104 protein-coding genes and 4 pseudogenes (2 of these 108 only partly in view) are annotated in these 111,871 nt (G+C 69.0%); 49 read left to right on the top strand and 59 right to left on the bottom strand.

All coding sequences use genetic code 11. The features are described 5' to 3' along the window. The 4 genes in view from CSW60_RS16480 to CSW60_RS16465 are tightly spaced (at most 26 nt apart) and all read right to left on the bottom strand, a layout consistent with a single transcriptional unit that may run on beyond the window. Window positions 1-593, bottom strand: partial view of a glycoside hydrolase/phage tail family protein gene (locus CSW60_RS16480; RefSeq protein ID WP_201723076.1) — the start only. The gene continues 3,118 nt to the left of window position 1, outside the view; 593 of the gene's 3,711 nt are visible here — the first part of the coding sequence; its start codon is at window positions 591-593; its stop codon lies off the left edge, out of view. 11 nt (window positions 594-604) lie between these two features. Continuing rightward, a complete protein-coding gene (locus CSW60_RS16475; protein WP_099538386.1) occupies window positions 605-1,117 on the bottom strand; it encodes an NlpC/P60 family protein in 513 nt (170 codons plus the stop codon). A gap of 26 nt (window positions 1,118-1,143) precedes the next feature. Continuing rightward, window positions 1,144-1,776 (bottom strand): DUF2163 domain-containing protein, encoded by a 633-nt coding sequence (locus tag CSW60_RS16470; RefSeq protein ID WP_099538385.1) that lies wholly within the window; start codon window positions 1,774-1,776, stop codon window positions 1,144-1,146. Further along, a complete protein-coding gene (locus CSW60_RS16465) occupies window positions 1,776-2,408 on the bottom strand; it encodes a DUF2460 domain-containing protein (protein WP_099538384.1) in 633 nt (210 codons plus the stop codon). The genes CSW60_RS16470 and CSW60_RS16465 overlap by 1 nt, the downstream gene beginning before the upstream one ends. Before the next feature lie 148 nt (window positions 2,409-2,556). On the opposite strand from CSW60_RS16465, the gene CSW60_RS16460 reads away from it, so the two are divergent. Next, window positions 2,557-3,021 (top strand): DUF805 domain-containing protein, encoded by a 465-nt coding sequence (locus CSW60_RS16460; RefSeq protein WP_099538383.1) that lies wholly within the window; start codon window positions 2,557-2,559, stop codon window positions 3,019-3,021. A gap of 130 nt (window positions 3,022-3,151) precedes the next feature. Here the strand turns inward: CSW60_RS16460 and CSW60_RS16455 are convergent, their stop codons facing one another. The 8 genes and pseudogenes from CSW60_RS16455 to CSW60_RS24110 form a co-directional block, all read right to left on the bottom strand. Next, a complete protein-coding gene (locus CSW60_RS16455) occupies window positions 3,152-3,673 on the bottom strand; it encodes a phage tail tape measure protein (protein WP_099538382.1) in 522 nt (173 codons plus the stop codon). Next, entirely contained in the window at window positions 3,670-3,852 is a 183-nt protein-coding gene (locus CSW60_RS16450; RefSeq protein ID WP_099538381.1) for a phage tail assembly chaperone, read from the bottom strand. The genes CSW60_RS16455 and CSW60_RS16450 overlap by 4 nt, the downstream gene beginning before the upstream one ends. Continuing rightward, window positions 3,849-4,133 (bottom strand): GTA-gp10 family protein, encoded by a 285-nt coding sequence (locus CSW60_RS16445; RefSeq protein ID WP_099538380.1) that lies wholly within the window; start codon window positions 4,131-4,133, stop codon window positions 3,849-3,851. Before CSW60_RS16445 ends, CSW60_RS16450 begins: the two co-directional genes overlap by 4 nt. Before the next feature lie 148 nt (window positions 4,134-4,281). Continuing rightward, window positions 4,282-4,698 carry a phage major tail protein, TP901-1 family gene (locus tag CSW60_RS16440; protein WP_099538379.1) on the bottom strand — a complete coding sequence of 139 codons (417 nt, stop codon included), beginning with the start codon at window positions 4,696-4,698 and terminating at the stop codon, window positions 4,282-4,284. A gap of 76 nt (window positions 4,699-4,774) precedes the next feature. Next, window positions 4,775-5,167: a DUF3168 domain-containing protein gene (locus CSW60_RS16435; RefSeq protein ID WP_099538378.1), complete on the bottom strand. Its 393-nt coding sequence runs from the start codon at window positions 5,165-5,167 to the stop codon at window positions 4,775-4,777. Next, window positions 5,164-5,430, bottom strand: a complete 267-nt coding sequence (locus CSW60_RS16430) for a head-tail connector protein (RefSeq protein WP_099538377.1) — start codon at window positions 5,428-5,430, stop codon at window positions 5,164-5,166. The genes CSW60_RS16435 and CSW60_RS16430 overlap by 4 nt, the downstream gene beginning before the upstream one ends. Before the next feature lie 144 nt (window positions 5,431-5,574). Next, a complete protein-coding gene (locus tag CSW60_RS16425; RefSeq protein ID WP_099538376.1) occupies window positions 5,575-6,798 on the bottom strand; it encodes a phage major capsid protein in 1,224 nt (407 codons plus the stop codon). 18 nt (window positions 6,799-6,816) lie between these two features. Next, window positions 6,817-6,926 (bottom strand): annotated as a pseudogene (locus tag CSW60_RS24110) (peptidase); the annotation flags it as partial. A gap of 62 nt (window positions 6,927-6,988) precedes the next feature. On the opposite strand from CSW60_RS24110, the gene CSW60_RS16420 reads away from it, so the two are divergent. Continuing rightward, window positions 6,989-7,339 (top strand): bleomycin resistance protein, encoded by a 351-nt coding sequence (locus tag CSW60_RS16420; protein ID WP_099538375.1) that lies wholly within the window; start codon window positions 6,989-6,991, stop codon window positions 7,337-7,339. Here the strand turns inward: CSW60_RS16420 and CSW60_RS16415 are convergent. The 3 genes and pseudogenes from CSW60_RS16415 to CSW60_RS16405 form a co-directional block, all read right to left on the bottom strand. Further along, entirely contained in the window at window positions 7,320-7,736 is a 417-nt protein-coding gene (locus CSW60_RS16415; protein ID WP_099538374.1) for an HK97 family phage prohead protease, read from the bottom strand. The genes CSW60_RS16420 and CSW60_RS16415 overlap by 20 nt on opposite strands. Window positions 7,737-7,887: 151 nt before the next feature. Continuing rightward, window positions 7,888-8,133 (bottom strand): hypothetical protein, encoded by a 246-nt coding sequence (locus CSW60_RS16410; protein ID WP_099538373.1) that lies wholly within the window; start codon window positions 8,131-8,133, stop codon window positions 7,888-7,890. Window positions 8,134-8,260: 127 nt separating this feature from the next. Further along, window positions 8,261-9,545, bottom strand: a pseudogene (locus CSW60_RS16405) (phage portal protein). Between CSW60_RS16405 and CSW60_RS16400 the strand changes: the two are divergent. Continuing rightward, on the top strand, window positions 9,544-9,945 hold the full coding sequence (locus CSW60_RS16400) for an endonuclease domain-containing protein (RefSeq protein ID WP_099538371.1): 402 nt from the start codon (window positions 9,544-9,546) through the stop codon (window positions 9,943-9,945). The pseudogene CSW60_RS16405 and the gene CSW60_RS16400 sit on opposite strands and share 2 nt — an antisense overlap. 12 nt (window positions 9,946-9,957) lie before the next feature. On the opposite strand, the gene CSW60_RS16395 is transcribed toward CSW60_RS16400, so the two are convergent. Continuing rightward, window positions 9,958-11,652: a DNA-packaging protein gene (locus tag CSW60_RS16395; RefSeq protein ID WP_099539161.1), complete on the bottom strand. Its 1,695-nt coding sequence runs from the start codon at window positions 11,650-11,652 to the stop codon at window positions 9,958-9,960. 84 nt (window positions 11,653-11,736) lie between these two features. Between CSW60_RS16395 and CSW60_RS16390 the strand changes: the two genes are divergently transcribed. The 4 genes from CSW60_RS16390 (at window position 11,737) to CSW60_RS16375 (ending at window position 15,230) form a co-directional block, all read left to right on the top strand. After that, entirely contained in the window at window positions 11,737-12,489 is a 753-nt protein-coding gene (locus tag CSW60_RS16390; protein WP_099538370.1) for an SDR family NAD(P)-dependent oxidoreductase, read from the top strand. Between the two features lie 273 nt (window positions 12,490-12,762). Beyond that, window positions 12,763-14,343 carry an aldehyde dehydrogenase (NADP(+)) gene (locus CSW60_RS16385; RefSeq protein WP_099538369.1) on the top strand — a complete coding sequence of 527 codons (1,581 nt, stop codon included), beginning with the start codon at window positions 12,763-12,765 and terminating at the stop codon, window positions 14,341-14,343. Between the two features lie 90 nt (window positions 14,344-14,433). Beyond that, a complete protein-coding gene (locus CSW60_RS16380) occupies window positions 14,434-14,775 on the top strand; it encodes a helix-turn-helix transcriptional regulator (protein WP_099538368.1) in 342 nt (113 codons plus the stop codon). Further along, window positions 14,772-15,230, top strand: coding sequence for an SRPBCC family protein (locus CSW60_RS16375; RefSeq protein ID WP_099538367.1), 459 nt, complete (start codon window positions 14,772-14,774; stop codon window positions 15,228-15,230). The genes CSW60_RS16380 and CSW60_RS16375 overlap by 4 nt, the downstream gene beginning before the upstream one ends. A gap of 55 nt (window positions 15,231-15,285) precedes the next feature. Here CSW60_RS16375 and CSW60_RS16370 read toward each other — a convergent pair whose 3' ends face one another. From CSW60_RS16370 to CSW60_RS16335, 8 genes are all read right to left on the bottom strand, one after another. Continuing rightward, window positions 15,286-15,708, bottom strand: coding sequence for a cytochrome c (locus CSW60_RS16370; protein WP_099538366.1), 423 nt, complete (start codon window positions 15,706-15,708; stop codon window positions 15,286-15,288). Between the two features lie 2 nt (window positions 15,709-15,710). Continuing rightward, a complete protein-coding gene (locus CSW60_RS16365) occupies window positions 15,711-17,306 on the bottom strand; it encodes a flavin monoamine oxidase family protein (protein WP_099538365.1) in 1,596 nt (531 codons plus the stop codon). 186 nt (window positions 17,307-17,492) lie between these two features. Beyond that, entirely contained in the window at window positions 17,493-19,118 is a 1,626-nt protein-coding gene (locus tag CSW60_RS16360; protein ID WP_236634302.1) for an ATP-binding protein, read from the bottom strand. A gap of 237 nt (window positions 19,119-19,355) precedes the next feature. Further along, window positions 19,356-19,874 carry an FKBP-type peptidyl-prolyl cis-trans isomerase gene (locus tag CSW60_RS16355; protein ID WP_099538363.1) on the bottom strand — a complete coding sequence of 173 codons (519 nt, stop codon included), beginning with the start codon at window positions 19,872-19,874 and terminating at the stop codon, window positions 19,356-19,358. Between the two features lie 225 nt (window positions 19,875-20,099). Then, entirely contained in the window at window positions 20,100-21,770 is a 1,671-nt protein-coding gene (locus tag CSW60_RS16350; RefSeq protein WP_099538362.1) for a glycoside hydrolase family 43 protein, read from the bottom strand. 124 nt (window positions 21,771-21,894) lie between these two features. Beyond that, entirely contained in the window at window positions 21,895-23,046 is a 1,152-nt protein-coding gene (locus tag CSW60_RS16345) for an endo-1,4-beta-xylanase (protein ID WP_099538361.1), read from the bottom strand. 92 nt (window positions 23,047-23,138) lie between these two features. Beyond that, window positions 23,139-24,455 carry an amidohydrolase gene (locus tag CSW60_RS16340; protein WP_099538360.1) on the bottom strand — a complete coding sequence of 439 codons (1,317 nt, stop codon included), beginning with the start codon at window positions 24,453-24,455 and terminating at the stop codon, window positions 23,139-23,141. Between the two features lie 189 nt (window positions 24,456-24,644). After that, on the bottom strand, window positions 24,645-26,789 hold the full coding sequence (locus CSW60_RS16335; RefSeq protein WP_099539160.1) for an alpha-glucuronidase family glycosyl hydrolase: 2,145 nt from the start codon (window positions 26,787-26,789) through the stop codon (window positions 24,645-24,647). A gap of 355 nt (window positions 26,790-27,144) precedes the next feature. Between CSW60_RS16335 and manD the strand changes: the two genes are divergently transcribed. The 4 genes from manD to CSW60_RS16310 all read left to right on the top strand — a co-directional run bounded on the left by manD (window position 27,145) and on the right by CSW60_RS16310 (window position 30,979). Beyond that, a complete protein-coding gene (manD, locus tag CSW60_RS16330) occupies window positions 27,145-28,356 on the top strand; it encodes a D-mannonate dehydratase ManD (protein WP_099538359.1) in 1,212 nt (403 codons plus the stop codon). 107 nt (window positions 28,357-28,463) lie between these two features. Continuing rightward, window positions 28,464-29,213, top strand: a complete 750-nt coding sequence (locus CSW60_RS16325) for a FadR/GntR family transcriptional regulator (protein WP_099538358.1) — start codon at window positions 28,464-28,466, stop codon at window positions 29,211-29,213. Between the two features lie 154 nt (window positions 29,214-29,367). Then, a complete protein-coding gene (locus CSW60_RS16320) occupies window positions 29,368-29,805 on the top strand; it encodes an endonuclease domain-containing protein (protein WP_099538357.1) in 438 nt (145 codons plus the stop codon). Window positions 29,806-29,893: 88 nt separating this feature from the next. After that, window positions 29,894-30,979, top strand: a complete 1,086-nt coding sequence (locus CSW60_RS16310) for an acyltransferase (protein WP_099538356.1) — start codon at window positions 29,894-29,896, stop codon at window positions 30,977-30,979. 129 nt (window positions 30,980-31,108) lie between these two features. On the opposite strand, the gene CSW60_RS16305 is transcribed toward CSW60_RS16310, so the two are convergent. From CSW60_RS16305 to CSW60_RS16295, 4 genes are all read right to left on the bottom strand, one after another. Then, window positions 31,109-31,813, bottom strand: a complete 705-nt coding sequence (locus tag CSW60_RS16305) for an HAD family hydrolase (protein WP_099538355.1) — start codon at window positions 31,811-31,813, stop codon at window positions 31,109-31,111. A gap of 56 nt (window positions 31,814-31,869) precedes the next feature. Further along, window positions 31,870-32,004: a hypothetical protein gene (locus CSW60_RS24255; RefSeq protein WP_255409003.1), complete on the bottom strand. Its 135-nt coding sequence runs from the start codon at window positions 32,002-32,004 to the stop codon at window positions 31,870-31,872. A gap of 203 nt (window positions 32,005-32,207) precedes the next feature. Continuing rightward, window positions 32,208-35,303, bottom strand: a complete 3,096-nt coding sequence (locus CSW60_RS16300) for a TonB-dependent receptor (protein ID WP_099538354.1) — start codon at window positions 35,301-35,303, stop codon at window positions 32,208-32,210. 420 nt (window positions 35,304-35,723) lie between these two features. After that, on the bottom strand, window positions 35,724-36,011 hold the full coding sequence (locus tag CSW60_RS16295) for a DUF1272 domain-containing protein (protein WP_099538353.1): 288 nt from the start codon (window positions 36,009-36,011) through the stop codon (window positions 35,724-35,726). A gap of 270 nt (window positions 36,012-36,281) precedes the next feature. Here CSW60_RS16295 and carA point away from each other — a divergent pair, with 270 nt between their 5' ends. From carA to CSW60_RS16275, 3 genes are all read left to right on the top strand, one after another. Next, window positions 36,282-37,448, top strand: a complete 1,167-nt coding sequence (gene carA / locus CSW60_RS16290; protein WP_099538352.1) for a glutamine-hydrolyzing carbamoyl-phosphate synthase small subunit — start codon at window positions 36,282-36,284, stop codon at window positions 37,446-37,448. 204 nt (window positions 37,449-37,652) lie between these two features. Then, window positions 37,653-38,390 (top strand): SDR family NAD(P)-dependent oxidoreductase, encoded by a 738-nt coding sequence (locus CSW60_RS16280; RefSeq protein WP_099538351.1) that lies wholly within the window; start codon window positions 37,653-37,655, stop codon window positions 38,388-38,390. A gap of 14 nt (window positions 38,391-38,404) precedes the next feature. Then, window positions 38,405-39,445 (top strand): alcohol dehydrogenase family protein, encoded by a 1,041-nt coding sequence (locus CSW60_RS16275; RefSeq protein ID WP_099538350.1) that lies wholly within the window; start codon window positions 38,405-38,407, stop codon window positions 39,443-39,445. Between the two features lie 174 nt (window positions 39,446-39,619). Here the strand turns inward: CSW60_RS16275 and CSW60_RS16270 are convergent, their stop codons facing one another. Further along, window positions 39,620-39,859: a flagellar basal body rod C-terminal domain-containing protein gene (locus tag CSW60_RS16270; RefSeq protein ID WP_099538349.1), complete on the bottom strand. Its 240-nt coding sequence runs from the start codon at window positions 39,857-39,859 to the stop codon at window positions 39,620-39,622. A gap of 406 nt (window positions 39,860-40,265) precedes the next feature. On the opposite strand from CSW60_RS16270, the gene CSW60_RS16265 reads away from it, so the two are divergent. Next, entirely contained in the window at window positions 40,266-41,978 is a 1,713-nt protein-coding gene (locus CSW60_RS16265) for a M20/M25/M40 family metallo-hydrolase (protein WP_099538348.1), read from the top strand. A gap of 17 nt (window positions 41,979-41,995) precedes the next feature. Then, window positions 41,996-42,696: pseudogene (locus CSW60_RS16260) on the top strand (DUF998 domain-containing protein). Window positions 42,697-42,733: 37 nt separating this feature from the next. On the opposite strand, the gene CSW60_RS16255 reads toward CSW60_RS16260, so the two are convergent. Further along, a complete protein-coding gene (locus tag CSW60_RS16255; protein ID WP_099538347.1) occupies window positions 42,734-43,069 on the bottom strand; it encodes a hypothetical protein in 336 nt (111 codons plus the stop codon). Between the two features lie 60 nt (window positions 43,070-43,129). Then, window positions 43,130-44,692: an oleate hydratase gene (locus CSW60_RS16250; protein WP_099538346.1), complete on the bottom strand. Its 1,563-nt coding sequence runs from the start codon at window positions 44,690-44,692 to the stop codon at window positions 43,130-43,132. 136 nt (window positions 44,693-44,828) lie between these two features. Between CSW60_RS16250 and CSW60_RS16245 the strand changes: the two genes are divergently transcribed. Further along, window positions 44,829-45,200 (top strand): thiol-disulfide oxidoreductase DCC family protein, encoded by a 372-nt coding sequence (locus tag CSW60_RS16245; RefSeq protein WP_099538345.1) that lies wholly within the window; start codon window positions 44,829-44,831, stop codon window positions 45,198-45,200. Window positions 45,201-45,393: 193 nt separating this feature from the next. Here CSW60_RS16245 and CSW60_RS16240 read toward each other — a convergent pair whose 3' ends face one another. The 3 genes from CSW60_RS16240 to CSW60_RS16230 form a co-directional block, all read right to left on the bottom strand. Beyond that, entirely contained in the window at window positions 45,394-46,419 is a 1,026-nt protein-coding gene (locus tag CSW60_RS16240) for an AI-2E family transporter (RefSeq protein ID WP_099538344.1), read from the bottom strand. 97 nt (window positions 46,420-46,516) lie between these two features. Then, complete coding sequence (locus CSW60_RS16235) at window positions 46,517-46,699, bottom strand: hypothetical protein (RefSeq protein WP_099538343.1); 183 nt, start codon at window positions 46,697-46,699, stop codon at window positions 46,517-46,519. Window positions 46,700-46,820: 121 nt separating this feature from the next. Then, on the bottom strand, window positions 46,821-47,441 hold the full coding sequence (locus CSW60_RS16230) for a TIGR02466 family protein (protein WP_099538342.1): 621 nt from the start codon (window positions 47,439-47,441) through the stop codon (window positions 46,821-46,823). Between the two features lie 109 nt (window positions 47,442-47,550). On the opposite strand from CSW60_RS16230, the gene CSW60_RS16225 reads away from it, so the two are divergent. The 3 genes from CSW60_RS16225 (at window position 47,551) to uvrC (ending at window position 50,676) form a co-directional block, all read left to right on the top strand. Then, window positions 47,551-48,432 (top strand): hypothetical protein, encoded by an 882-nt coding sequence (locus tag CSW60_RS16225; RefSeq protein ID WP_099538341.1) that lies wholly within the window; start codon window positions 47,551-47,553, stop codon window positions 48,430-48,432. Window positions 48,433-48,442: 10 nt separating this feature from the next. Next, window positions 48,443-48,640, top strand: a complete 198-nt coding sequence (locus CSW60_RS16220; protein WP_099538340.1) for a hypothetical protein — start codon at window positions 48,443-48,445, stop codon at window positions 48,638-48,640. Window positions 48,641-48,762: 122 nt separating this feature from the next. Then, a complete protein-coding gene (uvrC, locus tag CSW60_RS16215; protein WP_099538339.1) occupies window positions 48,763-50,676 on the top strand; it encodes an excinuclease ABC subunit UvrC in 1,914 nt (637 codons plus the stop codon). 52 nt (window positions 50,677-50,728) lie between these two features. Here uvrC and CSW60_RS16210 read toward each other — a convergent pair whose 3' ends face one another. Beyond that, on the bottom strand, window positions 50,729-55,828 hold the full coding sequence (locus CSW60_RS16210) for an Ig-like domain-containing protein (RefSeq protein WP_099538338.1): 5,100 nt from the start codon (window positions 55,826-55,828) through the stop codon (window positions 50,729-50,731). A 217-nt stretch (window positions 55,829-56,045) separates the two neighbouring features. Between CSW60_RS16210 and CSW60_RS16205 the strand changes: the two genes are divergently transcribed. From CSW60_RS16205 to CSW60_RS16195, 3 genes are read left to right on the top strand one after another with little or no spacing between them, the layout of a single operon-like run. After that, window positions 56,046-57,179: an energy transducer TonB gene (locus CSW60_RS16205; protein ID WP_099538337.1), complete on the top strand. Its 1,134-nt coding sequence runs from the start codon at window positions 56,046-56,048 to the stop codon at window positions 57,177-57,179. Between the two features lie 40 nt (window positions 57,180-57,219). After that, window positions 57,220-58,242: a glycosyltransferase family 2 protein gene (locus CSW60_RS16200; protein ID WP_099538336.1), complete on the top strand. Its 1,023-nt coding sequence runs from the start codon at window positions 57,220-57,222 to the stop codon at window positions 58,240-58,242. Further along, window positions 58,239-58,688, top strand: coding sequence for a GtrA family protein (locus CSW60_RS16195; RefSeq protein ID WP_099538335.1), 450 nt, complete (start codon window positions 58,239-58,241; stop codon window positions 58,686-58,688). Before CSW60_RS16200 ends, CSW60_RS16195 begins: the two co-directional genes overlap by 4 nt. Here the strand turns inward: CSW60_RS16195 and CSW60_RS16190 are convergent. Further along, complete coding sequence (locus tag CSW60_RS16190; RefSeq protein WP_099538334.1) at window positions 58,672-60,831, bottom strand: DUF6311 domain-containing protein; 2,160 nt, start codon at window positions 60,829-60,831, stop codon at window positions 58,672-58,674. The two genes, CSW60_RS16195 and CSW60_RS16190, sit on opposite strands and share 17 nt — an antisense overlap. Before the next feature lie 109 nt (window positions 60,832-60,940). Between CSW60_RS16190 and CSW60_RS16185 the strand changes: the two genes are divergently transcribed. The 3 genes and pseudogenes from CSW60_RS16185 to CSW60_RS24410 form a co-directional block, all read left to right on the top strand. Next, a complete protein-coding gene (locus CSW60_RS16185) occupies window positions 60,941-61,183 on the top strand; it encodes a hypothetical protein (RefSeq protein WP_099539159.1) in 243 nt (80 codons plus the stop codon). Window positions 61,184-61,256: 73 nt separating this feature from the next. Beyond that, window positions 61,257-61,796, top strand: a complete 540-nt coding sequence (locus tag CSW60_RS16180; protein ID WP_099538333.1) for a hypothetical protein — start codon at window positions 61,257-61,259, stop codon at window positions 61,794-61,796. Next, a pseudogene (locus CSW60_RS24410) lies at window positions 61,793-61,961 on the top strand (hypothetical protein); the annotation flags it as partial. The gene CSW60_RS16180 and the pseudogene CSW60_RS24410, both read left to right, overlap by 4 nt. A 7-nt stretch (window positions 61,962-61,968) precedes the next feature. On the opposite strand, the gene carB reads toward CSW60_RS24410, so the two are convergent. Then, window positions 61,969-65,262: a carbamoyl-phosphate synthase large subunit gene (gene carB, locus CSW60_RS16175; RefSeq protein ID WP_099539158.1), complete on the bottom strand. Its 3,294-nt coding sequence runs from the start codon at window positions 65,260-65,262 to the stop codon at window positions 61,969-61,971. Between the two features lie 150 nt (window positions 65,263-65,412). After that, the gene (locus CSW60_RS16170; protein WP_099538332.1) at window positions 65,413-65,889 is read right to left on the bottom strand and encodes a hypothetical protein; all 477 of its coding nucleotides are present in this window, start codon (window positions 65,887-65,889) and stop codon (window positions 65,413-65,415) included. Window positions 65,890-66,060: 171 nt separating this feature from the next. Here CSW60_RS16170 and CSW60_RS16165 point away from each other — a divergent pair, with 171 nt between their 5' ends. From CSW60_RS16165 to CSW60_RS16155, 3 genes are read left to right on the top strand one after another with little or no spacing between them, the layout of a single operon-like run. Continuing rightward, a complete protein-coding gene (locus tag CSW60_RS16165) occupies window positions 66,061-66,423 on the top strand; it encodes a helix-turn-helix transcriptional regulator (protein ID WP_099538331.1) in 363 nt (120 codons plus the stop codon). Further along, entirely contained in the window at window positions 66,420-66,878 is a 459-nt protein-coding gene (locus CSW60_RS16160; protein WP_099538330.1) for an SRPBCC domain-containing protein, read from the top strand. Before CSW60_RS16165 ends, CSW60_RS16160 begins: the two co-directional genes overlap by 4 nt. Next, window positions 66,875-67,528, top strand: coding sequence for a glutathione S-transferase family protein (locus tag CSW60_RS16155; RefSeq protein WP_099538329.1), 654 nt, complete (start codon window positions 66,875-66,877; stop codon window positions 67,526-67,528). Before CSW60_RS16160 ends, CSW60_RS16155 begins: the two co-directional genes overlap by 4 nt. Here the strand turns inward: CSW60_RS16155 and CSW60_RS16150 are convergent. Then, the gene (locus tag CSW60_RS16150) at window positions 67,497-68,678 is read right to left on the bottom strand and encodes a patatin-like phospholipase family protein (protein WP_099538328.1); all 1,182 of its coding nucleotides are present in this window, start codon (window positions 68,676-68,678) and stop codon (window positions 67,497-67,499) included. The two genes, CSW60_RS16155 and CSW60_RS16150, sit on opposite strands and share 32 nt — an antisense overlap. Before the next feature lie 118 nt (window positions 68,679-68,796). On the opposite strand from CSW60_RS16150, the gene CSW60_RS23705 reads away from it, so the two are divergent. The 3 genes from CSW60_RS23705 (at window position 68,797) to CSW60_RS16140 (ending at window position 69,809) form a co-directional block, all read left to right on the top strand. Next, window positions 68,797-68,967, top strand: coding sequence for a hypothetical protein (locus tag CSW60_RS23705; protein WP_201723075.1), 171 nt, complete (start codon window positions 68,797-68,799; stop codon window positions 68,965-68,967). Window positions 68,968-69,243: 276 nt separating this feature from the next. Then, the gene (locus CSW60_RS16145; RefSeq protein ID WP_099538327.1) at window positions 69,244-69,534 is read left to right on the top strand and encodes a hypothetical protein; all 291 of its coding nucleotides are present in this window, start codon (window positions 69,244-69,246) and stop codon (window positions 69,532-69,534) included. Between the two features lie 68 nt (window positions 69,535-69,602). After that, entirely contained in the window at window positions 69,603-69,809 is a 207-nt protein-coding gene (locus CSW60_RS16140; RefSeq protein ID WP_099538326.1) for a hypothetical protein, read from the top strand. A gap of 135 nt (window positions 69,810-69,944) precedes the next feature. Here CSW60_RS16140 and CSW60_RS16135 read toward each other — a convergent pair whose 3' ends face one another. Further along, complete coding sequence (locus CSW60_RS16135; protein WP_066682838.1) at window positions 69,945-70,154, bottom strand: cold-shock protein; 210 nt, start codon at window positions 70,152-70,154, stop codon at window positions 69,945-69,947. A gap of 281 nt (window positions 70,155-70,435) precedes the next feature. Here CSW60_RS16135 and CSW60_RS16130 point away from each other — a divergent pair, with 281 nt between their 5' ends. Further along, window positions 70,436-70,615 (top strand): hypothetical protein, encoded by a 180-nt coding sequence (locus CSW60_RS16130; protein ID WP_099538325.1) that lies wholly within the window; start codon window positions 70,436-70,438, stop codon window positions 70,613-70,615. Between the two features lie 8 nt (window positions 70,616-70,623). On the opposite strand, the gene pgsA is transcribed toward CSW60_RS16130, so the two are convergent. Next, entirely contained in the window at window positions 70,624-71,241 is a 618-nt protein-coding gene (gene pgsA / locus CSW60_RS16125) for a CDP-diacylglycerol--glycerol-3-phosphate 3-phosphatidyltransferase (RefSeq protein ID WP_099538324.1), read from the bottom strand. Between the two features lie 169 nt (window positions 71,242-71,410). On the opposite strand from pgsA, the gene CSW60_RS16120 reads away from it, so the two are divergent. The 4 genes from CSW60_RS16120 (at window position 71,411) to CSW60_RS16105 (ending at window position 75,747) form a co-directional block, all read left to right on the top strand. Continuing rightward, the gene (locus CSW60_RS16120) at window positions 71,411-73,078 is read left to right on the top strand and encodes an HWE histidine kinase domain-containing protein (protein ID WP_099538323.1); all 1,668 of its coding nucleotides are present in this window, start codon (window positions 71,411-71,413) and stop codon (window positions 73,076-73,078) included. Next, window positions 73,078-73,965, top strand: coding sequence for a kinase (locus CSW60_RS16115; protein ID WP_099538322.1), 888 nt, complete (start codon window positions 73,078-73,080; stop codon window positions 73,963-73,965). The genes CSW60_RS16120 and CSW60_RS16115 overlap by 1 nt, the downstream gene beginning before the upstream one ends. Before the next feature lie 168 nt (window positions 73,966-74,133). Further along, entirely contained in the window at window positions 74,134-74,580 is a 447-nt protein-coding gene (locus CSW60_RS16110; RefSeq protein WP_099538321.1) for a hypothetical protein, read from the top strand. A gap of 72 nt (window positions 74,581-74,652) precedes the next feature. Further along, window positions 74,653-75,747, top strand: coding sequence for an HPP family protein (locus tag CSW60_RS16105; protein ID WP_099538320.1), 1,095 nt, complete (start codon window positions 74,653-74,655; stop codon window positions 75,745-75,747). Between the two features lie 122 nt (window positions 75,748-75,869). On the opposite strand, the gene CSW60_RS16100 is transcribed toward CSW60_RS16105, so the two are convergent. From CSW60_RS16100 to CSW60_RS16075, 6 genes are all read right to left on the bottom strand, one after another. Further along, on the bottom strand, window positions 75,870-76,961 hold the full coding sequence (locus CSW60_RS16100; RefSeq protein WP_236634300.1) for a mitochondrial fission ELM1 family protein: 1,092 nt from the start codon (window positions 76,959-76,961) through the stop codon (window positions 75,870-75,872). Between the two features lie 105 nt (window positions 76,962-77,066). Continuing rightward, window positions 77,067-77,540, bottom strand: coding sequence for a transcription elongation factor GreA (gene greA / locus CSW60_RS16095; protein ID WP_066680888.1), 474 nt, complete (start codon window positions 77,538-77,540; stop codon window positions 77,067-77,069). A gap of 279 nt (window positions 77,541-77,819) precedes the next feature. Beyond that, complete coding sequence (locus CSW60_RS16090) at window positions 77,820-79,430, bottom strand: methyl-accepting chemotaxis protein (protein WP_099538319.1); 1,611 nt, start codon at window positions 79,428-79,430, stop codon at window positions 77,820-77,822. After that, window positions 79,427-79,795, bottom strand: a complete 369-nt coding sequence (locus CSW60_RS16085; RefSeq protein WP_099538318.1) for a hypothetical protein — start codon at window positions 79,793-79,795, stop codon at window positions 79,427-79,429. The genes CSW60_RS16090 and CSW60_RS16085 overlap by 4 nt, the downstream gene beginning before the upstream one ends. Window positions 79,796-79,925: 130 nt before the next feature. After that, window positions 79,926-80,345, bottom strand: a complete 420-nt coding sequence (locus tag CSW60_RS16080) for a VOC family protein (RefSeq protein WP_099538317.1) — start codon at window positions 80,343-80,345, stop codon at window positions 79,926-79,928. Window positions 80,346-80,435: 90 nt separating this feature from the next. Next, window positions 80,436-81,098 carry a glutathione S-transferase family protein gene (locus CSW60_RS16075; RefSeq protein ID WP_099538316.1) on the bottom strand — a complete coding sequence of 221 codons (663 nt, stop codon included), beginning with the start codon at window positions 81,096-81,098 and terminating at the stop codon, window positions 80,436-80,438. 96 nt (window positions 81,099-81,194) lie between these two features. On the opposite strand from CSW60_RS16075, the gene CSW60_RS16070 reads away from it, so the two are divergent. The 5 genes from CSW60_RS16070 to CSW60_RS16050 all read left to right on the top strand — a co-directional run bounded on the left by CSW60_RS16070 (window position 81,195) and on the right by CSW60_RS16050 (window position 85,879). Further along, on the top strand, window positions 81,195-83,408 hold the full coding sequence (locus tag CSW60_RS16070) for a methyl-accepting chemotaxis protein (protein ID WP_201723106.1): 2,214 nt from the start codon (window positions 81,195-81,197) through the stop codon (window positions 83,406-83,408). 42 nt (window positions 83,409-83,450) lie between these two features. Next, entirely contained in the window at window positions 83,451-84,164 is a 714-nt protein-coding gene (locus CSW60_RS16065; RefSeq protein WP_099538314.1) for a cytidylyltransferase domain-containing protein, read from the top strand. Beyond that, window positions 84,161-85,159, top strand: a complete 999-nt coding sequence (gene pseG, locus CSW60_RS16060) for a UDP-2,4-diacetamido-2,4,6-trideoxy-beta-L-altropyranose hydrolase (protein WP_099538313.1) — start codon at window positions 84,161-84,163, stop codon at window positions 85,157-85,159. Before CSW60_RS16065 ends, pseG begins: the two co-directional genes overlap by 4 nt. 85 nt (window positions 85,160-85,244) lie before the next feature. Beyond that, complete coding sequence (locus CSW60_RS16055) at window positions 85,245-85,532, top strand: type II toxin-antitoxin system RelE/ParE family toxin (RefSeq protein WP_099538312.1); 288 nt, start codon at window positions 85,245-85,247, stop codon at window positions 85,530-85,532. 32 nt (window positions 85,533-85,564) lie between these two features. Beyond that, complete coding sequence (locus tag CSW60_RS16050; protein ID WP_099538311.1) at window positions 85,565-85,879, top strand: HigA family addiction module antitoxin; 315 nt, start codon at window positions 85,565-85,567, stop codon at window positions 85,877-85,879. Here the strand turns inward: CSW60_RS16050 and pseI are convergent. Then, on the bottom strand, window positions 85,876-86,928 hold the full coding sequence (gene pseI, locus CSW60_RS16045; protein WP_099538310.1) for a pseudaminic acid synthase: 1,053 nt from the start codon (window positions 86,926-86,928) through the stop codon (window positions 85,876-85,878). The genes CSW60_RS16050 and pseI overlap by 4 nt on opposite strands. A 75-nt stretch (window positions 86,929-87,003) precedes the next feature. Continuing rightward, on the bottom strand, window positions 87,004-87,213 hold the full coding sequence (locus CSW60_RS16040; RefSeq protein WP_099538309.1) for a hypothetical protein: 210 nt from the start codon (window positions 87,211-87,213) through the stop codon (window positions 87,004-87,006). 147 nt (window positions 87,214-87,360) lie between these two features. Between CSW60_RS16040 and trxB the strand changes: the two genes are divergently transcribed. Then, window positions 87,361-88,368 carry a thioredoxin-disulfide reductase gene (gene trxB, locus CSW60_RS16035; RefSeq protein ID WP_099538308.1) on the top strand — a complete coding sequence of 336 codons (1,008 nt, stop codon included), beginning with the start codon at window positions 87,361-87,363 and terminating at the stop codon, window positions 88,366-88,368. 136 nt (window positions 88,369-88,504) lie between these two features. Here trxB and CSW60_RS16025 read toward each other — a convergent pair whose 3' ends face one another. Both CSW60_RS16025 and CSW60_RS16020 read right to left on the bottom strand, forming a co-directional pair. Continuing rightward, complete coding sequence (locus tag CSW60_RS16025; protein WP_099538307.1) at window positions 88,505-89,740, bottom strand: cell wall hydrolase; 1,236 nt, start codon at window positions 89,738-89,740, stop codon at window positions 88,505-88,507. A gap of 15 nt (window positions 89,741-89,755) precedes the next feature. Continuing rightward, the gene (locus CSW60_RS16020) at window positions 89,756-90,235 is read right to left on the bottom strand and encodes a Dps family protein (RefSeq protein WP_201723074.1); all 480 of its coding nucleotides are present in this window, start codon (window positions 90,233-90,235) and stop codon (window positions 89,756-89,758) included. 73 nt (window positions 90,236-90,308) lie between these two features. Here CSW60_RS16020 and CSW60_RS16015 point away from each other — a divergent pair, with 73 nt between their 5' ends. Both CSW60_RS16015 and CSW60_RS16010 read left to right on the top strand, forming a co-directional pair. Continuing rightward, entirely contained in the window at window positions 90,309-92,693 is a 2,385-nt protein-coding gene (locus tag CSW60_RS16015) for a PAS domain-containing sensor histidine kinase (protein WP_099538305.1), read from the top strand. 271 nt (window positions 92,694-92,964) lie between these two features. Beyond that, window positions 92,965-95,241: a TonB-dependent receptor gene (locus CSW60_RS16010; protein ID WP_099538304.1), complete on the top strand. Its 2,277-nt coding sequence runs from the start codon at window positions 92,965-92,967 to the stop codon at window positions 95,239-95,241. 162 nt (window positions 95,242-95,403) lie between these two features. Here CSW60_RS16010 and CSW60_RS16005 read toward each other — a convergent pair whose 3' ends face one another. Then, window positions 95,404-97,614, bottom strand: a complete 2,211-nt coding sequence (locus CSW60_RS16005) for a bifunctional diguanylate cyclase/phosphodiesterase (RefSeq protein ID WP_099538303.1) — start codon at window positions 97,612-97,614, stop codon at window positions 95,404-95,406. 219 nt (window positions 97,615-97,833) lie between these two features. Between CSW60_RS16005 and prfA the strand changes: the two genes are divergently transcribed. Both prfA and CSW60_RS15995 read left to right on the top strand, forming a co-directional pair. Beyond that, window positions 97,834-98,904 carry a peptide chain release factor 1 gene (gene prfA / locus CSW60_RS16000; protein WP_099538302.1) on the top strand — a complete coding sequence of 357 codons (1,071 nt, stop codon included), beginning with the start codon at window positions 97,834-97,836 and terminating at the stop codon, window positions 98,902-98,904. A gap of 58 nt (window positions 98,905-98,962) precedes the next feature. Further along, window positions 98,963-99,730: a pseudouridine synthase gene (locus tag CSW60_RS15995; protein ID WP_099538301.1), complete on the top strand. Its 768-nt coding sequence runs from the start codon at window positions 98,963-98,965 to the stop codon at window positions 99,728-99,730. Window positions 99,731-99,736: 6 nt separating this feature from the next. Here CSW60_RS15995 and CSW60_RS15990 read toward each other — a convergent pair whose 3' ends face one another. Then, window positions 99,737-99,901: a hypothetical protein gene (locus tag CSW60_RS15990; protein WP_099538300.1), complete on the bottom strand. Its 165-nt coding sequence runs from the start codon at window positions 99,899-99,901 to the stop codon at window positions 99,737-99,739. Window positions 99,902-100,216: 315 nt separating this feature from the next. On the opposite strand from CSW60_RS15990, the gene CSW60_RS15985 reads away from it, so the two are divergent. Then, complete coding sequence (locus tag CSW60_RS15985; RefSeq protein WP_099538299.1) at window positions 100,217-101,974, top strand: aspartyl protease family protein; 1,758 nt, start codon at window positions 100,217-100,219, stop codon at window positions 101,972-101,974. Window positions 101,975-101,977: 3 nt separating this feature from the next. On the opposite strand, the gene CSW60_RS15980 is transcribed toward CSW60_RS15985, so the two are convergent. The 6 genes from CSW60_RS15980 to CSW60_RS15945 form a co-directional block, all read right to left on the bottom strand. After that, window positions 101,978-102,496, bottom strand: coding sequence for a glycine cleavage system protein R (locus tag CSW60_RS15980; protein ID WP_099538298.1), 519 nt, complete (start codon window positions 102,494-102,496; stop codon window positions 101,978-101,980). Window positions 102,497-102,575: 79 nt separating this feature from the next. After that, window positions 102,576-105,578, bottom strand: a complete 3,003-nt coding sequence (locus tag CSW60_RS24315) for a hypothetical protein (protein ID WP_161495654.1) — start codon at window positions 105,576-105,578, stop codon at window positions 102,576-102,578. Window positions 105,579-105,860: 282 nt separating this feature from the next. Beyond that, window positions 105,861-107,000 carry a flavodoxin-dependent (E)-4-hydroxy-3-methylbut-2-enyl-diphosphate synthase gene (ispG, locus tag CSW60_RS15960; protein WP_099538296.1) on the bottom strand — a complete coding sequence of 380 codons (1,140 nt, stop codon included), beginning with the start codon at window positions 106,998-107,000 and terminating at the stop codon, window positions 105,861-105,863. 181 nt (window positions 107,001-107,181) lie between these two features. Next, complete coding sequence (locus CSW60_RS15955; RefSeq protein WP_099538295.1) at window positions 107,182-108,258, bottom strand: RodZ family helix-turn-helix domain-containing protein; 1,077 nt, start codon at window positions 108,256-108,258, stop codon at window positions 107,182-107,184. A 185-nt stretch (window positions 108,259-108,443) separates the two neighbouring features. Further along, a complete protein-coding gene (ptsP, locus tag CSW60_RS15950) occupies window positions 108,444-110,708 on the bottom strand; it encodes a phosphoenolpyruvate--protein phosphotransferase (RefSeq protein WP_099538294.1) in 2,265 nt (754 codons plus the stop codon). A 226-nt stretch (window positions 110,709-110,934) separates the two neighbouring features. Then, window positions 110,935-111,321 (bottom strand): hypothetical protein, encoded by a 387-nt coding sequence (locus CSW60_RS15945; RefSeq protein ID WP_099538293.1) that lies wholly within the window; start codon window positions 111,319-111,321, stop codon window positions 110,935-110,937. A 155-nt stretch (window positions 111,322-111,476) separates the two neighbouring features. On the opposite strand from CSW60_RS15945, the gene CSW60_RS15940 reads away from it, so the two are divergent. Continuing rightward, window positions 111,477-111,871 carry the 5' portion of a hypothetical protein gene (locus CSW60_RS15940; RefSeq protein ID WP_143324200.1) on the top strand. 115 nt of this gene lie beyond the right edge of the window, so the window shows 395 of its 510 coding nt (coding positions 1-395); its start codon is at window positions 111,477-111,479; its stop codon lies beyond the right edge, outside the window.

The raw sequence follows: 111,871 nt of genomic DNA, 5'->3' as shown, positions 1-111,871 counted from the left end.
GGCGGATCGCCGGGCGTGCGAGGCCGACGGAAGACTTCGAAGGAGAGCTGCGGCGGACGATTGCCGAACGCCTCCAGCGGCAGGTCCTCGAAAACCACATAGGCGACGCCGCGATAGGCCGGCGCAGCGCCCTCGATGGCGGCGATCAGCGGATCGGGCGCCTGGTCCTCGGTCCCCAGATGGACGCGCATCGTGACGCCCGAGAGCTCCATGACCCGCCCGTCGGCCCAGACCCGGCCGATCCCGTCGATCGGTCCCTCGGCCACCGCGACGGCGAACGACAGGCTGTAGGCGTAGGACGTCGTCTTCTGGCCCTTCGAGCCGCCGACGCGACCCTCGATCCGCTTCTCGCGAAAGCGCGCGGCCCAGATCACCTGGCCGCCGACCCGCGCGCGACCGAACACGCACGGCAGCGCCGCGCCCTCGGCGGCGCCGGTCAGACGAAGCTCGGGGATGCGCGGACCGACTTGGCGCGCGGGCGACAACGCCGAGAGCGCGGCCTGGTCGACCGCCGCCCCCAGCGCCGCGCCCGCCACCGCGCCCAGCGGCCCGCCGATCGCCGCGCCGACGCTGGAGAGGATGACTTGAGCCATCTTCGAACTCCTCAAGGAAAACGGAAGGCCGCGACCAGCCGCTCGCGCCACCAGCGGCCCAGCGCGCTCTCGACGCAGGCCCGGCCCCAGTAGGCGTGGATCATCCGGTCCGAGCCGGACTGGATCGCGCAATGCTTGGCGACCGCGCCGGGCGCCATGCGGAAGATCAGGACGTCGCCGGGGCGGGCCTCGGACAGCGGGATCGGCGTCAGCCAGCGGCCGAACGCTTCGAGCAGGAGTTCGCGCCCGCCGACATCGGCCCAGTCGGGCCGGTAAGGGGGCGGAGCTTCGGGCTCGGCGCCATGGATCGCGCGCCAGACGCCGCGCACCAGGCCCAGGCAGTCGCAGCCCGCGCCGAGGGTCGAGGCCTGGTGGCGGTAGGGGGTTCCCAGCCAGAGGCGGGTTTGGGCCACGATCAGATCCTCCCCCGCGATGCGGGGGAGGTGGCCCGGAGGGCCGGAGGGGGCTAGCTCGATCCTTACGGTGTTCGCCCCCTCAGTCGCTCCGCGACAGCTCCCCCGCATCGCGGGGGAGCATCTGAGGCCGCCCCTCACCGCCGCCCGCCGTCGTTGCGCTCGCCCTCGACGGGGTACAGCGTCAGGAAGTCCTCGCCGGGCGCGGTCGGAAAGCCTCGGAAGTTGTCGCCATTGCCGAACACGCCGACGCAGGTCGTCCAGCGCTTGTCGCAGGTCGCGCCGGGATGCGCTGAAGGATCAACGCCGCAGCGTTCATCTCCCAGCCGCGCGTCGCAGAGGCGGGTGAAGGTCCGCCCCGCCACCCTCTCCAGAGCCGCCGCCGGTCCGGCCAAGGTCGCCTTGAACGCCTGCCCCTCGCGGCTCAGCGCCGCGATCGTCGCGGTCCACAGGCGGACGAGACGCGAGGGCGCGCTCCAGGCCACCCGCAGGGCAAAGACCTTGGCGCCGTCATAGAGGCCGGCATCGAGGTCGCCTTCCGAGATCCCCGCGTCGTCGAGCACGCCCAAGGCCGCCGCCTGCCCCGGCGCGTAGCCGACGCCCGCCTCGCTGGCGCCGGGGCTCCAGCCGCCGCCGGCCCGGCAGGCGACGCCGTCGACGACGAGGTCGCGGTCGTGGTCGGTGAAGCCCAGCCGCACGCCGTCCGACCGCTCGACGATCCAGGCGTGGCACAGGCGGGAAAGGTCGATCCCCTCCGGAAGCGCCCGCATCAGTCGCGCACCTCGATCAGGGCGCAGGCGCTGACGCGGCCGGCCGAGAAGCCTTCCAGGGTGATGTCCAGCCGGTCGGTGTCGAAGCGCACCGGCGTGTCGAACTCGAAGCCCGCCGTCACCGCCTGCCCTGCCGCCGGGGCCGTCGATAAGGTCACGAGGCCCGTCGTCGCCTCGACCGAATAGGCCCCCGCCGCCAAGGCGACGCCCGCCACCGCGACCTTGACCGTGCCGGCCACCGGTTTTGTGATCGGCCGCGCCAGGGCCGTCGCGCCCGTCCCATAGGTCTTGGTCAACGGGAAGACCTTGCGACCGCCGTCGCCGGTCCCGATCGGCTGGTCGGTCGCCGCCGGCTGGGCCGAGGGCGCGCAGGACTTGAAGTCGGCCGGATCGCGGAACCGGAAGCCCGCCAGCCGTCCCCGCCGCGCCTCGAAGAAGGCCAAGAGCTCGGCCAGCTCGTCCAGAGGGCGAGCAGCGGTGGCGATCAGGTAGCGGCGGCGGCCGCGCGTCCAGGCGCTGGTCCGCTGCTCGGCGCCCGAGGCCAGGGCGACGATGTCGGTGCGCCATTCGACGCCGCCGGCGCAGCCGAACGCCAGGCGCGCGGGCAGGCGCGCCTCATGGAACTCGCTCATGGCGATCCTCACGAAAAGGTTTTGCGAAATTTGACCGGGAGGCGCGCCAGGAGCGGCCGAACGCCATTAAGTCTTGGTCATGACCCGCTTTTCACTTCATCAGCGGGTCTTCGGCTCCTACCTATGGAGTCGAGATTGGAGACTGAAGATGGATTGGAAGACCCTGTTCCTGTCGCCGGAAGGCCGCATCGGCCGCCAGGCGTTCTGGATCGGCTGGCTCGTCCTGCTGGGCGTCAACATCGCGCTGGGCTGGCTGCCCGTCATCGGCGCGGTGATCAGCCTGGCGACGATCTATTCCAGCGTCTGCATCCACGCCAAGCGGCTGCACGACATGGGTCAGACCGGCTGGTGGCAGGTGCTGCCTTGGGTTCTGGGTCCGGTCCTGATCATGGGCTCGGCCTTGTCGATCGGCGTCATGCCGGCCATCGCGGCCCTGACCAGCGGCGAGCCCGAGATCGCGGCCCTGACCGCCCTGGGCGGCTTCTTCATCTCGTGCTTCATCGCCTTCGCCATCTGGCTGGCCTTCACCCTGTGGGTCGGCTGCAGCCTGGGCCAGCCGCGCGACAATCAGTACGGCCCGCCTCCGCCGAACACGACCGCGGTGGCGTTGTAGGTGAAATCCCCCTTCCCCCTTGATGGGGGATGGGTCGGGGATGGGGGTGATCCTCCGCGTTGGACTATGGCGAGGCGTCAACCGCCGAAGTCCCCCCCACCCTACCCTCCCCCATCAAGGGGGAGGGATTTCACAATCGCCGCGCCCCCAGCGTCACCGCCCTGGCCAAGGCCTGGGCGATCTGGGCGTCGGAGCGGACCAGGCTCGAGGCCTCGCCGCCCTGGACGTTGATGGTCACTGACACCCCGCCGTTCCCGGCCGGCTCGATGCTTCCCGCCGAGGTCGGACGGAACACCTCCGGCCCGCGCTCGCCGACCAGATAGGCGCCGCCCGGCAGCACCGGACCGCCGTCGGCGCGGGCGCCGGCGAAGGCCTTCGAAAGCGTATCGCCCAGCACACCGCCCTTCGGCGCCGCCCCGGCCGCGCCCAGCACGGCGCGGGCCAGTTCGGCCAGCGACACCTGGCCGTCCGAGGCCGCGCGGGCCAGCGACTTGACCAGGGACGCGCCGGCCCGGGCGAAGGCCTCGTCGATCGACCGCGCGGCGCGTTCGGCCGGCGCCTTTAAGGCGTCGAGCGCGGCGGCGGCCTCGGCGGCGCGGGCGGGCACGGCGGCCAGACCGTTCGTGGAAAGGCCGTCCTCTTGGAAGCTCATGATGGGATCTCCTCGTCAGGATAGCGGGCGATCAAGGCGGAGAGGTCGGCGCGCGATGGCGCCGGCGCGGGCGGCGTTTCGGTCAGGGCCCGCCACTCCTTCAGCGACAGGCGCCAGAAGGCCTCGGGCGGCAGGCCTAGACCCAGCGCCAGGCGCAGCGGCGCGGCCCAGGCGCTCATGCGCAAGCCGCCAGGGCGGCGGCCAGGGCCGAGGCGGCTTCCGGCACGGTGGCGCGGGCGGCGATCTCCGGCGCCTCGCCGCCGCCCTCCAGCAGCGCGGCCAGCACGGCCGACAGGTCGGTCGCGGTGAGCGTGGCGATGCGGTCGGGCAGTTGCGACCAGTCAGCGAGGCCCAGGGCGGCCTCGATCCGGGCCAGGGCGCCGAGCGTCAGGCACAGACGTCGCGGCGCGCCGGCAAGCGTCACGACGACCTCGCCGCGGGCGGGGTTGGGCGGGAGCATGGGTGGGGATTCCTTGGTAGAGCGCCCCCTCCCCCGCTTCGCGGTCCCCCTCCCCCGTTGCACGGGGGAGGATGAAGTCCTCCTCACCCGCAAAGCGGGGGAGGTGGCGCGCGACAACGTCGCGTGACGGAGGGGGCGCTTGCTGAAACTAGATCGCCGTGAAGCTCACCGCCCCGGCGCTGGCCAGGCTGATCGCGAAGGTCGCCTCGCCGTCGTGGTCGCCGGCGTATTCCAGCGCCGCCACCAGGAACGGGCCTTCCAGCTGCCCAAAGTCCGGGATCACCAGCCGCCAGGTCCTGGCCGACTGGTCGAAGAAGCTCGTGCGCACCTGGGCGTCGGACGCGGCGTCGCGGAAGATGCCCGAGCCCGACACCGCCACCGACTTCACCCCCGCGCCGGCCAGCAACTCGCGCCAGCGGCCCGTGCTGTCGCTGTCGGTGGCGTCGATGGTCTTGGCGTTGAGGCTGAGCGTGCGGGCGCGCAGGCCCGCGACGGTGTGGAAGGTCGGGGTCTGGGCCCCGTCGCTGATCTTCAGCAGCATGTCCTTGCCGGCTTGGGCGGCCATCTTTGACTCTCCTGGTGTTCACTTTCCCCTCCCCCTTGTGGGGAGGGGGCGGGGGGCGGGGGTGCGGCTGTGAGGGTCAGGACACTTCGGTCACCGCTCGCACGCGGACGATCCCCAGGGTGGTCTCGCGGTCGGCGCCGGTGAAGCAGTCGGCATAGGGGACGCGCAGGTTCACGAGCCGCCGACCGCTCAGCGTCGGCTTGGCGTCGTGCAAGGCCGCGCGGACGGCGGCGACCAGCGCCCGGGCCTCCTCCGGCCCGCCGAAGCGGCTGGCGCAGGTCAGGGTCAGCAGGTGCTCGATGGCGTCGCCCTCCGAGACCGGACGGCCTTCCGAGCGGGTGACGACGACGCAGGGATAGGTCGGCAGGCGCGGGGCGGTCGCGTAGATCCGCTGGCCGGCGATGGCGGTGACGGCGGGCGCGGCTTTCAGCGTCGCGACCAGGGCGTCGATCAGGGGCTTGTCGGTCACAGCCGCGCCTTTCGGTAAGGGGTCAGCCACGGCTCGACGAGGGCCAGCGAGGGTTCGCCGGCGTCACGGTGCTCGTAGGCGTGGGCGACCAGGGTGAGGACCGCCAGGCGCAGGGGCGCGGGGCTGGCGGCGGTCAGGGCGACGCTCGCGGCGGCCGCGACGCGCGCCTCGGCGGCGTCAATCAGGAGCGTGAGCACGGCGTCCTCCGCCGCGTCGGAGACGCGCAGGAACGCCCGGGCCTCGGCCAGGGTGAGGGATTGCATGGGGGGTCTCTGAGGGTAGCCCCTCCCCCTCGCGGGGAGGGGTTGGGGTGGGGGCGCTGCTCCGCGCCATGAGGGGACAATGAGGCGCTGACACCCCCACCCCCTGCCCCCTCCCCGCAAGGGGGAGGGGGACGCCGGATAAGCCTACGACGCCGCGAACTTCAGCAGCTTGATCGCGTCGAAGTTCTGCACGCCGCCGCCGACGCGCTTGGTGGTGTAGAAGAGGACGTGGGGCTTGGCCGAGTACGGGTCGCGCAGGACCCGCACCCCGGCGCGGTCGACGATCAAATAGCCCTTCTCGAAGTCGCCGAACGCCACCGACAGGCTGTTGGCGGCGACATCGGGCATGGCCTCGATCTCGGTGACCGGGAAGCCCAGCAGGCTCGCCGACTGCCCCGGCTGCAGGGCCGCGTTCCAGATGTAGTTGCCTTGCGCGTCCTTGAACTTGCGCACTGCGCTGACCGTGCGGCGGTTCATGACGAAGCGGCCGTTCTGGCGGTACTGGGTCTTGGTCGCGTAGATCAGGTCGATCAGCTTGTCGGTCGGGTTCGAGGCCGTCCAGCCGCCGGCCACGCCGGTCGCCAGATAGCCGACCTGACCCCAGGTGTAGCTGGCGTCCGGCGCGGCGGTGTAGGCCAGGAGGCCCTTGGGCTTGTTGACCCCGTCGCCCGACACGAAGGCCGAGGTCTCCTGGGCGGCGAAGGCGTCCTGCACTTCTTCCGCCAGCCACTCGTCGATGCTGACATAGGCGTCGTCCAGCAGGGCCTGGGTGGCGGCCGGGCTGGCGTAGAGCTCGCCGGCCGGGAAGTCGATCACGTCCAGGGTCGGAGCCGTGGTCTCCGGACGCGCGGCGGTCTCGGCTACCCAGGCGGCGGCGAGACCCGTGGGCGAGACCGGCTTGCGGAAGGTCCCGGCGCCGATGGTGCGGACCTGGCAGATCTCGCGCATCGGCGAGGTGGCGGCCAGGCGGCGCAGGATCAGCCGCTCCAGCTCCGGCGGGGCGACATAGCCGCCGGCGGTGGCCGTCCCTTCGGACAGGCCCTTGGCTTCGAGCAGGGCCGCGGGCGTCTCGCCGGTCTTCACATAGCGATCGAAGGCGGCCTTGCGTTCGTCGACCGTGGCGACCGGCGCCTCGCCGCCGAGGGCGGGACGGCGCAGGTCGGCCATCAGGCGATCCAGGCGGTCCTGGGCGCGGCTGACCGCCTCATCGATGCGGCCGACCTTCTCTTCCAGCAGGACGTCGGCCCGCTTGGTCTCAATGGCCGAAAGACGCGCGTCATTGGCGGCCTTGAAGCTTTCGAACGCGGTCAGGACGTCGGCCAGCGCCGCGCGGGCCTCGGGCGAGGCCGCGTGTTTGGTTTCCTTCATGGGGTTCTCCGAAGATGGAAGAAAATCCTCCCCCCAGCGGGGGAGGTGTCGGCCCGAAGGGACGACGGAGGGGGAAGAGGCCGGCTTTCCAGCACTTCCCCCTCCGGCCCTTCGGGCCACCTCCCCCGCTAGGGGGAGGATCTTGTGAGCCGCCCACGGCGCCGCGCGGGACTCATGCTAGCGTCGCCGCATGCCTGACCGCGCCACGCCGAATCTCCCGTCCAGCGACTTCGACGCGACCGAGAGCTTCTATGCCGCCCTCGGCTTCGAGCGGGCCTCGCGCGATCCGGGCTGGATGGTGCTGGAGCGCGGCCGGCTGATGCTGGAGTTCTTCCCGTTCCCGGGCCTCAAACCCGCCACCAGCAACTTCGCCTGCTGCCTGCGGCTGGACGACCTCGAGGGCTTCTACGCGGTCTGCCTGGCGGCCGGGATCGAGGAGAAGACCGAAGGCTTCCCCCGCCTGCACCCGCCGGGCGACAAGAAGATCATGGCCGCCCTGATCGACCCGGACGGCACCCTGCTCAGGCTGATCCGGAACTGAGGGTCAGCCTCGCTCCCGGCAGCATCGGGAAGGTGACGATCGACACCTCCCAGAGCTCGACGCGGGACAAGACGCGCAGGCGGCCCTGGGTTCGCGCCTTCACCTGGCGAAAGCCGATCGACAGGCCGTCCAGCGCGCCGGCCTCGACCAGCGCGGCGACGAGCCTTCCACGCGGGGTCGCGCGCAGAATGCGGCCGCGCACGAACAGGCCCTTGGCGTCCTCGACGACCGCGTCCCAGACGCCGATCGGCTCGGCCTCGTCATGCTGGTGCAGCATCTTCACGGGGCTTCCGGCCGCCAGGCTCTCGGCGAAGGCGCCGGCGGCGGTGACGTCGTCATTGAGGTCGCGGGTCCAGAACAGGGACGCGTAGCCTTCGATGGAAAGATGATCGGACAAGGAATGGGCCTTTCCTTTTCATCGCCTTCCCAGGGCTTGTCCCTGGGACCCAGCGTTCCGCCGACGCGGCGCGCCTCTGAGGGGGCGCTCCGTGAGCGGACGCATGGGTCCTCGCCACAAGGGCGAGGAAGGCGGGGTTGTTGGGGGACGGCTAGCGGACGCGCTCCAGCTTGGCTTCGATGCGGTTCAGCGACTGGCGGGTGGCGTCGGCCTGGGCCTCGAGGCGCGCCAGGCGCTCGGCGACCGGGGCCTGGGCCTCGAGCCGGCGCTGCATCTCGTCGATCCGCGCCGAGGCCTTGCCGGCCCACAGCAGGGCGGCGGCGGCCTGGATGGCGACCGCGACCAGGACGGCGGCCGACACCTGGCGGTCCAGGCGCCAGCGGGTGGGTGTGGTCATGGGATGTCTCCAAATCCTCCCCCCAGTGGGGGAGGTGTCGACGCAGTCGACGGAGGGGGAAGAGGCCGGGCCAGGAGAACTTCCCCCTCCGGCCTTTCAGGCCACCTCCCCCTCTAGGGGGAGGATTTTAGTGCTCCAGCCCCGCCAGCCGCCGCCGCTCGGCGTCGGTTAGGAAAGACGCCGTCTCCAGCCGGCTCCACAGGGCGTCGCGTTCGGCCGACAGGGCTGGCACGGCGTCGAGGTCCGGAGCGATCCGCGCGCCGGGGAACTTCACGGCCAGCCAGGCGGTGAGCGCCCGCGCCGCCCGCTCGGCCAGCGGAACCACCGTCCCGCGCCAGAAGGCGGCGTTGGCCTCGCGGTAGTTGGCGTAGGTGTTGTCGCCGGGGATGCCCAGCAGTTGCGGCGGCACGCCGAACGCCAGGGCGATCTCGCGGGCGGCGGCGTGCTTGCCTTCGGTGAAGTCCATCTCGGCCGGGGTCAGCGACATGGCCCGCCAGTCGAGCCCGCCCTCCAGCAGCAGCGGCCGGCCGGCGTTGGCGGTCCCTGAATGCGCGTTGGCCAGCTCGGTCTTCAGCCGGTCGAACTGCTCGTCGGTCAGGCGGTCGCCGGCGTCCTTGGACGAATAGACAAGCGCGCCGGAGGGCCGGGCGGAGTTGTCCAGCAGCGCCTTGTTCCACGCGCTGGAGGCGTTGTGGACGTCGATCGCGAAGGCGGCGGCCTCCAGCGGCGAGAAGCCGTAGTGGTCGCTGGTCGGATTGAACAGGCGCAAGTGCAGCACCGGCAGCCAGCCGTCGCCGTCCCGCCCGATCCGGACCGTGCGCCCGGCGGCCTGATAGTCATAGGCAAGCGGCCAGCCGCGCGGTCCGGGCACCACCGTCATCCGGTCGGGGCGCAGGGCGTAGAGCTCGCTGGGCGCGCCGTCGCCGGCGGCTTCCAGATAGCCGTTGCCGGCCACCTGCAGGCTCCCGAAGAACGCCTCCATCAGATCGGGCCCGCCCTGCTCGGGATTGGGCCGGTCCAGCAGGCGCTTGAGCGGATGATCGTCGGCCCGGCGGCCGTCGACGAAGACGGCCAGCGGCGTGGCGGCCGCGGCCTCGGCGATCATCCGGACGCAGCGATAGGCCACGGGGTTCTTGGCGAACCCCTCGGACGCGAGCGCGCCATAGTCCCGCGGCGTCCACTGCGGACGACCGCCAGTCGTCAACGCGATCAGCCGCGCGGCGCGGGAGTCCTTGCGCTCAGGCGGGCGCGGTTTGGGGAAGAGCATGGGGGAGCGCTCCGGTAAGTGGAGTTGAGAACGAAAAGGGAACAATGTAGGGTGGTGGGGAAGGCGGCCCCTCCAAAGATCCTCCCCCGCGATGCGGGGGAGGTGTCGCGGAGCGACGGAGGGGGCGAGCACCGGAGAAGCCGATGAGACCTCCCCTTGTGCAGAGACTGACGGCGCAGCGCTTCCGCCGAGAGCTGACGCTGCCCGAAGGTTTGCTTTGGCGAGAACTGAAGGGCCGCAAGGTTGGTGGGCTACACTTCCGTCGACAGCATCCGGTCGGTCGTTACATTCTCGATTTCTACTGCGAGGCTTTATGTCTGGCCGTCGAGGTCGACGGCGAATGGCATTGCTTCGGTAATCGACCGCACAGGGATGCAGAGCGTGACGCGTGGCTGGAAAGTCGGGGCGTCGTCACGCTTCGCGTTCCTGCCCGCGATATCCTCGCTTCGCCGGAGGCGGCGGTGGGGCGAATACTGGATCAGGTCAGCGCTCGCCCCCTCCGGCCCTCCGGGCCACCTCCCCCGCATCGCGGGGGAGGATCTTGATCGCTTGAACCCTCACAACGCCCTCAGCCTAGGCCGCCTCTCAGCCCCCAGCATCAGTTCGCTGACCGCCCAGACCAGGGCGTCCGCCCGGTCGGGACTGTGTTCCAGATCCCCGGAGCCCAGGGCCATCAGTTCCTCCTCCAGCGCCACGAACGGCCCGCAGTGCAGCACGCGGCCCTGCTCGTAGAGCGCGGCCACCGGTTCGGCCCGCGCGCGTTTGCCGACCGATGCTCGCACCAGCTTCACCCGGCATGGCGGGTCCGCCTGGGCCAAGACCGAGCGCACCATGTCGCCGCCCTGGTTGGCCTCGGCCACGAGGGCGTCGGCGCTCCAGGTTCGCGCGGCGGCCACGGCGCGGGCGGCCCACCCCGCCGGCGACAGTCCCCGCGCGGTCTCGTCGGCCAGGACGAAGGCGCGGTCATCGCGGCGGCCGACGACCACGATGCCGCAGGCGTCGCCGCCTGCGGTGGCGGGCGGGTCGACGGCGACGACGACGCGGTCCAGGCGCGCCGGCCGCGCGGCGCGGCATCTGGCCAGGTCCTCGGCGCGGAACAGGCCGCCGTCGGTCTCGACGATCACCCCGTCCAACTCCTGAGCGGCCAGGCTGGTGCCGCCATAGAGACTCTTCAGCGTCCGCAGAAAGGCGGGCGCCAGGTTGCCGGCGTTGGCGGCCGTGCCCGCGCGGGTCAGGGAGACCCCGGGCTCGGCCATCAGCACCTTCAGGGCGCGATGGGGCTTGGGCGTGGTGGTCACCACCAGGCGCGGATCGGTCCCCAGGCGCAGGCCAAAGCGCAGCATGGCCAGGGTGTCGCCGGGCTTGGGCCAGGCGCAGAACTCGTCGGCCCAGGCGGCGTGGAACTGCGGGCCGCGCAGGGAGTCCGAGTCCTCGGCCGAGAAGGCGTAGGCGCAGGCGCCGTTAGGCCAGACCAGGCGCCGGCGCGAGGCTTCCCAGCGCGGGCGAAAGGCTGGCCCGCCCATCGCCTTCAAGCCAGACGGCCCCTCGATCATCACCTCGCGCACGTCGTGCAGCGTGGGTCCGACCAAGGCGAGGTTCGGATAGGCCAAGGCGTTCCAGGTCATCCAGCGCGCCCCGGCGAAGGTCTTGCCCGCGCCGCGCCCGCCCAGCATCAGCCAGGTCGACCAGGGCTCGAATGGCGGCGCGATCTGGTGCTTCAGCGGTTCGGCCAGGGCCGCGCTAAGCAGGCGCTGCTGGTCCAGGGGCTCCAGGACCGAGATCGCTATCGCCAGCGCCTTCATCATCTCGACGCTTGAGTTCGAGGAGCTCAGCGAAGCGAGTGAAGCGGGCGACAAGAGCGGCTTGAAGTTCTTCGGGGTCGTCCGGGATGCCGTCATGCATGGAGGCCTCGTCGTCATCGGCCGCCTCGTCGGCGGCGGGTTTGGCTTTGGGTTCGGGGACCATCGTCGCCACCGCCTTGGCCGACCGGGCGAAGACGCCGCAGAGGCGGGCGTCCTTCTCGATCTGGGCTTTTTCGGCGGGGTCGTCGGTGGCTTCGAAGGCGGTGATGAGTTGATCCATCTTCGCCGTGAGGCGGCCCTGCAGCGTCTCGCTCCAGGTCCGGACCTTGTCGCTATTTCCGGCCATGACACAAAGATACGGCGCCAGCGGACGCGGATGATCCAGAAGCCTATAAAAGTGACAAGTCTCTGATTTTCCTCAACTCCATCTCGTCTACGCCGAGCATGCAGCGCGCTGAACGCTCGTACTTGCCGCCGGGGCCGGCTCGACAGCGGCCTTCGCGCCGGCCACGCTGGCGGAAAAAGGGAGCCGTCATGATCGATCTTTCCGGAAGGACCGTGCTGGTCACCGGCGCCTCGTCCGGCATCGGGGCGCACCTGGCTCGCCGCGCGGCCGCCGCCGGGGCCAAGGTGGCGCTGGCCGCGCGGCGCGCCGAACGGCTGGAGGCGCTGGTCGCCGAGATCGGCCAGAGCGCGGCCGCCTTCTCGATGGACGTCGAGGACGAGGGTTCGATCATCGCCGGCTACGACGCCATCAGCGACCGCCTGGGCGTCCCCGACACGGTGATCGCCAACGCCGGGATCAATATCCAGGGGTCGGCCCTCGACATCGAGGCGGCCGACTTCGACAAGGTGATGGGCGTCAACACCCGGGGCGTCTTCCTGACCGCCCGCGAGGGGGCGCGGCGGATGATCCGGGCGGGGTCGGAGCAGACGGGTCGCGGCCGCGTCCTGCTGGTCGCCTCGATCGGGGCGCACAAGGTGCTGCCGGGCGTGACCGCCTACTGCGCCTCGAAAGCCGCCACCGCCATGATGGGCAAGAGCCTGGCCCGCGAGTGGGCCCGCAAGGGGATCAACGTCAACGTCCTGTGCCCCGGCTACATCCGCACCGAGTTGAACAGCGACTGGTTCGACACCGAGGGCGGCGCCAAACTGGTCGCCAGCTTCCCCCGCAAGCGGCTGATGGACGAGGACGATTTGACGGGCACGGCGCTGTACCTGTGCTCGGACGCCGCCCGGGCGGTGACGGGGAGCGTGTTCACCGTGGACGACGGACAGTCGCTGTAGAAATCCTCCCCCTAGCGGGGGAGGTGTCGGCTCGAAGAGACGACGGAGGGGGCAGACGCAAGGCTGCAAGCACTTCCCCCACCGGCGCTTCGCGCCACCTCCCCCGCTAGGGGGAGGATTTACTTGCCGCCCCTCTCGAACCGGGCTTCAAAGCGCGCCTAGGAACGGCCGTCGGCGCCTTGACGCTCGAAAGCCGCATCGCGCGCATGGACTTGTCATGTTAGCGCTCCCATCTATAGCGATCGCAACGACAACACTCGCAGGACGACCAAAGTGCATCTGACCGGCCAGCTTCTGATCGGCGGCGAAAGCCGCAAGGGGACCAACGGCGAGATCAAGGGCGTCAATCCCGCGACCGGCGAGACCCTGGAGCCCGCGTTCGGCGGCGCGACCAAGGCGGATGTCGACCAGGCCGCCGCCCTGGCCCACGAGGCCTTCGCCAGCTATCGCGCCCTACCCTACGAGACCCGCGCGACCTTCCTGGAGACGATCGCCGAGCACATCGAGGCGATCGGCGATGATTTGATCGTCCGCACCATGGCCGAGACCGGTCTGCCCCGCCCGCGCCTCGAAGGCGAGCGCGGCCGCACCGTCGGCCAGCTGCGCCTGTTCGCCGGCGTGCTGCGCGACGGCGGCTTCCTGGAAGCGCGGATCGACCCCGCTCAGCCGGACCGCAAGCCGCTGCCGCGTCCGGACCTGCGCCTGCGCAACGTGCCGCTGGGTCCCGTGGCGGTGTTCGGCGCGTCGAACTTCCCGCTGGCCTTCTCGGTGGCCGGCGGCGACACGGCCTCGGCCCTGGCGGCCGGCTGCCCGGTGATCGTCAAGGCCCACCCGGCCCACCCCGGCGCCTCGGAGCTGGTCGGCCGCGCCATCCAGGCCGCCGTCGCCGCCTGCGGCCTGCACCCGGGCGTGTTCTCGATGATCCATGACAGCGGCTATGAGGTCAGCCAGGCCCTGGTCGCCGATCCGCGCGTCAAGGCCGCCGGCTTCACCGGTTCGCGTCGCGGGGGCCTGGCCCTGCTCGCGATCGCCCAAGGCCGCCCCGAGCCGATCCCGTTCTACGCCGAGATGAGCAGCATCAATCCGGTGATCATGCTGCCCGCCGCCCTGAAGGCGCGCGGCGCGGCGATCGCCCCGGACTTCGTGGCCGCCCTGACCCTGGGCGCGGGCCAGTTCTGCACCAATCCTGGCCTGATCCTGGCCATCGAAGGCCCCGAGCTGGACGCCTTCGTCGAGGCCGCCGGCAAGGCTGTCGAGGCCGCGCCCGCCTCGGTGATGCTGACGCCGGGCATCTGCAAGGCCTTCGCCCATGGCGTCGCCGCCCTGACCGAAGCCAAGGAGGTGACCACCGTCGCGCGCGGCGTCCCCGGTCCCGACGGCAGCCACACCGGCCGCGCGGCCCTGTTCAGCGTCAAGGCCGCCGACTTCCTGGCCAATCCGCGCCTGCACGAGGAAGTGTTCGGCGCGGCCTCGGTCGTGGTCCGCGCCGCCGACCAGGCCGAGCTGGAAAAGGTCGTCGCCGCCGTCGAGGGCCAGCTGACCATCGCCCTCCACATGGACGAGGCCGACCACGGCATCGCCGCCGCCCTGCTGCCGACCCTGGAGCTGAAGGCCGGACGCATCCTGGTCAACGGCTTTGGCACCGGCGTGGAGGTGGCCCCGGCCATGGTCCACGGCGGTCCGTTCCCGGCCACCAGCGACGGCCGCACGACCTCGGTCGGCACCCTCGCCATCGCCCGCTTCCTGCGTCCGGTCAGCTATCAGAACCTGCCCGAGGCGCTGCTGCCGGCGGAGCTGAAGACGGAGAACCCGCTGGGGATTGCGCGGCGGGTCGATGGCAAGGTGAAACTCTAAAAAATCCTCCCCCTCGCGGGGGAGGATTTCTTTCATCCAAACACTTAAGCACTCACTTGACTATCCGCCCACGCCCCGATACTTAACCACATGCCTAACCATCCCCTCTCGCTCGACCTGATGTTCCAGGCCCTCGCGGACCCCGCGCGGCGCAACATGGTCGAGCGGCTTGCCCGCGGCCCCGCCTCGGTGAGCGAGCTGGCCCGGCCGCTGGACATGTCGCTGCCGGCGGTCATGCAGCACCTGGCCATGCTGGAGGCGGGCGGGATCGTGACGTCGGAGAAAGTCGGCCGGGTGCGCACCTGCCAGATCCGTCCCGAGGCGCTGTCCCTGGCCGAGCAGTGGATCAACCAGAGGCGCGTCCAGTGGGAGCGGCGCCTCGACCGGCTGGACGCCTTCCTGGCCGCCGAACAGAACGAGGAAACGAAATGACCCACCGCAGCGCCATCCACGCCACCTTCGTGGTCGAGCGGGTCTACGCCGCCTCGCCCGCCCGGGTGTTCGCCGCCTTCGCCGATCCGGAGAAGAAGGCCCAGTGGTTCCATGGGCCCGAGGAATGGGGCCCGCCGGAGAGCGGCATGGACTTCCGCGTCGGCGGCGAGGACTACGCCGTCAGCCGCCCGCCGGGCGAGCTCCCGCACCACTTCCGCAGCCGCTACCACGACATCGTGCCCAACGAGCGGATCGTCTACACCTACTGGATGCACCACGGCGAGAACCTGGCGTCGGTGTCGGTCGCGACGCTTGAGATGCGACCCGAGGGCGCCAAGACGCGGCTGGTCATCACCGAGGTCGGGGTGTTCCTGGACGGCTACTACAGCCCCGAAGGCCGCGAGGACGGCACGCGCCAGCTGATGGAGCAGATCGTTCCGATCGTGGAGGGGTGAGGCCTAGGTTTTCTCTCCTCCCCCTCCCCCGATGGGGGAGGAGAAATGAGCCCCCCTAATGCCCCCCCGCCGCCGGCGGCTTCGCCATCTTCGCGACATCCGCTTCCGTCACCGGCTTGGCGTAGCTGTTCCCGAAGTGCGTCCGGACATAGGTGATCGCCTCGGAAATCTGGGCGTTGCTCAAGGTCCCGACGAAGCCGGGCATGGCGCCCTTGCCGCCGGTGACGATCATGATCGGATAGGCCGCCCCGGCCAGGCGGGGGTTCGAGGCCAGGGCCGGAATGGTCCCCGCCCCCGCCCCGCCCTTGGCGTCCGCCATATGGCAGGCCTGACAGACCTGGACATAGACCTGCTCGCCGGTCACCGGCTTGGGCGCGCGAACGATGCCGCCGCCCGTGTCGCCGCCGCCGGACGCCGGCGTCTGGGCCATGGCCGGGAAGGCGACCAGAAGGGCCGCCGTCAGAATGATCTTCCGCATCCTCAGGCCTCCAGCGCGCGCTTGTGCAGACGGGTGATGGCGTCGATGGACGAGAGCAGCGCGCCCTCCATCCAGCACCCGACGTAGGAGGCGTGCTCGCCGGCCAGCACGATCCGGCGGTCCATGCCGACCAGGGTCTGGTAGTGCTGCTTGCGGGTGTCCTCGTTCCAGCGGGCGCAGCATCCGAGCGACCAGGGCACGCGGCTCCAGGCCACGGAGGCGCCCGACAGGAACTCCTTGCGGTAGCTTTCCGGGTGGATCACCGAGCCCTGGGCCAGGGCGACCTCGATCCGCTGCTCGGGCGTCATGCCGGCCAGGCGATAGGCCCCCAGCTCGCGGGCGAAGGCGCCCAGCAGCACGGCCGGGCCGTCCTTGAACATGTTGTTGTTCGGATAGGAGATCAGGGCGATCTCCTGGTCGGTGAAGCTGTGGCCGCCGTAGATGTAGTCGTCCTCCTCCCAGAAGCGGCGCTTCATCTCCAGGCCGATCTTGACCTGGCCGGAGTAAGGCACCGCCTTGATCGCGGCCATCATCTCGTCGGTGACCTGCAGGTCCATCTGGCCCAGCACGCCCAGCGGGATCGTACAGACGCACCAGTCGGCCTTGGCGTCGGTCGCCTTGCCGGTGACGGTGTCGGTCCAGCTGACCGTGACGCCTTTGTCGTCCTGGGCGATCTTGCCGACCTTGGCGTTGTAGGTGATCAGGCCCTCGACCTGTTTGGCGAAGCCCTTGCCGATCATGTCCATGCCGCCGACCGGCTGGAACATGGTCGTCTGCATCTCGTGGTTCATGAAGAAGCCCATCGAGGTCCAGACTTGGGGATCCAGCACATCGTGCAGGCTGTAGAGGTCCTTGGACGGGATCGGCGCGCCGTTAACGCCGCCGCCTGGCGGGCGCTCGTAGCCGCGGTGGCCGGAGGCCTTCAGGCTGGGCGAATACTTGTAATTGTTGTCCAGCAGGCCCCAGCCCTTCATCGCCTCCAACAGGCGATCGCGGTCTTCCTGGGTGACCGTGTCGTCGAGGGCCTTGGCGTTGACCGACTTGGCCAGCAGCTCGGCGATATTGCCCTCGAAGTCGGCGGCGGCGGCGTTGAAGCGCACCGGCTTGCCGCCGAAGGCCTGGGACGAGTGGATCCAGCCCGAGTGGTTGAACTGGATGAACGGCTCCAGGGCCACGCCGAACTGCTTGCAGTAGTGGAGCAAGGTGCGGTGATGGTGCGGAATGCGCCAGGGACCGGGGTTCAGGTAGTTGCCGGGGGCGAAGGCGACCTTCTGCGTCGCGCCGCCCAGCTCGGTGTAGGTGTCGCCGCCCCGCAGCGACCAGTTGCGGCCGCCGGCGCGGTTCTGGAACTCCAGGATCTGGACCTTATAGCCGGCCTTGCGCAGCTCATAGGCGGCCAGCATGCCGGCCAGGCCCGCGCCCAGCACGATGACGCTGGCGCCCGGCCGCGCGCCCTGCAGGTTCGGCGGGCCGTGGAACTGCGTCTCGGCCGCGTGGCCCAGCGTGGTCATCGCCTGATAGAGCGCCGCCGTGCCGCCGACCTTGGCGATGGCGGACAGAAGCTGGCGCCGCGTCGGCGCCCTGACACCGGAGTCCATGAAAGCCCTTCCCCTCACGCGCCGCCGAATTCGGCGTGCGGATAGAAGGGCTATCAGCGGAGACGGCGGGGGCGAGGCCTCACGGCGGCGTCGGGCGAAGGAGGCCGACCAAGCTCCGATTTATCGGCGCCCGGAGGAGTTCGCTGCGCGCGAACTGTGCAGGCGGGGCGACGGGGTCCGCCCCCCCTACTTCACCACCCGCAGGTTCGGGCGCTCGTCGGCGACGCGCTCGAGGGGGACGACGAAGTGGAAGCTGGAACCCTGGCCCAGCGCCGTGTGGACGTCGATCGTCCCGCCCATCAGCTGCACCAGCTCGCGGCAGATCGACAGCCCCAAGCCCGCCCCGTCGTGGGGCCGCGTCGACGACTCGTCGATCTGGGAGAAGCTCTTGAACAGGTCGGGCAGGTATTCGGCGGGCACGCCGGGGCCGGTGTCCTCGACCTCGAAGCGCAGGCCCTGGGTCGAGGGGCGAACCCGGACAGTGACGCCGCCTCGGTCGGTAAACTTGATCGCGTTGGCGACCAGATTGCCCAGCACCTGGCGCAGGCGCATGGCGTCGCCCCGCCAGCGTCCCCGGACATCCGGCGCCACATCGACAGACAGCGACAGACCCTTGACCGCCGCCGCGCCCGAGAAGGCCAGGCACGCGGCCTCGACCATCCCGGCCAGGTCGAAGACCTCGGACCGCAGCCGCACGGCGTGGCGCTCCAGCCGGGCGATGTCGAGGATGTCGTTCAGCAGGGCCAGCAGCGCCTGCCCCGACTCCTCCAGGATGCGCAGGCGGCGGGCCTGGGGCTCGGTCAGCGCATCGGCGGCCATCACCTGGGCCATGCCCAGGACGCCGTTCAGCGGCGTCCGGATCTCGTGGCTCATATTGGCCAGGAACAGGGTCTTGGCGGCGTTCGCGGCCTCGGCCTCGGTCTTGGCGGCGATCAGCTCGCGGCGGCCGTCGCGCAGCTGGACCAGCGCCTCGGCGACGCGGCGGAACAGCAGGATGGCGGCGACGCCCATGACCACGAAGCCGACGGCCAGCCAGGGGGCCAGGGTCTTGAGCAGCGTCAGGCCCGGATCGTCCGCCTCCCACGACAGCACGCCGACCGGACGGCCGTCGATGCCCGTCAGCGGCGCGTAGGGCTTCAGGCCCAGCGGCGTCTCGCGCAGCTGCAGCGCGTCCAGACCATAGGCCTCCGAGAAATCGCGAAGGAAGACCGCGTCCATCCGGCGCGCGCTGACCACGACCGTCGAGGGGCCGTCATAGGCGTCGGCGACGGAACGGGTCAGGGGCGTCACGGCGGCGAAGGCGACGAGATAGACGTCCCCGTCCTCGCGCATCAGCCCCACCCGGGTCACCTCCGCCGCGGCCCCAAGCCGTCCCGCGCGGAGGGCCCGGCGCGCATCGTCCGCGACCTGGCTGGCGATCGGCGCGGCCTTCGCCGGAAAGGCGCCGAGCGCCTCGGCGCGCGATCTGACCCCGGCCCGAGAGGCGTAGACGACCTGGCCCGAGCGCATCACGAAGGTCAGGCCGTGGCCGAACTGGGTCTTGTAGTACTGGGCGAAGTTGGCGTCGGCCCAGGCCGCGTCGACCCTGGGGCCCATCGCCTGATAGGCCCGGTCCCAAAGCGTGGCCGAGGTGAGCTCGCGGCGCATCCGCTCGAGGTCGCGGGCGATCGATCGATCCGCCAGGCTGATCTCGTCCTGGGCCTCGATATGGTCCAGCGTCCGGGCCGTGACGACCATCAGGGCCAAGCCGCCGACGAACGACACGACCACCAGGACAGCCGCCGCCACGACCAATCCGTGGATCAGCCGCATGGGCCGGTTGAGCACCCGGCGGGGAGAGGGTCGAGAGCTCGCCATCCATCCCGCCCTACGCCCGCGTGGCTAGCGAACGGTAAAACGCGGCTTTTAGCCACAGGACCTTAGATCCTCCCCCGCATCGCGGGGGAGGTGGCCCAGAGGGCCGGAGGGGGCTAGCTCCGCCGGCTCCAGCTTGCCCCCTCAGTCGCTCCGCGACAGCTCCCCCGCATCGCGGGGGAGCATCTTCGCGCCTTAGTCCACCGCCAGCATGCCTTCCAGCTTCAGGCGGAAGATCAGCACGCTGTCGGGCGGGATCTCGCCCATGTCGCGCGAGCCGTAGCCCAGCTCCGACGGGATGTAGAGGATCCATTCGTCGCCGACCTTCATTCTGGGCAGGGCCTCCAGCCAGCCCTGGATCAGCCCGTCGGCGGGCATGATCGCGGCGCGGCCCCGCGCGAAGCTGCTGTCGAACACCTGCCCGCTCAGCAGCTTGCCCTCGTAATTGACCTTGATGATGTCGCCCAGCTTCGGCGAGGGGCCGTCCTTGGGGCCGCTGGTCACGACCTTGTACTGCAGGCCAGAGGGCAGGCTGACGACGCCCGGCGCCTTGGCGTTCTTCTCCAGGAAAGCCTTGCCGGCGACGGCGGCGGCCGAGGGGCCGGCGTTCAACTGCGGCGGCGGCGAGGGCTGCGGGGTCTGGGCGTGGGCGGCGCCGGCGGCCAGTGGGGAGACGAGCGCGGCGGCGAGGGCCAGGGGAGCGAGAAGGCGCATCAAGGGTCTTTCGGGACTCATGGAACTTGTCTGAAGCGACACCCTAGCGGGGGTTCACCCGAACTTCGCGGCGAAATTTTGGGGGGTGGGGTTCCATCCTCCCCCCAGCGGGGGAGGTGTCGGCGCGTAGCGACGACGGAGGGGAAGGGGCAAGGTCAGCAAGACTTCCCCCTCCGGCCCTTCGGGCCACCTCCCCCGCTGGGGGAGGATTTGCTGTCAGTCGCCCTACCGCCCCGCCCCGTGCGCATAGACGCCCAGCATCGTCCCGACGAACCCGCCGGCGACCTTGGTGCTCAGAGACGTCCCATCGGCCCCGGCCTTCAGCACCTCCCACTTGCCCGGCGCGACGCCATAGGCGAAGTCCAAGCTCCCGGCCCTGGCCGAGATCTTCAGGTTCAGCGGTTGGCCGTTCTTGAGGGAAACATCCTTTTCAGCCACCACCACGCCGTCGACCGGATCATCCTTGCCGGTTCGCTTCTCGACCCGGACCAGGGTCTTGCCGCCGTCGCGGACCAGGCCGACGAACCAGTAGAAGTCGTCGTTCTGCAGGGCCACCAGCCCCGCCTTGTCGCCGTCGGCCTTGGGCGTGAAGCGCACCGTGGTCGACACCGTGGCGTTCATGTGCTGCTGGCGGCGCGCCCAGATCGAGGGCTGCGCGTGGCCGCCCAGCTTGTCGGGGCGCGCCTCGAGGTTCAGCGTCCCGCCCTTCACCGACCACCAGCGGCTGGTCGGGATGCGCATGGTCATCCAGCTCTTGGGCAGTTCCGGACCCGCGAAGGTCTCGGCGACCTTGAACGGGCCCGAGGTCGGCGGCGCCGGGGTGGCGGGCAGCTTCGGCGCGTCGGCGACATAGGGGATGGTCTTGCCGTTCTCCAGGATCACCGGCCAGCCGTCCTTCCACTCGACCGGCAGCAGGAAGGTCTCGCGGCCGGTGTTGTAGAGATCGTCGCCATAGGGGCGCACGGCCAGGAAGGTCGCCCACCACTGGCCGTCCGGCGTGTCGACGATGTCGGCGTGGCCGGCCGAGGTGATCGGCAGCGGCCGGTCCTTGGGCAGGCCGCGCTGGGTCAGGATCGGGTTGTGCTCATAGGGGACGTAGGGGCCGGTGACGCTCTTCGACCGCAGCACGACCTGGCTGTGGCCCTCGGCCGTGCCGCCCTCGGCGGCGACCAGATAGTACCAGCCGTCCTTCTTCAGGATGTGCGGCCCCTCGGGCCAGATCGGCTTGGCGGCCGGATTGACGCCCTTGTCCAGCAGCACCGAGCGCGGACCGATCGTCTTCTGGGCCTTCGGGTCGTACTCCTGGATCCAGATGGCGCGGTGGCCCTGGTACTCGGCCGGCCCCGGCGGGTTGTCGTTGTTGACGATCCAGCCTCGCCCGTCGTCGTCGAAGAACAGCGAAGCGTCGATGCCGCCCACCTCGGGCAGCCACACCGGATCCGACCACGGACCTCGCGGGTCCTTGGCGGTGATCAGGAAGTTGCCGCCGCAGTCGACGCAGGTGTTGAGGATGTAGAACAGGCCGTCGTGATGGGTGATGGCCGGAGCGAACACCGCCCGCGACAGGCCCAGCCGCTTGAAGTCCAGCATGCCCGGCCGGTCGATGGCGTTGCCGATCTGGGTCCAGTTCACCAGGTCGGTCGAGTGGTGGATCGGCAGGCCCGGGAACCAGGCGAAGGTCGAATTGACCAGGTAGTAGTCCTTGCCCACCCGCGTGATGCTGGGGTCCGGATAGAAGCCCTGGACAACCGGATTGCGGTACTGGCCGGGCCCGGCCTTGATCGCGTCGGACGGGTCGGAGCCCTGGTAGACGAAGTTGCTGAACGCGGCGGTGTTCGGCGCGGCTTGGGCGGCCGTCGCGACGGCCATCGGGGCGGCCAGCAGGGCCAGGGTCATTGCCGTTCGGATCATTCGTCTCTCCCTTTGGGGGCCGTTGAGCGCGCCCTCCTCCTCACCCGCGGCGCGGGGGAGTTGGCGCGGTGCGGATACGCACCGCGACGGAGGGGGCGCTGCTTAAACCCTACCGCGCCGGCGCGGCCCGCAGGGCCGCGGCCACCGCCTCGCGCAAGGGCTTGGGCTTGTAGTCGTCGTCATAGAGGGTCGGGCGCTTGGGCAGCTTGTCTTCGCGCAGCCATTGGCCCTGCAGCCACGAGTACTTGTCGATCATGCCCCAGGCCAGGACCTCCTTGGTCTGGCGGTAGCTGAGCATCTGGTCGAGGAAGGCCTTGGCGTAGGCCGCCACCGCCGCGTCGCGGGGCCCAAACTCGGCCGGCAGACCCTTGTCGTGGACGTCGAACTCGGTGACCAGCAGGTCATAGCCCATGCCGGTGACGTCGTTCAGGAACGCCGTCCATTCCTTCTCTTGCGGCTTGCCAAAGCCCGTGAAGGTGTCCGCGTTTTCCGCCCCGATGTGGCTCTGCACGCCAAGCGCGTCGACCGGCGTCCCGCGCTTCTTGAAGCCTTCCAGCAGTTTGAGCACGCCGTAGCGGTGCTTCTCGTTGCCGACCTCCTGGCTCATGTAGTCGTTGTAGACGAGCCGGGCCTTGGGCGCGGCCTCGCGGGCGACGTGGAAGGCGAGATCCAGCACCTCTTCCTTGCCCATGGCGTCCGACAGGAAGGTCGAGCGGATCGAGCCGTCCTTCGGGTCCACCGTCTCGTTGACCACGTCCCACGAGATCATCTGCGGATAGCGCGCGCACAGGGCCTGGATGTGCTCGGTGACCATCTTGGCCGCCGCCTGGGCGGGATTGGCGCCGAAGTCGTAGGTCTTGGTCCAGGCCGGGAACCACTGCGGATGGTGCCACAGCAGGGTGTGGCCGCGCAGGGCCTGGCCGTTCTCGCGGGCGAAGGCGGCGATGCGGTCGGCGCGGCTGAAGTCGAAGCTCTCGGGCCCGGCCAGGCGGACCACGTACCACTTCAGCTCGTTCTCGGGGACCAGCAGGCCGCACTCGCGGGCCAGGATGGCTTTGTAGCGGGCGTCCTCGAACGGGCCTTGGGTGGACCCGGGCGGTCCCGCCGGCACGGCCGAGCCGAAGTACAGACCCTTGGCCTGGGCCAGATCGCGCAGGGGCGTCTCGTCGGCGAAGGCGCGGGGAGCCGCCAGGCTCGCGGCGGCGCCGGCGCCCATCGCGAGCGCCTGTCGCCGTGTCGGTTCGAACTTGCCTGAAGCCATGCGCGCCTCCCGTTTATCGGCGGCGCGGTAGCGCTACCATTTTGGGAGCAGATCACCTGACCAAAGCGGCGGGGTCAACCCATTAGACGGCGTTACTTCCCCACCACCGACAGCACCGCCAAAGTCATCGCCTCGACGCCCGTGCGGATGGTGGGCTCCGGCGTTGGAGCGAAGTACGGCGAGTGGTTGGTCGGCAGCGGCTTGCCCTCGGCCTTGGCCTTCTCGACCGTCGCCTTGTCGAAGCCGCCGATGCCGAAATACAGCGACGGCACGCCCGCGATCACGAACTCCGAATAGTCCTCCGACGCCGAGCCGGGCTGGGTCTGGGCCACCGCGCGCGCGCCGAAGGCCGCCTTGAACACCGCCGCCGTGCGGTCGGTCAGGCCCTGGTCATTGACCACCATCTTGCCGCCGGGAGTCAGTTTGACCTCGGCCGGGGGCGCGCCGGCCATGTCGACCACCGCCTGGGCCGTGCGCTTGACGCCGTCGAGGACCTTGTCGCGCACCGCGTCGTCCTGGGTGCGGATGGTGCCGCGCACCCGAGCCTTGTCGGGGATGATGTTGCCGGCGCTGCCGGCCTGGATCGAGCCGACCGTGACGACGCCGAACGCCGAGGGGTCCTTCTCGCGGCTGATCACGCTCTGGACGTCGACCGTGAAGCGAGCGGCCATCATCACCGGATCGATCGTCGAGGACGGCATCGAGCCGTGCCCGCCCCGGCCATTGAAGGTGATGTCGATGCCGTCCGAGGTCGAGCTGATCACGCCGGGCTTATAATAGATCTCGCCCGCCAGACCGGGGCCGACGTGCAGAGCAAAACCGTAGTCGGGCTTGCCGCCGATCTTGTCCCACAGCCCGTCGGCCAGCATGGCCTTGGCGCCGCCGATGACTTCCTCGGCCGGCTGGGCGACGAAGACCAGCGTGCCCTTCCACTTCGACTTCATGGCGACCAGCTGACGGGCGGTCCCCAGCCAGGCCGCCATGTGGATGTCGTGGCCGCACGAGTGGGCGACGAAGGTCTTCTCGTCCCGCCAGGTCGCGGTGGCGCGGCTGGCATAGGGCAGGCCCGACTTCTCCTCCATCGGCAGGGCGTCCAGCTCGGTGCGGATCAGCACCTTGGGCCCCTCGCCGTTCTTGAGGATCGCCACGACGCCGGTCTTGCCAACGCCTTCGATGACGGTGAAGCCGAGCGCCCGCATCTCGGTCGCCAGGGTCTTGGCGGTCTGGACCTCCTGGAAGGCCAGCTCCGGATGGGCGTGGATCGCCTTGTAGGTCGCCTCCAGCGCCGGGTAGTCACGGTCCAGCTGGGCGTCGATGACCTTCAGCGTCGCCGGTGCGTTGAGCGGCGCGGCCTGGGCGGAGGCGGCGAGGACAAGCGCCAGGGCGGCGGCGGCGAACAGGGGCTTCATGGGGGCGTTCTCGGATTGGAAAGCTTCGCCTGAATGACGCATGGCGAAAGCAAAACCGCTAGCCCCTTCCCTCTCCCTTGCGGGAGAGGGTGGCCCGAAGGGCCGAGTGAGGGGTCGCGCGGACGCGCCGAGAAACCCCTCATCCGTTGGCTGCGCCGACACCTTCTCCCGCAAGGGGAGAAGGAAACCCTACTGACCGTTCCCCGGCGCCCACTTGAACTTGAGGCCCTGGTAGTACTCCAACGATTTCTGCGGCGGCTTCTCGCCGGCGGGCAGCGGGCGCTTCGAAAACGTCTGGAACCAGGCGATCGAGGCGTCGCGCCACCATTGGGCTTCGTTGCGCTGGATCTTCAGGAAGTCGGCGACCTCGGCGTGGCGCTGAGCGTCGACATAAGGCGCCAAGCTGGCCCAGGTGCGGTTCATGCCATCCACGTACGAGACGCCGCGCGAGTAGTGTTTGACCATGCCGTCCCACAGGGTGTCGCCGGACTTCAGGCGATAGTCCCAGGGTACGTGGTGGAACCACAGCAAGTCCTTCTCGTCGACGCACTTGAGGTCGGCGAAGCAGGCGGCGACGGGCGGGGCGTACTGGCTGGTGGCGTTGCTGCCGGTCGGCGTGCGGTCGAAGCCGATGCCGTCGGGACCGGCCTTGGCGTAGTAGACGCTGGTCCAGTCGGCGCGCGGGCCGCCAGACACCCAGGGACCGGGGCCATAGTGGTGCCCCTCGCCCATCTGGTGGTGCAGACCCAGCGGAGTCATGTAGTCCACCGCCGCCTCGCGCGAGCCCATCATCATGTCCACCACCGGGGTCACGAAGCGCGGGTCGTTGGTGAAGGTCATTCTGGCCCAGTCGCGGGCGATGGCGCGGGTGTCGGCTTCCGGATCCCAGGCGAGGCGGCCGAAGACGTACCAGTTGGCCTGGTCGAACTGCGAGCCGCTCCAGTTGCGGTCGGAGCCGATATTGGCCACGCCGGCCATCACCGTCAGCTTGCGGCCGTCCAGCTGGCCGTCGACCACCTTGGCCACAGTCGAGCCCTTGCCCTTGGCTAGGGTGTCCGAGCGCAGGGTCTCCTCGTAGAGCGGGCCCAGATAGACGAGGTGGGTCGCGAAGCCGAGGTATTCCTTGGTGATCTGGAACTCCATGCCGAGGTTCGACTTCGGCATGGCCCCGAACAGCGGATGGAAGGGCTCGCGCGGCTGGAAGTCGATCGCGCCGTTCTTGACCTGGATGACCACGTTGTCGGCGAACTGGCCGTCGAACGGCTTGAACTCGGAATAGCCCTGCTTGGCGCGGTCGTCCGGCTGCTCGTGCGAATAGACGAAGGCGCGCCAGATCACGACGCCGCCGTGCGGCCCGACGGCCTCGGCCAGCATGTTGGCGCCGTCGACATGGGTGCGGCCGTAGTCCTGCGGACCGGGTTGGCCTTCGGAATTGGCCTTCACCAGGAAACCGCCGAAGTCAGGGATTTCCTTGTAGATCTCGTCGGCCTTGGCCTTCCAGAAGGCGCGGACGGCGGGGTCCAGCGGGTCGGCGGTCTTCAGACCGCCGATCTCGATCGGGGCCGAGAAGCGGGCCGACAGATAGACCTTGATGCCGTAGGGGCGGAAGGTGTCGGCAAGGGCTGCGGCCTTGGCGATGAACGGCGCGGTGAGGCTGTCGGCCTTGGCGTTGACGTTGTTCAGCACCGTCCCGTTGATGCCCAGCGAGGCGTTGGCGCGGGCGTAGTCGATCATGCGCGGATCGACGTGATCGGGCAGCTTCCACCAGTCGAAGATCGACTGACCCGAATAGCCGCGCTCGACCGTGCGGTTCAGGTTGTCCCAATGGTTCAGCATCCGCAGCTTGACCTTCGGCGCGCTGGCGAGGTCGAGGCTGGCGACGGGCTGGCGGGTCTGGATCAGCTCCAGATACCGGAAGACGCCATAGAGCACGCCGATGTCGCGGTTGGCGGCGATCACCGTGGTCGCCTTGCCGTTCACGGGCAGGGTGCGGATCAGGTAGCCGTCCTCGCCCAGGGCTTTGAGCGGCAGGTTCAGCTTGGCGATCGCCGGGTCCGACGCCGCGCCCAGCAGGATGACGCCGTCGCGGCTCCCAGCGGCGGCGGTCGCGGGCTTGCCGACGAGACCCGTCAGGCCCCGCTCCAGCTCGGCGCCGGCGACCTTCAGGGTGGGGGTGTCGCGGGTTGGCGCGATGGCGGCGGCGCGAGCGGCGTAGGCGCCCTTGGCCGAGGCCTCGACCGGCTTGTAGCGCAGCCACAGGTCATAGCCGTCCTCGGCGCGGGCGGCCGGGGCGGCGAGGAACAGCAGGGCCGCGACGAACGCCATCAAACGCATCATGTTTCCTACCCTAATCCCGATTTCCCCGGCGAATGCCGGGGCCCAGATCGAAAGGCTCGGACGAGCCAGGTCTGGTCCCGATACGGCCTTATGATCTGGGTCCCGGCGTTCGCCGGGAAGATCGGCCTTTTTTGAACTTTCCGAACCCTGACGGCCACCGCGCAACACGGCGCCGCCGAAGGTCGGGTCTTGTAGTCTTAGAGGTCAGACCACTGGGTTGACAACCTTTATGGTACCGGTACATCGATAAGCCAGGGAGGAAGTCTTGGATGCTGGCGCGCTTCTCGCGCGCGCCGGGCGTCCCGTGCTTCGGCCCACCCCTTCACGCCCTCGCGGCCAGCCGAAGCGCCTCATGCCCAAGATCATCGCCGCCAAGACCATCGTCACCTGCCCAGGGCGCAACTTCGTCACGCTGAAGATCATCACGGACGAGGGCGTCTACGGGATCGGCGACGCCACGCTGAACGGCCGCGAGCTGGCGGTCGAGGCCTATCTCAGCCAGCACGTCATCCCCTGCCTGATCGGCCGCGACGCCCACCAGATCGAGGACATCTGGCAGTACCTCTATCGCGGCGCCTACTGGCGTCGGGGCCCGGTGACCATGGCCGCCATCGCCGCGGTCGACATGGCGCTGTGGGACATCAAGGGCAAGATCGCCGGCCTGCCGGTCTATCAACTGCTGGGCGGGGCCTGCCGCACGGGGGTCATGGTCTACGGCCACGCCAACGGCGAGACGATCGAGGAGACCCTCGACAACGCCGCCCACTACGCCGAGCAGGGCTACAAAGCCATCCGCCTCCAGACCGGCGTGCCGGGCATGAGCGGGACCTACGGCGTCTCCAAGGACAAGATGTTCTACGAGCCGGCCGACAGCGACCTGCCCAAGGAGACCATCTGGTCGACCGAGCGCTATCTGCGCAGCACCCCCGCCCTCTTCGAGGCCGCCCGCCTGCGCCTGGGCGACGACCTGCACCTGCTGCACGACGTCCACCACCGCCTGACGCCGATCGAGGCCGGGCGGCTGGGCAAGGACCTCGAACCCTACCGCCTGTTCTGGATGGAGGACGCCACCCCGGCCGAGAACCAGGCCAGCTTCCGGATCATCCGCCAGCACACGACGACCCCGCTGGCGATCGGCGAGATCTTCAACTCGATCTGGGACTGCAAGCAGCTGATCGAGGAACAGCTGATCGACTACATCCGCGCCACGGTCGTGCACGCCGGCGGCATCACCCACCTGAAGAAGCTGGCCAGCTTCGCCGACCTGCACCACGTGCGCACCGGCTGCCACGGGGCCACCGACCTGTCGCCCGTCTGCATGGGCGCGGCCCTGCACTTCGACCTGTCGATCCCGAACTTCGGCGTCCAGGAATATATGCGCCACACGCCGGAGACGGACGCCGTTTTCCCGCACGCCTACACCTTCAGCGACGGCATGTTGCACCCGGGCGAGGCGCCGGGCCTGGGCGTCGACATCGACGAGGACCTAGCCGCCAAGTATCCCTACAAGCGCGCCTACCTGCCGATCGCCCGCCGCCTGGACGGCTCGATGCACGACTGGTGACGGGAACGGCGAAGGCGCCCAGGAGAAAACACGCCAAGCGTCGCCGTGGTCCGTGGTAGAAATCCGGACCTAGACAAGCCCACGTGTTTCAGGCCCCTTCGCCGACCATGTCAGACAACGTCAAGCTCTACCGCAAGATCGCCGACACCGTGGCCGAGGCCATCGAGGCGGGCCAGTACAAGATCGGCGATCGCCTGCCCACCGAGCGCGAGCTGGCTGAGCAGTTCGGGGTCAGCCGCCCCACCCTGCGCGAGGCGATGATCGCCCTGGAAATGCTAGGCATGATCGAGGCCCGCCACGGCCTGGGCATCTATGTCACCGGCAATGTGCGGCCCGTCGCCCCGTCCAGCGAGATCGACTTCGAGATCGGCGCCTTCGAGCTGATCGAGGCCCGCCGCCTGTTCGAGGGCGAGGCCGCGGCCCTCGCCGCCACCTCGATCACCGACGAGCAGATCGCCGAGCTGGAGAGCCTCCTGCAGCGCATGCACGAGGAGGAGGAGATCCGGGGCGAGGACGCCGACCGCGAGTTCCACCTGACCATCGCCCGGGCCACCGGCAACGGCGCGATCATCGCCACGATCGAGAACCTGTGGGACTGGCGCAACCGCTCGCCGCTGGCCCGCAACATCCTGACCCGCGCCCGCGGCATGGGCCTGGAGCCCCGCATCGTCGAGCACCGCCGCGTGGTCGAGGCGCTCAAGGCCCGCGACCCCGCCGCCGCCCGCCAGGCCATGCGCGACCACCTGGAACGCGTCATCGACCACCTGCTGCACGCCACCGAGACCGAAGCGGTCCAGAAGGCCCAGCAGGAGACCAAAGCCCGGCGCAGCGCGATCGCGAAGCGGGTGGCGATTTAGGACAAGCGCCCCCTCCGTCTCGTCGCTGCGCGCCGATCCACCTCCCCCGTTTCACGGGGGAGGATGAACCGCTTCCTCCTCCCCCGTGAAACGGGGGAGGTGTCGCGATGCGAAGCATCGTGACGGAGGGGGCGCAATAACGCATGCTCAACCCATGCGCTCACTTAGCAAGACACACACGCGCGCAAAGTCGCTACGCCGCGAAATGACCCCGCCGGAGGTCATACTCTGGGTTCGCCTCCGCTCACGGCAACCCGGCGGACCGCGCATCCGTCGCCAGCACCCCATTGGCCCCTACATCGCCGACTTCTATTGTTCGGAGGCTCGGCTGGTGATCGAGATCGACGGCTGGGGCCACAACATGGGGAGCCAGGGCGCTAAGGATGAGCGACGGGATGCGTGGATGCGGGACCAAGGACTGGAGATCCTGCGCTACGCCGCTGACGACGTCATGCGCGATCCGACGAGCGTCGCGGACGGCATCTGGGACACCTGCATGGACCTGATGAGGCAACGCGCGGCGAAAAGCGCCCCCTCCGTCTCGTCGCCTATCGGCGACGCGCCACCTCCCCCGCTACGCGAGGGAGGATGAGCAGCTTCCTCCTCCCCCGTGAAACGGGGGAGGTGTCGCGATGCGAAGCATCGTGACGGAGGGGGCGTTCTCATGCCACCAATCCCCCATGCTGAAGCTCCCGCCGCTCAAACCTGATTCCGACCAGATGCTGCATCTCGACGCCCTGCGGATCGTCGGAGCCGTCATGATCGTGGTGTTCCACTTCAACCGGTTCATCAATCTGGACGGCCGCTGGCAGTGGGCGGACGACACGATCAAGAGCTTCAGCCTGATCGTGGACCTGTTCTTCCTGATCTCCGGCTATGTGATGGCCGCGATCTACACCGGACGCCTTACGACCGTCGCCAAGTACCGGGACTTCCTGCAAAAGCGCGTGGCGCGGCTGGGGCCGCTACACTGGGCGACGATGCTGGTGTTCATCGCCGTGGCCGCCGCCGGCTTGGCTGGCTGGATCCAGGATCGCGACCCGCGCCGCTATGACGTGGCCTGCATCGTCCCCAACATCGTCTTCATCCACGCCTGGGGCGTCTGCCATTCCCAGACCTGGAACTTCGTCAGCTGGGCCATCAGCGCCGAGATGGGGATGTACCTGATCCTGCCGCTGCTGTTCCTGCTGACGGCGCGCGGCCCGTGGGTGACCCTGGCCGTGGCCTTGCTGTCGATCATGATCATGCTGCGGATGCCGCACGGCGACCGGCCGTTCCACCAGTGGACCTGGGACTATGGCGTGCTGAGGGCGATTCCCGGCTTCCTGATCGGCATGGCGGCCTTCCAACTGCGCGACACGCTGGCGAAGATCCCGCGCGCGAACCTTCTGATGTGGCTGCTGCTGGGCGCCTATCTGGTCGCCTCGTGGGCGGGGACGCCGAGGACCGTCCTGCTGTTCGTCGTCTACGCCATCGGCCTCCTGGGCGTGGCGGCCGACGCCAGGGGCGTCCAGGGCGGCGTCAGCCAGCGCCTGGCGCCGTGGGCCCAGCTGTCGTTCAGCCTGTACCTGCTGCATCCCATCGCCCTGAAGATGGGCTTGGCCTGGGTGGGTCTGGGGATGTGGAGCCTGAACGGCGACCTGATGCGCCTGTGGGTCCTGTTCTGGGTCGTGGCCCTGTTCCCGATCGCCTATCTGTCGCTGGTGGCGTTCGAGCGGCCGGCGCGGGACTGGATGGCGGGGTTGGGGAAGAAGCGGGCGGCCTGAGCGCCCCCTCCGTCTCGTCGCCTTCGGCGCCGATCCACCTCCCCCGCTGCGCGAGGGAGGATGACACCCCTCCTCACCCGTGAAACGGGGGAGGTGGCGCGATGCGGAGCATCGTGACGGAGGGAGCGCTTAGCGCTTGGCAACCCCATCCACCCAGGCCGGCAGCTCGCCGATATTGGCCAGCTCGACATACCGCTCATGCCCAACGGGCGCTTCGGCCGCCTCGTGCGACCAGACCAGCGGATACGGGATCAAGGCGCCCCAGCAGCCGGCCTCGAGCGCGGGCAGGATGTCGGACTTCATCGAGTTGCCGGCCATCACCGCCTGCTCGGCCCCGGTGCCATAACGGTCGAACACCCGGCGATAGGTGTCGGCGTCCTTTTCCGAGACGATCTCGACGGCCACGAAGTAGTCGCCCAGGCCCGACGAGGCCAGCTTCTGCTCCTGGTGCAGGAGGTCGCCCTTGGTGATCAGGATCAGGCGGTAGCGGTCCGACAGGGCGGCCAGGGCGTTCTCGACGCCGGGCAACGGCTCGATCGGCTCGGTCAGCATCTCGCGCCCCACCGCCAGGATCTCGCGGATCACGCGGGTGTCGACCTGGCCGTCGGTGACCTCCAGCGCCGTCTCGATCATTGACAGGGTGAAGCCCTTGGCCCCGTAGCCATAGACCCGCAGATTGCGCTTCTCGACGGCCGTCAGCTGGGCCTCGATCTTCTCGGGGTCGCCATGCTCGGACAGCAGGTCGAGAAAGCGCTGGTGCGAGAGGCGAAACAGGCTCTCGCAGTGCCAGAGGGTGTCGTCGGCGTCGACGCCGACGGTCGTGATGCTCGTCATGGGATCGGGGTTTAGCATCGTCCCGGGCATGACGACACGCCCTTAGAGCCAAGGCCTCAGAAGGTCAGGACCGCGAAGACCACCAGGCTGACCGGAACGGCCGCCGACAGCACCATGCCGACCAGCGCCTCCGCCAGCCCGAAGATCAGGCGGGTGGCCGAGAACAGTTCATGCGGCGGGGTCGGGATCATGCGGGCGGGCTCCTTGCCCACGACGCTTAGCCTGATCCTCGTTAACAGGCCGGAACCCGCACATCCTAAACGGCTGCGACAGTTTGTCCGTTCGGCGCGCCGCGCGCCCAAAAGAAAAGGCCCGGCGCGAGGCCGGGCCAGATGGTCTTGGGGGAGGATATGCGGTCCGGATCCCGAAGGACCCGGACCAGAAGTCGATGGGCTTAGAAGCTCATCCGCATGCCGACCACGTATTGGCGGCCGGGCTTGTAGTAGGTGAACGTGGCGTTGTCGTACTGGAAGTGCGAGCGCAGCTTTTCGTTCGTGAGGTTGGTCACGTTGAAGGTCAGCTGCGGCGCGTTCTTCATGCCGAGGATCTTCTCGAGGTCGTAGCTCGAGGAGAAGTCCGTCTGCTTGTACGTGTCCGAGAACAGGGCCGCGGCGCTGATGCCGTTCTGGTTGGCGCCGCTGGACTGCGACCCCTTCCGGAACACGTGGCTCAGACGCAGGCTGACGCCGTTGTGCTCGTAGTAGCCCGTCAGGTTGTAGGTGTACTTGGCCACGCCGTAGGCGATCGCCGGACCGTTGCTGGTCTGGTCGACGATGGTGGCGTTGGCGTTGACGCCCAGGCCCTCGACGCCGAAGCGGCTGGTCAGGAAGTCGAGCGGCTGCACCCACTGGAATTCCAGGCCGTTGATCGTGAGCTTGTTGGGCACGTTGATCTGCGACTGGACCTGGACTTGCGCCTGGTTCGGGCCGCCACGCGAGTTGATGGCCGTCTTCTGGGTGTCGTTGATGGTGTCGTAGGTGATGCCGTACTGGGCCAGGGCCGTGAACGGCAGGGTCACGACGTTGTTGGTCGTGAAGCCGGTCAGCGACTTGCGGAAGGCGTTGACCGCGATCACGCCCTCCTGGCCGGTGTAGAATTCGAAGCCCAGGTCGATGTTCTTCGAGAAGTACGGCTTCAGGGCCGAGTTGCCGATCGTGGCCTGGTCGGCCGACGGGGCGCCGAAGCTGACGCCCGGCAGCTGGGCGGCCGGATCCGGACGGGTCATCGTCTCCGAGACCGCGACGCGGGCGACGGCGTGCTCGCTGACATCATAGGCGATGTTCGCGGCCGGCAGCCACTTCGAGTAGGTGTTCTCGGTGTAGACGAAGTTCACGATGTTCGGATAGCGCGCGCCGTCCGGCAGCTGAGCGCCGCCCGGCAGGGTGTTGCGCGGATCGGCCAGCGAGACGCGGCCGCCGATGGTCTGCTTGGTGTGGACGTAGCGCAGGCCGACATTGTAGCGCAGGTCGCTGTCCAGCACCTGGGTGACGCCGTTCAGCTCGGTATAGGCCGCGCTGTTCTTCTCGTTGATGTAGCCGCCGCTGGCGCCGGTGTTGGAGCCGCCGCTTTCGACATAGGCGTCATGCAGCTTGTCGTAGCCGGTGGCCTGCTTGACCTTGTCCCAGTCGACCGTGACGAAGCCGGCCGGGCCGGGCTTCAGGTAGCTGGCCAGGCTGGTGGTCGGGATCAGCGAGCCGCCGTAGGTCAGCGTACCGGTCTGGCCCGCCGTGGCGCCCGTGCCATAGCCCGGATAGGTCGGATAGCCGGCCGGAGCGGCGCCCGGCTGGTTCAGGCCTTGGCACGGCGGGGTGCTGTTGGGCGAGTTGAGGTTGATGCTGGGGTTGTTGCCGCAGGTCGCGTTCTGCCACGGCGTGGTGTTGTCGTAGCCGCGGATGGTGCGCGAGACGTCGTCGTAGTTGGCGCCGAACTTCAGGTTCAGCTTCTCGTCGCCCCAGGTGACGATGGCGCGGGCGCCCTTGGTCTCGTACCAGCGCTTCTCGTCCTGCATGTTCAGGCGACCGCCGGTCCAGACGAAGTTGGCCGGGTTGTTCAGGTCGACGCTGCTCTTGATCGTCGGCGGGCCGTTCGGGTTGTAGGTGTAGTCCACCGTCGTGCCGACGCCCAGCGCGGTCACCGGACCGAAGGTCGGGCTTTCGCGGTGGAAGTTGCTCTTGGTGTAGTTGGCCTGGGCCTCGACCTTCAGCTTGTCGCTGATGCGCCATTCGCCGCCCGGATTGATCCCCCACAGCTCGGTCTTTTCGAGATAGGGACGGAATTCCAGGAAGAACTGCGAGTTGGCGTAGGTGCCCGAGGTGACCGTGCAGCCCGTCGAGCAGTCGGTCTTGTCGTACTTGGTGTTCGTCGGGATGATCGCGCCGTTGCGAACGATCCAGGCGATGTCCTCGCGCAGCAGGTCGTTCTTTTTGTAGCCGTACATCCCGTCGATGTAGAAGTTCATGTCGTCGTTCGGACGCCACTCGACGCTGCCGACCAGGTTGATGCGGTCGCGGCGGCCGTACTCGGCCGAGGGACGGCCCAGACGCGGCAGCAGGCCGTTGTCGATCTGCTGGATCGTCGCGCCGGGGTTCTTGGACAGCAGGAAGTCGCGGTCGATGACCGTGCCGGCCACCAGGCCGCCGCCCGCGCCGACCGGCACCGTGGCCGGGATCGTCCAGTTGCCGCCGCCCGTGGCGTTACAGCCGCTGGTCGCGCCGCACTGGGCGGCCGACAGGTTCGGATTGGTGAAGCCGATCGTCTCGTAGCCGCGGGTGTCGGTGTGCAGGCGCTGGCCCGAAACCCCGAACAGGACGCCAAAGTTGTCCCAGGTCTTGCTGGCGATCAGCGAGCCCTTGCCGCCCAGCTTGGCGCCGTCGGGCTTCACGCCCTGGACGTTCATGGTCAGGTGCTGGCCGGGACGGTCGAACGGACGCGCCGAGCGCATGTCGATGTTACCCGCCGCGCCGCCTTCCAGCAGGCTGGCCGAGTAGCTCTTGTTTACCGTCAGCTTGGTGAAAAGGTCGGTCGGGAAGAACGACAGGTCGACCGAACGGTCGGTGCCCTGCGCGTCCGTCGCGCCCGACGAGGCCACGGCGATCGAGGCGCCGTTCAGGGTCACGTTGGTGAAGTTCGAACCCAGGCCACGGATGGCGACGTTCGTGCCTTCGCCGGTGATGTCCCGCGTGATGGTGATGCCGGGAATGCGGTTGAACGACTCGGCGATGTTGGAGTCGGGGAACTTGCCGATGTCTTCGGCGAAGATCGCGTCGGCGAAGCCGGTGGTCTCGCGCTTTGCGACGGTCGATTGCGCCAGGCTCTTGCGATAGCCGGTGACGACGATCTCTTCGACGGCGCTGTTGTCAGCCGAGGCGGCCGGCGCCTGCGCCGGCGCGGTCTGAGCGTAAGCGGCCTGACCGATCGTCAAAGTGGTCAGGCAGGTCGCGCCGATCAGAGCCAGACGACGGGCGGAACGGTTTTGTCGGGTAGTCCGCATGTTTCTCCCCCTAAGGTCGGCGCATTGCGCCAGTTCGTTGTTGGCCGCGACCCGTCGACCCTTTTTAGAGCCTGACGCACCGCCCGAAGGCAGTGGTAGCGGTCACACTGCAAGCGTTACGAGGTATGTCCTCGTGTGTCAACGTGGTCAGACCTTGTTGTCGGGAGGCTGTCGGACCTTTGGTTGGCCACTGCGGCGCCGGCGCAACGGTGTTGGGTAAGGGAGAAATGAATCCCTCTCTCGTCGAGAGAGGGAGGGGCCCGCGCAGGCGTGGGAGGGTGAGCGGTTTCACCTTGGCCCGGGAGGGCGATCGTCACGGTCAGCGCGCCTAAGCAGAGTTTTAGTGTGAGAGCGCGTACGCACTCACCCTCCCACCGCTTCGCGGCGGGCCCCTGCCTCTCTCGTCGAGAGAGGGATTTCTTACACCCACCCCGTCGGCCGCTCGGGCTCGCGCTGGGGCGTTCGGACGGTCGCCGGCCGGTGCGCCTTGATCACCCGGCGCAGGGAGGCCGGGAAGCGGTGCAGTTGAGCCTCGGGCCGGATCGGGCGGGCGACCAGGCCGCCGCCGCAGTCAGGACACGTCTCATCAAAGCGCAGTTCGGCGCATGTGGAGCAGAAGGTGTGCTCGAAGGTGCAGATTCGCGCCTCCGGACTGGCCGGCGGCAGGTCGCGGTCGCAGCACTCGCAATTAGGACGCAACTCGAGCATGGGCCGTCCTCCCCTGTCCGTCGCGCTTCGATGTCTGGAAGCCCTTTACTATAAAGCGTTTTCCGCCCCTCGTGCGAGGGCGCGCGTTCACCGATCACGGGAATGTGGAGGCGCGAGAAAATCCCGTGATCGAGAGGGGTTGACCCCCTCCCCCATACCCCCTAGACACCGCGCCGTTTGCGCGGCGGGCCGGGGTTACTCCCTGCCCGCTTTTTTGCAAAAATAGACTGCCCAATTCCGGGCCATCGCGTTTCAGGAGCGCTCAATAGAATGTCCCAAGACCTTCTCCCAGGCGTCACCGGCGTTCTGGCCCTCGCGGACGGCACGATCCTGCAAGGCGTGGGCTGCGGCGCGGTCGGCGACGCGGTCGGCGAGGTGTGCTTCAACACCGCCATGACCGGCTACCAGGAGATCCTGACGGACCCCTCCTACATGGCCCAGATCGTGGCCTTCACCTTCCCGCATGTCGGTAACGTCGGCACGAACGCCGAGGACGTCGAGCAGATCACCGGCGTGGCCGAGACGGCCGCCCGCGGCGCCCTGTTCCGCGACGTCCCGACCGAGCAGGCCAACTGGCGCGCCGGCGGCGACTTCGACGCTTGGATGAAGGCGCGGGGCGTGATCGGCCTGGCCGGGATCGACACCCGCGCCCTGACCCGCAAGATCCGCGAGACCGGCATGCCGCACGGCGTCATCGCCCATTCGCCGGACGGCAAGTTCGACCTCGAGGCCCTGGTCGCCAAGGCCAAGGCCTGGGACGGCTTGGTGGGCCTGGATCTGGCCAAGGACGCCTCGACCACCCAGACCTTCACCTGGGACGAGGGCCTGTGGTCGTGGCCGGAAGGCTACGCCAAGCTGGACAAGCCCAAGTACGAAGTGGTCGTGATCGACTACGGCGTGAAGCGCAACATCCTGCGGGCGCTCGCCCACGTCGGCGCCCGCGCCACGGTGGTGCCGGCCTCGACCTCGGCCGAGGACATCCTGGCCCGCAACCCGGACGGCGTGCTGCTGAGCAACGGCCCGGGCGACCCGGCCGCGACCGGCGAATACGCGGTGCCTGAGATCCAGAAGCTGGTCGCCAGCGGCAAGCCGGTGTTCGGCATCTGCCTGGGCCACCAGATGCTGGCCCTGGCCCTGGGCGCCAAGACCGTCAAGATGGAGCAGGGCCACCATGGGGCCAACCACCCCGTGAAGGACCTGACCACCGGCAAGGTCGAGATCGTCTCGATGAACCACGGCTTCACGGTGGACAGCGCCTCGCTGCCCGCGCCGGTGCAAGAGACCCACGTCTCGCTGTTCGACGGCACCAACGCCGGCATCGCCTTGGCCGACAAGCCGGTCTTCTCGGTCCAGCACCACCCGGAAGCGTCTCCGGGCCCGACGGACAGCCTGTACCTGTTCGAACGCTTCGCCGGCCTGATGGACCAGGCGAAGTAAGGCTTTGACCTCTTAGATCCTCCCCCGCGATGCGGGGGAGGTGGCCCAGAGGGCCGGAAGGGGCTAACGCGGCGATCGCCAAGCTTGCCCCCTCAGTCGCTCCGCGACAGCTCCCCCGTATCACGGGGGAGCATCTATATTCCCCCCCTTTGACCTCCCCTACGTCACCCGCGCCTATCCTTTGGAAAAAGGGAGGATGCGGCGATGATCGACGACACCGACTTCACGGGTCGGCGGGTGCTGGTCGTGGGCGGGTCCAGCGGGATCGGCAATGGGATCGCCCAGGCGTTCCGCGCGCGGGGCGCCGAGGTCTGCGTCTGGGGCACGCGGGCCAGCGCGGCGGACTATGACCCCGCCGAAGGCTCCGACCTGACGGGCCTCGCCTACGCCAGCGTCGACGTCGGCGATCCGGACGCCATCGAGGCCGCGCCCGCGCCCTTCGACACCCTCGACGTCCTGGTCCTCTGCCAGGGCACGGTCGTCTACAAGCGCGGCGAGTTCGAGCGGCCCGGCTGGGATCGGGTGATGGCGGTCAATCTCGACAGCCTGATGCACTGCGCGCGGCGCTTCAAACCCGCCCTGACCCAGAGCCAGGGCAGCGTCATCATCGTCAGCTCGATCTCGGGCCTGAAGGCCAATATCGGCAACCCCGCCTATGCGGCCTCGAAGGCCGGGGCGATCAGCCTGACCAAGACCCTGGGCCAGGCCTGGGCGCCCGAGGGCGTACGGGTCAACGGCCTGGCGCCGGGCCTGGTCGAGACCAAGCTGACCAAGGTCACCACCGCCAATCCCGAGCGCCTGGCCGGCGCGCTGGCCGCCATCCCCCAGCGCCGGATGGGCACGCCCGCCGACATGGCCGGGGCGGCGCTGTTCCTGGCCTCGCCCCTGGCGTCCTACGTCACCGGCCACACCCTGGTCGTCGACGGCGGCCTGTCGCTGTAAGCGGAGAAACGACGATGAAAGCCCTGCGCTACCACGGCGCTCGCGACGTCCGGTACGAGAGCATGGACGATCCGACGCCCCAATCGGACCGCGACGCCATCGTCAAGGTCACCGCCTGCTCGATCTGCGGCTCGGACCTGCACATCTATCACGGCCACGGCTTCTCCGAGGACCTGGGCTTCTGCGTCGGCCACGAGGCGGTCGGCGAGGTGGTCGAGGTCGGGCGCGGCGTCCAGCGGCTGAAGGTCGGCGACAAGGTCATGCTGCCGGCGGCGGTGGGCTGCGGCCGCTGCCGCTCGTGCCGGTCGGGCGTGATCCAGACCTGCGAAAACGGCGAGGGGGGCTGCTATGGCCTGTCGGCGCGGCTGCAGGGCTCTCAGGCCGAGGCCGTGCGCGTGCCGGCCGCCGACATGAACGCCGTGCCGGTCCCCGACGGCGTCTCGATGGAGCAGGCGCTGATGATGACCGACGCCCTGGCGACGGCCTGGTTCGGCGCCCGCAACGCCGAGGTCCGGCCGGGCGCCAGCGTGGCGGTGATCGGCCTTGGCCCCATCGGCCTGATGGCCGTCGAGAGCGCCTATGTGATGGGCGCGCATGTCGTCTACGCCATCGATCCCCTGCCTGCTCGTCGCGCCCTGGCCGAGGAGGCCAGCGCGATCGCCCTGACGCCCGACGAGGCCAAGGCCCGCGTGCGCGAGGACACCAAGGGCCGAGGCCTGGACTGCGTGATCGAGGCCGTCGGCGGCGAGGCCACGGTCGAGTCGGCCTTGAGCCTGGTGCGGCCGCGCGGCGTGGTGTCGGTGATCGGGGTGCAGCAGGCCCGGCGCTTCGCCTTCCCGCTGGAGCGCGCCTTCGCGGCGGGCCTGACCTTCCGGGTGGGGACGTGCTCGGTGCCGGAGGAGTTGCCGGCCCTGTTCCCGCTGGTGCGCTCGGGACGGCTGCGGCCCGAGAAGTATGTCAGCCACCGGATGCCGCTCAGCCAGGGCGCCGAGGCCTACAGGCTGTTCGAGTCCCGCGAGGCGGGCGCGCTGAAGATGGTGCTGACGCCGGACTGACGAGGCGGCCCGGCGCTAAGGGGCCGCCTCCCGCAAACATAGGGGGCGCTGCGGGAGGCGGCGGCCAAGCGCCCTCGGCAAAAGGGGGCGCGCTTCGGGCGCTTGGCGGCTGGCAGAGTCCAGCGCTCTTCCGGCGAACCGGGACGAGCGCGAGACCCAAACGCGTGGAGCGGACTAGGCCTTGATGTTCAGCAGCGCGCCGGTCATCTGGTCGGCGGTCTGAACGACCTTGGCGTTGGCCTTGAAGTCGTATTGAGCGCTGACCTGCTCAACCCGCTCCTTGGCGTAGTCCACGTCCTTCAGTTCCTCGACCTTCTCGGCGCGCGCGTCGTATGACGCCACCCGCTGGGCGCTGGCGGTCAGACGGTCGGCGGCGGCGGTCATGCCGGCGGCGGCGATAGCGAGAGCCTGCATAAGGCGTCCTCCTTGCTCGTCGCGAGTTATCCGGGCGGTTGGGTTAAGCGCTCGCAACCAAAGATGGTAAAATTTACTACTTGGTCACCTTTTTTAGCACGAATTAACCATAAAGCCGGTTTCCGCCCCGACCTCCGCTGGAGGTGGAAACGTCCCCTCCTCCTGAGGTGGAGGACAAAGGAAGCGACGTCACCCGCCCGCCGCCGCGAGCGTCCGCCGCTGCGACGCCTCTCCGCGCAAGGTCCTGCCCAAGATTACAAAACGTTCAGGTAACCACGCCTCGACAAGCCGTCATCGTCCCGACATGGTTCGCGACCGCGCCCTTGGGGGGCCGTTTTCGATAACCGTTTGGACGTGGCCGAAGCCGAGAAGGCTCGACGCGCGCGTCCCGAGGAGCCTCTAGAGAATGTCGTTCACGCGTCGCGCCGCGCTCGCCAGCGCCGCCCTGCTGATGGTCGCCCAGCCGGTCCTGGCGGCCGCTCCCGCAAAGCCCGCCGTCGCCGCCGCCGCGAAGAAGGCCCACGCCGGGTCGGACTTCGTCCCCTCCGCCGAGGCGATCAAGGCGCACATGACCTTCCTGGCCGACGACGCCATGGAAGGCCGCGAAGCCGGTACGCGCGGCTATGACATCGCCGCCAACTACGTCGCGGCCCAGTACGCCCTGCTGGGCGTCAAGCCGGGCGGCGACAAGGGCGGCTACCTGCAGCGCGTGCCGCTGCTGGCCTTCCGTCCGGCGGGCGAGGGATCGGTGACCCTGACCGGCGCCCCCCAGGCTGATGGCGCCGCGGCCGTCGCCTTGAAGTACGGCGAGGACTATCTGCCGACCGCCCAGGCCCAGGCCGCCGACCTCAGCGTCGAGGCGCCGCTGGTCTTCGTCGGCTACGGGATCGTTGACGCCACGCGCGGCCGCGACGACTACGCGGGCCTGGACGTGAAGGGCAAGATCGTCGTCATGCTGACGGGCGCGCCGACCGCGATACAGACCGAGGAGCGCGCCCACCTCTCCAGCCCGAACACCAAGCGGGCCGAGGCCGCCAAGCGCGGCGCGATCGGCGTCGTGACCATCCCGACCACCAGCGGCGAGAAGCGTCGTCCGTTCGCGCGCGGCGTGAACGGCATGAAGGAGTGGCGCGTGACCTGGCGCGACGCCCAGGACGTCGGCGCGATCCGCGCGCCGGCTGCCCCGTCGCTGGCCCAGATCAGCCTGGCCGGCGCGGCCAAGCTGTTCGCCGGCGCCCCGACCGCCCTCGACGCCGTCCTGGCCGAGGCCGAGACCCCGCAGGGCGCGGTCAAGGGCTTCCCGCTGACGACCAAGCTCAAGGTCGCGCTGAAGACCGAGATCGAGAAGCGCGAGAGCAGCAACGTCGTCGGGATCATCGAGGGCTCGGACCCGACGCTGAAGGCTCAGACCGTTATCCTGTCGGCCCACCTCGACCACATCGGGATCAAGGAGAACGCCAAGCCCGGCGAGGACCGGATCAACAACGGCGCGCTCGACAACGCTTCGGGCGTGGCGACCCTGCTGGAGGTCGCGCGCGGCTTCAAGAACACCAAGGTCCGTCCCAAGCGCTCGATCGTCCTGCTGGCCCTGACCGGCGAGGAGAAGGGCCTGGTCGGCTCGGACTATTTCGCCAACAACCCGACGGTGAAGAAGGCCGACATCGCCGCCGACGTGAACCTGGACATGCCGGTGCTGCTGTACCCGTTCACCGACGTGATCGCGTTCGGCGCCGACCGCTCGACCGTGGGCGAGGCCGTCAAGCACGCCGCCGCTCGCGTGGGCGTGGGCCTCTCGGGCGATCCGCTGCCGGAAGAGGGCCTGTTCACTCGCTCGGACCACTACCGCTTCGTCGAGCAGGGGATCCCGGCCGTCTTCCTGATGACCGGCTTCCAGAACGGCGGCGAGAAGGCCTTCACCACCTTCCTGAAGACCAACTACCACCACCCGGGCGATGACCTGAACCAGCCGATCGACTACCAGGCGGCCGCCAAGTTCGCCCTGGTGAACTACGAGATCGCCCGCGAACTCGCCAATGCGCCGGCCCGTCCGGTCTGGAAGAAGGGCGACTTCTTCGGCGCCGCCTTCGCGCCGGCGGGGCATCCGTCCGCGGCGAAGTAGGAAGCCGAAAGCAACGATTGACCCGGAGGGCGGCGGAAGGGATTCTGCCGCCCTCTTTCGTTTTCGACTCCGGGCTTTCCGCGTGACCCTCCGCACCGGCGCTTTCCTGAAGATCGGCGTGATCGCGCCGGCCGTGATGGTGGCCGACGTGTGGATCGCTCAGCGATTGTTCCCCGGCTTCGACGCGGGCGCGCAGTTCATCAGCGAGCTGGGCGGCCCCGCCGCGCCGATGCCGGAGGTGTTCAACATCGGCATGGTCATCGCCGGGATCGCGGGCCTGTTCGCCGGCGCCGGCTTCACCCACGCGCTGGAGCACGCCGGCGGCCGCCGGGTGGTTTCGGCCTTCGCGGGGCTGTTCGTGGCGCTGACGGGCCTGGGGGCCTTCTTCGCGGGCGTCTTCCACTGGCCCGATCCGATGCACCGCGCTTGCGGCGTGGGCCTCGCCATCCAGTTCGCGCCGCTGTTCACCGCCTGGGCCCTGTGGGGCAAGCCCGAGCACCGGCGCCTGGCCAGCTTCTCGCTGGGCTGGTTCTTCGGCCTGCTGCTGGTCTTCGCCCTGCTGACCGGCGTCTGGAATGTCCGCACCGGCCACGACGTCGGCTACTGGCAACGCGGCCACGCGTTCCTGGGCCTGCTGTGGCTGGCCGTCGCCGCCTGGACGCTGGAGCGCGGCTGGCGGCGGGCCCTCGTCGGAGAGCTGGAGTCGGCCTCGGCCTGATCCGCTCCTTCCTCCCCACCGGGGGAGGAAGGAGACTTCAGGCCCGCTCGCCCAGCAGCACGCGCCGGATGTCGCCCCCCGTGCGGGACAGCAGGATCAGCAGGTAGATCGACAGGAACAGCATCCCGCCGAACACGGCGACCAAGCCCAGGCCGATCGCCGCCGGCCTGAACCCGCCGCGCCAAGACACCCACAGGCCCGACAGCAGCAGAAAGCAGAAGAAGTCCAGGTTGAACTGGCCGGGCCAGCCCATCGCCGCCATGTCGCCGAAGAAGATCGGCAGCAGGTTCCAGCCGTGGCGGGCGATGGTCACGCTGGTGTAGCCGACGATCGCCACCAGGCACGCCAGCAGGAACAGTCGAAACGGCGCCATGTCGCGCTCCCTCCCTCTTTTGAGGGAAGGATGACGCTGACGCAGGGCGCCGTCGAGCCCTCAGCTCATCGCCTTGGCCGCCGTGCGCAGCAGCACCGCCGGAGCGTGGTCGTGGCGGGTGATCGGCGGGATCGGACGGTCGACGCCCTTCAGCTGGTAGACCGCCGTCTGCGCCGCCCGCACCGAATATTCGACCGTGAAGACCACGTCGTCCGGGATCTCGACGAACTGGCTGACGAAGGCCAGGTTCACCGAGGTCTCGGGAACCGGCAGCGGCCGGTCTTCCTTGCGGCGCGGCATGAACATCGAGGTGATGTAGGGCAGACGGCAGGGCACGCAGGTCGCGTCCTCGAAGACGTCGAGCTCCAGGCCGAGATGCCCGCACAGCTCCTGCAGAATCTCGCGCCCGCCGCACTGGCTCATCGGCTTGGCGACGAAGTCCCCGACCCGGTCGGGATGCAGGGCGTAGCCCCAGAACACCGACCAGCCCTTGGGCTGATCCAGGAAGTGCGGCTGGTGATACAGCACCACCGACATCAGCCAGCGCGAGTCCTTGAAGGTGACCAGCCCCCCGGTCCCGGCCGCGTTGCCGCTGAAGGCCTTCATGGCGTCGAAGAACTTCGGATTGCGGCAGGTGACGGTGAACGACTCCCACAGGCTGCGGCCGATCTGGGTGTTGAAGGCGGCCGGATTGCCGAACTCGGGACGGCCCGCGGCGATCTTCTCCCACAGCGCCCAGCCCTGGCTGTCGGCCTTGGTCATGGCCGGCGGCGGGGCGTCCATGGTCCCGAGGCTGGTGGCGTCGGTCATCGAGCCGTTCTGGTAGAAGACGAGGTCGTCGGCGGCGACGTCCACCGTCTCGGCCTTGCCCGCGCGGTCCAGGGTCAGGCGGGTCACGCGGTGGCGGCCCTCTTCGGTGGCGATCTCCATGTCGGTGACGACCGTGTCGCCGACGAAGTTCACGCCCCGCTCGCGCAGCCAGCGCTCCAGCGGCGCGACGATGGCGTCATACTGATTGTAGACCGTGCGCTTGACCCCGCCGAGCGTCTCGATGCGCGGGAACTCGTTCATGAAGCGGTGGAAGTAGCGCTTCAGCTCCACGGCGCTGTGCCAGGGCTGGAAGGCGAAGGTCGTCTGCCACATGAACCAGAAGTTGGTTTCGAAGAACGGCGGCGACAGCCAGTCGGTGATCAGGTCATCGCCCAACGTCTCCTCGGGCGTCTGCATCAGCCGCACCAGCTCCAGCCGGTCCTGCATGGAAAAGCCCAGGTGGGTCACGTCCACCTTGTGCAGGTTGCGATCGACCAGCCGCGCCTGGGAGTGGGCGACGACCTCCTTGTTGAAGGCGATGGTCTGCTCGCGCACCGTCTGGCCGGGCGCGTCGACGCTTGGAATGGTCGACAAGAGGTCCCAGGTGCACTCGTAGTGGTCGGTGGTCAGCATCCGCCCGCCGCGCAGCGAGTACGAGCCGTCAGGCAGGCGCGAGCCGTCCAGCGAGCCGCCGAACACCTTGGGGTTCTTCTCGTAGATCGTGATGTCCGCGCCAGCGACGGCCGCGTCGCGGATCAGGAAGGCGGCTCCGGCCAGGGCCCCGATACCGCCGCCGACGAAATAGTGCTTCATGGCCCTGATCCTTCCTTACGCCTGATCGAGGGCGGCGTTGTCCGCCCGTCCGCGACGGCCCGCCTTGAGGCGGGTCAAGGATTGACGGCGGCGCGCGCCGGGCCCACCTGAAGAGCGAAGTCTGGAGGGCTTGCCCATGGCTCAGGTGACGGTCTGGTTCGACGGCGCGTGCCCGCTGTGCATCCGCGAGATCGCCCTGATGCGCCGGCTGGATCGCCGAGGCGCGATCAGCTTCATCGATGTGGCCAAAGATGATGGGGAGGACGCCAGCTGCCCGATCGACCGCGCCGACCTGCTGGCCAAGTTCCACGCCCGCGAGAACGGCCAGCTCCTGTCCGGCGCGGCGGCCTTCGCGGCCATGTGGCGGGCCATCCCGGCGCTGCGGCCGTTCGGCCTGCTGGCACGCCGCCCCTGGGCGCTGAAGGCGCTGGATGCGCTCTATCGGCGTTTCCTGAGGGTGCGGCCGAGGCTGCAGCGGTGGGTGACGCGGATGGAGAGGGGGCGGTAGGGCCTGCGCCCCTCCCCCTGCCTTCCTAGGCCTTGCGCATAGGACCCATTGTCCCGCGACCGCTGAAATCGACGAGCGCCGCGGGCCTCTCAGCTTCGCCTTTCTCCAAGCGCGGAGCCCGCCGCCAGAATGGGTCCTGGGCACAAGGCCCAGGAAGGCTGCTTATTGATCTGAACGGCGGATCGAAGACCCCCTACTCCGCAGGCTCCATCGGGGTCGGGTCGCCGTCGTGCGAGATCAGCACCGCCAGCCAGCGCAGGTCGTCATACTGGGCCAGGGCGTACATCAGAGCCAGGGTCAGGGGGATGGCCAGGAACGCGCCCGGCACGCCCCAAAGCACCGTCCACATGCCGACCGCGATCAGGCTGGCGGCCGGGTCGATGTTCTGGCTGTCAGCCTGCATCTTGGGCAAAACGAGGTTGCCGACGATCGACGAGACGACCTGGATGCCGACGAACACGATGATCGCGGGCGTCAGGCTGGGGAACTGCAGCAGGGCGAACAGGGTCGGGCCGACGCTGCCGGCCAGCACGCCCAGCACCGGCAGATAGGCGAACAGGAAGATCACCAGACCCCAGAACAGGGCGTTGTCCAGGCCCACCGCCATCATGACCGCCCAGGACCCGATGGCGATCATCAGGCCGGTGATCGACTGGACGTACATGTAGCTCTCGACGCCCGAGAAGCTGTGCTCCAGCACGGTCGCCAGGCCGCGGCCGCCGCGCGAGGCGACGATGGACTCCACCCGCTTCTCGATCATCGGCTTGGAGGCCAGCAGGAAGAACAGGAAGATCAGGGTCAGGCCCAGGCCCGCCGAGGCGTCCTGGACGCTGCCCAGCAGTCGGTCGGCCACCGGCCCCAGCTCGACCTTCTGGGCCAGGGCCTCCAGGCTCAGCCGCCCGCCCGGAGCGGGAACCATCGCCAGCAGCTGGTCGATCCGCGCCAGCATGGCCGGCATCTTGTCGACGATCCGCGAAGCCCCCTCGACCACCACCGCCATGCTGGCGACGATGATCCCGCCGACGATCACGGCGGTGATGGCGAACACCATCCAGCGCCGCGCCTTGGGCAGCAGGCGCACGATCCGCTCGCTCAGCGCCATGATCAGGATGGCCAGCACCAGCGCCAGGGTGAACGGCCACAGCACCGCGCGGAACACATACAGCAGGGCCGAGGCCGCGGCGAAGTTCACGAGGAACGATGTGCCGGTCTTGGTCATGCGGTCTCCGGGAGGGCTGTGCTCACGGGCGATACCACTTCCCTAGCGGTAAGCGCTACCATTGAGGGGCTGGCGGATCGTCGCGCCCTCGACGGTTTCAGCCCTGGCGGAGCGCGTCCTGGAGCTCGCCCTCGTCACGTGAACCGTCCCTTTCGCGCTTCTCCCGCTCTTCCTTCTTGGCCTGGTCATGGTGCCACTTGATGGAGAAGAACATCCCGACGCCAAGCACCAGGATCTTGAACGGGAAGAAGACGAACGGAAACCAGTCTGCCCAGGTCAAAACGGCGCTCCAGGACGGCGTCGAAGGCGACGCCCGTCATTCGTTGTGCTGGGGCTTCTACCGCCTTCGTCCTCTTGGGGGTGCTGGACAAACTGTCCAAGCGCGGCGCCGCGCGCTCCCCCTACCGCCAGGCGTAGTTGAAGCTGACGCTGATGCGCTGCTCGTCGGCCTGGTTGGGGGTCACCTCGTGGCGCAGCCAGCTCTCCCACATCAGGATCGTCCCCGGCGCCGGCTGGACGTAGACGAACGGCTGCAGGCTCTCGGGCGCGTCGGCCAGGCGGTTGGGCGCGGCCATCATCATCGGCAGGCGCGGATCCTCGAACTTCAGGGCCGAGGCGCCCGGCGGGATGGTGACGTAGATCGTGCCGGAGATGACGCTGTGCGGATGAATGTGGCCGGTGTGCTGGCCGCCCGGCTCCAGGATGTTGATCCAGAAGCTGTCCATCACCAGCTTGCCCGCGCCCAGGTCGAAGCACAGCTCCTTGGCGAAGGCCGCCGCGTGCTTGTCGAGCTTCTTCTTCAGCTCGGCGAACAGGCTGTCGCGCTGCGGCAGGTCGTTCAGCGAGGCGTAGGACGTGTAGCCCAGATAGCCCTTGTTATAGGCCCAGGCCTGACCGGCCTCGTCCTCCTCGGCGATGGCGACGCAGGCGTCGTGCAGGTCGTCGATGAAGGCCTCGAAGCCCTTCTCGCCCGCGAGACTGGCTTGATAGATCGGGGTGGCGAAGAGGCTGCGCGTGGTCATGGGGGCGGGGTAGTCACGACGATCGCGGCTGTCAAATACACTTTATACTTGCTGAAGAACATAGGCGATGCAAAGGTAGAATAACCGCGTTCTTCCAAAGGGGACAGGAATGCGATTGATCACCCTTGTCCTTGTTACAGCCGCGGTCGGACTTGCCGGCTGCCAGTCTTTCGAGGGCTATCCCGCGCCCCTTGAGACGCCGAAGGCGGCGCTGGAGTTGGTGAGGGCCGACACGCAACCGGCGGCCGTGACGGACTACGCCGCCATCACCGATCAAGCTGCTCGCCGAAGCAAGCGCGACCAGATCGTTCGCGCGCGCCTCTATGCGATTGACATCACCTATGACGACTTCGTCCGAGGACTGAGCGTACAGCAGAAAGCGTTCGCTCTTGGCTCGGACGTGGCGGCGGCGGGGCTGACAGGCGCGGCCACCTTGGCCAAGAGCGCCGCGACCAAGACCCATCTCACCACCTACGCCGGCGCCGTACTGGGGCTGCGGGCGACGGTCGACAAGGAGCTCTACTACAGTAAGACGCTGCCAGCGGTGGTCAGCCAGATGGACGCCTCGCGCAAGACCGTTCTGGCCAAGATAGAGGAAGGCTTGTCGCGGCCTGACGCCGACTATCCGCTGGTCGCCGCCCTGGCCGACCTGCAGGACTACTACGTCGCCGGCACGCTGAATGGCGCTCTGAACCAGATCTCCAAGGACGCCGGCGTCAAGGACGCCGCCGCGGAGCAGCGCATCGCCAAGGTGACGACGCTGAAATCGACCTATGACGACGCCGCGCGCAAACTGATCCGGTACTGGCAGCCAGACGGGACCACGCCCGATCCGGGCCATCAGGCGATCCTGGTCGCCTGCATGCCCAAGCAGGACGGCGTCGCAGCCCCCACCGTTCGAGACATGGGGCGCGTGGTGGACGCCGGCTCCCCCGAGCAGAAGGCGGCGCTGGCCGAGTGCGTCAAGACCAAGGACCCTTCATTCAACTAGGGAGGCAGGGATGACCGACCAGACCCCCGCCGCGACAGGCGGCCAGGACACCCCGACCAAAAGTTATACCCGCGATGTCTATACCGGCGTCACGGCGGCGCAGCTCGTGGGCATGAAACAGCGGCGGCTGGCCGAGGGGGCGATCGAGGTCAAGATCGAGCCTGACGGGCAAGGGACTTTCACCGTCACCGCCACCTATCCGGCCTAACGGCGTCGGCTTTTCGCGCGTCAAGCATGCGCGCGGCGAGCCGATCTCTCGCGTTCAGACAGGTCATCGCTGCTGACAGTCTCGCGCACAGTCCCGTCGCCGCCTCCGCCGGACTCGCCTATATGTCAGGCGTGACCGATACGACGACCGACACCCCCTCTTCCCCCCGCCTGACCGGCGCCGCCCTGATCAAGGACGAGGTCACGCGCCTGCCCGACGCGCCCGGCGTCTATCGTATGATCGGCGAGGCCGACGAGGTCCTGTACGTCGGCAAGGCCAAGAGCCTGAAGAAGCGGGTGATCCAGTACGCGCAAGGCCGATTCCACACCAATCGCATCGCCCACATGGTCGACGCGACGCGGGCCATGGAGTTCGTCACCACCCGCACCGAAGCCGACGCCCTGCTGCTCGAGATCAACCTGATCAAGTCGCTGAAGCCGCGCTTCAACGTGCTGCTGCGCGACGACAAGAGCTTTCCCGAGATCGTCATCCGTCGCGACCACGACGCGCCCCAACTGCGCAAGCACCGCGGCGCCCACACGATCAAGGGCGACTATTTCGGGCCGTTCGCCAGCGCCTGGGCGGTGAACCGCACGCTGAACACCCTGCAGAAAGCGTTTCTTCTCCGCTCGTGCAGCGACAGCGTCTACGAGACGCGCGACCGGCCCTGCATGCTGCACCAGATCAAGCGCTGCGCCGCCCCCTGCACCGGCCTGATCGGCAAGGACGACTATCAGGCCCTGGTCGACCAGGCCGAGGCCTTCCTGCGGGGCAAGTCCCGCGCGGTCATCGCCTCGATGGCCAAGCAGATGGAAGAGGCGGCCGAGGATCTGGAGTTCGAGCGCGCCGCGCGCCTGCGCGACCGGATCCGCGCCCTGTCGGCCGTCGCCCAGGAGACCCAGATCAACCCCGAGACCGTGGAGGAGGCCGACGTCGTCGCCCTGCACGTCGAGGGCGGCCAGGCCTGCGTGCAGGTGTTCTTCTTCCGGGCCGGCCAGAACTGGGGCAACCGCGCCTACTTCCCCCGCATCACCGGCGCCGCCGACGAGTCCGAGGAAGAAGGCGTCACCGAGGAGCAGCGGATCATCACCGCCTTCCTCGGCCAATTCTACGACGACAAGCCGATCCCGCGCCTGATCCTGACCAATGTCCAGCCGGCCGAGGCCGACCTCCTCTCCGAGGCCTTCGCCCTGAAGAGCGGCCGCAAGGTCGAAATCAGCGTCCCCAAGCGCGGCGAGAAGGCCGACCTGGTCGGTCACGCCCTGACCAACGCCAAGGAGGCGCTGGGCCGCAAGATGGCCGAGAGCGGCGCCCAGACCAAGCTGCTGGCCGGCGTCGCCGAGGCCTTCAAGCTGGACGCCCCGCCCGAGCGGATCGAGGTCTACGACAACAGCCACATCCAGGGCACGAACGCCGTGGGCGGCATGATCGTGGCGGGCCCCGAAGGCTTCATGAAGGGCCAGTACCGCAAGTTCAACATCAAGAGCACCGAGCTCACACCCGGCGACGACTACGGCATGATGAAGGAGGTGCTGCGCCGCCGCTTCGCCCGCCTGGTCAAGGAGGAGGAGGAAGGCGACGACGCCAACCGCCCCGACCTCGTCCTGGTCGACGGCGGCAAGGGCCAGCTGGACGCGGCGCTGGAGATCATGGCCGACCTCGGCGTCGACGACATCGCCGTCGTGGGCGTCGCCAAGGGCCCGGACCGCGACGCGGGGCTGGAGCGCTTCTTCCTGCCCGGCCAGCCGCCCTTCATGCTCGAGCCCAAGTCGCCGGTGCTCTACTACCTGCAGCGCCTGCGCGACGAAGCCCACCGCTTCGCCATCGGCGCCCACCGCACGCGCCGCAGCATGGACCTGAAGAAGAACCCCCTCGACGAGATCGAAGGCGTCGGCCCGGGGCGGAAGAAGGCCCTGCTGCACGCGTTCGGGTCCGCCAAGGGCGTCGGCCGGGCGAGCGTGGAGGACCTGGTCAAGGTCGAGGGCGTCAGCCAGGCCCTGGCCGAACGGATCCACGGGTTCTTCCGGAAGGGGTGAGGGGCGGGCGGATAGCGCCCCCTCCGTCTCGCCGCGATCTGAGCTTCGCCCCCTACCCCAGATCCCAGGCCGGCGCGGCCGCCTGCGCGCTGGCGCCGGCGGTGATGGCGCCGACGACGTAGTCCTCGAGCGCGGCGTAGTACTTGCCGACGTGGAAGCTGGTTCCGACGCTGAGGACATAGCCGGCCATGGCGGCCTTGGCGCCCAGGTCGTCGCCGCCCAGGGCGCGGAAATAGGCCTCCTGGCTCTGAATGTAGCGAAGGGCCGCGGCGACATCGACGCCGGCGCTCTGGGCTTCGGTCGCGCCGATGATCTCGCCATAGGCCTTGGTCACCGCCTCGGCGAAGGTCAGGCCGCCGTACTGGGTCTGGAACCCGGCCCGCCCCTCGCCGACCTTGCCCAGATTGACCGCGAAGTTGATGTAGCGGTTCTCGGCCGTGAACCGGGCGTAGTAGCCGTCGGTCAGGTCGTTGGGGTTGTCGGCGGAGTCGATCAGCCAGGTCATGCCGGCGTCGGTCGGCGCTGCGCCGGTGAAGAACTTGTAGGCGTCGTGGGCCACGCCCGTGGTCGGGGCCACGGCCAGGGTCAGGCGCTGCTCGAACACCGCCTGGGTGATCAGTCCGGCCTTGAACTGGACGATGGCGCTGTTGATGTCCGCCTGCACCCGGGCCGCGGTGCTCTCGGCGACCGAGCCATCGGGCAGGGTGACCGTCAGGCTGGCGGTCTTGGTCGAGCCGGGCGTGATGCCCAGGTTGTCCAAGGCCAGAGCGACGAAGGCCACGGCCGGCCGGTCGGCCACGTCGACCAGGGTGGGCGGACGCGGCTCCGGCTGGGGCTCGGGTTCCGGCTCGGGCTCGGGGGTCAGGGCGCCGGCCGCGATCGTCACCGTATGGGTCGCGGTCGCGCCGACATTGCCCGCCGCGTCCGTCGCCGTGACCGCGATGGTCTTGGTCCCCGCGCCCAGGGCGTCGATCTCGGCCTGGGTAACCGCGTAGGTCCAGGTGGTCCCGCTGACGCTGGCGGTCTTGGCGACGCCGCCGATCGTCAGGGCGATGGTCGCGCCGGCCTCGATCGTTCCCGACAGAGCCAGGCCCGAGACCTCGCCGGCGCCGATCGTGTCGTCGCCCGCGACGGTCGCGATGGTCGGCGCGGCCGGGGCGGTGTTGTCGATCGTGAAGCTCTGACCCGTGGCGAAGCCCGCGCCGATCGGATTGCTCAAGCCGTTGACGATGCCCGTGCCCGAGCCCTTGAGATCCAGGCGCAAGGTCCCGTCGCCGGTCACCGAGCCGACGCTGACGGTGTAGGTCGTTCCCGAACCGGTGACGCCGGTGATGGCGCCGCCGGCGGTTCCGGTCGTGGTCAGGACGAAGTCGCTGGCGTCGACGCCGGTGACCGCCTCGCTGAAGGTGACGGTGAAGGCTTGGGTCGCCGCCTTGCTGACGGCCGCGCCCACGCGCGCGATCGACTGCGCGGCGGGGCCGACGCCGTTGACCTTGACGCCCGCCAGGCCCGAGACGCTGAGACCGGTCAGGGGCGCGGCGTTGCCGGCGGCGTCCGTCAGGGTCCCGCCGTTCAGGGCGATCGAAGATCCGAGGCTGACGCCGTCCGCGTCGGCGTTCCCAGCCTGCACCCTGTAGCGGAACACCAGGGCGCTGGTCCCCGAGCCGCTGACATAGGTGGCGTCCACCGTCCCGCCCGTATCCAGGGTCAGGGCCAGCTTCGGCGTCCCGGTGACGGTGACCGCCTCGCTGAAATTGACCGTGAAGTTCAGCGCGTCGCCGACCTTGTAGGTCCCCGCCGCCGGGCCCGAGGCCGAGACCAGGGTCGGGGCGACGCCATCGACCAGTACGCCCGCGGTCGCGCCCAGGCCATTGAGCACCAGGTTAGCCGCGTTGCCGACAGCATCCTGTACGGTTCCGCCGTTCAGCGACAGGCTGCCGACCGTGACGCCGTCGAGATCGGTGTCGCCATCCTGGATCGTGTACCGGAAGACGACGCCGCTCCCCCCCGAGCCGCTCTGGTACTCGGCGTAGCGGGTGACCCCTCCGACCATCAGGGCTATGCGCGGAGAGCCCGTGATGGTCACCGCCTCGTTGAAGTTGACGGTGAAATCGAGATGGTCTCCGACCACATAGACGCGATCGGCCGGAGGCAAGACCGAGGCGACCGTGGGGGCGAGGTTGTCGATGGTGACGGCCTGGCCGCTGAAGCCGCTGCCGTTCACGTTGCCGGCCGCGTCCATGAGGCCGCCGGCGTTCAGGTTCAGCCGCAAGGTCCCGTCGCCGCTGACCGACCCGACGTTGACCGTATAGGTCGCGCCCGAGCCCGTGACGCTGGTGATCGTCCCGTTGGCCGTACCGGTCGTGGCCAGGACGAAGTCGCCGACGTCGAGGCCGACCACCGCCTCGCTGAAGGTCACGGTGAACGACTGGGTCGTCGCCTTGCTGAGCGCCGCGCCGACGCGGGCGATCGACTGGACCGACGGCGCCACGCCATCGACCGTGACGCTCGACAGGCCCGAGGCGCTCAGGCCGGTCAGGGTGGCGTCATTGCCGGCGGCGTCCTTCAGCGTCCCGCCGTTCAGGGCGATCGAAGAGCCCAGCGTCACGCCATCGGCGTCGGCGGCGCCGGCCTGGACGGTGTAGCGGAACACGAGAGCGCTGGTCCCCGAGCCGCTGACATAGGTCGCATCGACGGTCCCGCCGGTGTCCAGCGTCAGGGCCAGCTTCGGCGTCCCGGTGACGGTGACCGCCTCGCTGAAGTTGACCGTGAAGTTCAGCGCGTCGCCGGCCTTGTAGGTCGCCGCCGCCGGCCCCGTGGCCGAGACCAGGGTCGGGGCGACGCCATCGACCAGCACCGAAGAGGTCGCGCCAACGCTGTTCAGGGTCAGGGCTGCGCTGTTGCCCGCGGTGTCCTTCAGCGTCCCGCTGTTCAGGTTCAGAGAGCCGATCGCAATCCCGTCGGCGTCCCTCTCGCCGCTCTGGACGTTGTAGCGGAACACCAGGGCCGAGGTCCCCGAGCCGCTGACATAGTTGGCCTGGCGGACGGTCGAGCCCACGGTAACGGCCAGCTGCGGCGTCCCCGTGACGGTGACGGCCTCGTCGAAATTGACCGTGAAGGTCAGCGCATCGCCCGCCTTGTAGGCGGCGTTCGTCGGGACCGAGACCGAGGTTACGACCGGGGCGACGCCATCGACACGCACATTGCTGCCCGAACTGACATAGTTCAGAGTCAGGTTGGCGGCGTTGCCGGCCGCGTCCTTCAGCGTCGCGTTGTCGTTCGACAGCATGCCAACGCTGACCCCGTTGGCGCTGTCGCCGCTTTGGACGGTGTAGCGGAAGACGAGCTCCGTGCTTCCCGATCCGCTGACATAACCGACCTGCTGAACCATCGAGCCGATCGCCACGGAAAGCGTCGGCGTCCCCGTGACGACGACCGCCTCGTTGAAACCGACCGTGAAGTCCAGCGTGTCGCCGGATTTGTAGGTCGTGGAATACGGCGTCGAGACCCACGACACGACAGGGCCCGCCCCATCGACCGTCACCCGCGTCATGGACGCCACGTTGTTGAGGGTCAGGCTGGCGTCGTGGCCGCCGGCGTCCTGCAGCGTCCCGCCGTTCAGGCTCAGCGCATTGACCGACAGCCCGTCGGTGTCGAGATCGTCGCTCTGGACGACATAGGTGAAATCGAGCGTGCCGCTTCCCGACCCGCTGGCGTAGTTGGCGTAGCGAGTGGTCGAACCGATGGTCAGCGCCAGCTGCGGCGCGCCGGTGACGGTGACCGCCTCATGGAAGTTGACGGTGAAGTGGATGACGGCGCCAGCCGCGTTCTGGCCAGCGGGCGATGTCACCGACATCACCTGCGGGCCGGCGGAGTCGGGGATGTAGCGGATCGTGTTCCCGCTGATCACCAGTTCGGAGGGAAGGTAGCTTTCTTCGAAATAGATGCTCATGTCCGCGCCGGGCGTCGCGTCCAGCCCGACGTACAGCATGGTGGTGACGCCGTTCGTCGAATGGGAGACCTGGCCGGTGGTCAGGCCGCTATTGCTCTGAAGGAGGATCCCGCCCGCCACGACATCGCGCAGCTTGATCACGTCGCCTTGTTCGAGATCGAAGATGTCCTTGCTTCCGCCCGCCCCGTCGGAGAAGTCGAAGGTGTCGTTTCCAGCCCCGCCTAACAGGGAATCGTTCCCCCCGCCGGGCTTCAGGACGTCGTCGCCGCCGCCGCCGCGCAGCAGGTTGCTGGACGCGTTGCCGATGATGGTGTCGTTGCCCGACCCGCCAGTGGCGTTCTCGATCACTGTGCCGCTGAGGGGCAGGACGATATTGCCCGGCGGCTTCACCGACGGATTGCCGGTGTCCAGCACGGCGTACTGGCGGCCCAGGTCCGTCCAGCCGCCCGGCCGCAGGTCGATGGTCAGGTTGTTCGAATAGGCCGCGAAATCGAGGATGTCTTCGCCGCCGACGTCAATCAACGGCCGAAGGGTCAAACCGTCATTGGGACCGAAATAGTAGATCGTATCGCCGCTCGAGCCGCCATTCTGGCCATAGAGGTACTGGATCGCGGCGATGTCGTTCGCCATCGGCTGCTTCGGATAGCTGCCCGAGGCGACCGTGCCGAGACCCGCGCCCGAATGGCTGAATTGGCTCATCACCGAGTCGTAGACGTAGACGGCGTCCGAGGACGGAAAGCCGCCAGCGCTGGCGCTGGGCGCCTTGAGCCCCAGGGCCGCGCCGATCACCTGAAGCGCCGCGAAATAGCCGAAGGTCCCCGGAGACGAAAGATCGCCGCTGCTCACGCCAGCGCCCAGCTGGATGTCGCCCGCCCGCTCTGAATTCTCGAGAACCCCGGCAATCTGGGCGGTGGGGTTGCTGGACGACCGATACCAATAGATCGAGATGTCCGCCGTCTTCGGGTCGGACACTTCGCTGAAAGTCAGTCCGCTGACCTCGGCCCAGCGCGACAGGACGGCGGTGAACGCCGTCTTTTCGCTCGCAGACAGCCCCGCGAAATCCGTGGCGCTCACCGCATAGCCGAGGTCCGTCGAGACGGCCGGGAACGCGATCGTCAGATTGGCGCTGCTCCACTTCTGACCAGAGAGCAGTTGATCGATCGCGCTCGTCCCGCTCTGTGAAACCGTGATCGCGCTCATTGGGGACTCCGCTCGTCGCAACTCTACTTTTGGGAGACCTCGTCAGAATCCAGCCGCGCGGAGTCAATCGCCCCCGCCCGCCGGGACGCGACTCTGAGACGCTGGGTGCGTTTTCTGAGACGCCTTGTCACAAGGCGCGTCGCGCCGCGTCGGCGGCGGCTTGACCGCGCCCGGCCGACGTGGATAGCTCGCTGCAACCTTAGATCGCGGAGCGTCCATGCGCGGTGTGTTGTTCGCGGCCCTGGCCGCTCTGTCGTCGCTCGCGGGCGTCGCCCACGCCGCCACCCTCCCCCCGCCAGAGGACCCTGGCGCGACCACCCGCGTGGTCAGCTTCGCGCCGCCGCCCGCGACGGTGACCTGCGTCGGCGGGACGGCGCGGCTGGTCGAGGGCGCCCCGCTGCCGCCCAAGACCTGGCGCGTGTGGTCGCCGCCGCCGGTTCCCCTGCTCGACTATGCTCCGCCCAAGCCGCCGACCAGCCAGGTGTTCACCTTCTCGGTCAACGCCGAGGGGCGGGTGACCGACCTGAAGGGCGGGGCCGCCAGCTACTGGGGGACCGAGGATCAGACCGCGATCATCGCCAGCTGGCGTTTCGCGCCGGGCGCGCCGCGCAGTGGCTGCTCGGTGGACGCCGCGCCGACCTATGTCCCGCTGGCCGAGGCCTCGCCGGCCAAGCTGTTCGAGATCGCCGCCGTCGAGGGCCGCAACGCCGCGCCGGTCGTCTATCAGGCGCTGAACGCAACGGGCGACTGCTACAAGGGCGTCCGGCGGCGGCCGGCGACCTGGGTCTATCCGGACCTGCGCCCCTTCGACGACAAGAGCGTCGATCCCGCCTGGGCCGCCCTCACCTTCGACATCGACGAAAAGGGCGCGGTCCGGAACGTCAAGACGGCCGTCCAACATGGCGATCCGGCGCTGGCCAAGGCGACGGCGGAGGCCACCGCCAAGAGCCGGTTCCTGCCCGGGCCGGCGCGCACCGGCTGCCGCACCTTCGTCAAGGCCCGTCCCGCGATCAGCGCGCCGCCGGCCCGCCCCGAGAACGGCGCTTTCGATCGCCCCGAGGATGCGTGCGACATCACCCGCGAGCAGATGAACCTGCCCTCGCCGATGAGCTATCCGCCGGCCTTCAGCAGCCGCCGGGTCGGCGGCTGGGCGATCGTCCGCTTCGACGTGGCGCCGTGGGGCCAGATCGGCGCGGTCGAGGTGCTGGCCTCGCAACCCACCCCGGCCTTCGGCAACGCCGCCCATATGCTGGTGAACTCGGCTCGCCCCAAGCCGCGCCCCACCGGCTATCACGGCTGTATCGTGCCGATCATCTATCAGATCCCGCCGGACTCCGACGAGCCGTCCTGACCCCCTCGCCCCGCGCGCGCAACACCGCTAAACCATCGGCATGGTTTCCGCGCCCACCGCCGTCCAGGCCGCCGCTATCGTCCCGCCCCGCTCGCGCGCGGGCAAGCGACTGTCGATCGTCGCCCCGTGCTTCAACGAGCAGGCGGTGCTGGACCTGTTCTTTGAACGGATCGAGGACGAGCTGGCCAAGATCGGCCTCGACTACGAGATCGTCTGCGTCAACGACGGCAGCCGCGACCACACCCTGGCGGTGCTGCTGCGGCACCATCAGCGCAACCCGCGCATCAAGGTCATCAACCTGGCCCGCAACTTCGGCAAGGAGACGGCGATGTCGGCGGGGCTGGACGCCACCGCCGGCGACATGGTGGTGCCGATCGACGTCGACCTGCAGGACCCGCCCGAGCTGATCGGCCGCTTCGTCGAGGCCTGGGAGGCCGGCGCCGACGTCGCCTATGGCGTCAGGGTCGACCGCAGCGCGGACTCGCCGCTGAAGCGCCTCACGGCCCAGGGCTTCTACCGCGCCTTCAACCGGCTGTCGGACGTGGATCTGCCCTACAACGCCGGCGATTTCCGGCTCATGGACAAGCGCGTGGTCGAGGTGCTGCGCCAGCTGCCCGAGCGCAACCGCTTCATGAAGGGCCTGTTCGCCTGGGTCGGCTTCCGGCAGGAGGCCATCCCCTACGCCCGCCCCGAGCGCGCGGCCGGGACCAGCTCGTGGCGGTACTGGAAGCTCTGGAACTTCGCCCTGGACGGGATCACCTCGTTCAGCACCGCGCCGATCCGGGTGTGGAGCTATGTCGGCGTCGCGGCGGGCGTGCTGGCGGTGCTGGCGGCGGCGGGCCTGGTGGTCCGCACCCTGCTGTGGGGCCGCGACGTGCCCGGCTATCCGTCGCTGATGGTGGTGATCCTGATGAGCTTCGGCCTGCAGATGCTGGCGATCGGCTCGCTGGGCGAATACGTCGCCCGCATCTATCAGGAGGTGAAGGGCCGGCCGCTGTACGTGGTCATGGACCGCTACGGCTTCGAGGCGCCCAAGCCTTCGCAAGAGGACGCGCCGGCTTGACCCTCCTGACGCCGGCGCGGCGCGAGTTCCTGCTCTCGGCCCTGCGCTATGGCCTGGCCGGCGTGATCAACACCCTGGTCGGCTTCTCGATCATCGTGGCCCTGGACGTGGGCCTGCATCTGTCCGCGCACCTGGCCAACGCCATCGGCTACGCGGTCGGGATCTGCGTCAGCTTCGCCCTGAGCAAGCTGTTCGTGTTCCGCGCCCGCCGCGCCGCCCGCTCGGCGCCCGCCCGCTACGTCGTGGCGGTGGCCGGCGCCTTCGCCCTGAACCAGGGCGTCCTGACCCTGGCCAAGGCGGCGCTGCCGCATGGCGACCTCTGGAGCGTGGCGGCGCAAGGCGCGGCGGCGGTCAGCTACACCGCGGCCCTGTTCCTGCTGAGCCACTTCTGGGTCTTCGCCCACGTTGCGGAGGACGGGGCGCGGGCCCCTACTGCACGATCCTGATCTCCTGCACCCCGATGCCCAGCACGCGCGGATCGTTCTTGGACGCGCGGGCGTCGGGCAGGTCGAACATGAAGCGCACCGGCTGGCCCGGCTTGACCGCCCCGTTCGGGACCTTGAAGCGGTAGGTGTAGAAGTTGCCGGTGTCGATGTTCTGGACATCGACGCGCTGGCCTTCGGCGTACAGGGTCACCCGCTGCGGCCGCACCGGCTCGTCCGAGAAGCCGATCGCGACGATGTCGACGAAGAAGCCGTTCGGGCCGATGGTCTTGGGCGCATCCAGGGTGAACAGGGCCTTGGGCCCCAGGGTCCACAGCCCCTTGCCGCCGGGATCGAGGTCGGCCCAGCCCGAGGTCAGGGCCGGCGACTTCGGCGTCTGGTCCAGGCGGATGGAGAGCAGCGGCGGACGCTCGGTCGCCAGCTCGCCGGGCAGGACGGGCGCCAGGCCCGAGATGCCGGCCAGGTCGCGCCCGCAGACCACGCCGCGCTTGAAGCGGTAGCAGTCGGTGCGCTGGGCGATCGGCTGCAGGTCGCCGCCCTCCAGCTTGCCGTTGGCCATCACGATGGTCATGCGCCGGTCGCCGGGCGCGGCGTCCAGGGTCAGGTCGGGCGGCACGACCTCGCACGGCGCGTCGTTGCTGCGCGCGGTGGCGAAGGTGTTCGAGGTCCCGCCCGTGCGCACGGCGATCAGGGCCATCTGGCTGATCACGCGCTCGTCCAGCGGGTTGGGGCTGCAGAAATAGGTGGGGCGGAACACCCAGGGGCGGCCGCGGATGGCCGGGCTATTGGCGAAGGCGACCGGCATCTCCAGGGTGTCGGGCCCAGCGAAGACGGAGCGCACGCCCTGGCGCAGCGGGCTTGAGTCATAGGCCTGGATCGCCAGAGCCGCCGCCAGCAGGCCAAGGCCCGCGCGGCGCGGCAGGCGGCTGGCCCAGGCGATCCCCAGGGCCATCAGCAGGTAACCCGGCGCCCAGAAGAAGCGGCCGTGGGCGCGGTAGCCGCCGACGATCTCGGCGACCTTGCCGCTGGGCTTGGGGATGTCGAACAGGTGGGTCGGACCGGCATAGACCACCCAGCCAATGGCCCACAGCGTCAGGGCCAGCATCGACAGAGCCAGCGGCGTCCACCGCGCGAAAGCGCCCGCCTCGGGACGTCGCCCGCGCAGCGCGCCCCAGATCAACGTCGCCAGCATGGCGGCGACCAGCAGCAGCGGCCCCACGCCCATGAACTGGAAGCCCTCGAAATACTGGCCGCCGTTGGGATCCAGGGTCCCGCGATACCAGCCGCCGGTCCAGTATTGGCCGAAGACGTTGGAGGCCTGCGGCCAGACGGGGCCCAGCACGTTCATCGAATAGAGGCCGATGGCCGCCGCGCCGCCGGTCGGGCCCGAGCCCTCGCCATAGCCCAGGAACAGGGCCGGCAGGCCGACCGAGGCCAGCACGGCGACGGCCGCCAGCGGGACGCGCGTCCAGGCGCCGCCGCGACGCTGCAGCAGCTCGGCCAGCAGGGCCGCGCCGAAGCAGGCCGCGATCGGGACCAGGTGATAGGCGTGGACGCCCGTCGCCAGGGCGGCCAAGGCCGCGAAGCCCCCCACCCGCTTCCAGGTCAAGCCCAGGCGCGCCGACGACACCGTCAGGGCCAGGGAGAACAGGATCAGCCAGTGGCCGCACAGGGCGATGTGGCCGAACTGCCGGGCGATCCAGGTCGGGAACAGCAGGGCCATCAGACCGCCGATCGCCAGCGGGACCTTGTCCTTGACGCCCAGCGACCGCAGCAAGGCGACCATGCTCCAGGCCTGCAGCGGGTAGGAGAGCATCAGGAAGACGCCCAACGGGTTGAAGTACGGCCCCAGGCCCGAGGCCTTCAGCAGGATCGACAGCCAGGGGATGCTGTCGCTGAACACGATCGAGAACGGCTTGGGCAGCAGGCCCGAGACCATGGTGATCGGCCAGCTCCAAGGCTGGCGGACATAGGCCTCGTAGGCCGCCGTCATGGCGATCATGTCGTTCTTGGGCCGCACCCAGAACTTCGCCGAGGCCAGCGGGATGTCGAAGCCGAACATGAAGCCGCACAGCAGGATCGGGACGATCGTGACCACGGCGGCGAACAGGACCTGATCGCGGGACAAGGACTTCGGCGAACGCATGGATTCCCTCGGAGGACAGGGCGCTTGCATAGCATCCGGGGCGACCGTGAACACCCCGCCCGCGCGGCCGGAGGTTGCGGCGCCGCTTGACCGCGCCCAGATGCGGCGCATGACCGAGCTTCAAACCACGCTGATCCTGACCGCCGTCGCGGCCCTGCTCGTTCCGCTCGGGGTGCGGATCATCTCCCTCGGCAAGCGGGCGCGGCGGGCCATGGCGCCGATGGCCGGCATGACGCTGCTGTTGGGCGCCTTCTTCACCGCCGATCCGCCGCCGCCCCCGCCGGCGGAGACCGCGACGCCCAGGCTCGACGAGGATGACGAGCCGAAAGACCCGAAGCGGCGCGGCGTCTAATTACGCCCGTAATTAGTTTATGCTTGTAATTCCAAAATCCTTCGCCAATCTCTCGGTCGTGGGAGGACGACGCATGGCGGTCAGGGATTTCGGAACGCGAACGATCAAGCAGCCTTTGACGCCGCTGGTGTTCTCGGCGATCGCCGTGGCCGGGACGCTGGCGGCGTTCCTGTTCACCGTGGTCGACCTGGCGCGGTTCGAGCGCGACAACGGCTTCAAACCCTCGCCCACGCCCATCCAGCGCGCGCGATACGAGCCCGTGGCCAAGGCGCAGTGGCGGCAGGTCCGGGCCCATCTGGAAGCGCGGCTGAACCAGCGCAGCCCGCTCGAGCTGGGCGCGGTGTGGGCCACGCGCGCCGGCCAAGTCTGCGGCCTGGTCAACGGTCGCGGCAGCTTCGGCGGCCTGGCCGCCATGACCCGCTTCTACACGGTGGACCAGCGGCCCGTGTTCCACCAGGACGTCGCGCACGTCGCCTTCCAGAAGGCGTGGTTCGAATGCCGCCGGGACCCGTACGTGATGCTGCACGAGGGGACGACCGAGCCCGGCTTCTGCGGCACCGAGCTGGGCAAGCGGCGGTGCTTCAAGGTGAAGAACGGGGTGCGAGTGGGGTGAGCCTCCCCCTTCTCCCCTTGCGGGAGAAGGTGTCGCTGAAAGCGACGGATGAGGGGTCACGCTAACAAAAACCGCCGCGACAGCGCTAAGGCTGTCGCGGCGGCTCTTGTCTTCAACCCCTCACCCGGCCCTAGCGGGCCACCCTCTCCCGCAAGGGGAGAGGGAAGCAGGCTCACGCGTAGCTCTGCAGCGGGCGGACGTCCAAGGCCTCGGCCGGGGCGCCGGCGATGGCTTGAGCGGCGGCCAGGGCGCCCGCCGAGGTCGTGTAGTACGGCACCTTCATCATCAGGGCCGTGCGGCGGATCTCGAAGCTGTCTTCCAGCGCCTGCTTGCCTTCGGTGGTGTTGAAGACGAGCTGCACGCCGCCGTTCTTCATCACGTCGACGATGTGCGGACGGCCTTCCAGCACCTTCTTGACGTGCTCGACCTGGACGCCCTGTTCGGCGAGGTAGGCTTGGGTGCCCTCGGTCGACAGCACCTTGAAGCCGGCCGCCTGCAACAGCTTCACCGGTTCGACGATCCAGGGCTTGTCGCTTTCCTTGACCGAGACGAACGCCGTCCCCTTGGTCGGCAGCTTGACGCCGCCGCCCAGCTGGCTCTTGGCGAAGGCGCGGGCGAAGGCCGGGCCCATGCTGGTCTCGCCGTCGCGCTTCCAATCGAGGCCCATGACCTCGCCGGTCGAGCGCATTTCCGGGCCCAGCACCGTGTCGACGCCGGCGAAGCGGGCGAACGGGAAGACCGCTTCCTTGACCGCGATGTGGTCGTAGGGAACGTCCTTGAGGCCAAAGCTGGCCAGGGTCGCGCCGGCCATGATCTTGGCCGCGATGGCCGCCACCGGCTGGCCGATGGTCTTGGCCACGAACGGCACGGTGCGCGAGGCGCGCGGGTTCACTTCCAGCACGTAGATGCGCGGGTTGTCGCCGTGCGGCTCCTCGATCGCGAACTGCACGTTCATCAGGCCGCGGACGTTCAGGGCCAGGGCCATCTGGACAGTCTGGCGCTTCAGCTCCTCGACCGTCTCGGCCTTCAGCGAGAAGGGCGGCATCGAACACGCCGAGTCGCCCGAGTGGACGCCGGCTTCCTCGATGTGCTCCAGCACGCCGGCCACGAACACGTCCTTGCCGTCGCACAGGGCGTCGACGTCGACCTCGGTGGCGCGGCTCAGATAGTGGTCCAGCAGGATCGGGTGCTCGAGCGAGATCTCGCCGGCGCCGGCGATGTAGCGTTCCATGGCCTCGTGGTCACGGATGATCTCCATGCCCCGGCCGCCCAGCACGTAGGACGGACGCATCACGAACGGGAAGCCGATCTTCTCGCCTTCGGCGCGCGCTTCGTCCCAGCTGCGGGCGATGGCGTTTTCCGGCTGGGCGATCTTCAGGCCGTTCAGCAGTTGCTGGAAGCGCTCGCGGTCCTCGGCCAGGTCGATGGCGTCCGGGCTGGTGCCCAGGATCGGGATGCCGGCCTCCTCCAGGGCGTGGGCCAACTTCAGCGGCGTCTGGCCGCCGAACTGGACGATGACGCCGGCCAGGGTCCCCTTGCTCTTCTCGACGTGCAGCAGCTCCAGCACGTCCTCGGCCGTCAGCGGCTCGAAGTACAGGCGGTCGGAGGTGTCGTAGTCGGTCGAGACGGTCTCGGGGTTGCAGTTGACCATGATCGACTCGACGCCGATCTGGTCGAGCGCGAAGGCGGCGTGGCAGCAGCAGTAGTCGAACTCGATGCCCTGGCCGATCCGGTTGGGACCGCCGCCCAGGATCACCGCCTTCTTGGCGTCGGACGGATCGCTCTCGCACTCGGGGATTTGGCCGAGCGCCCCAGTCTCGTAGGTCGAGTACATGTACGGCGTGCTGGCCAGGAACTCGCCGGCGCAGCTGTCGATGCGCTTGAACACCGGGCGGACGGACAGCGCCTGACGCAGGGCGCGAACCTCGTTCTCGGTCTTGCCGGTCAGTTGGGCCAGGCGCTTGTCCGAGAAGCCTTGGGCTTTCAGGGCGCGGAAGGCGGCGGCGTCGGTCGGCAGGCCGCCGGCCTTCACCCAGCCTTCCTGGCGGACGATCTCGGCGATCTGGCGCAGGAACCAGGGCTCGTACGAGCAAGCGACGTTGACCTCTTCCACGGTCAGGCCGTGGCGGAAGGCCTGGGCGATCACGCGCAGGCGGTCGGGGGTCGGGACGCCCAGGGCGCGGATGACCGCTTCCTTGCCGGTGTCGGGATCATCGGCGCCGTGGATCTCGACCTCGTCGAAGCCGGCCAGGCCCGTCTCCAGGCCGCGCAGGGCCTTCTGGACGCTTTCCTTGAAGGTGCGGCCGATGGCCATGACCTCGCCGACCGACTTCATGGCCGTGGTCAGCAGGGGCTCCGAACCCGGATACTTCTCGAAGGCGAAGCGCGGGATCTTGGTGACGACATAGTCGATGCTGGGCTCGAACGAGGCCGGGGTCGCGCCGCCGGTGATGTCGTTCTTCAGCTCGTCCAGGGTGTAGCCGACGGCCAGGCGCGCGGCGACCTTGGCGATCGGGAAGCCGGTGGCCTTCGACGCGAGCGCAGACGAGCGCGACACGCGCGGGTTCATCTCGATGACGACCATGCGGCCGTCCTTCGGATTGACGGCGAACTGGACGTTCGAGCCGCCGGTCTCCACGCCGATCTCGCGCAGCACGGCAATCGAGGCCGCGCGCATCCACTGGTATTCCTTGTCCGTCAGGGTCAGGGCCGGAGCGACGGTGATCGAGTCGCCGGTGTGCACGCCCATCGGGTCGATGTTCTCGATCGAGCAGACGATGATGCAGTTGTCCGCCTTGTCGCGGACGACCTCCATCTCGTACTCCTTCCAGCCCAGGACGCTCTCTTCGACCAGAACTTCGGTGGTCGGCGAGAGGTCGAGGCCGCGCTCGACGATCTCCTTGAACTCCTCGACATTGTAGGCGATGCCGCCGCCGGTGCCGGCCAGGGTGAAGGACGGGCGAATGATCGCCGGCAGGCCGACGAACTCCAGGCCTTCCATGGCCTCTTCAAGCGTGTGGCAGGCGCGCGACCGCGGGCTTTCGAGACCCAGCTTGTCCATGGCGTCGCGGAACTTCTGGCGGTCCTCGGCCTTGTCGATGACCTCGGCCTTGGCGCCGATCATCTCGACGCCGAACTTGGCCAGCACGCCCTGCTCTTCCAAGGCCAGGGCCGTGTTCAGGGCGGTCTGGCCGCCCATGGTCGGCAAGAGCGCGTCGGGGCGCTCCTTCTCGATGATCTTGGCGACCATCTCCGGCGTGATCGGCTCGATATAGGTCGCGTCGGCCACGTCCGGATCGGTCATGATCGTGGCGGGGTTCGAGTTGACCAGGATGATCCGGTAGCCCTCGGCGCGCAGCGCCTTGCAGGCTTGCACGCCCGAATAGTCGAACTCGCAGGCCTGACCGATGACGATGGGCCCAGCGCCGATGATCAGGATCGAGGAGATGTCAGTTCTTTTGGGCATCAGAAACTCGCGCGCAGAGACACGGTCGCGCACATCCGCGCGCCCGCTGCCGACCATCTTGCAGGTTAAGCCGCCCGTTTAGAGACGGAGTCGGTTCGGCGCAACCCCGCATCTTATGAAGGGGTTAACGGCAGCTTGGCCGAACGCAGTTCAACGTCCGCCGCAGCTGACCAGATCGAAGAATTGGCGGGGAATACTGTCGCGGTCGGCGTCGTTGCGCGGATGCCGAAGGGCGTCGTCCAAGGTGGGCAGCAGCATGTGGGCCGGCGCGCGCTGGCCGGCGTGGGGAACGCCGAGGTCGAGCAGATAGTCCTTGTCGAAGCCCATGTACTGCAACTCGCCGAGCGGACGCGGACCGGCCTCGGGGCCCGGCGGCTTCCAGCCCGGCGCGGACGGGTCGGGCGTCGAGATCATGTAGTTCTCGCCGTTGGTCCCGCCGTGCGCCGGCAGGAACCAAAGTCGCCGGCCATGGACATCGAGCCGCAGGGCTAGGCCCGCGGACCAGTCCTGACTGCTGGCGACCGGGACAAATCGCGCGGTCACCGCCGGCTCGGTCCTCAGCGCATAGACCGCTTTCTCGGTCGGACAGGCGGTCATGGCGACGGTTATCAGCAGCGCGGCGAGCATGGGGATTCCGGTGGTTGGGACTCCGATAGAGCCCCCCCTAGGCGGCGGATTCAAGGCGTTCAAAGAGGGCAGCGCCCCGCATCCCTCTCTCAACGAGAGAGGGACTCTCGGTGTTGACAACCTTATCCCCACAACTTAGCCATTACGTTAAATAACAACCTCATTAAATAAATGACCGACCAGCTCTCCGCCACCTTCGCCGCCCTCGCCGACCCGACCCGCCGGGCGATCCTGGCGCGCCTCACGCGGGGCGAGGCCAGCGTCAGCGAGCTGGCCGCGCCGTTCGACATCAGCCTGCCGGCCGTCTCCCGCCACCTGAAGGTGCTGGAGGCCGCCGGCCTGATCAGCCGCTCGCGCGAGGCCCAGGTCCGCCCCTGCAAGCTGGAGGCGGACGCCCTCAAGCGCGCCTACGGCTGGATCGAACATTACCGCCGGTTCTGGGACGCCAGCTTCGACCGGTTGGACGACTACCTCGCCGAACTGCAGGCCCAGGCTCCCTCCCCCACCGACAAGCCGAGGACTCCCAAGCCATGACCGACACCGTCGTGATCCAGGACGACGAGCTCCTGATCGAACGCATCCTGGCCGCCCCGCGCGACCTCGTCTTCCGCGTCTGGACCGATCCTCGGCACCTGACCCGCTGGTGGGGCCCCAAGAATTTCGAGCCGATCGACGCCGAGCAGGACCTTCGCGTGGGCGGAACCTATCGCCTGGGCATGAAGAGCGCCGAGGGACGCGAGGTGTGGAGCACCGGCGTCTACCAGGAGATCGTCCCCAACGAACGGATCGTCATGACCTTTCGCTGGGAGGACGGCGCCTGGGGCGTCGACAACCTGGTCACCGTCACCTTCCTGGAGCTGGCCAGCGGCCGGACCCTGATGCGCTTCCACCAGCAGCCCTTCGCGACCGTCGAGGCGCGCGACGCCCACAACGGCGGCTGGAACAGCCTGCTCGACAAGTTCGCCGCCTATCTGGAGACCGTCCAATGACCGCCGTCGTCTCGCACTACAGCTGGGTCCCGCCCTTCGCCCAGGGTCGGGTGCGCGACTTGCGGGTCCGCTGGGCCCTGGAAGAGGCCGGCCTGCCCTACCGGACCGAGACCGTGCTGCACGAGGACAAGACCGCCTACCGCGCCAAGCAGCCCTTTGGTCAGGTGCCGGCCTATGACGACGGCGAGGTCGCGATGTTCGAGAGCGGGGCGATCGTGCTGCGCATCGCCGAACGGTCAGACGCCCTGATGCCGCGCGACCCCGCCGGCCGCGCGCGGGTCCAGACCTGGATGTTCTGTGCGCTGAACACCATGGAAATGCCGCTGGCCCTGCTGACCGAGATCAATGTCTTCAGCGCCGGCCAGGCCTGGACCGAAGGAGCGCGGCCCAGGGCCGAGGGCTGGATGCGCCAGCGGCTCGCCGAACTGTCCGCGCGGCTGGGCGATAACCCTTACCTGGACGGCGATCGCTTTACGGCCGGCGACCTGCTGATGGCCGACGTGCTGCGCAACGTCCCCGAGGACATGCTGGCCGAGCAGCCGAACCTGGCGGCCTATGTCGCGCGCTGCACGTCGCGACCGACGTTCCAGAAGGCGATGGCCGCGCAGATGGCCGGCTTCACGGGGTCGCCGCCGCCGGGGTGGGCGTAGGCGGGTTCGCCGAGGGATCGGTCGGCGCGACCCAGGCCGCGCCGGACTTGCCCAGGTCGTAGCCCAGCTTGAACAGCGCCCGCCGCCCCTCGGCCGCGAAATCGAGGCCCGAGAAGTCGCCCTTGGCGTCGTCGGGGATGGCGGTGTAGCGGAACACCCCGCCGTTGCGCCGCGTGAAGGCCGCGTTGGCGGTCAGGTGGGTGCGCAGCTGGGCCTTGTTCATGGCGATCCACGAGCGGCCAAGGATCGACAGGGCGTCGCCCTTGGTGAAGCCGAAGCCGCCGTCGATCTGGCCGTTGACGATCACCGACACCTCGCCGGGCCCGGTCTTGTCCTGCCCCGGCAGGATCGACAGCAGCAAGGTCTCGGGCGCGACGAAGAAGGGCGTGGTGACGCTGCCGTCGACGTGCATCTCCGAGAACTTGCGATTGGGGCCCTGGACCTCGATCAGGCTGGGCGGGAAGACGCCGGGGATGCTGGCCGACGCGACCAGCACGTCGCGGAACAGCTGCAACGCCGCCGCGTCGCCGCGCGAGGCGATCGCCCCCATGTCCCAGATCATCGTCTGCTCGGTGTCGAGATTGGTGGTGGCGATCATCAGCCGCCGCCCCTTGGCGTGCTCGACGGCGACCGCATAGAGCAGCGGCGGGTCGACGTACTTGCCCACGAGGTCGCGCAGGGCGTGGTTGCGGAAGATGCTGGGCGCGAAGAAGAGGTCCAGCCCCCGCTTCTGCAGGATGCGATCGGCGGCATCGCTGGTGTAGGCCTCGGTCAGGCGGCGGTCCCAGTCCTTGCCCAGGAAGGCGAACGGCGCGGTCAGGGCCCCGGTCGAGACGCCGGTGACGATGTCGAAGTCGGGCCGGTTCCCCGCCTGGGTCCAGCCCACCAGCACGCCCGCGCCATAGGCGCCGTTCGAGCCGCCGCCCGAGATCGCCAGCACATTGACCTTGCGGCCGGCGGTGTGGCTGTGGACCTCCTGGGCGAACTTCAGGCCCGCGGCGGGATCGGCGGCGCTGAACCGCACGTCGGCCAGGCCCCGCGGCGCGACCGCCCCCAGGTCCTGAGCCGTGAAGGCGTCGCGCGACACGGTCCCGCAGGCCGACAGAACCAGCGTGGCCATCAGGGCGGCGAGGACGCGAAAGCCGCGCATGCAAGCGTCTCCAAAGGATCGCCCGATGATTAGCCGCCTCGGCCCCTTAGGGGAATTGCCGCCTTGCCATCGCCATAATCTGCGAGTCATTCTCAATAGCACTTGAGAGGAGTCGGCGATGGTGTACCGAACCACGGGCGTGAGCGTGCTGGCCTCGATGATGCGCGCGGAGCGGGATCGGCGCGTGGCGCTGGAGCAGGACCTGGCTTGGCTGCTGCACGGGCCGACGGATCCCGAGGTGGTCGAGGACGAGACGCCGGAGCGGCCGTGGCCGCTGGCGGCGGAATAGGCCGGCGCCCCAGCCTTCGCGATCCGCGTCCAAAATAAAAATGACCTGACTGACGCGTTAAACTGTCATTTCGCGGCAAAATGCTGCATGGTTCTCTAGAAATTACGTCAGGGACCAACGCACATTCCTTGGCCTTCGGCTCAACATCGATAGTTGAGGTGATGTGGTTTTCTGATCGAACGGGCGGAAAATCTCGCCAATCCAGAGCCACATTGGCTAGCAATACGCCGATCCAAGCTTGTCGGCCCGTCTCCGAAGACAATCGAAAGGGCGGGAATGACCCACCACGATGACACGCCGCCCGCTGGACTGAGGGTCGTTTCGAACGACGAGAACGACCTGGGTCCGCGCGGCTTGTCGGTCGAGGCGCAGCGGACTCTGCGCCAACTTGAGCGTCGGGCGCGCTCGGGCCAGCTGGAGGCGGTGAACATCCGCGACGTCCAGCAGCTGGCCAGCCTCGGCCTGGCCCGCCACGGGCGCGGCGGATGGCTGCCGACGCGCGAGGGGCTGGCCTATCTGGAACAGCGCCATGGCGACCGTCCGGCGGACGACACGCCCCGCCCCTGACCTCGCCCCGTCTTCCACCGCGCGTCAACGACCGCGCACGGCCACCCCATCACCTTCAGGAGATCCCGATGGCCAAACCCATCCTCGAACGCATCATCATCACCGTCTGCCGCAGCGGCGCTCTCTGGGCCGCCGAGGAGGGCGGCGTGTTCTTCGGCGCCTCGGTGGAAAAGGACATCGCCAAGGCCTCCGCCGCCAAGCGGGCGCGCGAGCACATGCAGCAGGGGCACGCTTGCCAGATCCGCGTGTCGGGAGAAAACGGCTTCGCGATCTGAGACCTTGAACAGGCGCTGGCCGGCGCGAGCGCCGGCTAGACCGCCGAGCGAAACAGTCCCCCAAACGAAAACAGGCCGGCGCATGCGCCGGCCTGTTCCGTTACGGACCCGGAGGTCCGTGAAGAGCGTCAGCGATTAAGCCGATTGCAGCTGACCAGCCGAGGTCTTGCCGCTGCGGCGGTCGACTTCCGGCTCGTACGACAGCTTCTGGCCTTCGTTCAGGCCGTTCATGCCGGCGCGTTCAACGGCCGAGATGTGGACGAAGATGTCCTGGCCGCCGTTGTCCGGCTGGATGAAGCCAAAACCCTTGGCGGAATTGAACCACTTCACGGTTCCAGTAGCCATGGTGAGTATCCTTGTAGGCATGTGTTCGCCGACCGAAAACGTCTCGGCCGACGATCAAATTTCGTTGGAAGTTCGGAAGGCGCGTCCGGCGCTCCGGCTCGCGGAGCAAGGAATAGCAGGCCGAGCGGCAGCGAATTCGATAGCCTTATCTTGGAGGACTTCTAGGAAATAACAAGAAAAATATTTTCGCACGACTTTGTCAGGCCAGCGGAGCCAAGCTGGACCTCAAGCGTTTTCATGGGGATGCGTCGATTTTTCCGGCGTCGAACAAGGAGCTTTCCATGACCCTTCTCGAAAAGATCCCCACGCTCCGCGACGCTGAACTGAAAGCCCTGCTCGCCAACGCCCGCCGCCTGGATGTCACCGGCACGCCCGAGCAGCGCCGCGCCGTCGCCGAGGTGATCACCCCCCTGGAACGCGAGGCCTCGCGCCGTCGCTCGGTCGGGCGCGGGGGGCGCTAACGCTCGGCCTAAGCCAGCGCCTTGCGCGCCGCTTCCCAGTACTGGGCGCCGGTGATCAGGGTCACCAGGGTCGCCAGCCACAGCAGGCCGTGGGCGACCAGCGTGAAGCCGCCGATCATCGACGGCTCTTGCGGCAGACCGAACGCGCCCCACGAGGCCAGGACCATCTCGGCGCCGATCGAGACCAGCTGCAGGGTCGTCTTCCACTTGGCCAGCAGGGTCACCGGCAGTTTGACGCCCCTGCCGGCGCCGACCTCGCGCAAGGCGCTGACCGTGAACTCGCGGAACAGGATCAGGCCCGCCGGCAGCACGACCAGCGGATTGGGCCCCAGCGCCATCAGGCCCAGCAGGGCGCCGCAGACCAGGATCTTATCGCCGATCGGGTCGAGGATCGCGCCCCAGACGCTGACCGCGTCCAGCTTGCGCGCCAGCCAGCCGTCGAAGAAGTCGGTCACCGCCGCGATCACGAAGGCGTAGAACGCCCAGCGCTCCAGCCGCAGCTGGGCGTCGGCCGTTAGCTGATCGCTGACCCACGGCACCGCGCCGGCCGCCGCCGCCAGGGCCACGAACATGAACAGCGCCATCACGAGGCGCGAGCTGGTGAGGATGTTGGGCAAGGACTTCATGGGCGTCTCATAACCCACAAACCCGTGACCGCGATACGGTTCCGCTGTGCGTCGCCGCCCGGCGAGGCTCGGGAAAAACAGCGATTTTTAAGACGCCGTCCGCGACTCGCTTCGATATACAAGTCATGAGGGCGATGCTGGGCCCTCGCCGAGGCGGGCGCGCCGACGAATGACGGACCAGGATCGCGGCGATTTGGGCGGCCGCCGCGCTAGCACGGTGCGCGGGCGGCTGGTGCTCCTGACGGTCAGCCTGCTGATCCCGGCCATCGTTTCCATGGTGCTGCTGCTCGCGGGCGCGGATCGCGAGTCTCGCGGACAGCTCTATCAGCAACTGGTCACCACCGCGCGGGCGCTGTCGGGCGCCGTCGATCGCCAGGCCGCCGTCGGCGTCGCCGTGGTCGAGACCCTGGCCAGCGACCAAGCCCTGATCAACGGCGACTGGGAAGACTTCCACCGCCGCGCCCAGCGCGTCGTCCAGCGCCGTCCCGGCTGGATCGTGGTGTCCGACCTCCACGGGCAGCAGATCCTCAATACGCTGAAGCCGTATGGCGCGCCCCTGCCGATCTCGCCGCGCGCCAATGAGCTAACCAGCGCCCTGCTGGCGGGGCGCAGCAAGATTTCCGACCTGCGGCAAGGCAAGGTGGCCGGCAAGCCGGTGATCACGGTCGCCACGCCGATCCTGGTCAAGGGTCAGCCCTATGTCCTGTCCTATGTCGTGGAGTCGGCCTCGTTCGCCTCGGTGTTCCGCCAGCAGCGCGTGCCCGACCGCTGGGTCGCCACCCTGCTGGACAACAACCGCCGGGTCATCGCCCGCTCGCGGCTGAACGAGAAGTTCACTGGCGCCCTGGCCTCCAAGGACATGGAGGAGAACCTGCGCCACTCGACCGAGGGCGTGAACAAGAGCAAGTCCCTGGAAGGCGTGCCGACCATGGTCGCCTACACCCGCTCGCCCCAGACCGGTTGGACCCTGGTGGTGGCGATCCCGCGCGACGACCTTGCCAGCACGGTCAACCGCTCGGTCGTCCTGGCCGGCGCGGTGTTCCTGGCGCTGCTGGTCCTGGGCATCACGCTGTCGCTGATCTACGCTCGCCGGATCAATGGCGAGATGCGGCGGCTGGTCAGCGACGCCGCCGCGATCGGGCGCGGCGAGACCCTGCCGCCTTCGGATCCGGACAGCCTGGAAGAGATCGCCGCCGTCCACTCGGCCCTGCGCGAGGCTTCCCGCGAGCTGACGGCCCGCGAGGAGCGGCAGGTCGTGATGATCAACGAGCTGAACCACCGGGTGAAGAACACCCTGGCCACCGTCCAGGCCCTGGCCCGCCAGACCTTCCTGAAGACCGACGGCGCGCCGGTGGAGGTCTTCACCGAGCGGCTGATCGCCCTGTCCGGCGCCCACGATCTCCTGACCAAGACCGGCTGGCGCGAGGCCGACATGGACCAGCTGGTCCAGAAGGCCCTGGGCGCGCACGTCGGCCGGGTTCGCCGCGAAGGTCCCGCCGTCGCCCTCGCCCCGCACACCGCCGTCGGCCTGTCGATGGTGTTCCACGAGCTGGCGACCAACAGCGCCAAGTACGGGGCGTTGTCGGTTCCCGGCGGCGCGGTCGAGGTCTCCTGGCGGCTCGATCCGGTGACCGGCAACCTCGCCTTCACCTGGCGCGACGTCGGCGGCCCGCCGGTCACGCCGCCCAAGACCCGGGGCTTTGGCACCCGGCTGATCGAGAGCTCGATCCGGCGCGAGCAGAAAGGCCACGCCCGTTTCGACTTCCGCGCCGAGGGCCTGGTGTTCGAGGCCAGCCTGCCGCTGCCCGAGACGGTGCGCTGGGCCAATCCGTACTGATGACGAGCGAGGCCGACCTCGTCGCCGCCTTCATCCAGGGCGAAGGCCTGCCCGACAGCTTCGCGGATCTGGCGAACCGCCTGCACCGGCCGCTGGCGGCGCGGATGGCGGCCTGGGCTGGCGAAGGCCGCTCGCCCCTCGTCGTCGGGATCTGCGGGCCGCAGGGCTCGGGCAAGTCGACCCTGGCCGCCCTGGTCGCGCGACTGCTGGCGGCGCGGGGCCTGAAGGTCGCGACGCTGTCGATCGACGACCTCTACCTGACCAAGGCCCAGCGCGCCGGGCTGGCCCGCGAGGTCCATCCGCTGCTGGCGACGCGCGGCGTTCCCGGCACGCACGATCCGGCGCTGGGGCTGGCTGTGCTGGAGGCCCTGGGACGGCGGGAAACCATCGCCCTCCCCCGCTTCGACAAGGCCGCCGACGACCGCGCGCCGGAGGCGACTTGGCCGCGTATCGAGGGACCGGTCGATGTCGTGCTGCTGGAAGGCTGGTGCGTCGGCGCGCGGCCGCAGCCGGCGGCGAGGCTGACCGCGCCGGTCAACGCCCTGGAGCGCGACGAGGACCCGGACGGCGCCTGGCGCGGCTTCGCCAACGCGGCCCTCGCCGGCGCCTACGCGGCGCTGTTCGCGCGGTTCGACCGGCTGGTGCTGCTGACCGCCCCGGACTTCGCCGTCGTTCGCGCCTGGCGCGGCCAGCAGGAGGCCCGCCTGCGCGCCCGCCTCGCCGCCGAGGGCCGCGATCCCGGACTGGCGATGGACGACGCCGCCCTCGACCGCTTCGTCGCCCACTACGAGCGCCTGACGCGATGGATCGGCGAGGATTTGCCGGGGCTGGCGGATGTGGTGGTGAGGTTGGATGAGCGAAGGCGGCCGCGAGAAGCTCTGGCTTAGCGCCCCCTCCGTCACGCGGCTTCGCCGCGCGCCACCTCCCCCGTTTCACGGGTGAGGAGGAAGCTCCCCTCCTCCCCCGCGCAGCGGGGGAGGTGGATCGACGCCAGAGGCGGCGAGACGGAGGGGGCGCTCTAGCCACGACATGCCGCCATCGGCTAACACCGTTCCATGACCTATACCGCCCAAGAGATCGCCGCCCTCGCCGAGGGACTGGTCGCCCGCACCTTGCCCAAGGATCGCTGGACCCACGCCGCGCACCTGGCCGCCACGCTGCGCCTCGTCCGCACCCGCGACGCGGGGCTCGAGCGCGATCTGCCGGGGATCATCCAGAGCTACAACGTCTCGGTCGGCGGGGTGAACGACGACGCCAGCGGCTATCACGAGACCATCACCCAGGCCTATCTGGCCGCCATCCGCGCCTTGGTCGCCGCCCTGCCGCCGGGAACGGACGACGCCGAGGCCGTCGCGCGCCTGCTGGCGACGCCGATGGGCGACAAGGCCTGGCCGCTGACCTACTGGTCGCGCGAGCGCCTGTTCTCGGTCGAGGCGCGACGGGGCTGGGTGGAGCCAGATCTCACGGCGCTTGAGCATCCGCCGGGGAGATCGGAGGGGTAGACGTCCTTTTCTTGAACCGCCTGTACAAAAAACGGAAAGACCCGGCGGCCCGCGCGGTCTAAGAGCGCGGCCATGAGCTCCCGCCTCCACGCCCTCGTTCGCGGCAAGACGCCCATCCGTCCGGTCGACGCCCTGCGCGGCGGCGGCGGCGCGCTGCTGGGGTTGCTGGTCGCCGGCCTTCTGGGGCGACTGGCGGTGGGCGGCGGAGACTGGCTGCATCCGCTGCTGGTCGCCCCGATCGGCGCCTCGGCGGTGCTGGTCTTCGCCGTGCCGGCCAGTCCCCTGGCCCAGCCGAGGTCCGTCCTGGGCGGCAACATCGTCTCGGCCCTGGTCGGGATCACCGTCGCCCTGCTGATCCCGCAGCCTCTGATCGCCGCGCCGCTGGCCGTGGGCCTGGCGATCGCGACCATGATGCTGCTGGGCTGCCTGCACCCGCCCGGCGGCGCCGTGGCGCTGATCTGCGTGATCGGCGGTCCCGCCGTCGCCAAGGCCGGCTATCTGTTCGCCCTCAATCCGGTGGCGCTGGACTCCCTGCTGCTGACCGGCGCGGGGATCGCCTGGGGACGCCTGACCGGCCACGCCTATCCGCACCGGGCGCCGGTCGCGCCCGCCAGCCCGCACCACACCAAGGACCCCGCCCCCGCGGCGCGCGTCGGCTTCAGCGCCCTCGACCTCGACCAGGCCCTGGCCCGCTATGGCGAGCTGCTGGACGTCAGCCGCGAGGACCTCGACGCCCTGTTCCGCCAGGTCGAGCTGTCGGCCGCCCAGCGCCTACACAACCAGATCCGCTGCGGCGACGTGATGTCCCGCGACGTGATCAAGCTGCGGCGCGACCAGTCGGCCGAAAGCGCCCTCGCCCATCTGCGCGAGCACGAGCTGCGCGTCGCGCCGGTGGTGGACGAGGCCGGTCGCGTGATCGGCATGGCCCGCCGCGCCGAGCTGCAGGCCAATCTGGGCCGCGCGGTCGAGGCGGCGCTGGATCCGGTGGTCCGCAAGGTGACGACGGACACGCCGATCACCGCCCTGCTGCCGATCCTGTCCAGCGGCCACGCGCACGAGGCCATGGTCGTCGACGCCGAGCGTCGGCTGATCGGCGTGATCACCCAGACCGACCTGATCGCGGCGCTCTACCGCGCCCACGTCGTCGAGGCCGTGGTGGCGGCCTAAAGAAAAACCCTCTCCCACGGGGAGAGGGCGGGGCCCGCCGCGAAGCGGTGGGAGGGTGAGGGATTTCACCCTGTCAGGAGGGGATTGGGATCGAGGACCTTACCGGCCAGCGGCCGGCCCCCTCACCCTCCCATCCCGCCTTCGTCGGGCTGGGCCCCGCCCTCTCCCGTTGGGAGAGGGGTCTTCACGCGCTGCTTCCGCTTCGGCTTGCCTTCCGAAATCTCCAGCCCCAGCCGCGCCAGCACCTCGCGCGCGGCGCGGTCGGTCTCGTTGACCGGCGCGTAGGTCCAGCCGTGGAAAGCTCCGCCGTAGGGCCGCGCAGCGCCCATGCGCTCCAGCTCTTCGTGGAACAGGCGGAACTTCAGGCTATGGCCGTCCATCTTCAACACGAACACCGGCTTGCCGGTCGAGGCCGCCTCGGTCGCCATGTTGGTCGAATCCTCGGTGACCAGGATGTAGTCGGCCGCCGCCAGGAAGGCGAAGTAGGGGTTGGGCCCCTCCCCGTTCCAGATCACGCCCGGCAGGTGGCGCAGGCGCGCCGTCATCAGGGCGCGGGCCGGCTCGGGCGTGCGGCGCGAGAAGGTCATCATCAGCGAGCCGCCCTCCTGCTCCAGCGGGATCTGGATGGCGTGGGCGATCTGGGCGGCGCGCTCGCTGGAAAGATCAAAGGCCTTGGACTTGCCGCCGATCAGCACGGCCACGCGCGGGCGCGGCAGCGGATCGATCAGGCGCTTGAAGGCCTTGGCCTCGGCGGCCAGGCGCTCGGGCGTCACCCGGTGCGGCGAGCCGGTGATCGGCAGCACGTTGTCGCCGGTCAGGCGGTCATGCTTGGGCGGGATCACCAGGTCGAACATGGTGGTCGGCACGCGCGGATCCTGCACCTGCACGACATAGGTCTTGCCGCCCGACCAGCGCTTGGCGCGGATCGACAGGGGCAGGGTGGCGCGGCCGGCGGCCAGCCAGACGTCGGGCCAGGCCTCGGCGTCCTTGGGTCCGGGGATGTCGCTCTCCGGCGTCAGCCAGCGGCGCGGAAAGAGATTCAGCCACCAGGGCAGCCGGCCCGTGCGGCCCTTCCAACCCACGCGCTTGACCGTGACCTCGCAGGGGACCAGGCGCGAGAGGGCGTCGGCCAGGCCCACGACCTGGGCCTCGATGCCGGCGCGGCCGTCGGACACGGCCCAGACCTTGAGCGGACGCTTCGGCGCTTCGGTCACGTCGTCACCCCAAACGCAAAACGAAACAAGGCCGTGTCCTGGCGAACGCCTGGAACGGCCTTGTCTAGTTCGATCAGACTTGTGGCTTAGCTAAGGCGAGCCGCCTTACAGCCACTCGACCTTGGTGATCTCGTAGGCCTTCACGCCGCCGGGCGTGTTGACCTCGACCACCTCGCCGACTTCCTTGCCGATCATCGCGCGCGACAGCGGCGAGGACAGCGAGATGCGGCCCGACTTCACGTCGGCCTCGTGGTCGCCCACGATCTGGTAGCGCGCCTCTTCCTCGGTGTCCTCGTCGATCACCGAGACGGTGGCGCCGAACTTGACCTGCTTGCCCGAGAGTTTGGACACGTCGATGACCTGGGCGCGGGCGATCTTGTCCTCGATCTCGGCGATCTGGCCTTCGATCCAGCCCTGACGCTCCTTGGCGGCGTGATACTCGGCGTTTTCCGAAAGATCGCCGTGCGAGCGCGCCTCGGCGATCGCGGCGATCACCGCCGGTCGTTCGATGGTCTTCAAACGCTTCAGTTCTTCGTCGAGGGTCTGATAACCCCCGACGGTCATCGGCACTTTTTCCATTGCGGATTTTAGCTCGGACGCCTTGGGAGGAAAGACTTCCGGTCGCGGGCGCTCGTGACCGGGGGCTGGGAGGATAGGCGCCCGGTTCTGGATAAGCAAGGGGGGCCCAGCTTGAGGTCAAGCTTGGGTCTCCAGCTCAATCCGACCTCCCCGGCGAACGCCGGGGCCCAGATTCATTCCGGGAGCCTAGGGTTGATGCGCCCTAACGCGGCGCCGGCGACTTCGGTTCCGGCGGGTTCGATCCGGGCGCCGGCGGGCGTTTAGCGCGGGCGCGCCGCCTTAGGCCCGCAGCCGCTCGATGGTCGGCGGGCCGTGGGGCAGGTCGAACTGATCGACCAGCTCCGCCAGCAGGGCCGCGTCGGCGTTCAGGGTCTGGGTCGCCTCGGAGGTCTCCTCGACCATGCCGGCGTTCTCCTGCAGCACCTGGTCCATCTGGGCGACGGCGGTGTTGACCTGGGCCAGGCCCTGGGCCTGGGCCTGGGCCGAACCGGCGATTTCCGAGACCAGGGCGTCGATCTCCGAGATCTGGGACACCATGCGCTGCAGCGCCTCGCCCGTGCGGGCCACCAGGCCCACGCCGGTCTCGACCTGGCCGGTCGAGGTCGAAATCAGTTGCTTGATCTCCTTGGCGGCCTCGGCCGAGCGTTGGGCCAGGGCGCGGACTTCCTGGGCGACCACGGCGAACCCCTTGCCGCTCTCCCCGGCCCGGGCGGCCTCGACGCCCGCGTTCAGGGCCAGGAGATTGGTCTGGAAGGCGATCTCGTCGATCACGCTGATGATGTTGGTGATTTCCTGCGACGAGCGTTCGATGGCGGTCATGGCCGCGACCGTCTGCTCGACCACCTCGCTCGAGCGCTCGGCGTCGTTGCGGGTGCGCGCCACGACGTCGGCGGCGCGCTTGGCGCCCGAGGCCGTCTGGCCGACCGTGGCGGTGATGTCGTCCATGGTCGAGGCGGTTTCCTGCAGGCTGGCGGCCTGACGCTCGGTGCGGCGCGCCAGGGACTGAACGGCGTCAGCGATCTGGTCCGAGCCCGCGCGAACCCCGTCGACCCGGCCTTCGATCACCGTCAGGGTGTCAGCCAGCCGGTCGGCGGCGGTGTTGTAGTCCGAGCGCAGGGCCTCGTAGGCCTCGGCGAACTTGGTGTGCAGCCGCGCGGTCAGGTCGCCGCGCGCCAGGTGCGACAGCGCCTGACCCAGGGCGGCGATGGCCGCGTCGCGTTGCGCTTCGGCCTGCTTGTGCGCCTCGGCGTGGCTGAGGCGGCTTTCTTCCTCGGAGCGGCGGGCCCCTTCGGCGGCGTCCTGGGCCGCGCGCGCCTCGTCGAGGGCCTCCTTGGCCTTGGCGCGCTCGCCGCCGGCCACGGCGAACATGTGGTTGACGCTGGCGCTAACGGCGATCAGGGCGCTGGCCTCGACGATCAGGATCACGGCGTGGACGATCACCCGGCCCAGGCTGGCCGAGCCGGGGAACACCGCCTGCGGCAGGAGATAGGTCAGGCCCAGGTGATGCACGGCCACGGTCGCGGCGGCGGCGGCGATCACCACCCAGTCGCAATAGACGACCAGCAGCGCCAGGGCGGCGAAATAGGCCATGTGCATGTCGGTCTGCCAGGCGTGACCGCTCAGCGCCGCGACCAGCAGCGAGACCTGCGCCATCAGGGCCACCCCGACCAGCGCGCGACCGGCCGAGCCCTTGCCCTTGCGCCAGGCCAGGGTCGCGGCGCCGGCGGTCACGATCGCCGCCGCGGCCACCGCCGCCACGGGCCCATGGACCAGCAGGCGCGCGCCCAGCAGCACGGGAACCATCGCCCAGGCCAACAGCGCGATCAGCTTGCCGCCGACCTCGCGTTGCGCCTCCAGATTGGAGAAGACCAGCTTGAAGGGAGCTTTCATGGATTGGCTTCCGAAGAGATCGGGCGAGCGCACACCCCGGCCAGGGCCGGATCGAGCAGGAGAAGGGCGCCGGCTTCGCGCGCTCGCGCGGAGAGCCGGGCGGGATCGCCGCGCAGGATGACGATGAACGATACGCCGCCGGCGCCGGCGATATCGCCGGCCTCGCCCGCCGCGCCGAAGACCCGCGCCGTCGACCACCAGGGCGGGAACACCGCCGCCAGGCGATCCGGAGTCCGGGGCTGAGCCTCCACCGCGACGGCCGCGAACAGGCTCAGCAGCACCCCGGCGACGCCCAGGGCGATCGAGCCGGCGGCCGAGAACCGGCGCCTCTGCTCAACGGGCTCTGTCGTCGGGGCCAAAATCAAGGCGAACGCGCTCCTCAACGCTCCGGACGGACAAGTCCGGACGCTTAGGCCACGATTGCCCGAGCGTTGGTTCGCTAAGCCTTAACTTTAACGCCCCGGCGACGCTTGGTCGCAGGCAGGCCTACCCATTTTAGGGCGTGGTGTTGACCATCCACGGGATACCGAACTTGTCGGTCAGACTGCCGTAGCCGGGCGACCAGAAGGTCTCGCCGAAGGGCATGCCGACCTTGCCGCCTTCCGAGAGCGCGTCGAACACGCGACGGGCCTCGGCGGGATCGGCGGTGTGGTAGGTCACGTCGAAGCCGTTCTTGGGCTTTTCGATATTGGGCGCGAATTCGGGCGGCATGTCCGCGCCCATGATCGCCTGGTCGCCGACCTGCAGCCAGGCGTGCATCAGCCAGTCCTTGTAGGCCGGGTTCATCGGCGGACCGCCTGGCGGGCCTTCGCCGTATGGGAAGGCGCCGGTGATCTCGCCGCCCAGCACCTTCGCGTAGAATTCGAAGGCCTGGCGGCACTGCCCCTGGAAGCTGAGGCTGGTGACGATCTTCATGGCGCGTCCTCCGTCTTTGATTTCCGCCAGGTTAGCGTAGGACCAAGACGCTTTCATGGGCGACGCCCAGACCTGTCAGCAGCCTTTCCCTCAGGCGTAGGCGTACGGTCCGCCGCGCTCCAGAGCCCGCTGGTAGGCGGGGCGCGCGTGGATCTTTTCGAGGAACGCCTTCACGTGCGGACGGCTGGCCGCGTCCGCCCGGTCGGCGCCGGCCTCCAGCGGAAAGCTCATGGCGATGTCGGCGGCGGTGAACGCCGGCCCGGCGAACCAGGGCGACTTCGAAAGCTCCGCCTCCCAGTAATCGATATGGGTCTTGAGCTGCGGATCGATAAAGCTGGCCTGGGCCTTGGCGGCGATCGAGCGGACGATCGGCTTCATCAGTCCCGGCGCGCGGTTGGGCAGGGCCGAGAACACCAGCTTCAGCAGCAGCGGCGTCATGGCCGAGCCCTCGGCGTAATGCAGCCAATAGGTATAGCGCAGGCGTTCGGGAGTCCCCGACGCGGGGATGAGCTTTCCCCCGCCATAGACCCCGACGATGTATTCGATGATCGCGCCCGTCTCGGCGATCACGGCGTCGCCGTCGGTGATCACCGGCGACTTGCCTAGCGGATGGACGGCCTTCAGCTCCGGCGGGGCCAGCATGGTCTTCGCGTCGCGCTCATAGCGCTTGACCTCGTAGGAGACGCCCAGCTCCTCGAGCAGCCACAGGACCCGCTGGCTGCGAGAATTGTTCAGGTGATGGACGACGATCATGCAGCGCTTCTCCCATTCTATGCCTAATTAATGATCAGCCGTTCAACGTTCGGCAAGGTTTACCAAGTCTTGTGTCGCCCCAGTAGAGTTGGGGGGATTGGGATGACCGGAGCGTTCAAGCGGCTTTCGCTTGCCGGGAAGCTTATGGCGGCGGGCGGCGCGGCCTTGGGGGCCCTGCTGATCGTGGCCTCGCTCCTGATCAGCGTCAGCAGCGGTCAGGCCGTCCGCGGTCTCGCCGAACGCTACGCCGCCAGCATGACGGCCGAGACGGCCATGAGCGTCAAGAACGACCTGGACGACGCCGACGCCGTGGTGCGCGCGGCGGCCGGCATGTTCTCGGCCTCCTACGCCTCGGGCCAGCGCGACCGCGCCGCCTATATGGCTCAGCTCAAGCCGATCTCGGCGGCGTCCAAGGCGATGCTGGGCGGCTGGCTGATGTTCGAGCCGAACGCCCTGGGCGACGACGCCGCCTTCGCGGGCCGCGCCGAGCTGGGCTCGACTCCGTCGGGCCGCTTCATCGGCTACTGGGTGCGCGACGGTCAGAGCCTGAGCGCCGAACAGGGCGAAGACGCCGAATTCTCCGAGGCCTTCTTCACCACGAGCTTCCAGAGCGGCCGCCCGGCGATCCTGGAGCCCTATTCCGACAACGTCGCCGACGGCGGCCAGCAGAAACAGGTCCTGATGACCTCGATCACCTATCCGGTGATCGCGGGCGGCAAAACGGTCGGCGTGATGGGCGCGGACCTGGCGCTGGACGACATCGCCGCGCGCCTGAACGCCCTGAAGCCGTTCGACGACGGCCGCGCCATGCTGGTCTCGCCCGGCGGCCTGTGGGTCTCGCACCCCGACGCGGCCCTGCGCATGAAGGCCTACGCCGATCCTGGCCTCGACGTCGTCAAGCAAGCCATGGCCGATGGCAAGCCGGCGCTGATCGACGGCGTCAAGCTGAAGGGCCGCAAGGCCCAGCGCCTGGTGGCGCCGGTGCGCCTGGCCTCGGGCGCGACCTGGGCCGTTGTGGCCGACGTCAGCGAGGACGCCCTGCTGGCCCCCGCCCGTCGCCTAGCCCTGGGCCTGGCCGTCGGCGGCCTCGTGCTGCTCCTGGCCTCGCTGGCCGTGCTGGCCGTGGCCTCGCGCCGGCTGATCGCCCGCCCGCTGCTGACCCTGCGCGAGACGGTGAAGGGCCTGGCCGAGAACCGCTACGACCTGCCCGTGGCCGAGACCGCCCGCGCCGACGAGATCGGCTCGATCGCCCGGGCCCTGGAGACCCTGCGCAGCGAACTGGCTCGCGCCCAGGCCCTGCGCGACGAGCAGGACGCCCTGCGCCGCGCCGCCGACGCCGACCGCGACCGCGCCACGGCCCTCTCGCTCTCGATCGACGAACAGACCGGCGTTGTCCGCGAGGTCGGCGCGGCCCTGGCCGCCGTGGCCGAGGGCGACCTGTCGCGCCGCATCGCCGGCCCGTTCGCCGAGGTCTACGAGCCGCTGCGCCAGGACTTCAACAAGGCCGTCGCCAGCCTGGAGCAGGCGATCGGCGAGATCGCCGAGGCCGCCGACGCCATCGGCGCGGCCAGCGACACCCTCTCCAACGCCTCGGGCGAGCTGGCCCGGCGCACCGAACGCCAGGCCCAGGGCCTGGAGCGCGCGGCCGGCTCGCTGAACGCGGTGACCGGCGCCATGGGCGAGGTCGCCGGCGGCGCCGACGAGACCCGCCGCCTGGTCGCCTCGGCCCGCAGCGAGGCCGACGACGGCGGCGCCGTGGTCACCGAGGCCGCCCAGACCATGGGCGAGATCGACGCCTCCTCGCGCCGCATCGGCGACATCGTCGGCCTGATCGACGAGATCGCCTTCCAGACCAATCTCCTGGCGCTGAACGCCGGCGTCGAGGCCGCCCGCGCGGGCGAGGCCGGTCGCGGCTTCGCCGTCGTCGCCCAGGAAGTGCGGGCGCTCGCCCAGCGCTCGGCGGACTCGGCAAAGCAGATCAAGTCGCTGATCAGCCAGTCGGACGCCAGCGTCCAGGCGGGCGTGGCCCTGGTCGAGAAGACCGGCGCGGCCCTGCACGGCGTCGCGGGCCAGATGGCCGGCATCGACGCGGCCGCCACGCGGATCGCCTCGTCGGTGCGCGAGCAGGCCCAGGACCTCTCGACCGTCAACGCCGAGGTCGCCGAGATCGAGCGCTTCACCCAGCAGAACCTGGCCATGGTCGAGAGCGCCCGCGCCGCCGACCAGGCGCTCGCCAACCAGGGCGCGCGGCTGATGGATCTGGTGGGGCGGTTCCGCCTGGGGCGCGCCAACCTGCGACGGGCGGCCTAAGGCCCGCTGGCGTTTCCGCGCGAGAGCCCCCATCATCCGCCCATGATCGTCGCCATCCTCCAGGCCCGCATGAGCTCCACCCGCCTGCCGGGCAAGGTGCTGATGCCGCTCGTGCGCCAGCCGATGATCGTGCGGCAGATCGAGCGCGTGGCCCGGTCCCGCAAGATCGACAAGCTGGTCGTCGCCACCTCCGAGAACCGCGAGGACGACGCCATCGAAAAGGCCGTGCTGCGCGAGGGAATTCCGGTATTCCGGGGCTCGCTGTACGACGTGCAGGAGCGGTTCCTGGGCGCGCTGGACGCCCATCCGGCCGAGCACCTGGTGCGGCTGACCGCCGACTGTCCGCTGGCTGATCCCGACCTGATCGACGCCACGATCGAGCTCTATCTGTCCAGCGACGCCGACTACGCCAACAACGTCGCCGAGGGCCGCGCCTGGCCCAAGGGCACGGACGTCGAGGTGATGCGGGCCTCGGCCCTGCGCGAGGCGGCCAAGGTCGCCAGCCCCGAGGCGCGCGAGCACGTCACCTGGGACCTGCGCACCCAGCCCGAGCGCTGGCGGCAGGTTTTCCTGGCCTGTCATCCCGACCAGGGCGCGGTGCGCTGGACCGTCGACCGCCCCGACGACTACGCCTTTGTCGCCACGGCCTATGACGCGCTCTATCCGAAGAACCGCGCCTTCACCTCGGACGACGTGCGGGCCTTCGTCCGCGACCGGCCGGACCTGCAGGAGTACGGGGGCGACCGGCGGGTATGAGCCGCATCCTGTTCGTCTGCGCGGCGGGCCCCAGCGTCGGCGGCGGCCACGTGATGCGGTCCCTGACCCTGGCGCGGGCGCTCGCGCAAGGCGGCGCGACCTGCGGGTTCCTGGCCGGCCCCGAGGTCGCCGCGGTGCTGAACGCTTTCGCGCCGGACATGGCGCGGGCAGAGGATGACGCGGGCTTCGACGCCGTGGTGTTCGACCATTACGGCCTGAGCGCCGAGGACCATCGCGCCCTGGCCAAGGGCCGCCCCACGCTCGTCATCGACGACCTCGCCGACCGGCCGCTGGCCTCCGACCTGGTGTTGGACTCCGGACTGGCGCGGAAGGCCCAGGACTATGCGGGCCTGGTCCCCGCTCACGCGCGCCTGCTGCTGGGCCCGTCCTATGCGCCGGTCCGTCCGGCTTTCGCGGCGCTGCGCGAGAAGGCCCTGGCGCGGCGGGCCCAGCGGACGCCCGTGCGACGCATCCTGGTGTCGCTGGGCCTGACGGACGTTGGCGGGATCACCGAGCGGGTCGTCGGACTGCTGCGGCCTCTGATCGGCGAGGCGGCGCTGGACGTGGTGGTCGGCGGCGCGGCGCCCAGCCTGCCCGCCCTGCGCGCCCTGGCCCGGCGGGACCCCCGCCTCGTCCTCCACGTCGACGCCCAGGACATGCCGCAACTCACGCTGGAGGCCGACCTCGCCGTCGGCGCCGGCGGCTCGACCACCTGGGAGCGCTGCGTGCTGGCCCTGCCGACCCTGGCGCTGATCCTGGCCGACAACCAGGCGCCCGCCGCGCGCGCCCTGGCGGCGGCCGGCGTCGCGCCCTGCCTCGACGTCGCCGCGCCGGACTTCGAGACGGTCTTCGCGCGGGAGGTCTCGGACCTGCTGGACAACGCCGACCGCCGCGCGGCCCTGTCGACCGCGAGCGCCAAGGTCTGCGACGGCCTGGGCGCCGAGCGGGTCGCGGCGGCGTTTCTGGAGATCGTGGCCGCGCGAAAGCGCTCCTAGGCGCCAGCGAAGGGACGTATCGTATCGCGACACAGCGCCTTGACAGGCGTATCGCGTTGCGACACAAATCACCTTGGAGACGGCGATGGCGATCCAGAGCTTCAAGGACCCGCGCGCGCAGGCCATTCTTGACGGGACCGCGCCGGGAAAGGGCTTTCCTTCGGACCTGCTGCGGGTGGCCAAACGCAAGTTGGAGATGCTGGAAGCCGCCGTCGTGTTGAACGACCTTCGCACCCCGCCAGGCAATCGGCTCGAAGCCTTGTCCGGCGATCGGAGAGGTCAACATTCGATCCGGGTGAACGATCAGTTCCGGCTGGTCTTCGTCTGGACCGAAGCTGGCCCGGCCGAAGTGGAGTTCGTGGACTATCATTGAGCGTCGCCAGCGCTCCCGAGGAGACTAAAGCGATGGCCCCCAGCATCGCCTCAGACAACGATCCCCTCGCCCCGGTTCATCCGGGCGAGATCCTGCTGGAAGAGTTCCTGAAGCCCCACGGCCTGACGCCCGGCCGCGTCGCCGCGCGGCTGCACATCGCCCGCCCTCGGATCGAGAAGCTGGTCCGCGGCCAGACCCCGGTGACGATCGACACGGCGCTGCGCCTGGAGCGACTGTTCGGCGCCAGCGCGCAGTTCTGGCTCAACCTGCAAAACCGCTACGACCTGGAAATGGCCAAGCGGGGCGTCGCGCCGGACATCGCCAGCATCGAGCCTTTCGCCGCCTAACCCACCATCGACCAGTCCAGCGGCTCGCCGCGCGTGATGTCTCGGGTCGCCGGCCGACCCAGCACCTTGTCGAGATCGCCCGGCGGCAGGCCAGAACCCGGACGGACGGAGCGGATGTTGGCGCGGCTCAGGATCTCGCCCGCCTTGACGTCGGCGGTGACATAGAGCGAGCGGCGGAACTGCAGGTTGGCGCGCTCGGCGCCCAGCACGTCGTAGTGGGCGACGCCGAGGGCGGCCCAGGCGTTCTTGGTGTCCTCGACCAGGGCCTTGAACTCGGCCGGCTCCAGGCTGAAGGCCGCATCCGGTCCGCCGTCGGCGCGTGCCAGGGTGAAGTGCTTTTCGACGCAGCAGGCGCCCAGGGTGACCGCCGCCACCGAGGCGGCCGTGCCGGGCGTGTGGTCCGACAGGCCGATCGGACAGCCGAAGCGCGCGGCCATGTCCGGCACGGTCCGCACATTGGCGTCGGCGAACGTGGCCGGATAGCTGGACACGCAATGCAGCAGCAGCACGCCCGCCGCGCCGGCGGCCAGGGCCGTGTCGCGGGCGGTCTTCATCTCCTCGAGGTTCGCCATGCCGGTCGAGATGATCAGCGGCTTGCCCTTGGACGCGGCGTATTTGATCAGCGGCAGGTCGACGGCCTCGAACGAAGCGATCTTGAAGGCCGGCGCGCCGAGGTCGTCCAGCAGGTCGACGGCGGTCTCGTCGAACGGGCTGGAGAAGATCGTCACCCCGCGCTTCTTGGCGCGCTCGAAGATGGCCGCGTGCCATTCGAACGGCGTCTGGGCCTCTTGATAGAGCTCATAGAGCGTGCGCCCGTCCCACAGCCCGCCGTGGATCTTGAACTCGGGCCGGTCGATGTCCAGCGTGATGGTGTCGGCGGTGTAGGTCTGGATCTTGATCGCGTCGCAGCCGGTGTCGGCCGCCGCGTCGACCATCTCCAGGCAGCGGTCGAGGCTGCCGTTGTGATTGCCCGACAGCTCGCAGATCACATACGGCGAATAGTCGGCGCCGATGCGGCGACCGGCGATCTCGATGAAGGGGGCGGACATGACGGATCACCCGGAAACGTGGTTGCCGTCAGCTTAACCCGCCAAAGGTGGACGAGCCGTCAATCGCGGACGTCCCTACTCCAGGTGCGGCTCGTAATCGCGCAGAGGCGGCCGGCGGCTGCGGCGTTCCTCGTATTCGCGCTTGCCGACGAGGGCGGACACCCCGGCCAGGGCGGCGAAGATGGCGATCAGCGCCAAGCCCAGCTTGACGTCGCCGATCCAGAAATTGGCCACCCCGACGAACAGGATGACCAGACCCACGCCCAGCATGACTCCGAGCTTCATGAGTTTTTCCTCCGGTGGCTTTTGTCGCCACTGATGAGGAAGTCCACACTAAAAACATGAGTATGTCTACGGACCTTGACCGTGACATGATCGCGCTGAGGCGGGCGTAATCTGGCGCGGAGGCGGAATCGCGCCTAGATATCCGCCATGTCCACGACCGCTCCCCGCCAAACCCGCTGCCTGATCATCGGATCGGGTCCCGCCGGCTACACCGCCGCCATCTACGCCGCGCGCGCCCTGCTCAAGCCCGTGCTGATCGCCGGCATCCAGCCCGGCGGCCAGCTGACCATCACGACCGACGTCGAGAACTATCCGGGCTTCGCCGACGTGATCCAGGGCCCGTGGCTGATGGACCAGATGCGCGCCCAGGCCGAGCACGTCGGCACCGAGCTGGTCAACGATATCGTGACCTCGGTGGACCTGTCCAAGCGCCCGTTCACGGTCAAGACCGACAGCGGCCAGGACTGGATCGCCGAGACGATCATCATCGCCACCGGCGCCCAGGCCAAGTGGCTGGGCCTGGAGAGCGAGGCCAAGTTCCAGGGCTTTGGCGTCAGCGCCTGCGCCACCTGCGACGGCTTCTTCTATCGCAACAAGGAAGTCGTGGTGGTCGGCGGCGGCAACACGGCCGTCGAGGAAGCGCTGTTCCTGACCAGCTTCGCCAGCAAGGTGACCCTGGTCCACCGCAAGGACGAGCTGCGCGCCGAGAAGATCCTGCAGGAGCGCCTCTTGGCCCATCCGAAGATCGAGGTGGTCTGGGACAGCGTCATCGACGAGGTGACCGGCCAGACCGACCCGATGGGCGTGACGGGCGTGCGCCTGAAGAACGTCAAGACCGGCGCGACCACCGAGCTTTCCTGCGACGGCGTCTTCATCGCCATCGGCCACGCACCGTCCTCGGAGCTGTTCGCCGGCCAGCTGGACACCGGTCCCGGCGGCTATCTGAAGGTCAAGCCGGGCACGGCCTCGACCGCGATCAAGGGCGTCTACGCCGCCGGCGACGTCACCGACGACGTCTACCGCCAGGCCGTCACCGCCGCCGGCATGGGCTGCATGGCCGCCCTGGAAGCCGTCCGCTTCCTGGCCGAGGAAGACCATAAGAAGGCCCACCACCCGATCAGCCACGCCGAGGCGAACAAGATCGGGGTTTGGTGAGGGCGCGCTAGTTCCTCCCCCGCGCGCGGGGGAGGTGGCCCAGAGGGCCGGAGGGGGCTAACACGGCGGGCGTCCAGCTCGCCCCCTCAGTCGCTCCGCGACAGCTCCCCCGCATCGCGGGGGAGCATCTCGAAGATCAGTTCAACGGATTGAGCAAACTCGGCGGCCGAGGCTTGGGCTTGGGCGGCGGAGGGGGCGGCGCGGGCGGCGCCGACACCGCAGGCGGCGCGGGCTCGGTCACCCCCTCAAGCGCCTTGTTGATCTTGGCGATCTCCTCGGCGGTCGGGATGCGGCGGCCGGCGACCACGCCCTGGGCCATCACCCGCTCGCCGTTCGGCGCGTTGGCGTCGGGCACGGTGACCAGGGTCGCGCCCGGCAGCACCAGGTTCGAGACCCCCAGCATCTGGGCCACGGCCCCGGTCGCGGCCGGCGGCGCCGGGACGGCTTGGGCGGCCAGCACCTCGGGCGGGGCGGCCTCCAGAGTGCGCGGGTCGGCGGCGTACAGGATGTCGGCCGAGACGGTCTCATTGCCGGAATAGCGCCCCCGGAACGCCGCCAGCGTCCCGGACGGCCCCGTCCAGCGATAGAAGATGTGCTGGCCAAACTGCTTCAGCTTGACCAGGGTCGGCGCCCAGTACGGCGCCACATAGTCGGCGTGATAGTGGGTGGCCGTGCCCACCGGCTTGAACACGAAGCCCTTCAAGGCGCGCTTGGCCACGGCCTCGGCGTTGGCCCAGATCGCCGGAACCGGCTCGCGCGCCAACGAGCCGTCGCAGGCGAAGCTGAACTGGCAGCCGGTCGCCCGCGCCGCGCCCTCGTAGATCACGCCGCAGATCGACTTCGGATAGCCCGGATGCCTCATCCGGTTGATCACCGTCTGGGCCACCGCCATCTGGCCCTCGCCCGGCTCGAAGCCCGCCTCGTAATAGACCGCCTGGGTCAGGCACTTCAGCGCCTTGGCCCGCGCGTCGGCCGAGCCGGTCAGCACGAACGGCTTGGCCGGCTCCAGGCCGTCGGGAACGGCGGGGCGCAGGGCGTTGATGATCCGCGCCTCGTCGAAGTCGGGCTCGCGATCGCCCAGGCGCGGAATGGCCTTCAGGTCGATGACCTCCCAGCCCTCGACGCGACCCCAATAATCCTTGTGCCGACGCGGGTCGTGGCGCTGGGCCAGTGCCAGCATGGCCGGGTCATAGTCGGCGACATAGCGGGCCAAGCCCTTGTCGCTGAAGCTGCCCGTCACCCGGAAGAGCCCCGCCTCGCGGCCCTCGCCGGCGGCGACGTAGTAGGTCGTGGTCGAGCACGCGCAAAGGCCGCCGACGACCAGCACGGTCGCGGCGGCCTTGCGGATTGAAACGGCGTCCAGGGTCCCCACCCCGCCCTCTGGCGGCTACTTGCCGCCGAGGGTCGAGCGAAGCATCCAGGCGTGCTTCTCGTGCGCCTGCAGGCGCTGGGTGAAGAGGTCGGCCGTGGCTTCGTCGCCGGCGTCCTCGGCGACTGGGAAGCTGTCGCGCAGGGTGCGGATCACCGTCTCGTTGTCGGCCAGCAGCTCTTTCAGCATGGCCTCCCAGTCGTTCTCGGGATTGCCGTCCTTGATGCTCGAGAGGTTGCCAAAGGCCGCGTAGCCCTGCGGGGCCAGCTCGCCCAGGGCGCGGATGCGCTCGGCGATGGCGTCCAGGGCCGTCCACTCCTCGGTGTATTGGCCTTCCAAGAGCACGTGCAGCGATTGGAAGTTCGGACCACGGACGTTCCAGTGATAGCCGTGCGTCTTGAGATAGAGCGCATAGCTGTCGGCCAGCACCTTGTTCAGCGCCGCGGCGATATCGGAGCGTTGTTTGGCGCTCAGTCCGGTGTTCAGAGCATCGGCCATCGTGATCTCCCGTGTTGCTTGTCTTAGGTAAGCGTGCCCATCTTTCGCGCAAGACATCTTTGCTGGGACGAAGATGGAGAACAAAGACGCCCCGTCCCTTGTCTCTGACGAGCAAGGACGCATTCACGGCCTGATTAGCGCATGGCTGATCCCTCCGGTTCCACCACCGGCGCCGCTTTGCGCGCTGGCGGCGTTGATCGGGATCGGCATGGCCGTGCTGATCCGCGTCGCCCTGCTGGGCCTGCACGGCGGCGTCGGCGCGACACAGCCGTTCTTCCCCGCCGTGATGATGGTGACCCTGTACGCCGGCTGGCGCTGGGGCCTGGTCCCGACGCTGGCCGGCGCGGCCTTCGGCTGGTGGCTGTGGGGCGGCCGCGAGGGCGTGCCGCTGTCCGAGGACGAGCTGGCCACCATGGTCATCTACCTGCTGTGCGCGGTGATGGTGGTCGGCATCGCCGAGGGCCTGCGCGGGGCCATCCGGGGCCTGGCCAAGGTCAAGAAGGACCTGGCCGAGGCCGAGGCCCGCCTGCGGGTGACCCAGACCGCCGCCGGCGTCGGCCCCTGGGAGTTCAACGCCGAAACCGGCGAGCTTTACTTCTCGCCCGCCGCCCGGCGGAACATCGGCGCCCCGATGGAAGGACCGATCCGCCTGGCCGACATGGCCAAATACGTCCACCCCGATGACCAGGAGATGGCCCGCGAGCGCGTGATGGCGGCCCTGGCCGGCGCGAGCGAGTACGAGGTCGAGTACCGCTTGGCCGACACCAGCCAGGGCGAGCGCTGGGTCCACGGCCGCGGCGAGGTCGTCCGCGACGAGACCGGCAAGCCGATCCGGATGATCGGGCTGAACTTCGATGTCACCAACCGCCGCCGCGCCGAGGAGCGGGTGCGCGAGAGCGAGGCGCGTTTCCGCAGCCTGGCCGATAGCGCTCCGGCCCTGATGTGGACCACCCGCGTGGGCGGCGCGCGCGAGTTCGTCAACCAGGCCTATGTCGACTTCGCCGGCCTCTCCTATGACGAGGCCCTGACCCTGGACTGGCGCTCGCGCCTGCACCCCGACGATCTGCCGGGCATACTGAAGGCCCAGATCGAGGGCGAGGCCTCGCTGAAGCCGTTCAGCCTGGAGGGCCGCTATCGGCGCGCCGACGGAGAATGGCGCTGGCTGAAGTCGTTCTCGCAGCCGCGTCTGGACTCCGGCGGCGCCTTCTCGGGCTTCTCCGGCATCGCCTTCGACATCACCGACGCCAAGCGGGCCGAGGAGAACCTGACCAACATCAACGAGCTGCTCAGCGAGCGGGCGGCGGCGGCCGTGGCCGAGCGCGACGCCGCCCAGGCCCAGTTGCTGCAGGCCCAGAAGCTGGAAGCCATCGGCCAGCTGACCGGCGGGGTGGCCCACGACTTCAACAACCTGCTGACCGTGGTGATCGGCGCGCTCGACGTCGTCGCGCGTCACCCCGACGACGAACGCCGCCGCGAGCGGATGATCGGCGCGGCCCTGGCGGCGGCCAAGCGCGGCGAGAAGCTGACCCAGCACCTCCTGGCCTTCGCCCGCCGCCAGCCGCTGAAGCCCGAGGTGCGCCGCGTCGACCGCCTGATCGCCGAGAGCGAGGAGCTGCTGAAGCGCGCCCTGGGCGACGCCTATGGCTTCAAGTTGCGGCTAGGCGCCGGCGTGCGCTCGGCCCGCATCGACGCCGGCCAGTTCGAGGCGGCGCTGCTCAACCTGGTCGTCAACGCCCGCGACGCCACCGCGCCCGGCGGCTCGGTGACCATCGAGTCCGGCGCGGTGACGATCAGCGCGCCGCGCGGCGAGCTGGAGCCCGGCGCCTATCTGAAGGTCTCGGTGCAAGACACCGGCTCGGGCATGGACGCGGCCACCATCGCGCGCGCGGTCGAACCCTTCTTCACCACCAAGCCGCCCGGCGAGGGCACGGGGCTTGGCCTGTCGCAGGTCTATGGCTTCGCGCGGCAGAGCGGCGGCTCGGTCGAGATCGAGAGCGTGGTCGGCCAAGGCTCGACCGTCTCCTTGCTTCTGCCGGTGGTCGCGGCGGATACGCCGCGCGATCAGGCCCAGCAGATCGACCATATCCGCGCCCAGACCCCCTCGCGCATCCTGCTGGTCGAGGACGATCCGCAGGTGGCCGAATTGATCGAGGCGATGCTCAGCGACCTGGGCCACACGGTCGTCCGGGCCGGCGGGGTCGAGGAGGCGCTCTCGCGGCTGGACACGGACCCGACGATCGAGCTGGTGCTGACCGACGTGATCATGCCCGGCGGCAAGAGCGGCGTGGACCTGGCCGAACAACTGGCCGCCTCGCGTCCCGGCCTGCCGGTCGTGCTGTGCTCGGGCTATGTCGGCGGCGACCAGAGCCGCGCCCGCGCCGGCGACTGGCCGTTCATCTCCAAGCCGTTCTCGCTGGAAACCCTGGCGCAGGCCTTGGCGCAGGCGCGGGCCAATTGACGACGAGGCGGCGTTCAAGGCGCTGGTGCGGGCGGCGGTGACGGTGAATCTGGCGGGGAAGAAGCCATGAAGTCCGACCTCTCCGGCGAATGCCGGGGAGGTCGGAGCGCGAAGCCAAGTAAGTAAACCTTCACTGAACTGACATGGAAGCGGCCTAAGAGCGCGGGCGTGTTCGAGCACGGGGCCTTGGCGCGAGACGAATCGCGCGCGCCCCGCTAGCTCCTCGCGTCTCCCAAACGACGGCCACAAGGCCGCGAAGAAGGTCTCTTTCATGCGCACTCAATCCTCCCTCAAGCTGGCGTGCCTCTTGGGCGTGTCCCTGCTGGGCGTCGCCTCGGCGGCCCAGGCTCGCCAGGCCGCCGAGCCCGCCACGGCTCTGGAAGAAGTCGTCGTCACCGCCGAGCGCCGCTCGGAGAACCTGCAGAAGGTGCCGCTGTCGGTGGCCGCGGTCGGCGGCGACCAGCTGCGCGCCGTCCAGGCCGGCGGCGAGGACATCCTGGCCCTGTCGGGTCGCGTCCCCAGCCTGTACGCCGAGACCACCACGGGCCGGATCTTCCCGCGCTTCTACATCCGGGGCCTGGGCAACATCGACTTCTATCTGGGCGCCTCGCAGCCCGTGACCATCATCCAGGACGACGTCGTCCTCGAGCACGTGACCCTGAAGTCGAACCCGATGTTCGACATCAAGCAGGTCGAAGTGCTGCGCGGCCCGCAAGGCTCGCTGTTCGGCCGCAACACCACCGCCGGCATCATCAAGTTCGACACCGCCAAGCCGACCCAGGACCTGCAAGGCCGCTTCTCGGCCTCGTACGGCAGCTACGGCACGACCACGTTCGACGGCGGCGTCGGCGGCCCGATCGTCCAGGACAAGCTGGCCTTCCGCCTGTCGGCCCTCTACCAGCACCGCGACGACTGGGTGGACAACACCTTCGCCGGGACCAGCGCCGACGGCACCGTCACGCCCAAGAAGAACGCCATGGGCGGCTATGACGAGAAGGACGTGCGCCTGCAGATCCTGGCCACGCCGAACGACAAGCTGACCGTGCTGGCCTCGGCCCACGCCCGCGACTACGACGGCACCTCGACCCTGTTCCTGCGCAGCGCCCTGACCAAGGGCTCGAACAAGCCGAACGCCCCGCGCGACAGCGTCGCCTATGACGAGGCCGACAACAATCCGCAGGCCTATCAGATGGCCGGGACCAGCCTGAACATCGCCTACGATTTCGGTCCGGTCACCCTGACCTCGATCAGCGCCTACGAGACCGCCAAGGGCAAGAGCCGCGGCGACACCGACGGCGGCGCGGCGGCGAACTTCCCGGTCAATGGCGTCCCGAACGGCTTTGGCCAGTCGATGGGCCAGCTGAAGGACCTGGACCAGGTCAGCCAGGAAATCCGCCTGGCCAGCAACAGCGACGGCCGCCTGAAGTGGCAGGTCGGCGGCATGCTGTTCAGCTCGGAAGACCTGACCAACTTCTACCAGCGCGCCTACTTCACCAAGGCCAACCCGAACAACTGGGTGGCCCTGCGTAACGAGAACACCTCGTGGGCCGTGTTCGGCCAGGCCAGCTACAAGGTCACCGACAAGCTGATGATCACGGCCGGCGCCCGCGAGACCAAGGACGTCAAGAAGACCAACCTCCTGAAGACCGCCGACACCGCCGCCGGCGTCGTCACCTATGCCGGCCGCCGCTATGTGCGCCTGGCCGACACCCAGCCCAGCTGGGACCTGTCGGCCCTGTACGAGGCCACCGACGACTTCAGCGTCTACGCCCGCGTGGCCAAGGGCTTCCGCGGCCCGACCATCCAGGGCCGTTCGGCCGTGTTCAACGCCGACTTCACCACCGCCAATTCGGAAACGATCCTGTCGTGGGAAGCCGGCTTCAAGAGCCGCCTGCTGGACAACACCCTGCGCCTGAACGCCTCGGCCTTCACCTACGAGGTCAGCGACATCCAGCTGAACGGCAACGACAGCAACGGCAATGGCGTGCTGTTCAACGCCGACAAGGCGAAAGCTTATGGCCTGGAAGCCGACGCCGAGTGGCGCCCGATCCCGAACCTGCTGCTGACCGCCGGCGCCAGCTGGCTGCACAGCGAGATCAAGGACAAGCGCGTCTACGCCCAGGTCTGCGCCCTGAACGGCGTCGTGGTCTGCACGGTTGAGAACCCGACGATCAAGATCGGCTCGAACGTCTTCGCCCAGATCGACGGCCAGCCGCTGCCGAACGCGCCGAAGTACAACCTGAACTTCACCGCGCGCTACGACGTGCCGGTGGCCGACGACCGCCGCGTGTTCATCGCCACGGACTGGAACGTCCAGGGCTACACCAACTTCGTGCTCTACAAGACCGAGGAGTTCTACTCGAAGGGCAACTTCGAGGGCGGCGTGAAGCTGGGTTACGAGAACCTCGACAAGGGCTACGAGATCGCCCTCTTCGGCCGCAACATCACCAATGAGAAGAACCTCAAGGGCGTGATCGAGAACTACATGGCCGCCGTCTACAACGAGCCGCGCGTCTGGGGCGTCTCGCTGAGCGCCAAGCTGAAGTAACGACTTCCTCCCCCTGCCCCGTCGCTTTGGCGGGGCAAGCCCTTGGGCCCTGGCGTGAAAGCGCCGGGGCCTTTCTTTTTTTGGCCCCTCGCCAAAACCCCGTGTCATCCCGGAAACGCCGCGGGCGTTATCCGGGATGACACAAGAATGGGTTGGCTTCCCCTACGCCGCGTCCGATTGCGCCGGCGGATGGATGCGGCCGCCTTGGGCGAGCAGGGCGTCGATGGCCTCGGCCGGAACTGGCGGGCTGAACAGGAAGCCCTGGGCCTGGGCGCAGCCGATCGCTTTCAGGATCTCGCGCTGGGCCAGGGTCTCGACGCCCTTGGCCATGACCGACAGGCTCAGCGCCTTGGCCAGGCGCACGATGGCCGCGACCACCGCCTCGGCGTCGGCGTCCAGGCCCAGCGGCGTGACGAAGCTGCGGTCGATCTTGATCCGGTCGATCGGGTAGCGGCGGATGTAGGACAGGCTGGAGCAGCCGACGCCGAAGTCGTCCAGCACCAGCGAAAAGCCCATGTGCCGCAGGCGATCGACCGTGTCGTGCGCGCCCTCGCCGTCGCCCAGCAGCGCCCCTTCGGTGATCTCCAGGGCCAGCTGGCGCGGATTGGCGCCGGTTTCCTTGATCAGCTCGGCGAGCTCGTCGACGAAGCCCGCCCGCTTCATCTGCCGGGCCGAGACGTTGATCCCGACCTGCAGACCTCGCCAGCGGACGCTGTCCCTCAGCGCGCGCCGCAGCACATAGCGACCCATCTCCTCGCTGAGGCCGCAGTCCTCGGCCATCGGGATGAAGGCGTCGGGCGGGATGTCGCCGCGCGTGGGATGCGACCAGCGGGCCAGGGCCTCGACCCCGACGACCCGATCAGCGGCGTCGACCTGGGGTTGGTATTCGAGACGGACCTCGCCATTGCGCACGGCCGCCCGCAGATCCTCTTCCAGCGCCCGCCGCGCCTTCAGGGCCGCGTCCATGGCGTCCTCGAAGAAGCAGTAGCGGCCGCGCCCCTCGCTCTTGGCGCGATAGAGCGCGACGTCCGCGCGGCGCGCGGCCTCGGCGGCGCCGATATGGGCCTCGGAGGGCTCGATCAGCACGACCCCGACCGAGCCGCTGACGAAGTGGACGCCGAACGACATCTCCATCGGCCCACAAAGGGTCTTCAAGAGGCGCTCGGCGACGATCGCCGCGCCGTTGGCGTCGAGGTCGGTCGCCACCACGCCGAATTCATCGCCGCCCAGGCGCGCCACCGTCTCGCCGCCGCGGCAGACCCCGGCCAGGCGCTCGCCGACCTTGCGGATCAGTTCGTCGCCGGCGGCGTGGCCGTGGGTGTCGTTGACGGCCTTGAAGCGGTCGAGGTCGATCGCCAGCACCGCCATGGCCCGCTGCTTGCGGTCCAGGCCGTCGATCGCCTGGCGCAACCGCTCCTCGAACAGCAGGCGGTTGGGCAGGCCGGTCAGGCCGTCGTGCAAGGCCAGGTGCTTGGCGCGCGCCTCGCTGGTGATCAGCCCCTCGGCGATCAGCCGGCCGCGGCGAGCCAGCAGGATGGTCGCCAGGGTCAGGGCCAGGACCACGACCAGCACCGGCCCGATCGTCTTGCGCAGCAGGCGCTGGCCCGGATGCGGCGGGCTCCAGTCCAGCGTCGCCACGACGTTTCCGGCCGCGTCTCGCAGCGGCAAGTGGGTGAACCCGGGCTCGTCGGCGGCGGTATGGTGCAGGTGGGTTCCGGCCAGCAGGAACCGGTCGGCGAAGGCCTCGATGAACGGTCCGCCGATCTTCATCGCCGTCACGACGATCGGGGCCCGCGCGTGCCTGAGCGCCGCGTGGTTGAAGTCCGGCCGCACCAGGCTGGCGGTAACCAGATAGACCTCTTCGTCGATCTTGGCGAAGGCGCTTACCTGGGTCGGCCGCGTGACGAAGACGCCGGTCAGCTGCGGACCGGCGACCGGCTTCAGCGCCTGCTCGTTCAGGCGGAGCTGAGCCACGAGCGGCGCCAGCACCGCGGCCCGCCGCTGGGCGTCGGCCGCGGGCAGCGCGTCATGCCCCGCCTGGGCCAGTCGCGGCCGGTCCTGGCTGTCCAGCACGAACACCTGGTCGAAGCCGATCTGGATCAGGTAGTCGGCGATGTTCTCCTTGGCCCAGGCCGGATCGAACCGGTTGTCCAGACGACGCACGGCCTCGTCCCAGGTGACCTCGGGCGCGATGGCGTGCTCGATGTCCCGCATCTGGGACTTAAGGCCCCGCTCGACCAAGGCCAGGTCGTGCCGCTGCGCCTCCTGGTCGATCTGCCCCGCCAGGATGATCATGACTGATAGAAGCAGTCCCACCGCGGACAGGGCGATCATCGCCAGCGGCGCCGACAGCTTCCTTGCGAGGCGCGTCATCGCGCGGCTTCTCCGAGTGAAATTTCGCGACCACCGTTCGGCGAAAATGGCTAAGGCCAAGCTAAGCCGGCGGCCTAACCAAGCCCAATTGGCCGCGACCCGCTGTCGCACCCGCTCCGCGCCCGACCTTTGGCGTCCGGGTCGTCCCGACCGTTCACTTTGGGCCGGAAAGGTTCTAGAGAGACCGACCCGTCCCCTTAGAGCTACGCGAAACCTCCCTTGCGACTTCCCCAGGCCCGTCTCGACCAGGTTCTCGACCGTTTCCGCGAAGTGGAGGCGCGCATGGGCGCGGCCACCGACGGGACCGAGATCGTCAAGCTCTCCAAGGAGCACGCCGAGCTGAAGCCGGTGGCCGAGGCCGTCGAGCGGCTGGCCAAGCTGACCGCCGAGCGCGCCGAGCTGGACGTCATGGCCGCCGACCCGGAAATGGCCGACATGGTCCGCGACGAGATGGCGGACCTCGACGAGAAGCTGCCGGCGCTGGAGCGCGAGCTGGCTCTGATGCTGGCCCCCAAGGACAAGGACGAGAACGCTTCCGCCATTCTCGAAGTGCGCGCCGGCACCGGCGGCGACGAGGCGGCGCTGTTCGCCGGCGACCTCTTCCGCATGTACCAGCGCTACGCCCAGCTACACGGCTGGAAGGTCGAGATCGACAGCATCTCGGAAGGCGAAATGGGCGGCTACAAGGAAATCGTCGCCTCGATCACCGGCGACGGCGTGTTCGGCCGGCTGAAGTTCGAAAGCGGCGTCCACCGCGTGCAGCGCGTTCCGGCCACCGAAGCCCAAGGCCGCATCCACACCTCGGCCGCCACCGTCGCGGTGCTGCCCGAGGCCGAGGACGTCGAGATCGAGATCAAGGAAAGCGACCTGCGGATCGACACCTATCGCTCGTCGGGCGCGGGCGGCCAGCACGTCAACAAGACCGACTCGGCCGTGCGCATCACCCACTTGCCGACCGGCGTGGTGGTGACCTCCTCGGAAAAGTCGCAGCACCAGAACCGCGCCCGGGCCATGAAGAACCTGAAGGCGCGCCTCTACGACATGCAGCGCGAGGCCCTGGACAGCGCTCGCTCCGAAGCCCGCAAGAGCCAGGTCGGCAGCGGCGACCGCTCCGAGCGCATCCGCACCTACAACTTCCCGCAAGGCCGGGTGACCGACCACCGGATCAACCTGACGCTCTACAACCTGTCGCGGATCATGGAGGGCGACGCCCTCGACGACGTGATCAACCCACTGATCGCCGAGGACCAGGCCGAGCGCCTGGCGAGCCTGGAAGAAAGCTTCGGCTAATGGCTTGGAGCATGATCTCGTCCGAAAACCGGTTCCCACTTTTCGGGATCACGCTCTGATGTCCTGGACCCGCACCTACGACGAGGCCGAGCCCCAGCGGGTCAACAAGTGGCTGGCCCAGAGCGGCGTCTGCTCGCGCCGCGAGGCCGAACAGCTGATCAGCGACGGCCTCGTCTCGATCGACGGCGAGGTCGTGGAGGACGTCGGCCGCAAGATCCAGCCGGGCCAGACCCTGGTGCTGGCCGACCGGGCCACCGCCAAGCTGGACGCCACCCCGACCTACCTGATCCACAAGCCGCGCGGCGTGGTCTCGGCCCAGCCGGACCCCGGCCAGGTCCCGGCCGCGCGCCTCCTGACCCGCGCCAACCTGTGGGGCGACGCGCGCGGCGTGGCGATCCCGCAGTCCGGCGACCTGATCCCGCCCGTGGGGCGTCTGGACAAGGACTCGCGCGGCCTGCTCCTGCTGTCGCAGGACGGCGTCGTGGCCAAGGCCGTGATCGGCCCGCAGTCGGATCTGGAAAAGGAATATCGCGTCGCCGTCATGGGCGAGCTGACCGAAGAGAAGCTGGAGCTCCTGCGCTTCGGCCTCGAGCTCGACGGCCGCGAACTGAAGCCGGCCGAGGTCGAGGTGATCTCCGACCAGCGCCTGCGCTTCGTGCTGCGCGAGGGCCGCAACCGGCAGATCCGCCGGATGTGCGACCTCGTGGACCTGAAGGTGGTGGACCTGTTCCGCGTGCGGATCGGTCCGCTGGACCTGGGCGACATGCCCGAAGGCCGCTGGCGCCCGCTGACGAGCGCCGAACGGGCGGCGCTGATCGCGGGTTAGAGCCGTTTAGCCGATCTGGTCGATGATCTCGGCGCGGAGATCCGCGCGGGTCATGCCGGGCCAGGCCCATTCGGATTGCGCCGGACGAACCGGCTGCGGCGCGACGCGCTGCGAGGTTTGGGTGCGGGGCGCGCGCTGAGCGGCGGCCTCGCGGATAGAAACGATTTTCATGAAGTTCCAAAACAGGGGCCGGCGAGATTGCCGGTCCCAAACGCTAGATGGGTGGGAAATCGCTCAAGACCGTCGATGACGGCGCGGAGCGTGCGAAGCATCGTCCTGAGCTCCGGCCTCAGTAACAGGCGCGAAAACGTAAGCGGACGATCGCTTATGGGTAACAGATGGTGCGCCGCGCGTCTGGTTCAAGGGGCGCGGCTGAAGGACGCGGCCCGGAGAGCCGGGGGAGACGCTTGCCGAGCGGGCGTCGGCGTAGGAAGATCGCTTTGCGAGTAGAGCGGCTTCGCTGTCGCTAAGGGCGAGGTGTCGTTGATGTTTTCCGCGTTGCGCGTCTCGGGCGCCGCCCTGGCGCTGGCCTTGCTGTCCACCCAGACCCTGGCGGCGTCCAAATGCCAAGTCATGAAGCTGGCGGAGCTTCCCGTCACCATGGAAGGCCCGTCACCGGTCATGACGGCCCAGATCAATGGACGCGAGGCTCGCTTCATCGTCGATAGCGGCGCGTTCTACAGCACGATGTCGGCCGGCGCGGCCCAGGAGCTCGGCCTCTCGATCAACAACCTGGGGAACGCGCGCCTGAAAGGCCTGGGCGGCGAAACCTCGCTCGGCGTGGCGACGGTCAAGGAGTTCGTCATCGCCGGGCAGAAGCTGTCGCGGATCGAATTCGCGGTCGGCGGCAGCTCCACGCGCTATGCCGGCTTCCTGGGCCAGAACATTCTCGGCCTGGCGGGCGTGGAGTACGACCTGACCCACGGCGCCGTCCGGCTCATGAAGACCGGGGACTGCGGCGACATCGGCCTGGCCTATTGGGCCGGAGACAGGCCTTTCACCGTCATTCGCATCGACTCGATGGAGGACGGCGACCGGCACACGATGGGCGCGGTCGAGGTCAACGGCGTAAAGCTCAAGGCGATGTTCGACACCGGCGCCTCCAGTTCGGCGCTCTCGCTGGACGCGGCCAAGCGCCTGGGCGTCAATCCGGAAAAGGACGGCCTGCCCCTGGAGGGCTTCAGCTCGGGCGTCGGCCAGAAGCGCGTGCGGACGTGGAAGGCGCGTTTCGACAAGATCGATATCGGCGGCGAGATGATCAGCAAGCCCTTCCTGCGGATCTTCGACGGGCCGCTTGGGAACGCCGACATGCTGATCGGCGTCGACTTCTTCCTCAGCCACCGGGTCTTCGTCGACAACCAGAACCGGCGGATGTTCTTCACCTATGAGGGCGGTCCCCTGTTCGGGATCAGCCCAAAGGGCGCGGTTGATAATTCCGGCAAGTCGCTGGACCTGACCGACAAGACCGCCGAGCCGACCGATGCGCCGGGCTATGCGCGGCGAGGCGCCGTGCTGGCCTCGAACGGCAAGTTCGACGCCGCCATAGCCGATTTCGACAAGGCCATCGCGCTGGAGCCGAACGACGCGGACTACCTGCTGCAGCGGGCCCGGGCGCGCCTGTCCAACCGTCAGCTGCTGCTCGGCGCGGCCGACCTGGACAAGTCCATCGCGCTGGATCCGAAGGACGCCGAGGCGCGCCTGACCCGCGCCCAGCTGCGCCGCGGCGCGCGCGATCCGGCCGGGGCGCTGGCCGATCTGAAGGCGGCGGACGAGACCCTGGCGCCGTCCGCCCAGGCCCGACTGCCCCTGGCCCGGCTGTATGGCGCCCTGGACGCGACCGAGCAGGCCCTGACCAACTACGATCTCTGGCTGAAAAGCCATCCGGAGGACGTGGCCCGCGCCGAGGCCCTGAACGGCCGCTGTTGGGCGCGGGCGCTGCTGAACCGGGAGCTGGACAAGGCGCTGAGCGACTGCGACGCGGCGCTGCGCCTGCATCCTGGCGATCCGGCCTTCCTGGATAGCCGCGCCCTGGTCCGCTTCCGCCGCGGCGAACTGGAGAAGGCGTTGGCCGACTACGACGCGGCCGTAAAGGGATCGCCTCGCGAAGCCTGGACACTCTACGCGCGCGGCCTTGTCCAGCGCCGCCTGGGCAAGACAGCGGAGGCCGACGCGGACAAGGCCAAGGCGCTGGAGATCAATCCCGGCGTCGCCGCGCGGATCAAGCGCTACCAGTTGGAAGGCTGAGCCCTAACCCGCCGGGGTCAGCGCGATGTCGACCATGATCTCGCCGGAGATGGCCTCCAGGGCGTCCTGCACCGCGTCGGCGGTCAGGCCCGGCGGCAGGCGCAGGCGGGCGTCCAGGTGGAACAGGGGCGCGCCCTGGTGGGGCTCGATGCTGAGGCGCGAGCCGAAGCTCTCGATATTGGCGCCCAGGTCGCTGAGCACGCCGGTGACCTGGTGGACGATGCCCGGCCGGTCCTGGCCGACAACGCCCAGCTGGAGCAGCTCGCCGGTCGCGGCGGGCGCTTCGATGGTCGGCGCGATCCGCACCTCCAGCCCGTGGGCGTCCACCGCCGAGACGGCCGCGCGCAGGGCCTCTTCCTGGCCCGGCTCCAGCTCGATCAGCACCGAGCCGACATAGAGACCGCCCAGCTGGCTGAGATGGCTCTCCAGCCAGTTGCCGCCGGCCGACAGCACGGCGCTGGCCAGGGCCTGGGTCAGGCCAGGCCGGTCGCTGCCGACGACGCTGAGGATCAGGGTGATCATGAAGGCGCTCCGACAGATGGGAGGCGGAGCCCGCCACGCGGCCGCGCCGCTGTCAATGCGTCGGCGCGAACGCCGGCCATCACCCGCCGAAGATGAACTCGGATTTGTAGTAGCCCTTGGCCGGATCGAGGATGTCGATCGCGAACGGCGCGGCCCCGTCGGCAAGATCGGTCAGCCAGGCGTCGTTGGATCGCGCCATCACCCCCACATCGGCCTTTTGCGCCTCGGCCAGCAGCCAGCCGACCATCGCGGCCTTGGTCCCGATCCCATTGGCCCCGTCTCCGCCATACGAGGCGAAATAGTTGACGCGCTGATCGATCAGAGCATGGATCTTGGAGTCGGTGGGCGCCGCGCCGAAGATGGTCTTATAGGCCTCGCGCGTGGCGTCGAAGAGGCTGAGGCCACCGTACTTGGCCGCGAACCCGTCCTTGCCCTCGCCGTTCTTACCGAGGTTGACCGCGAAGTTGATGTAGCGGTTCTCGAGATTGAACGACTGGTAGTACGCGCTGTTGAGGTTGTTGGCATTGGGGCCTGTCGGCGAGACGAGGTAATCCACCCCCGCCTGCCCCGGAATCTTGCCGGTGAAGAACTGGTAGGCGAGAGTCGCGACCGAGCTCGTCGAACCCGCTTCGCGGACGATCTGGGCGACGGCGCCGCTGACGGACAGCGCGCCGCTCGCGACGGAGGTGGAGAGCTTTGCCGTCAGGTCGCCGGCGGCGCCATCGACGAAGCCTTGCCGCAGGATGCCGCCCACCGCCATGGCGATCGCCGGGCTGAGGTCTGACAGCTTGACCGTGCGATCGCTGAACGCCAGGCTCTCGATGTTCCGAAGCCTGTCGGCGCCGTCCAGGGCCTGGGTCCGGATATCCGCCACGCTCCATCCGTCGCTCTCGACGGTCACGGCATAGTCGCGAACCCTGCCGCCGTATCGCGCCATGTCGACGCCGGCCCCGCCATCCAGAAGGTCGTCGCCCCCGCCGCCCGTCAGGGTGTCGGCCGATGGCCCGCCGACGAGATCGTCGGCGCCCCCGCCGCCGGCCAGAACGCCCGCGCCGCCGCCCGCGTAGAGCACGTCGCGATCATCGTCCCCGAACAGCTGTACGCTGACCGTGGCGCTGTCGTTCATCGCGGCCTGCGTGCTGGCCGCGGCGGCGAACAGCAGGATCCAGACCCCGCCGAACTCGCCGACCCCGACGCTCTTGTAGTCGACGCCCAGCAGGCTGGCCGCGCCCGACGGCGCGCTGAAGAAGGCCTGGAAGACCTTCTCCGCGTCGGTCTCCGCCGAATAGATCGCGACGACCTTCAGGTTCGCCAAGGCCGCGCCGGCCGGCAGCTGCGGCAAGTTCGCGAAGGCGGCGGCCACGGACTTGCCGTTCGACAGGGTCGCGGCCCAACCCTCGAGATTGGCGCGGTCGAAGGCCAGCTGCGGCGCCACGGGGTTGTTGACGGCCCAGTCGCGCGCCACGCGGTTGGCCAGAACCGTCAGGGTCTTGTCGACGCCCAGTTCGGTTCCGTCGGTGCGCCGATCATTCAGATAGGCCGCGAACGCCGCCTCGGTCTTCGACAGGCCGTCGCCGGCGAAGGCGCCGACCGCGGCGGTAAAGACCGTGCCATTATAGCCCTGGGCGGGATTGGCCGTCGGACTCCAGAGGGCGATCTGGTTCTGGGGAATGGGGTCGGCGTTGGCGCTCGGCTTGTAGCCCAGGCCGGAGCCAATCTGGATGTAGTGGACATAGGCGCTGGCCGCCGCGCCGGAGAGGACCGCCGCCCGGGCGTCGGCATAGGTGTTGAGGTAGTAGTCGGGATCGAAGGCGAGCTTGGCGAAATTGATGTCCGGGACCGCGGCGGCGGAGGACGCGGCCTCTGCGTTCGACAGCGCCACCTCGGCGGTCAGATGCAGCGACGACCTATACTTGTCGAATGCCGCCCCTGCCTCTTCCTTCACTAAGTCACTAAACTCCAACGTATAGATGATGCTTCCGGCGAAACCGCCGAGCGCCCCCAAGATCGCCGCTCCGATTGGCCCTGTGACAAACCCGCCTATAAAAGCCACAGCCCTTACGGCCCCTAAAGTTGAGACACCCTTCACAAGAAAGTCCGCAGCCTGCTCGACAGCTTCCTTCGCGGGATCTTTGGATGCGTATATTTCTCGAGCAGCCACATCAATTTCTAAAAGATACCCAAGAATACCAAAAGACGCCTTAAGCCTACCCAATAGCTTCACAGCGTCATCCGAGTTCTTTACATTTTCTTCTACAATCCTCATAATATCGAATTTAGTCTTTTCAGCATCTATGGTTCCTGCAAGGATTTTATCCCGAGTTTCACGGGCCCACTTATCGACCGCCGCGTCGCTGTCAGCGGTGCTCGGCGTGAAATCCAGCTTCAGCGTATAGGACTGCGCCGTCGCATAGACCGGGGACGGGGCCACCAGGACAGTGTTCGAACCGGCCAGGATCTGGAGCGTGAAGGTGAGCGCCTTGGACGGGTTGTCGTTCAGGAAGATGGTCGCCTTGGCGGTTCCGGCGCTCGAGGCGGTCAAGGAGAAGCGATCGCTGGCGTCGGCCCCGCCGACCGAGTCGACGATGACGATCGGCTTGGCGCCTACGGCGCCCAGGTTCCGCTCCGGCGTCCCCAAAACCGCCTTGCCGACCGTCGGCGGCGTCAGGGTGTTGGCCGGGTCGCTGAAGACGACGGTGTCCAGCGAGAAGCCTTTCTGGTCCACGAACGCGTCGATCGCCGCTATGGCCGCGATGCCAGTGTTGCTGCTGAACGAGAAGGTCTGGATCCCGGTCCTGGTGTTCTCGAAGCTCGCCAGCACCTTGCCGGTCGCGTCGTAGAACTCGACCAGCGTGCTTCTCGACCGATCGAAATAGCCGACATTGACGCTGGCCGACTGAACAGGCGCATCGAACAAGACGAAGACGGGTCCGAGATAGGATGCGTTCGCGGCGAGCGCCGGACTGGCGGGTTGAGCGGAGTCGTTAACGATTACGCCAGTTGTGTAGACGGTGTTGTTCGAGGCCTTGAAGACAGGGTTCTTTGCGCCCAGCCCTTGCTCGCTGAAGGTGATCGTCGGCATCGCGCAGGTCCCTATGGCGGTTACGCGGTTCGGGGCAGGTTACTTTCCACGCTTGTTCAGCCGTCGCTCATAGGGACCAACCACGTTGCAATCGCAGCCTGGGCGCGCACCGTGCCGACGATCCAAGATCGGGCCTGCTTGAGGCATACCCGATAGACGAGAACCTCGGAAGCGCGATCGTGGAGGTTGATAAAAAGTTCTTGATTTGAAGCGGCGCGCACCAGGCTCCGCCCGCGCCGCGAGCATGATCAGACCTGCGGCAGGCGCCCCAGAGCGCCCGTTCTATTCCGCCGCCAGGGCTTCAGCCGCCTTCGCGGCCTGGATCTCGGCGGCCTTCTTCTCGACCAGCTCTACGATGTGGTCGATCATGCCCTCGTTCGACTGCTTGTGGTCGGGCTTGCCGGCCATATAGACCATGCCCGCGCCCGCGCCGCCGCCGGTGAAGCCGATGTCGGTCATCAGGGCCTCGCCGGGGCCGTTGACGACGCAGCCGATGATCGACAGCGACATCGGCGTGGCGATGTGGGCCAGGCGCTCTTCCAGGGCCTCGACGGTCTTGATGACGTTGAAGCCCTGCCGCGCGCACGACGGGCAGGCGATGATGTTGACGCCCCGGTGGCGCAGGCCCAGCGACTTGAGGATGTCGAACCCGACCTTGATCTCTTCGACGGGGTCAGCCGCCAGCGAGACGCGGATGGTGTCGCCGATGCCGGCCCACAGCATCGAGCCGATGCCGATCGAGGACTTCACCGTGCCGGTGCGGGTGGCGCCGGCCTCGGTGACGCCCAGGTGCAGCGGGCAGTCGATGGCCTCGGCCAGCTGGTAGTAGGCCGCGACGGTCAGAAACGGGTCGGACGCCTTCACCGAGATCTTGAACTCGTGGAAGTCGTGATCCTGCAGGATGCGGGCGTGGTTGAGGGCGCTCTCGACCATCGCCTCGGGGCACGGCTCGCCGTACTTCTCCAGCAGTTCGCGCTCAAGCGAGCCGGCGTTGACGCCGATGCGCATCGAACAGCCGTGGTCGCGGGCGGCCTGGATCACGTCGCGGACGCGGTCGGGGCTGCCTATATTGCCCGGATTGATCCGCAGGCAGGCCGCGCCGGCCTCGGCGGCCTCGATGCCGCGCTTGTAGTGGAAGTGGATGTCCGCCACGAGCGGGACCTTGGCCTCGCGGGCGATGGTCTTGAACGCCTGGGTGCTCTCGACGTCCGGGCAGCTGACGCGGACGATGTCGGCGCCGGCCTCCTCCAGCTGACGGATCTGCTCCAGCGTCGCCTTGGCGTCGCTGGTCAGGGTGTTGGTCATCGACTGCACCGAGATCGGCGCGTCGCCGCCCACCTCGACGGCGCCCACGCGGATCTTGCGCGAGGGCCGACGCGTGATCTGGCGCCAGGGACGGACGGACGTGTGGTCTGCGGACATGGCGGTAATTTAGAGGGTCTTAGGGCGCGATAGAAGGCCCTGAACGTCTCCTTCTCCCCTTGCGGGAGAAGGTGTCGCCGGCAGGCGACGGATGAGGGGTCGAAAGACGTCGGCGGATCGGGTTCTCAACCCCTCATCCGTCCGCTTCGCGGCCACCTTCTCCCGCAAGGGGAGAAGGGGACTACTGGGGCGCTGGCGCCGCTTGCGCCACGGCCGGAGCCGGCGCCGCCTTCGGCGCGGGAACCAGCTTGCCGAGCGCGGTCGAGGCCGACGGCAGGTGGCTGACCAGGGCCCCGCCGTAATAGACCTCGAACACCATCGGGTCCGAGACGTCGGCGATCAGGCCGGGCGTGCGGGGCGCGCGATAGGCGTCGCCGGCCGTCAGGGCGCGGGCGAAATAGACCTGGCCGTCCACGCCGCGCACGACCAGGGTCGCGGCCTTGCGGGCCTGCAGCACGACGCCGGAGCCTTCGCCCGGCGCGGCGCCCAGCATGGCGCCCCGGGGCTTGAATGGCGCGCCGACCTGGATCTGGTGGGCCGGATCGACGATCCCGGCGCGGGCGGCGGCTTCCTCGCGCGCCTTGGCGGCGGCCTTGGCCGCGTCGACCGAGCCGCCGTTGGCGGCGGCGTCGTCGAGGCCGGGGGTCTTGTAGGGCTCGGGCGTGGTCGACTCGACCGGCGCGGGCAGCGGCGCGCCCAGGGCGACCTGGCTGTTGTTCGCGTGGGCCTGGACCTGGGTGGAGGCGGCCGGCGGGGCGATCTGCGGCGGCGGGGCGTCCTTGGCGATGGCGCGCTGGGCGACGTTCCACAGCAGGATCGCGCCGACCACCAGCAGGCCGCCGGCGAAGATCAGGCCCAGGCGCGGATCGCGTTCGCGGCGCACGCCGACGGGCTCGCGCAGCTCGGCGCTCTCGTCCGGCGCGTCGGCCTTGAAGCGGGCCACGGCGGCGGCGGCGTCCATGCCCAAGAGGGCGGCGTAGGCGCGGACGTAACCGATGGTGAAGGGACGCGAGGGCAGCTCCTCCAGGCGCATGGCCTCCAGCGCCTCGACATAGCTTTGACGGATGCGGGTGGCGTCGGCGACTTCGCGCAGGCTGAGGCCCCGGGCCTCGCGAGCGGCCTTCAGGGCGGCGCCGATGTCGGCGGGCGGCTCCTGGACGGGCGCGTCCGACACGAGGTCGGCGACAGCGAACGGCGCTTGGTCCGTCTCGACCTCGTCGAGATGCAAACGCTCCACGTTGCCCATATCTCGCGGCATACTGACTAAGCGCCCCCGAAAACCGCTTGGAACTCAAACCGCCTGGTGCAGATCGTTGGCGAAGCGTGGAAGCTTCCCCGACTCCATCATGCACGAAATTCTTAACGAGTGTTTGTGGGTAGCAAACTAAGTATCCGGATTCAATGTACTTACCGGCGCCGCTTCCCTAACCGGATAACGGCGTTCTACACAGCCACGTAAAGCTTGCGCGCCAGCGTCTCGATCTCGCCGCGCAGCGATCCGCCCGAGCCCTTCAGCAGGGCCTCGACATTGCGGCGAGCGGCTTCGCGATCCAGCGAGAGGACCATCTGCTTGACCGGCCCAATGCCGGCCGGCGGCATCGAAAGACGATCAAAACCCAGCGCCACAAGGGCGAAAGCCTCCAAAGGACGCCCCGCCATCTCGCCGCAGACCGACACCTGGGTGCCTGTATCGGCGCACGCCTGCTGGATCGTCTTCAGCGCCCGCAGAGCCGCCGGCGACAGCGGGTCATAGCGGTCCGAGACCTTCGGATTGCCCCGATCGGCGGCGAACAGATACTGCATCAGGTCGTTGGTGCCGACCGAGACGAAGTCCGTCATCGGCAACAGCGCGTCCAAATGCCACAGCAGCGACGGGGCCTCGATCATCGCCCCGACGTCCAGGCGGGACGGCGAGGGACGGCCGCGCTTCAGGGCCCAGGCGACCTCCTGGTCGACGAACGAGCGGGCGGCGCGGAACTCGTCGACATTGGCCACCAGCGGGAACATCACCCGCAGCGGCCGGCCATTGGCAGCCTTGATCAGGGCGCGGATCTGCATGCGCAGCAGGGCGGGACGATCAAGGCCCATGCGCACGGCGCGCCAGCCCAGGGCCGGATTGTCCTCGCGCTCCAGCTCCATGTACGGCAGCAGCTTGTCGCCGCCGAGATCCAGCGTGCGGAACGTCACCGGCATGCCGTCGGCGGCGTCCAGAACTTTCTCGTAAAGGCTGGTCTGGGCCTCCAGGCGCGGCAGCTCCTCGGCGACCATGAACTGGAACTCGGTGCGGAAGAGACCGATGCCTTCGGCGCCCGTCTCGGCCAGGATGTCGAGATCGACGGCCAGACCCGCGTTCATCAGCAGGGTGACCTTGGAGCCGTCCTTGGTGATCGGCGGCGTGTCGCGCAGACGGGCGAACTCGGCCTTGCGCTGGGCGCGGACCTCCATCCGGACTTTCAGCGCCTTGACCACGTCCGGACGCGGCCGCAGCCAGGCCTCTTGCGTCTCGGCGTCGACAACCACGGGGTCGCCCTCGCTGACCCGATCGCGCAGGCCGGCCAGGCGGCCCACGCACGGGATGTCCAGCGCCCGGGCCACGATGCCGGCGTGGCTGGCGGCGCTGCCCTCCTCCAGCAGGATGCCCTTCAGCTTGGTGCGGTCGTATTCCAGCAGGTCGGCGGGACCCAGGTTCCGGGCGATCAGGATGGCGTCGTCGGGCAGCACCCGGACGTGATGCACGTCGCCCGACAGGTGGCGCAGCAGTCGGTCGTTCAGGTCTTCCAGGTCGTGCAGCCGCTCGCGCAGATAGGGGTCGCGGGCCTGGCCCAGACGCGCGCGGTGCTCGGAGCGCACGCGTTCGACGGCCGCCTCGGCGGTCAGGCCCGAGCGCACGGCCTCCTCCAGACTGCGGTTCCAGCCGCGGTCATGGGCGAACAGCCGATAGGTCTCGAGCACCTCGTAGGACGCGCCGACCAGGCCGTGCTGGCCCTCCAGCATCTGGTCGATCTGGGTCTGCAGGGTCTCGATCGCGTATTTGAGCCGGGCCTCCTCGGCCAGGGCGTCGTCGGACAAGAGCTGCTCGGGGGCGACCGGCTGCTCGTGCAGCACCGCCACGCCGTAAGCCAGCCCTTCGGCGAACCGCGCGCCCTTAAGCCGCTCGGGCCGGTGCGGCGCCAGCTCGACGTCCTTCAGCTCGTCGGCGCCCAGCAGTTCGCTGGAGCTGACCATCTCGGCCAGCACCATGGCGATGATCTGCAGATCCTCGACCTCTTCCTCGTCATAGACCCGCTCGGTGCGGTTCTGGACGACCAGCACGCCGATCGCGCGACCGCCGCGCAGCAGCGGCACGGCCAGGAAGGCGTGGTAGGGGTCTTCGCCCGTTTCCGGGCGGTACGAGAAGGCCGGGTGGCTGGCGGCGTCGGACAGGTTCAGCGGCCGGCCCAGGCGCATGGTCTCGCCGACCAGGCCCTCGCCCGGCTTCAGGCGGGTGACGTGGACGGCCTCGCGGGCCAGGCCCTCGGTGGCGAAGAGTTCGAGGTCGCCGGACGCGCGGCGCAGATAGATCGAGCAGACTTCCGCCACCATCGAGATGGCGATGGTGCGCACCACCATGTCGAGCTTGGCCTGGGCGGGGCCGCCCCCGGCCATGGCCTCTCGAATCTGCCGAAGCAGGCTTCGTGGTCCTCGAACGGCGATGCCGGATGCCGCCATGAGCCTTAAGCGCGCTCCCTAACCCTGAAGTGACGGCCCCTTGCCCGGGCCCGAACCACTCCGTTCTCCAGAGGGGGCTATAGCAGATTTCGCCGCCGCGATACCCGCCGCGCGCAACGGAACGACGTTTAGGTGCGGCGGCACGAAAAAGCGCCGCCTCCTGAGGAGACGGCGCAGTTTGCTCGCGGAAGGAGGGATCGGAACTTCCGCGAGGAACCTCGAGGCCTTAGCGGCGGTAGCCGTAGGCGTAGCGGTCGCCATGGCGGTCATGACGGCGCTCGTAGCGGTCATAGGCGTAGCGGTTGTCGCGGTAGCCGCTGTTGTAATAGCGGCCGTTGTCGTAGCGCGGGCTGTAGCGATAGTTCTGGCTATAGCGACGGTCGTACTTGTCCTTGGCCGTCGTGGCGCCCAGGGCCGCGCCGGCGACCGCGCCGATGGCGACCGCCTCGCCCTTGCCGTCGCCCAGCGCCGCGCCGGCGACGCCGCCGATCACCGCGCCCAGGATGGCGCGCTCGGTCTTCTCGCCGGCGAAGGCGGCGGTGGCGGGGGCGACCAGAGCGCCGGCAATGGTGACGGCGATCGCGGTCTTGGTGAACTTGCCGAGGGTGGTCATGGCGGGTCTCCTATATCTGTTGATAAGAGTTCTAGACCCCTGAGCCTGAACCCGATCGGGACCGGCCGTTCAGGTTCGGTTTAGGTGAAAAAAGTTTCGAGCGTCTCGCGGACTCGTTCATAGATGGACGATCGACTCTGGATGAGGGGACGCCCTTGGCGCCTGGGCTGGCGACCGCGCAACGCTTGGTGACCGCCCCGCCATGGGTGCTCACCCTGGCTATTCTCGGGCTCAATCTCCTTGGCAGGCCCGTTGGTCTGATCGAAGGGCTTGAACCGCTTTCAGAGGCGCTGAATTGGATCGTGGTCGCGCTGGACCTCGGCTGGATCTGGTCGGTCTATACGGTCTCGACAGCCTCCCTGCCTGAACGCCCCCGAGCCGGCTGGATTCCGTACGTCTTCGCCGCCCCACCGATCATTGACGCCGTCGCCATCATCTTTGGACTGTCGATGGACAACAGCCCGGCCGCCTTCCTATTCTTCGCCGCCTTCCTGTTCTGCATCGGTCAGACGGCAACGGCGCTGGAGGAGGCCGGTCGCGGCGGCGCACC

It is taken from the genome of Caulobacter sp. X (assembly GCF_002742635.1).
In the GTDB taxonomy this organism is placed as follows: Bacteria; Pseudomonadota; Alphaproteobacteria; order Caulobacterales; family Caulobacteraceae; genus Caulobacter.
The sequence above is the reverse complement of the archived record's forward strand: the minus strand, read 5'-3'. Positions and strand labels throughout refer to the sequence as shown.

Bases quoted from the DNA above. Each gene is read 5' to 3' on its own strand.
- CSW60_RS16475 (WP_099538386.1), bottom strand. From the start codon at position 1,117: ATGCGGGGGAGCTGTCGCGGAGCGACTGAGGGGGCGAACACCGTAAGG.
- CSW60_RS16470 (WP_099538385.1), bottom strand. From the start codon at position 1,776: ATGCGGGCGCTTCCGGAGGGGATCGACCTTTCCCGCCTGTGCCACGCC.
- CSW60_RS16465 (WP_099538384.1), bottom strand. From the start codon at position 2,408: ATGAGCGAGTTCCATGAGGCGCGCCTGCCCGCGCGCCTGGCGTTCGGC.
- CSW60_RS16460 (WP_099538383.1), top strand. From the start codon at position 2,557: ATGGATTGGAAGACCCTGTTCCTGTCGCCGGAAGGCCGCATCGGCCGC.
- CSW60_RS16455 (WP_099538382.1), bottom strand. From the start codon at position 3,673: ATGAGCTTCCAAGAGGACGGCCTTTCCACGAACGGTCTGGCCGCCGTG.
- CSW60_RS16450 (WP_099538381.1), bottom strand. From the start codon at position 3,852: ATGAGCGCCTGGGCCGCGCCGCTGCGCCTGGCGCTGGGTCTAGGCCTG.
- CSW60_RS16445 (WP_099538380.1), bottom strand. From the start codon at position 4,133: ATGCTCCCGCCCAACCCCGCCCGCGGCGAGGTCGTCGTGACGCTTGCC.
- CSW60_RS16440 (WP_099538379.1), bottom strand. From the start codon at position 4,698: ATGGCCGCCCAAGCCGGCAAGGACATGCTGCTGAAGATCAGCGACGGG.
- CSW60_RS16430 (WP_099538377.1), bottom strand. From the start codon at position 5,430: ATGCAATCCCTCACCCTGGCCGAGGCCCGGGCGTTCCTGCGCGTCTCC.
- CSW60_RS16425 (WP_099538376.1), bottom strand. From the start codon at position 6,798: ATGAAGGAAACCAAACACGCGGCCTCGCCCGAGGCCCGCGCGGCGCTG.
- CSW60_RS16420 (WP_099538375.1), top strand. From the start codon at position 6,989: ATGCCTGACCGCGCCACGCCGAATCTCCCGTCCAGCGACTTCGACGCG.
- CSW60_RS16410 (WP_099538373.1), bottom strand. From the start codon at position 8,133: ATGACCACACCCACCCGCTGGCGCCTGGACCGCCAGGTGTCGGCCGCC.
- CSW60_RS16400 (WP_099538371.1), top strand. From the start codon at position 9,544: ATGAGACCTCCCCTTGTGCAGAGACTGACGGCGCAGCGCTTCCGCCGA.
- CSW60_RS16390 (WP_099538370.1), top strand. From the start codon at position 11,737: ATGATCGATCTTTCCGGAAGGACCGTGCTGGTCACCGGCGCCTCGTCC.
- CSW60_RS16380 (WP_099538368.1), top strand. From the start codon at position 14,434: ATGCCTAACCATCCCCTCTCGCTCGACCTGATGTTCCAGGCCCTCGCG.
- CSW60_RS16375 (WP_099538367.1), top strand. From the start codon at position 14,772: ATGACCCACCGCAGCGCCATCCACGCCACCTTCGTGGTCGAGCGGGTC.
- CSW60_RS16370 (WP_099538366.1), bottom strand. From the start codon at position 15,708: ATGCGGAAGATCATTCTGACGGCGGCCCTTCTGGTCGCCTTCCCGGCC.
- CSW60_RS16365 (WP_099538365.1), bottom strand. From the start codon at position 17,306: ATGGACTCCGGTGTCAGGGCGCCGACGCGGCGCCAGCTTCTGTCCGCC.
- CSW60_RS16360 (WP_236634302.1), bottom strand. From the start codon at position 19,118: ATGCGGCTGATCCACGGATTGGTCGTGGCGGCGGCTGTCCTGGTGGTC.
- CSW60_RS16355 (WP_099538363.1), bottom strand. From the start codon at position 19,874: ATGCGCCTTCTCGCTCCCCTGGCCCTCGCCGCCGCGCTCGTCTCCCCA.
- CSW60_RS16350 (WP_099538362.1), bottom strand. From the start codon at position 21,770: ATGACCCTGGCCCTGCTGGCCGCCCCGATGGCCGTCGCGACGGCCGCC.
- CSW60_RS16345 (WP_099538361.1), bottom strand. From the start codon at position 23,046: ATGGCTTCAGGCAAGTTCGAACCGACACGGCGACAGGCGCTCGCGATG.
- CSW60_RS16340 (WP_099538360.1), bottom strand. From the start codon at position 24,455: ATGAAGCCCCTGTTCGCCGCCGCCGCCCTGGCGCTTGTCCTCGCCGCC.
- CSW60_RS16335 (WP_099539160.1), bottom strand. From the start codon at position 26,789: ATGCGTTTGATGGCGTTCGTCGCGGCCCTGCTGTTCCTCGCCGCCCCG.
- manD (WP_099538359.1), top strand. From the start codon at position 27,145: ATGCCCAAGATCATCGCCGCCAAGACCATCGTCACCTGCCCAGGGCGC.
- CSW60_RS16325 (WP_099538358.1), top strand. From the start codon at position 28,464: ATGTCAGACAACGTCAAGCTCTACCGCAAGATCGCCGACACCGTGGCC.
- CSW60_RS16320 (WP_099538357.1), top strand. From the start codon at position 29,368: ATGCGCTCACTTAGCAAGACACACACGCGCGCAAAGTCGCTACGCCGC.
- CSW60_RS16310 (WP_099538356.1), top strand. From the start codon at position 29,894: ATGCTGAAGCTCCCGCCGCTCAAACCTGATTCCGACCAGATGCTGCAT.
- CSW60_RS16305 (WP_099538355.1), bottom strand. From the start codon at position 31,813: ATGACGAGCATCACGACCGTCGGCGTCGACGCCGACGACACCCTCTGG.
- CSW60_RS24255 (WP_255409003.1), bottom strand. From the start codon at position 32,004: ATGATCCCGACCCCGCCGCATGAACTGTTCTCGGCCACCCGCCTGATC.
- CSW60_RS16300 (WP_099538354.1), bottom strand. From the start codon at position 35,303: ATGCGGACTACCCGACAAAACCGTTCCGCCCGTCGTCTGGCTCTGATC.
- CSW60_RS16295 (WP_099538353.1), bottom strand. From the start codon at position 36,011: ATGCTCGAGTTGCGTCCTAATTGCGAGTGCTGCGACCGCGACCTGCCG.
- carA (WP_099538352.1), top strand. From the start codon at position 36,282: ATGTCCCAAGACCTTCTCCCAGGCGTCACCGGCGTTCTGGCCCTCGCG.
- CSW60_RS16280 (WP_099538351.1), top strand. From the start codon at position 37,653: ATGATCGACGACACCGACTTCACGGGTCGGCGGGTGCTGGTCGTGGGC.
- CSW60_RS16275 (WP_099538350.1), top strand. From the start codon at position 38,405: ATGAAAGCCCTGCGCTACCACGGCGCTCGCGACGTCCGGTACGAGAGC.
- CSW60_RS16270 (WP_099538349.1), bottom strand. From the start codon at position 39,859: ATGCAGGCTCTCGCTATCGCCGCCGCCGGCATGACCGCCGCCGCCGAC.
- CSW60_RS16265 (WP_099538348.1), top strand. From the start codon at position 40,266: ATGTCGTTCACGCGTCGCGCCGCGCTCGCCAGCGCCGCCCTGCTGATG.
- CSW60_RS16255 (WP_099538347.1), bottom strand. From the start codon at position 43,069: ATGGCGCCGTTTCGACTGTTCCTGCTGGCGTGCCTGGTGGCGATCGTC.
- CSW60_RS16250 (WP_099538346.1), bottom strand. From the start codon at position 44,692: ATGAAGCACTATTTCGTCGGCGGCGGTATCGGGGCCCTGGCCGGAGCC.
- CSW60_RS16245 (WP_099538345.1), top strand. From the start codon at position 44,829: ATGGCTCAGGTGACGGTCTGGTTCGACGGCGCGTGCCCGCTGTGCATC.
- CSW60_RS16240 (WP_099538344.1), bottom strand. From the start codon at position 46,419: ATGACCAAGACCGGCACATCGTTCCTCGTGAACTTCGCCGCGGCCTCG.
- CSW60_RS16230 (WP_099538342.1), bottom strand. From the start codon at position 47,441: ATGACCACGCGCAGCCTCTTCGCCACCCCGATCTATCAAGCCAGTCTC.
- CSW60_RS16225 (WP_099538341.1), top strand. From the start codon at position 47,551: ATGCGATTGATCACCCTTGTCCTTGTTACAGCCGCGGTCGGACTTGCC.
- CSW60_RS16220 (WP_099538340.1), top strand. From the start codon at position 48,443: ATGACCGACCAGACCCCCGCCGCGACAGGCGGCCAGGACACCCCGACC.
- uvrC (WP_099538339.1), top strand. From the start codon at position 48,763: ATGTCAGGCGTGACCGATACGACGACCGACACCCCCTCTTCCCCCCGC.
- CSW60_RS16210 (WP_099538338.1), bottom strand. From the start codon at position 55,828: ATGAGCGCGATCACGGTTTCACAGAGCGGGACGAGCGCGATCGATCAA.
- CSW60_RS16205 (WP_099538337.1), top strand. From the start codon at position 56,046: ATGCGCGGTGTGTTGTTCGCGGCCCTGGCCGCTCTGTCGTCGCTCGCG.
- CSW60_RS16200 (WP_099538336.1), top strand. From the start codon at position 57,220: ATGGTTTCCGCGCCCACCGCCGTCCAGGCCGCCGCTATCGTCCCGCCC.
- CSW60_RS16190 (WP_099538334.1), bottom strand. From the start codon at position 60,831: ATGCGTTCGCCGAAGTCCTTGTCCCGCGATCAGGTCCTGTTCGCCGCC.
- CSW60_RS16185 (WP_099539159.1), top strand. From the start codon at position 60,941: ATGACCGAGCTTCAAACCACGCTGATCCTGACCGCCGTCGCGGCCCTG.
- CSW60_RS16180 (WP_099538333.1), top strand. From the start codon at position 61,257: ATGGCGGTCAGGGATTTCGGAACGCGAACGATCAAGCAGCCTTTGACG.
- carB (WP_099539158.1), bottom strand. From the start codon at position 65,262: ATGCCCAAAAGAACTGACATCTCCTCGATCCTGATCATCGGCGCTGGG.
- CSW60_RS16170 (WP_099538332.1), bottom strand. From the start codon at position 65,889: ATGCTCGCCGCGCTGCTGATAACCGTCGCCATGACCGCCTGTCCGACC.
- CSW60_RS16165 (WP_099538331.1), top strand. From the start codon at position 66,061: ATGACCGACCAGCTCTCCGCCACCTTCGCCGCCCTCGCCGACCCGACC.
- CSW60_RS16160 (WP_099538330.1), top strand. From the start codon at position 66,420: ATGACCGACACCGTCGTGATCCAGGACGACGAGCTCCTGATCGAACGC.
- CSW60_RS16155 (WP_099538329.1), top strand. From the start codon at position 66,875: ATGACCGCCGTCGTCTCGCACTACAGCTGGGTCCCGCCCTTCGCCCAG.
- CSW60_RS16150 (WP_099538328.1), bottom strand. From the start codon at position 68,678: ATGCGCGGCTTTCGCGTCCTCGCCGCCCTGATGGCCACGCTGGTTCTG.
- CSW60_RS23705 (WP_201723075.1), top strand. From the start codon at position 68,797: ATGGTGTACCGAACCACGGGCGTGAGCGTGCTGGCCTCGATGATGCGC.
- CSW60_RS16145 (WP_099538327.1), top strand. From the start codon at position 69,244: ATGACCCACCACGATGACACGCCGCCCGCTGGACTGAGGGTCGTTTCG.
- CSW60_RS16140 (WP_099538326.1), top strand. From the start codon at position 69,603: ATGGCCAAACCCATCCTCGAACGCATCATCATCACCGTCTGCCGCAGC.
- CSW60_RS16135 (WP_066682838.1), bottom strand. From the start codon at position 70,154: ATGGCTACTGGAACCGTGAAGTGGTTCAATTCCGCCAAGGGTTTTGGC.
- CSW60_RS16130 (WP_099538325.1), top strand. From the start codon at position 70,436: ATGACCCTTCTCGAAAAGATCCCCACGCTCCGCGACGCTGAACTGAAA.
- pgsA (WP_099538324.1), bottom strand. From the start codon at position 71,241: ATGAAGTCCTTGCCCAACATCCTCACCAGCTCGCGCCTCGTGATGGCG.
- CSW60_RS16120 (WP_099538323.1), top strand. From the start codon at position 71,411: ATGACGGACCAGGATCGCGGCGATTTGGGCGGCCGCCGCGCTAGCACG.
- CSW60_RS16115 (WP_099538322.1), top strand. From the start codon at position 73,078: ATGACGAGCGAGGCCGACCTCGTCGCCGCCTTCATCCAGGGCGAAGGC.
- CSW60_RS16110 (WP_099538321.1), top strand. From the start codon at position 74,134: ATGACCTATACCGCCCAAGAGATCGCCGCCCTCGCCGAGGGACTGGTC.
- CSW60_RS16105 (WP_099538320.1), top strand. From the start codon at position 74,653: ATGAGCTCCCGCCTCCACGCCCTCGTTCGCGGCAAGACGCCCATCCGT.
- greA (WP_066680888.1), bottom strand. From the start codon at position 77,540: ATGGAAAAAGTGCCGATGACCGTCGGGGGTTATCAGACCCTCGACGAA.
- CSW60_RS16090 (WP_099538319.1), bottom strand. From the start codon at position 79,430: ATGAAAGCTCCCTTCAAGCTGGTCTTCTCCAATCTGGAGGCGCAACGC.
- CSW60_RS16080 (WP_099538317.1), bottom strand. From the start codon at position 80,345: ATGAAGATCGTCACCAGCCTCAGCTTCCAGGGGCAGTGCCGCCAGGCC.
- CSW60_RS16075 (WP_099538316.1), bottom strand. From the start codon at position 81,098: ATGATCGTCGTCCATCACCTGAACAATTCTCGCAGCCAGCGGGTCCTG.
- CSW60_RS16065 (WP_099538314.1), top strand. From the start codon at position 83,451: ATGATCGTCGCCATCCTCCAGGCCCGCATGAGCTCCACCCGCCTGCCG.
- pseG (WP_099538313.1), top strand. From the start codon at position 84,161: ATGAGCCGCATCCTGTTCGTCTGCGCGGCGGGCCCCAGCGTCGGCGGC.
- CSW60_RS16055 (WP_099538312.1), top strand. From the start codon at position 85,245: ATGGCGATCCAGAGCTTCAAGGACCCGCGCGCGCAGGCCATTCTTGAC.
- CSW60_RS16050 (WP_099538311.1), top strand. From the start codon at position 85,565: ATGGCCCCCAGCATCGCCTCAGACAACGATCCCCTCGCCCCGGTTCAT.
- pseI (WP_099538310.1), bottom strand. From the start codon at position 86,928: ATGTCCGCCCCCTTCATCGAGATCGCCGGTCGCCGCATCGGCGCCGAC.
- CSW60_RS16040 (WP_099538309.1), bottom strand. From the start codon at position 87,213: ATGAAGCTCGGAGTCATGCTGGGCGTGGGTCTGGTCATCCTGTTCGTC.
- trxB (WP_099538308.1), top strand. From the start codon at position 87,361: ATGTCCACGACCGCTCCCCGCCAAACCCGCTGCCTGATCATCGGATCG.
- CSW60_RS16020 (WP_201723074.1), bottom strand. From the start codon at position 90,235: ATGGCCGATGCTCTGAACACCGGACTGAGCGCCAAACAACGCTCCGAT.
- CSW60_RS16015 (WP_099538305.1), top strand. From the start codon at position 90,309: ATGGAGAACAAAGACGCCCCGTCCCTTGTCTCTGACGAGCAAGGACGC.
- CSW60_RS16010 (WP_099538304.1), top strand. From the start codon at position 92,965: ATGCGCACTCAATCCTCCCTCAAGCTGGCGTGCCTCTTGGGCGTGTCC.
- CSW60_RS16005 (WP_099538303.1), bottom strand. From the start codon at position 97,614: ATGACGCGCCTCGCAAGGAAGCTGTCGGCGCCGCTGGCGATGATCGCC.
- CSW60_RS15995 (WP_099538301.1), top strand. From the start codon at position 98,963: ATGTCCTGGACCCGCACCTACGACGAGGCCGAGCCCCAGCGGGTCAAC.
- CSW60_RS15990 (WP_099538300.1), bottom strand. From the start codon at position 99,901: ATGAAAATCGTTTCTATCCGCGAGGCCGCCGCTCAGCGCGCGCCCCGC.
- CSW60_RS15985 (WP_099538299.1), top strand. From the start codon at position 100,217: ATGTTTTCCGCGTTGCGCGTCTCGGGCGCCGCCCTGGCGCTGGCCTTG.
- CSW60_RS15980 (WP_099538298.1), bottom strand. From the start codon at position 102,496: ATGATCACCCTGATCCTCAGCGTCGTCGGCAGCGACCGGCCTGGCCTG.
- CSW60_RS24315 (WP_161495654.1), bottom strand. From the start codon at position 105,578: ATGCCGACGATCACCTTCAGCGAGCAAGGGCTGGGCGCAAAGAACCCT.
- ispG (WP_099538296.1), bottom strand. From the start codon at position 107,000: ATGTCCGCAGACCACACGTCCGTCCGTCCCTGGCGCCAGATCACGCGT.
- CSW60_RS15955 (WP_099538295.1), bottom strand. From the start codon at position 108,258: ATGCCGCGAGATATGGGCAACGTGGAGCGTTTGCATCTCGACGAGGTC.
- ptsP (WP_099538294.1), bottom strand. From the start codon at position 110,708: ATGGCGGCATCCGGCATCGCCGTTCGAGGACCACGAAGCCTGCTTCGG.
- CSW60_RS15945 (WP_099538293.1), bottom strand. From the start codon at position 111,321: ATGACCACCCTCGGCAAGTTCACCAAGACCGCGATCGCCGTCACCATT.